General features: G+C 68.8%; 118 protein-coding genes, 1 pseudogene and 2 riboswitches (2 of these 121 cut by a window edge). Of the genes and pseudogenes, 61 read left to right on the top strand and 58 right to left on the bottom strand.

Annotation, left to right across the window (positions count from 1 at the left end):
• Nucleotides 1–669 carry the 3' portion of a molecular chaperone DnaJ gene (dnaJ, locus tag ABGB19_RS11200; protein WP_347686011.1) on the top strand. The gene continues 501 nt to the left of window position 1, outside the view, so the window shows 669 of its 1,170 coding nt (coding positions 502–1,170); its start codon lies off the left edge, out of view; the stop codon is at nt 667–669.
• On the top strand, nt 669–1,037 hold the full coding sequence (locus ABGB19_RS11195) for a helix-turn-helix transcriptional regulator (protein WP_347686010.1): 369 nt from the start codon (nt 669–671) through the stop codon (nt 1,035–1,037). Before dnaJ ends, ABGB19_RS11195 begins: the two co-directional genes overlap by 1 nt.
• On the opposite strand, the gene ABGB19_RS11190 is transcribed toward ABGB19_RS11195, so the two are convergent.
• The 4 genes from ABGB19_RS11190 to ABGB19_RS11175 form a co-directional block, all read right to left on the bottom strand.
• A complete protein-coding gene (locus ABGB19_RS11190) occupies nt 1,034–1,936 on the bottom strand; it encodes an aldose 1-epimerase (protein ID WP_347686009.1) in 903 nt (300 codons plus the stop codon). The genes ABGB19_RS11195 and ABGB19_RS11190 overlap by 4 nt on opposite strands.
• A 77-nt stretch (nt 1,937–2,013) precedes the next feature.
• Nucleotides 2,014–3,075 carry an NAD(P)-dependent alcohol dehydrogenase gene (locus ABGB19_RS11185; RefSeq protein ID WP_347686008.1) on the bottom strand — a complete coding sequence of 354 codons (1,062 nt, stop codon included), beginning with the start codon at nt 3,073–3,075 and terminating at the stop codon, nt 2,014–2,016.
• Nucleotides 3,076–3,134: 59 nt separating this feature from the next.
• Complete coding sequence (locus ABGB19_RS11180; RefSeq protein ID WP_347686007.1) at nt 3,135–4,301, bottom strand: FAD-binding oxidoreductase; 1,167 nt, start codon at nt 4,299–4,301, stop codon at nt 3,135–3,137.
• Nucleotides 4,302–4,317: 16 nt separating this feature from the next.
• Nucleotides 4,318–5,358 (bottom strand): ABC transporter permease, encoded by a 1,041-nt coding sequence (locus tag ABGB19_RS11175; RefSeq protein WP_347686006.1) that lies wholly within the window; start codon nt 5,356–5,358, stop codon nt 4,318–4,320.
• A 100-nt stretch (nt 5,359–5,458) separates the two neighbouring features.
• On the opposite strand from ABGB19_RS11175, the gene ABGB19_RS11170 reads away from it, so the two are divergent.
• Entirely contained in the window at nt 5,459–6,100 is a 642-nt protein-coding gene (locus ABGB19_RS11170; protein WP_347686005.1) for a TetR family transcriptional regulator, read from the top strand.
• Between the two features lie 17 nt (nt 6,101–6,117).
• Here the strand turns inward: ABGB19_RS11170 and ABGB19_RS11165 are convergent, their stop codons facing one another.
• Both ABGB19_RS11165 and ABGB19_RS11160 read right to left on the bottom strand, forming a co-directional pair.
• Nucleotides 6,118–6,768 carry a GAP family protein gene (locus ABGB19_RS11165; protein WP_347686004.1) on the bottom strand — a complete coding sequence of 217 codons (651 nt, stop codon included), beginning with the start codon at nt 6,766–6,768 and terminating at the stop codon, nt 6,118–6,120.
• On the bottom strand, nt 6,769–7,164 hold the full coding sequence (locus ABGB19_RS11160; protein ID WP_347686003.1) for a transcriptional regulator: 396 nt from the start codon (nt 7,162–7,164) through the stop codon (nt 6,769–6,771).
• Nucleotides 7,165–7,370: 206 nt separating this feature from the next.
• On the opposite strand from ABGB19_RS11160, the gene clpB reads away from it, so the two are divergent.
• The 7 genes from clpB (at nt 7,371) to nhaA (ending at nt 16,186) form a co-directional block, all read left to right on the top strand.
• Nucleotides 7,371–9,917 (top strand): ATP-dependent chaperone ClpB, encoded by a 2,547-nt coding sequence (clpB, locus tag ABGB19_RS11155; RefSeq protein WP_347686002.1) that lies wholly within the window; start codon nt 7,371–7,373, stop codon nt 9,915–9,917.
• A gap of 138 nt (nt 9,918–10,055) precedes the next feature.
• Nucleotides 10,056–10,898, top strand: coding sequence for a trehalose monomycolate transport factor TtfA (gene ttfA, locus ABGB19_RS11150; protein ID WP_347686001.1), 843 nt, complete (start codon nt 10,056–10,058; stop codon nt 10,896–10,898).
• 14 nt (nt 10,899–10,912) lie between these two features.
• A complete protein-coding gene (locus ABGB19_RS11145; protein ID WP_347686000.1) occupies nt 10,913–11,689 on the top strand; it encodes an SDR family oxidoreductase in 777 nt (258 codons plus the stop codon).
• A gap of 12 nt (nt 11,690–11,701) precedes the next feature.
• Nucleotides 11,702–12,595 carry a hypothetical protein gene (locus ABGB19_RS11140; RefSeq protein ID WP_347685999.1) on the top strand — a complete coding sequence of 298 codons (894 nt, stop codon included), beginning with the start codon at nt 11,702–11,704 and terminating at the stop codon, nt 12,593–12,595.
• On the top strand, nt 12,588–13,235 hold the full coding sequence (locus tag ABGB19_RS11135) for an RNA methyltransferase (RefSeq protein WP_347685998.1): 648 nt from the start codon (nt 12,588–12,590) through the stop codon (nt 13,233–13,235). Before ABGB19_RS11140 ends, ABGB19_RS11135 begins: the two co-directional genes overlap by 8 nt.
• Before the next feature lie 15 nt (nt 13,236–13,250).
• The gene (locus ABGB19_RS11130; RefSeq protein ID WP_347685997.1) at nt 13,251–14,351 is read left to right on the top strand and encodes a glycoside hydrolase family 76 protein; all 1,101 of its coding nucleotides are present in this window, start codon (nt 13,251–13,253) and stop codon (nt 14,349–14,351) included.
• Nucleotides 14,352–14,365: 14 nt separating this feature from the next.
• Complete coding sequence (gene nhaA, locus ABGB19_RS11125) at nt 14,366–16,186, top strand: Na+/H+ antiporter NhaA (protein ID WP_347686237.1); 1,821 nt, start codon at nt 14,366–14,368, stop codon at nt 16,184–16,186.
• On the opposite strand, the gene ABGB19_RS11120 is transcribed toward nhaA, so the two are convergent.
• Nucleotides 16,183–16,863, bottom strand: a complete 681-nt coding sequence (locus tag ABGB19_RS11120; protein WP_347686236.1) for a VTT domain-containing protein — start codon at nt 16,861–16,863, stop codon at nt 16,183–16,185. The two genes, nhaA and ABGB19_RS11120, sit on opposite strands and share 4 nt — an antisense overlap.
• A gap of 127 nt (nt 16,864–16,990) precedes the next feature.
• On the opposite strand from ABGB19_RS11120, the gene ABGB19_RS11115 reads away from it, so the two are divergent.
• Together ABGB19_RS11115 and fbaA are read left to right on the top strand one after the other, a co-directional pair.
• The gene (locus tag ABGB19_RS11115; RefSeq protein WP_347685996.1) at nt 16,991–18,004 is read left to right on the top strand and encodes an alcohol dehydrogenase catalytic domain-containing protein; all 1,014 of its coding nucleotides are present in this window, start codon (nt 16,991–16,993) and stop codon (nt 18,002–18,004) included.
• A gap of 56 nt (nt 18,005–18,060) precedes the next feature.
• Nucleotides 18,061–19,098, top strand: a complete 1,038-nt coding sequence (fbaA, locus tag ABGB19_RS11110; protein WP_347685995.1) for a class II fructose-bisphosphate aldolase — start codon at nt 18,061–18,063, stop codon at nt 19,096–19,098.
• Between the two features lie 54 nt (nt 19,099–19,152).
• On the opposite strand, the gene ABGB19_RS11105 is transcribed toward fbaA, so the two are convergent.
• On the bottom strand, nt 19,153–20,004 hold the full coding sequence (locus ABGB19_RS11105) for a DUF4878 domain-containing protein (RefSeq protein ID WP_347685994.1): 852 nt from the start codon (nt 20,002–20,004) through the stop codon (nt 19,153–19,155).
• Nucleotides 20,005–20,077: 73 nt separating this feature from the next.
• Here ABGB19_RS11105 and ABGB19_RS11100 point away from each other — a divergent pair, with 73 nt between their 5' ends.
• Entirely contained in the window at nt 20,078–20,494 is a 417-nt protein-coding gene (locus tag ABGB19_RS11100) for a DUF3151 domain-containing protein (protein WP_347685993.1), read from the top strand.
• Between the two features lie 34 nt (nt 20,495–20,528).
• Here ABGB19_RS11100 and ABGB19_RS11095 read toward each other — a convergent pair whose 3' ends face one another.
• The 3 genes from ABGB19_RS11095 to ABGB19_RS11085 are packed head-to-tail and all read right to left on the bottom strand — an operon-like array spanning nt 20,529 to nt 22,867.
• On the bottom strand, nt 20,529–21,422 hold the full coding sequence (locus ABGB19_RS11095; protein WP_347685992.1) for a cation diffusion facilitator family transporter: 894 nt from the start codon (nt 21,420–21,422) through the stop codon (nt 20,529–20,531).
• A gap of 41 nt (nt 21,423–21,463) precedes the next feature.
• Nucleotides 21,464–22,243, bottom strand: coding sequence for a site-2 protease family protein (locus ABGB19_RS11090; protein ID WP_347685991.1), 780 nt, complete (start codon nt 22,241–22,243; stop codon nt 21,464–21,466).
• A gap of 21 nt (nt 22,244–22,264) precedes the next feature.
• Entirely contained in the window at nt 22,265–22,867 is a 603-nt protein-coding gene (locus ABGB19_RS11085; RefSeq protein WP_347685990.1) for a peptidase M50, read from the bottom strand.
• A 79-nt stretch (nt 22,868–22,946) separates the two neighbouring features.
• On the opposite strand from ABGB19_RS11085, the gene ABGB19_RS11080 reads away from it, so the two are divergent.
• The 3 genes from ABGB19_RS11080 (at nt 22,947) to ABGB19_RS11070 (ending at nt 25,590) form a co-directional block, all read left to right on the top strand.
• Nucleotides 22,947–24,242 carry an adenylosuccinate synthase gene (locus ABGB19_RS11080; protein ID WP_347685989.1) on the top strand — a complete coding sequence of 432 codons (1,296 nt, stop codon included), beginning with the start codon at nt 22,947–22,949 and terminating at the stop codon, nt 24,240–24,242.
• Nucleotides 24,239–24,874: a PaaI family thioesterase gene (locus tag ABGB19_RS11075; protein ID WP_347685988.1), complete on the top strand. Its 636-nt coding sequence runs from the start codon at nt 24,239–24,241 to the stop codon at nt 24,872–24,874. The genes ABGB19_RS11080 and ABGB19_RS11075 overlap by 4 nt, the downstream gene beginning before the upstream one ends.
• Before the next feature lie 68 nt (nt 24,875–24,942).
• Complete coding sequence (locus ABGB19_RS11070) at nt 24,943–25,590, top strand: hypothetical protein (RefSeq protein ID WP_347686235.1); 648 nt, start codon at nt 24,943–24,945, stop codon at nt 25,588–25,590.
• On the opposite strand, the gene ABGB19_RS11065 is transcribed toward ABGB19_RS11070, so the two are convergent.
• From ABGB19_RS11065 to ABGB19_RS11045, 5 genes are all read right to left on the bottom strand, one after another.
• Entirely contained in the window at nt 25,538–25,804 is a 267-nt protein-coding gene (locus ABGB19_RS11065; RefSeq protein ID WP_347685987.1) for a hypothetical protein, read from the bottom strand. The genes ABGB19_RS11070 and ABGB19_RS11065 overlap by 53 nt on opposite strands.
• A 103-nt stretch (nt 25,805–25,907) precedes the next feature.
• The gene (locus ABGB19_RS11060) at nt 25,908–26,129 is read right to left on the bottom strand and encodes a ferredoxin (protein WP_347685986.1); all 222 of its coding nucleotides are present in this window, start codon (nt 26,127–26,129) and stop codon (nt 25,908–25,910) included.
• Complete coding sequence (locus ABGB19_RS11055) at nt 26,126–27,358, bottom strand: cytochrome P450 (protein ID WP_347685985.1); 1,233 nt, start codon at nt 27,356–27,358, stop codon at nt 26,126–26,128. The genes ABGB19_RS11060 and ABGB19_RS11055 overlap by 4 nt, the downstream gene beginning before the upstream one ends.
• Before the next feature lie 9 nt (nt 27,359–27,367).
• The gene (locus tag ABGB19_RS11050) at nt 27,368–28,171 is read right to left on the bottom strand and encodes an alpha/beta hydrolase (RefSeq protein ID WP_347685984.1); all 804 of its coding nucleotides are present in this window, start codon (nt 28,169–28,171) and stop codon (nt 27,368–27,370) included.
• Nucleotides 28,113–30,197 (bottom strand): MMPL family transporter, encoded by a 2,085-nt coding sequence (locus ABGB19_RS11045; protein WP_347685983.1) that lies wholly within the window; start codon nt 30,195–30,197, stop codon nt 28,113–28,115. Before ABGB19_RS11045 ends, ABGB19_RS11050 begins: the two co-directional genes overlap by 59 nt.
• 63 nt (nt 30,198–30,260) lie before the next feature.
• On the opposite strand from ABGB19_RS11045, the gene ABGB19_RS11040 reads away from it, so the two are divergent.
• Genes ABGB19_RS11040 through ABGB19_RS11015 form a run of 6 tightly spaced genes read left to right on the top strand, consistent with a single transcriptional unit; the run spans nt 30,261 to nt 34,578 of the window.
• On the top strand, nt 30,261–30,746 hold the full coding sequence (locus ABGB19_RS11040; RefSeq protein WP_347685982.1) for a MarR family winged helix-turn-helix transcriptional regulator: 486 nt from the start codon (nt 30,261–30,263) through the stop codon (nt 30,744–30,746).
• 49 nt (nt 30,747–30,795) lie between these two features.
• Nucleotides 30,796–32,058, top strand: a complete 1,263-nt coding sequence (gene purT, locus ABGB19_RS11035; protein ID WP_347685981.1) for a formate-dependent phosphoribosylglycinamide formyltransferase — start codon at nt 30,796–30,798, stop codon at nt 32,056–32,058.
• Between the two features lie 3 nt (nt 32,059–32,061).
• Nucleotides 32,062–32,508, top strand: coding sequence for a lumazine-binding protein (locus ABGB19_RS11030; protein ID WP_347685980.1), 447 nt, complete (start codon nt 32,062–32,064; stop codon nt 32,506–32,508).
• Between the two features lie 19 nt (nt 32,509–32,527).
• On the top strand, nt 32,528–32,941 hold the full coding sequence (locus ABGB19_RS11025) for a rhodanese-like domain-containing protein (protein ID WP_347685979.1): 414 nt from the start codon (nt 32,528–32,530) through the stop codon (nt 32,939–32,941).
• Nucleotides 32,938–34,164: an O-succinylhomoserine sulfhydrylase gene (locus tag ABGB19_RS11020; protein ID WP_347685978.1), complete on the top strand. Its 1,227-nt coding sequence runs from the start codon at nt 32,938–32,940 to the stop codon at nt 34,162–34,164. The genes ABGB19_RS11025 and ABGB19_RS11020 overlap by 4 nt, the downstream gene beginning before the upstream one ends.
• A complete protein-coding gene (locus ABGB19_RS11015) occupies nt 34,165–34,578 on the top strand; it encodes a hypothetical protein (protein WP_347685977.1) in 414 nt (137 codons plus the stop codon).
• Between the two features lie 67 nt (nt 34,579–34,645).
• On the opposite strand, the gene ABGB19_RS11010 is transcribed toward ABGB19_RS11015, so the two are convergent.
• Nucleotides 34,646–35,497 carry an SDR family oxidoreductase gene (locus ABGB19_RS11010; RefSeq protein ID WP_347685976.1) on the bottom strand — a complete coding sequence of 284 codons (852 nt, stop codon included), beginning with the start codon at nt 35,495–35,497 and terminating at the stop codon, nt 34,646–34,648.
• Between the two features lie 56 nt (nt 35,498–35,553).
• Here ABGB19_RS11010 and ABGB19_RS11005 point away from each other — a divergent pair, with 56 nt between their 5' ends.
• Both ABGB19_RS11005 and ABGB19_RS11000 read left to right on the top strand, forming a co-directional pair.
• Nucleotides 35,554–36,033 (top strand): GNAT family N-acetyltransferase, encoded by a 480-nt coding sequence (locus ABGB19_RS11005; RefSeq protein WP_347685975.1) that lies wholly within the window; start codon nt 35,554–35,556, stop codon nt 36,031–36,033.
• 65 nt (nt 36,034–36,098) lie between these two features.
• Nucleotides 36,099–36,395: a hypothetical protein gene (locus tag ABGB19_RS11000; protein ID WP_347685974.1), complete on the top strand. Its 297-nt coding sequence runs from the start codon at nt 36,099–36,101 to the stop codon at nt 36,393–36,395.
• 10 nt (nt 36,396–36,405) lie between these two features.
• On the opposite strand, the gene ABGB19_RS10995 is transcribed toward ABGB19_RS11000, so the two are convergent.
• Nucleotides 36,406–37,140: an MBL fold metallo-hydrolase gene (locus tag ABGB19_RS10995; RefSeq protein WP_347685973.1), complete on the bottom strand. Its 735-nt coding sequence runs from the start codon at nt 37,138–37,140 to the stop codon at nt 36,406–36,408.
• Between the two features lie 34 nt (nt 37,141–37,174).
• Between ABGB19_RS10995 and fgd the strand changes: the two genes are divergently transcribed.
• From fgd to ABGB19_RS10975, 4 genes are all read left to right on the top strand, one after another.
• Entirely contained in the window at nt 37,175–38,182 is a 1,008-nt protein-coding gene (gene fgd / locus ABGB19_RS10990; RefSeq protein WP_347685972.1) for a glucose-6-phosphate dehydrogenase (coenzyme-F420), read from the top strand.
• Between the two features lie 27 nt (nt 38,183–38,209).
• Nucleotides 38,210–39,181: an endonuclease/exonuclease/phosphatase family protein gene (locus tag ABGB19_RS10985; RefSeq protein WP_347685971.1), complete on the top strand. Its 972-nt coding sequence runs from the start codon at nt 38,210–38,212 to the stop codon at nt 39,179–39,181.
• Nucleotides 39,182–39,306: 125 nt separating this feature from the next.
• Complete coding sequence (pta, locus tag ABGB19_RS10980; RefSeq protein ID WP_347685970.1) at nt 39,307–41,397, top strand: phosphate acetyltransferase; 2,091 nt, start codon at nt 39,307–39,309, stop codon at nt 41,395–41,397.
• Between the two features lie 56 nt (nt 41,398–41,453).
• Nucleotides 41,454–42,524: an acetate kinase gene (locus ABGB19_RS10975; RefSeq protein ID WP_347686234.1), complete on the top strand. Its 1,071-nt coding sequence runs from the start codon at nt 41,454–41,456 to the stop codon at nt 42,522–42,524.
• Here the strand turns inward: ABGB19_RS10975 and ABGB19_RS10970 are convergent.
• From ABGB19_RS10970 to glnX, 4 genes are all read right to left on the bottom strand, one after another.
• A complete protein-coding gene (locus tag ABGB19_RS10970) occupies nt 42,459–42,905 on the bottom strand; it encodes an STAS domain-containing protein (RefSeq protein WP_347685969.1) in 447 nt (148 codons plus the stop codon). The genes ABGB19_RS10975 and ABGB19_RS10970 overlap by 66 nt on opposite strands.
• Before the next feature lie 308 nt (nt 42,906–43,213).
• Nucleotides 43,214–45,598, bottom strand: a complete 2,385-nt coding sequence (locus tag ABGB19_RS10965) for a serine/threonine-protein kinase PknG (RefSeq protein WP_347685968.1) — start codon at nt 45,596–45,598, stop codon at nt 43,214–43,216.
• The gene (locus ABGB19_RS10960; protein WP_347686233.1) at nt 45,598–46,563 is read right to left on the bottom strand and encodes a glutamate ABC transporter substrate-binding protein; all 966 of its coding nucleotides are present in this window, start codon (nt 46,561–46,563) and stop codon (nt 45,598–45,600) included. Before ABGB19_RS10960 ends, ABGB19_RS10965 begins: the two co-directional genes overlap by 1 nt.
• 59 nt (nt 46,564–46,622) lie before the next feature.
• Nucleotides 46,623–47,942, bottom strand: coding sequence for a protein kinase G-activating protein GlnX (gene glnX / locus ABGB19_RS10955; protein WP_347685967.1), 1,320 nt, complete (start codon nt 47,940–47,942; stop codon nt 46,623–46,625).
• A gap of 112 nt (nt 47,943–48,054) precedes the next feature.
• On the opposite strand from glnX, the gene ABGB19_RS10950 reads away from it, so the two are divergent.
• A complete protein-coding gene (locus ABGB19_RS10950; protein WP_347685966.1) occupies nt 48,055–48,546 on the top strand; it encodes an NUDIX hydrolase in 492 nt (163 codons plus the stop codon).
• Here the strand turns inward: ABGB19_RS10950 and thiE are convergent.
• Nucleotides 48,533–49,201, bottom strand: a complete 669-nt coding sequence (gene thiE / locus ABGB19_RS10945; protein ID WP_347685965.1) for a thiamine phosphate synthase — start codon at nt 49,199–49,201, stop codon at nt 48,533–48,535. The genes ABGB19_RS10950 and thiE overlap by 14 nt on opposite strands.
• 35 nt (nt 49,202–49,236) lie before the next feature.
• A riboswitch (TPP riboswitch) is annotated at nt 49,237–49,346 on the top strand.
• Here thiE and thiO point away from each other — a divergent pair.
• The 10 genes from thiO to ABGB19_RS10895 all read left to right on the top strand — a co-directional run bounded on the left by thiO (nt 49,334) and on the right by ABGB19_RS10895 (nt 58,710).
• On the top strand, nt 49,334–50,353 hold the full coding sequence (gene thiO, locus ABGB19_RS10940) for a glycine oxidase ThiO (RefSeq protein ID WP_347685964.1): 1,020 nt from the start codon (nt 49,334–49,336) through the stop codon (nt 50,351–50,353). It overlaps the preceding riboswitch by 13 nt.
• Nucleotides 50,353–50,550 carry a sulfur carrier protein ThiS gene (thiS, locus tag ABGB19_RS10935; protein WP_347685963.1) on the top strand — a complete coding sequence of 66 codons (198 nt, stop codon included), beginning with the start codon at nt 50,353–50,355 and terminating at the stop codon, nt 50,548–50,550. Before thiO ends, thiS begins: the two co-directional genes overlap by 1 nt.
• 70 nt (nt 50,551–50,620) lie before the next feature.
• Nucleotides 50,621–51,364 carry a thiazole synthase gene (locus ABGB19_RS10930; protein WP_347686232.1) on the top strand — a complete coding sequence of 248 codons (744 nt, stop codon included), beginning with the start codon at nt 50,621–50,623 and terminating at the stop codon, nt 51,362–51,364.
• A complete protein-coding gene (locus ABGB19_RS10925) occupies nt 51,361–52,122 on the top strand; it encodes an SGNH/GDSL hydrolase family protein (RefSeq protein WP_347685962.1) in 762 nt (253 codons plus the stop codon). The genes ABGB19_RS10930 and ABGB19_RS10925 overlap by 4 nt, the downstream gene beginning before the upstream one ends.
• Nucleotides 52,123–52,134: 12 nt before the next feature.
• A complete protein-coding gene (locus ABGB19_RS10920; RefSeq protein ID WP_347685961.1) occupies nt 52,135–53,046 on the top strand; it encodes an ATP-binding cassette domain-containing protein in 912 nt (303 codons plus the stop codon).
• Nucleotides 53,043–53,801 carry an ABC transporter permease gene (locus ABGB19_RS10915; RefSeq protein ID WP_347685960.1) on the top strand — a complete coding sequence of 253 codons (759 nt, stop codon included), beginning with the start codon at nt 53,043–53,045 and terminating at the stop codon, nt 53,799–53,801. The genes ABGB19_RS10920 and ABGB19_RS10915 overlap by 4 nt, the downstream gene beginning before the upstream one ends.
• Nucleotides 53,802–54,021: 220 nt before the next feature.
• A complete protein-coding gene (locus tag ABGB19_RS10910; protein ID WP_347685959.1) occupies nt 54,022–54,345 on the top strand; it encodes a hypothetical protein in 324 nt (107 codons plus the stop codon).
• Nucleotides 54,342–55,652, top strand: a complete 1,311-nt coding sequence (locus tag ABGB19_RS10905; protein ID WP_347685958.1) for an HTTM domain-containing protein — start codon at nt 54,342–54,344, stop codon at nt 55,650–55,652. Before ABGB19_RS10910 ends, ABGB19_RS10905 begins: the two co-directional genes overlap by 4 nt.
• An 83-nt stretch (nt 55,653–55,735) precedes the next feature.
• On the top strand, nt 55,736–57,256 hold the full coding sequence (locus tag ABGB19_RS10900) for a M28 family metallopeptidase (protein WP_347685957.1): 1,521 nt from the start codon (nt 55,736–55,738) through the stop codon (nt 57,254–57,256).
• Nucleotides 57,253–58,710 (top strand): M28 family peptidase, encoded by a 1,458-nt coding sequence (locus ABGB19_RS10895; RefSeq protein WP_347685956.1) that lies wholly within the window; start codon nt 57,253–57,255, stop codon nt 58,708–58,710. Before ABGB19_RS10900 ends, ABGB19_RS10895 begins: the two co-directional genes overlap by 4 nt.
• Here ABGB19_RS10895 and ABGB19_RS10890 read toward each other — a convergent pair.
• The 10 genes from ABGB19_RS10890 to thiC all read right to left on the bottom strand — a co-directional run bounded on the left by ABGB19_RS10890 (nt 58,664) and on the right by thiC (nt 67,604).
• Nucleotides 58,664–59,953 carry a solute carrier family 23 protein gene (locus ABGB19_RS10890; RefSeq protein ID WP_347685955.1) on the bottom strand — a complete coding sequence of 430 codons (1,290 nt, stop codon included), beginning with the start codon at nt 59,951–59,953 and terminating at the stop codon, nt 58,664–58,666. The two genes, ABGB19_RS10895 and ABGB19_RS10890, sit on opposite strands and share 47 nt — an antisense overlap.
• Before the next feature lie 46 nt (nt 59,954–59,999).
• On the bottom strand, nt 60,000–61,232 hold the full coding sequence (locus ABGB19_RS10885; protein WP_347685954.1) for an APC family permease: 1,233 nt from the start codon (nt 61,230–61,232) through the stop codon (nt 60,000–60,002).
• Nucleotides 61,233–61,247: 15 nt separating this feature from the next.
• Nucleotides 61,248–61,589: a hypothetical protein gene (locus tag ABGB19_RS10880; protein WP_347685953.1), complete on the bottom strand. Its 342-nt coding sequence runs from the start codon at nt 61,587–61,589 to the stop codon at nt 61,248–61,250.
• A gap of 13 nt (nt 61,590–61,602) precedes the next feature.
• Complete coding sequence (locus ABGB19_RS10875; RefSeq protein WP_347685952.1) at nt 61,603–61,827, bottom strand: hypothetical protein; 225 nt, start codon at nt 61,825–61,827, stop codon at nt 61,603–61,605.
• 82 nt (nt 61,828–61,909) lie between these two features.
• Entirely contained in the window at nt 61,910–62,185 is a 276-nt protein-coding gene (locus ABGB19_RS10870) for a hypothetical protein (protein ID WP_347685951.1), read from the bottom strand.
• A gap of 19 nt (nt 62,186–62,204) precedes the next feature.
• The gene (locus ABGB19_RS10865) at nt 62,205–63,692 is read right to left on the bottom strand and encodes an NAD(P)/FAD-dependent oxidoreductase (protein ID WP_347685950.1); all 1,488 of its coding nucleotides are present in this window, start codon (nt 63,690–63,692) and stop codon (nt 62,205–62,207) included.
• 41 nt (nt 63,693–63,733) lie between these two features.
• Entirely contained in the window at nt 63,734–64,462 is a 729-nt protein-coding gene (locus tag ABGB19_RS10860; protein WP_347685949.1) for a septum formation family protein, read from the bottom strand.
• Nucleotides 64,463–64,516: 54 nt separating this feature from the next.
• Nucleotides 64,517–65,140: an alpha/beta family hydrolase gene (locus ABGB19_RS10855; RefSeq protein ID WP_347685948.1), complete on the bottom strand. Its 624-nt coding sequence runs from the start codon at nt 65,138–65,140 to the stop codon at nt 64,517–64,519.
• Nucleotides 65,137–65,973, bottom strand: coding sequence for a bifunctional hydroxymethylpyrimidine kinase/phosphomethylpyrimidine kinase (gene thiD / locus ABGB19_RS10850; RefSeq protein WP_347685947.1), 837 nt, complete (start codon nt 65,971–65,973; stop codon nt 65,137–65,139). Before thiD ends, ABGB19_RS10855 begins: the two co-directional genes overlap by 4 nt.
• On the bottom strand, nt 65,970–67,604 hold the full coding sequence (gene thiC / locus ABGB19_RS10845) for a phosphomethylpyrimidine synthase ThiC (RefSeq protein ID WP_347685946.1): 1,635 nt from the start codon (nt 67,602–67,604) through the stop codon (nt 65,970–65,972). The genes thiD and thiC overlap by 4 nt, the downstream gene beginning before the upstream one ends.
• A riboswitch (TPP riboswitch) is annotated at nt 67,599–67,708 on the bottom strand. (Overlaps the previous gene by 6 nt.)
• Before the next feature lie 124 nt (nt 67,709–67,832).
• Between thiC and ABGB19_RS10840 the strand changes: the two genes are divergently transcribed.
• Complete coding sequence (locus ABGB19_RS10840; protein ID WP_347685945.1) at nt 67,833–69,545, top strand: MFS transporter; 1,713 nt, start codon at nt 67,833–67,835, stop codon at nt 69,543–69,545.
• 3 nt (nt 69,546–69,548) lie between these two features.
• Here the strand turns inward: ABGB19_RS10840 and ABGB19_RS10835 are convergent, their stop codons facing one another.
• Genes ABGB19_RS10835 through ABGB19_RS10825 form a run of 3 tightly spaced genes read right to left on the bottom strand, consistent with a single transcriptional unit; the run spans nt 69,549 to nt 71,935 of the window.
• On the bottom strand, nt 69,549–70,364 hold the full coding sequence (locus ABGB19_RS10835; RefSeq protein ID WP_347685944.1) for an exodeoxyribonuclease III: 816 nt from the start codon (nt 70,362–70,364) through the stop codon (nt 69,549–69,551).
• A 57-nt stretch (nt 70,365–70,421) separates the two neighbouring features.
• A complete protein-coding gene (locus tag ABGB19_RS10830; RefSeq protein WP_347685943.1) occupies nt 70,422–71,333 on the bottom strand; it encodes a GNAT family N-acetyltransferase in 912 nt (303 codons plus the stop codon).
• A gap of 8 nt (nt 71,334–71,341) precedes the next feature.
• Complete coding sequence (locus tag ABGB19_RS10825; protein ID WP_347685942.1) at nt 71,342–71,935, bottom strand: peptide deformylase; 594 nt, start codon at nt 71,933–71,935, stop codon at nt 71,342–71,344.
• Between the two features lie 130 nt (nt 71,936–72,065).
• On the opposite strand from ABGB19_RS10825, the gene ABGB19_RS10820 reads away from it, so the two are divergent.
• The 5 genes from ABGB19_RS10820 to ABGB19_RS10800 are packed head-to-tail and all read left to right on the top strand — an operon-like array spanning nt 72,066 to nt 75,365.
• Nucleotides 72,066–72,374: a DUF3263 domain-containing protein gene (locus tag ABGB19_RS10820; RefSeq protein WP_112552466.1), complete on the top strand. Its 309-nt coding sequence runs from the start codon at nt 72,066–72,068 to the stop codon at nt 72,372–72,374.
• Between the two features lie 50 nt (nt 72,375–72,424).
• On the top strand, nt 72,425–72,886 hold the full coding sequence (locus ABGB19_RS10815) for a LytR C-terminal domain-containing protein (protein WP_347685941.1): 462 nt from the start codon (nt 72,425–72,427) through the stop codon (nt 72,884–72,886).
• A gap of 10 nt (nt 72,887–72,896) precedes the next feature.
• On the top strand, nt 72,897–73,610 hold the full coding sequence (locus tag ABGB19_RS10810) for a superoxide dismutase family protein (protein ID WP_347685940.1): 714 nt from the start codon (nt 72,897–72,899) through the stop codon (nt 73,608–73,610).
• The gene (locus ABGB19_RS10805) at nt 73,591–74,724 is read left to right on the top strand and encodes a glutamate--cysteine ligase (protein WP_347686231.1); all 1,134 of its coding nucleotides are present in this window, start codon (nt 73,591–73,593) and stop codon (nt 74,722–74,724) included. The genes ABGB19_RS10810 and ABGB19_RS10805 overlap by 20 nt, the downstream gene beginning before the upstream one ends.
• A 2-nt stretch (nt 74,725–74,726) precedes the next feature.
• Nucleotides 74,727–75,365, top strand: coding sequence for an LON peptidase substrate-binding domain-containing protein (locus ABGB19_RS10800; RefSeq protein ID WP_347685939.1), 639 nt, complete (start codon nt 74,727–74,729; stop codon nt 75,363–75,365).
• Nucleotides 75,366–75,385: 20 nt separating this feature from the next.
• On the opposite strand, the gene ABGB19_RS10795 is transcribed toward ABGB19_RS10800, so the two are convergent.
• From ABGB19_RS10795 to ABGB19_RS10765, 7 genes are read right to left on the bottom strand one after another with little or no spacing between them, the layout of a single operon-like run.
• Complete coding sequence (locus tag ABGB19_RS10795) at nt 75,386–76,183, bottom strand: SAM-dependent methyltransferase (protein ID WP_347685938.1); 798 nt, start codon at nt 76,181–76,183, stop codon at nt 75,386–75,388.
• Nucleotides 76,170–76,532, bottom strand: coding sequence for a monovalent cation/H(+) antiporter subunit G (gene mnhG / locus ABGB19_RS10790; RefSeq protein ID WP_347685937.1), 363 nt, complete (start codon nt 76,530–76,532; stop codon nt 76,170–76,172). The genes ABGB19_RS10795 and mnhG overlap by 14 nt, the downstream gene beginning before the upstream one ends.
• On the bottom strand, nt 76,529–76,816 hold the full coding sequence (locus ABGB19_RS10785; protein ID WP_347685936.1) for a monovalent cation/H+ antiporter complex subunit F: 288 nt from the start codon (nt 76,814–76,816) through the stop codon (nt 76,529–76,531). Before ABGB19_RS10785 ends, mnhG begins: the two co-directional genes overlap by 4 nt.
• Nucleotides 76,813–77,343 carry a Na+/H+ antiporter subunit E gene (locus tag ABGB19_RS10780; RefSeq protein ID WP_347685935.1) on the bottom strand — a complete coding sequence of 177 codons (531 nt, stop codon included), beginning with the start codon at nt 77,341–77,343 and terminating at the stop codon, nt 76,813–76,815. Before ABGB19_RS10780 ends, ABGB19_RS10785 begins: the two co-directional genes overlap by 4 nt.
• On the bottom strand, nt 77,340–78,935 hold the full coding sequence (locus ABGB19_RS10775) for a Na+/H+ antiporter subunit D (protein WP_347685934.1): 1,596 nt from the start codon (nt 78,933–78,935) through the stop codon (nt 77,340–77,342). Before ABGB19_RS10775 ends, ABGB19_RS10780 begins: the two co-directional genes overlap by 4 nt.
• Nucleotides 78,932–79,402 carry a Na(+)/H(+) antiporter subunit C gene (locus tag ABGB19_RS10770; RefSeq protein ID WP_347685933.1) on the bottom strand — a complete coding sequence of 157 codons (471 nt, stop codon included), beginning with the start codon at nt 79,400–79,402 and terminating at the stop codon, nt 78,932–78,934. Before ABGB19_RS10770 ends, ABGB19_RS10775 begins: the two co-directional genes overlap by 4 nt.
• Complete coding sequence (locus ABGB19_RS10765; RefSeq protein WP_347686230.1) at nt 79,399–82,281, bottom strand: Na+/H+ antiporter subunit A; 2,883 nt, start codon at nt 82,279–82,281, stop codon at nt 79,399–79,401. The genes ABGB19_RS10770 and ABGB19_RS10765 overlap by 4 nt, the downstream gene beginning before the upstream one ends.
• 97 nt (nt 82,282–82,378) lie before the next feature.
• Between ABGB19_RS10765 and ABGB19_RS10760 the strand changes: the two genes are divergently transcribed.
• Complete coding sequence (locus tag ABGB19_RS10760; protein ID WP_347685932.1) at nt 82,379–83,824, top strand: FAD-dependent oxidoreductase; 1,446 nt, start codon at nt 82,379–82,381, stop codon at nt 83,822–83,824.
• Nucleotides 83,825–84,267: 443 nt separating this feature from the next.
• Nucleotides 84,268–85,554: a hypothetical protein gene (locus tag ABGB19_RS10755; protein ID WP_347685931.1), complete on the top strand. Its 1,287-nt coding sequence runs from the start codon at nt 84,268–84,270 to the stop codon at nt 85,552–85,554.
• Between the two features lie 41 nt (nt 85,555–85,595).
• Here ABGB19_RS10755 and ABGB19_RS10750 read toward each other — a convergent pair whose 3' ends face one another.
• From ABGB19_RS10750 to ABGB19_RS10725, 6 genes are all read right to left on the bottom strand, one after another.
• A complete protein-coding gene (locus ABGB19_RS10750) occupies nt 85,596–86,021 on the bottom strand; it encodes a DUF1707 domain-containing protein (protein ID WP_347685930.1) in 426 nt (141 codons plus the stop codon).
• Nucleotides 86,022–86,112: 91 nt separating this feature from the next.
• Nucleotides 86,113–88,317, bottom strand: a complete 2,205-nt coding sequence (locus ABGB19_RS10745) for an AAA family ATPase (protein ID WP_347686229.1) — start codon at nt 88,315–88,317, stop codon at nt 86,113–86,115.
• 10 nt (nt 88,318–88,327) lie between these two features.
• Nucleotides 88,328–89,179: a CDP-diacylglycerol--serine O-phosphatidyltransferase gene (pssA, locus tag ABGB19_RS10740; RefSeq protein ID WP_347685929.1), complete on the bottom strand. Its 852-nt coding sequence runs from the start codon at nt 89,177–89,179 to the stop codon at nt 88,328–88,330.
• Nucleotides 89,176–89,904 carry a phosphatidylserine decarboxylase gene (locus ABGB19_RS10735; protein ID WP_347685928.1) on the bottom strand — a complete coding sequence of 243 codons (729 nt, stop codon included), beginning with the start codon at nt 89,902–89,904 and terminating at the stop codon, nt 89,176–89,178. Before ABGB19_RS10735 ends, pssA begins: the two co-directional genes overlap by 4 nt.
• 40 nt (nt 89,905–89,944) lie before the next feature.
• Nucleotides 89,945–91,144 carry a gephyrin-like molybdotransferase Glp gene (gene glp, locus ABGB19_RS10730; protein WP_347686228.1) on the bottom strand — a complete coding sequence of 400 codons (1,200 nt, stop codon included), beginning with the start codon at nt 91,142–91,144 and terminating at the stop codon, nt 89,945–89,947.
• Nucleotides 91,144–92,055 (bottom strand): SDR family NAD(P)-dependent oxidoreductase, encoded by a 912-nt coding sequence (locus ABGB19_RS10725; protein WP_347685927.1) that lies wholly within the window; start codon nt 92,053–92,055, stop codon nt 91,144–91,146. The genes glp and ABGB19_RS10725 overlap by 1 nt, the downstream gene beginning before the upstream one ends.
• A 56-nt stretch (nt 92,056–92,111) precedes the next feature.
• Here ABGB19_RS10725 and ABGB19_RS10720 point away from each other — a divergent pair, with 56 nt between their 5' ends.
• The 5 genes from ABGB19_RS10720 to ABGB19_RS10700 are packed head-to-tail and all read left to right on the top strand — an operon-like array spanning nt 92,112 to nt 95,683.
• Entirely contained in the window at nt 92,112–92,597 is a 486-nt protein-coding gene (locus ABGB19_RS10720; protein ID WP_347685926.1) for a PH domain-containing protein, read from the top strand.
• 38 nt (nt 92,598–92,635) lie between these two features.
• Nucleotides 92,636–94,048 (top strand): PH domain-containing protein, encoded by a 1,413-nt coding sequence (locus ABGB19_RS10715; RefSeq protein WP_347686227.1) that lies wholly within the window; start codon nt 92,636–92,638, stop codon nt 94,046–94,048.
• A gap of 25 nt (nt 94,049–94,073) precedes the next feature.
• Nucleotides 94,074–94,889, top strand: coding sequence for an HAD-IIA family hydrolase (locus ABGB19_RS10710; protein ID WP_347685925.1), 816 nt, complete (start codon nt 94,074–94,076; stop codon nt 94,887–94,889).
• A gap of 8 nt (nt 94,890–94,897) precedes the next feature.
• Nucleotides 94,898–95,164, top strand: a complete 267-nt coding sequence (locus ABGB19_RS10705; protein WP_347685924.1) for an addiction module protein — start codon at nt 94,898–94,900, stop codon at nt 95,162–95,164.
• Nucleotides 95,165–95,200: 36 nt separating this feature from the next.
• Entirely contained in the window at nt 95,201–95,683 is a 483-nt protein-coding gene (locus tag ABGB19_RS10700) for a polyketide cyclase (protein WP_347685923.1), read from the top strand.
• On the opposite strand, the gene ABGB19_RS10695 is transcribed toward ABGB19_RS10700, so the two are convergent.
• Together ABGB19_RS10695 and ABGB19_RS10690 are read right to left on the bottom strand one after the other, a co-directional pair.
• Complete coding sequence (locus ABGB19_RS10695) at nt 95,680–97,386, bottom strand: DEAD/DEAH box helicase (protein WP_347685922.1); 1,707 nt, start codon at nt 97,384–97,386, stop codon at nt 95,680–95,682. The two genes, ABGB19_RS10700 and ABGB19_RS10695, sit on opposite strands and share 4 nt — an antisense overlap.
• 83 nt (nt 97,387–97,469) lie before the next feature.
• Entirely contained in the window at nt 97,470–97,982 is a 513-nt protein-coding gene (locus ABGB19_RS10690; protein WP_347685921.1) for a cupin domain-containing protein, read from the bottom strand.
• A gap of 57 nt (nt 97,983–98,039) precedes the next feature.
• On the opposite strand from ABGB19_RS10690, the gene ABGB19_RS10685 reads away from it, so the two are divergent.
• Nucleotides 98,040–99,170 (top strand): PE-PPE domain-containing protein, encoded by a 1,131-nt coding sequence (locus ABGB19_RS10685; RefSeq protein ID WP_347685920.1) that lies wholly within the window; start codon nt 98,040–98,042, stop codon nt 99,168–99,170.
• A gap of 24 nt (nt 99,171–99,194) precedes the next feature.
• Here the strand turns inward: ABGB19_RS10685 and ABGB19_RS10680 are convergent, their stop codons facing one another.
• Nucleotides 99,195–100,121 carry an SDR family NAD(P)-dependent oxidoreductase gene (locus ABGB19_RS10680; RefSeq protein ID WP_347685919.1) on the bottom strand — a complete coding sequence of 309 codons (927 nt, stop codon included), beginning with the start codon at nt 100,119–100,121 and terminating at the stop codon, nt 99,195–99,197.
• Nucleotides 100,122–100,218: 97 nt separating this feature from the next.
• Here ABGB19_RS10680 and ABGB19_RS10675 point away from each other — a divergent pair, with 97 nt between their 5' ends.
• Nucleotides 100,219–100,782, top strand: a complete 564-nt coding sequence (locus tag ABGB19_RS10675; protein WP_347685918.1) for a TetR/AcrR family transcriptional regulator — start codon at nt 100,219–100,221, stop codon at nt 100,780–100,782.
• Nucleotides 100,783–100,963: 181 nt separating this feature from the next.
• The gene (gene groL, locus ABGB19_RS10670; protein ID WP_347685917.1) at nt 100,964–102,589 is read left to right on the top strand and encodes a chaperonin GroEL; all 1,626 of its coding nucleotides are present in this window, start codon (nt 100,964–100,966) and stop codon (nt 102,587–102,589) included.
• A gap of 136 nt (nt 102,590–102,725) precedes the next feature.
• Here groL and ABGB19_RS10665 read toward each other — a convergent pair whose 3' ends face one another.
• On the bottom strand, nt 102,726–103,100 hold the full coding sequence (locus ABGB19_RS10665; protein ID WP_347685916.1) for a pyridoxamine 5'-phosphate oxidase family protein: 375 nt from the start codon (nt 103,098–103,100) through the stop codon (nt 102,726–102,728).
• 95 nt (nt 103,101–103,195) lie between these two features.
• Here ABGB19_RS10665 and ABGB19_RS10660 point away from each other — a divergent pair.
• Nucleotides 103,196–104,018 (top strand): annotated as a pseudogene (locus ABGB19_RS10660) (SDR family oxidoreductase).
• Here the strand turns inward: ABGB19_RS10660 and ABGB19_RS10655 are convergent.
• Both ABGB19_RS10655 and ABGB19_RS10650 read right to left on the bottom strand, forming a co-directional pair.
• Nucleotides 104,010–104,564 carry a carboxymuconolactone decarboxylase family protein gene (locus tag ABGB19_RS10655; protein ID WP_347685915.1) on the bottom strand — a complete coding sequence of 185 codons (555 nt, stop codon included), beginning with the start codon at nt 104,562–104,564 and terminating at the stop codon, nt 104,010–104,012. The pseudogene ABGB19_RS10660 and the gene ABGB19_RS10655 overlap by 9 nt on opposite strands.
• The gene (locus ABGB19_RS10650) at nt 104,561–106,285 is read right to left on the bottom strand and encodes an amidohydrolase family protein (RefSeq protein WP_347685914.1); all 1,725 of its coding nucleotides are present in this window, start codon (nt 106,283–106,285) and stop codon (nt 104,561–104,563) included. The genes ABGB19_RS10655 and ABGB19_RS10650 overlap by 4 nt, the downstream gene beginning before the upstream one ends.
• Before the next feature lie 22 nt (nt 106,286–106,307).
• Here ABGB19_RS10650 and ABGB19_RS10645 point away from each other — a divergent pair, with 22 nt between their 5' ends.
• The 5 genes from ABGB19_RS10645 to ABGB19_RS10625 are packed head-to-tail and all read left to right on the top strand — an operon-like array spanning nt 106,308 to nt 109,577.
• A complete protein-coding gene (locus ABGB19_RS10645; RefSeq protein WP_347685913.1) occupies nt 106,308–106,697 on the top strand; it encodes a VOC family protein in 390 nt (129 codons plus the stop codon).
• Between the two features lie 18 nt (nt 106,698–106,715).
• Nucleotides 106,716–107,231: a mycothiol transferase gene (locus ABGB19_RS10640; RefSeq protein ID WP_347685912.1), complete on the top strand. Its 516-nt coding sequence runs from the start codon at nt 106,716–106,718 to the stop codon at nt 107,229–107,231.
• Entirely contained in the window at nt 107,228–107,794 is a 567-nt protein-coding gene (locus ABGB19_RS10635) for a phosphoesterase PA-phosphatase (protein WP_347685911.1), read from the top strand. The genes ABGB19_RS10640 and ABGB19_RS10635 overlap by 4 nt, the downstream gene beginning before the upstream one ends.
• 9 nt (nt 107,795–107,803) lie before the next feature.
• Entirely contained in the window at nt 107,804–109,321 is a 1,518-nt protein-coding gene (locus ABGB19_RS10630; RefSeq protein WP_347685910.1) for an aldehyde dehydrogenase family protein, read from the top strand.
• Between the two features lie 58 nt (nt 109,322–109,379).
• Nucleotides 109,380–109,577, top strand: a complete 198-nt coding sequence (locus ABGB19_RS10625; protein WP_347685909.1) for a hypothetical protein — start codon at nt 109,380–109,382, stop codon at nt 109,575–109,577.
• Nucleotides 109,578–109,606: 29 nt separating this feature from the next.
• Here the strand turns inward: ABGB19_RS10625 and ABGB19_RS10620 are convergent, their stop codons facing one another.
• The 3 genes in view from ABGB19_RS10620 to ABGB19_RS10610 are tightly spaced (at most 15 nt apart) and all read right to left on the bottom strand, a layout consistent with a single transcriptional unit that may run on beyond the window.
• Complete coding sequence (locus ABGB19_RS10620; protein WP_347685908.1) at nt 109,607–109,927, bottom strand: hypothetical protein; 321 nt, start codon at nt 109,925–109,927, stop codon at nt 109,607–109,609.
• A gap of 15 nt (nt 109,928–109,942) precedes the next feature.
• The gene (locus ABGB19_RS10615) at nt 109,943–111,457 is read right to left on the bottom strand and encodes a hypothetical protein (RefSeq protein WP_347685907.1); all 1,515 of its coding nucleotides are present in this window, start codon (nt 111,455–111,457) and stop codon (nt 109,943–109,945) included.
• Between the two features lie 6 nt (nt 111,458–111,463).
• On the bottom strand, nt 111,464–111,484 hold the 3' end of the coding sequence (locus ABGB19_RS10610) for a DUF2563 family protein (RefSeq protein ID WP_347685906.1). Its footprint extends 291 nt past the window's final position; the window shows 21 of its 312 coding nt (coding positions 292–312); the start codon falls outside the window, past its right edge; it ends in the stop codon at nt 111,464–111,466.

The raw sequence follows: 111,484 nt of genomic DNA, 5'->3' as shown, positions 1-111,484 counted from the left end.
AGCCCGGCGCCGTGCACGAATTGCCATGGCAGCGGGGCGCGTCCGGGCACCAGCCCGAAGGTGTGCGCGAATTGCAACGGCTCCGGGGTCATCAACCGCAATCAGGGTGCCTTCGGGTTCTCCGAGCCGTGCACCGAATGCCGGGGCAGCGGGTCGATCATCGAGCACCCGTGCCAGGAGTGCAAAGGCACGGGCGTGACGACCCGTACCCGCACCATCAACGTGCGGATCCCGCCCGGCGTCGAGGACGGTCAGCGAATCCGGTTGGCCGGACAGGGCGAGGCGGGCCTGCGCGGCGCGCCGTCGGGCGACCTGTACGTCACCGTGCACGTGCGCCCCGACAAGGTGTTCGGGCGCGACGGCGACGACCTCACCGTCACCGTTCCCGTCGCTTTTCACGAGTTGGCACTCGGCACAACGCTTTCCGTGCCGACCCTGGAGGGCAAGGTCGGGGTGCGGGTGCCCAAGGGGACATCCGACGGCCGGATCCTGCGGGTGCGCGGCCGCGGCGTACCGAAGCGCTCCGGCGGACACGGCGACCTGCTGGTGACGGTCAAGGTGGCGGTGCCGCCCAATCTGGAAGGCGAGGCGGCCGAGGCGCTGGAGACCTATGCGAAAGCGGAGCGGGCCAGTGGCTTCAATCCGCGGGCCGGATGGGCAGGTGCGTAATGGCTGCCAAACGGTCCAGCGAGGAGGCGCGCACCTTCTTGATCTCCGTGGCCGCCGAGTTGGCAGGCATGCACGCGCAGACGCTGCGCACGTATGACCGGCTCGGCCTGGTGCGCCCGCAACGCACGTCGGGCGGCGGCAGGCGGTACTCACAGCACGACGTCGACCTGCTGCGCGAGGTGCAGCGGCTGTCGCAGGACGAGGGCGTCAACCTCGCGGGCATCAAGCGCATCATCGAGCTGACCAATCAGGTCGATGCGCTGCAGGCCCGCGTGCGCGAGCTGAGCGAAGAGGTTGAGGCACTGCGTTCGCAGCCGCGCGCCAAGAGCACCGCCTTGGTGGTCTGGCAGCCGCGTAACAAGCGCTAGCCGACCCTGATCGAGAACCGCGCGGTCGCCGGCTCGCCGGGGACCGCGTACCGGAAGCCACCGCGCCGCAGCGCGTCGGTGGGCGCGGACATCGGTTCGATGCCGATGACGGCGTCGTCGGGTGGCGCGAACAGTTGCGCTGCGGGATAACCCTTTTCGAACACCACGTCGATGCGCCGGTCGCCGCCGGCGAGGGTGAACACCGCCCCGTCGGACACCTGGTCGAAGCCGTCGTCGTACTGGGTGGACCCGAGGGCGCTCGTCGCCGCCTCCCAACTCGAATGAGTGCCGGTGGGAATGCCCCTGTCGTCGACCGGCAGATGGCGCATGGCCGGGGTCGTCAGCACCCACTGCTCGCGAGGCACCCCGGGGATCGTCAGGTAGGGGTGGTAGCCGAAACACAGGGGCACCCGCGCGGACGTGGTCGGCATGACCGTGGTCTCGATGGTCAGGGTGCGGTCGGCGAGCGTCACGGTCTGGAACAGCAAGTGCGGGAACGGGAATGACGCCAGCAGCCGCGGCAGTCCGCCGAAGTCGAGTACCGCGGTCAGGCTGTTGTCGGAGCGTGCGGTGACCAGCCAGCCGGGGTGGGCGCCGAGCACGCCGTGCATCGGTGCACCGTGCGGGTCGGTGCGCACGCCGCCCTTGCCCGGGGTCAGGCTCACGACGGCTCCGTCGACCTCATAACCGTTGGCGCTCAACCGGTTCGCCCACGGGTAGAGGATCGGAATACCCAACGTCTTGCCGTCGGTCACATAGGCGGCCAGGCCGCGACGCTGGCCAAGCAGCTCGGTGGCCCCGTCGGACAGCGACGTGCCGATCATCCCCGCCACCGGCACGAACGTCGCCGTCAGATCCGACGACTGATCCCTCAGGCTCACCGTCTCGAGCTCCACCATGACCACGAAGCTACCGCCGGAATTGCACTCAGGGTCGTGATGCGCGCCGAATCGCGACCCTGAGTGCAATTCCGGCGTTAGTCGTAGACGATGACGGCGCGGCCGATGAAGTCGCCGCGGCCGAGCGCGTCGATGTGGTCGTTGACCTCGTCGAAGCGCACCGGCGTCACGGAGTCCTTGATCTTGCCCGCCTCGGCGAGCGCGACGACCTCGGTGAGGTCGTTGTAGTTGCCCCAGAACGACCCGAACAGGGTGTACTCGCGGCTGACCAGCGGGAACAGCGAGATGTCCACCCGGTTGCCGACGAGCCCGACCGAGGCGACGGCACCCTCGGTCGCCAGTAACGCGAACGCCAGCCGGATGCTCTCCTCGGCGCCCGCGCATTCGATCACCGCGTCGAACTCCCGCCTTCCGGTGGCCTGCTCGAGGGCAGCGCGCACCTCGTCGTCGGATCTGCCGCCGATGTTGATCGTGTGGTCGGCGCCGTTCTGCGTTGCCAGCGCCAGCTTCTCGTCGTTGCGGGCCAGTGCCACGACGGTCGCACCTGCGCCGAGCAGCTTCGCGTACTGGACCCCGTAGGCGCCAAGGCCGCCGATGCCCATGACGGCCAGCGTCGTTCCCGGACCGAGCACCCCGGCTGCCCGCAGCTTCTTCAACCCGCGGTACGGCGTCAACCCGGCGTCGGTGAGCGGCGCCAGCGACAGGGGCGACATGGCCGTGCCGACCTTGATCAACTGCTGGTGGGCGACCGGGACGTACTCCTGGTAGCCGCCGTGCGGTCCGAAGCCGATCCAGTGGCCCTGATTGCAGATGTGCTCGTTGCCGCGGTGGCACTGCCGGCACGAGCCGTCGCCCAATGGCCCGAAGACCACCACCTGATCGCCCTCCGCCAGCCCGGCCGCCGCGGGAACGTCGGCGCCGATCCGGTCGACGGTGCCCGCGATCTCGTGTCCCGGCGTGGCGGGCAGTGGCATGTCCGTGCCGAAGTAGCCGTCGATGAGCTGGAAGTCGGTGCGGCACATGCCCGCTCCGCCGACCTTGACGAGCACCTGGTTGGGCTCGATGTCGGGGATCGGGATCTCCTCGAGCCGCAGCGGCTGCCTGTATCCGTGCATGCGTGCGGCCCGCATCTTCGCCATGGGCGCTCCTCGACCGAGTTGATCTTGGTCGGAGTGTAGAGAAAGTCGCGCTGCGCCGCTCAGCTTGCCAGCGGGTCGTGCTGGATCCGCTCGGCGGGCGCGCCCTTGGCGGTCAGCGCGTCCTTGGTGGCGGTGACCATCTGCGGTCCACCGCAGATGAGGATCTGACGATCGCCCCAGTTGCCGTACCGCGTCACGACATCGGGGAGCGTGCCGGTCTGCCGGACGTGCAGGCCCCGCGGCGGTTGCACATCGGGATAGTCGGCCGCCCAGGGCGGGTCGACGGTGAACTCCGACACCGGGGTGACCGACAGCCACGGGTTCTGCGAGGCGATCTGCCACAGCGTGCGCAGGTCGTAGAGGTCGCACGGGTAGCGGCCGCCGAAGAACAGATGAACCCGCGGGTTCACCCCGAACCGGGTGAGGTCCATGATCAGGGTCCGCAACGGGGCCAGGCCGGTGCTGCCTGCGACCATCAGCACGTCGCCGCCGTCGCGGTCGATGTGCATGCCGCCGTGCGGGCTGGACAGCCGCCACCGGTCGCCGGGCCTGGTCTCGCCGACGATCGCGGTGCTGACCATCCCGCCGGAGACCGAGCGGATGTGGAACTCGATGGCACCGCCGCGATCGGCCGGAATCGACGGGCTCAAGTAGCGCCACCGGCGGGGCCACTGCGGTACCTGGACGGTGACGTACTGGCCGGGGTGATAGAACAGCGGGCGGTCCATCTGCAGGCGAACCACCGAGACGTCCCGGGTGGCGCGGATGTGCTCGACCACGGTGCCGTCGCAGAACGGCGGCCCCTTCTCGGCGTCCGCAGCGCCGCGCATCACCCCGGTCATCAGCGCGACGGCGTCGTTCGCCGCCTCGGCGAGCTTGTCGTCCCAGCTATCGTTCAGATGCGTTCGGAACGCGTGGTACAGAGCGTCCTGCATGGTGTCGTAATGCTGTTGTGTAACACCATATTTGCGGTGATCGCGGCCGAGCTGGGCGAGGAAGCCGACCGGTTCCTGGGCCCGCTGGGCGACGAGTTCGCCCAGTACATAGGTGACGGCGTGCGCGAACGCGGTGCGCTGCGCGGCCATGTCGGGCGGGAACAGATCGCGCACCGAGGTGTCGATCGCGAACCAGCGGGTGTAGAAGGCGCGGACCAGCTCATCGGAGCCGGGCGCGGGATCGACCGCGTCGCGCAGCATGCGCAGCGCGTCACGGTCGTCGAGTCCCACGCCGCCCGAGTGTAAGTCAGGCGGTGGCCGGAGCCGCTCGGCCGGCGACATCCGACTCGGCCCTGCGCCTGCCGAGTGCGGCGAGCACCACCAGCGCGGCTCCCAGCGCCACCCAGCAGGTCAGTACGAGCACCGGAACCGTCGCACCCGCACCGTCGAAGAACGCCGCGGACCGCAGCAGCGTGGCGCCTGCACCCTGAGGCAGCCACTGCCCGAACTCACCCCAGCCGCTCGGAAGCAGTTCCGGCGCGCTGGTCAGCCCCGACAGCGGGTTGCCGATCAGCAGGGCCGTGGCCGCCCCGAGCGCCAGGCCGACGCGGCCGAACAGCGAGCCCAGGCCCAGCAACGTCAACCCGGTCGCCAGCACGCCGAGCGCCAGGGCGCCGCTGACGCCCCAGAAGTTCGCGTCGATCGAACCGAGCACCCAGCGCAGCAACCCGGCGATCGTCAGGCCGGCCACGCCCGAGAAGGCCACGACCGCGGTCAGGCGGGTCCAGATCTCGCGCCGGAGCACGAAGATCAGCGCGACCGCCGGCAGCAGGCCGGCCAGGGTGATCGGCAGCGCAGAGGCGGCCAACCCCGCACCCCGGGGATCGTCGGCGGTCGGCGGCGCCAGATCCTCGACGCGCAGTTGAGCACCGGTCTGCTGGGCGATGCCATTGCCGATCTGGGTCAGGATCTGGGCGACCATCGGGCTGCCGCCGGTGGCGATCAGCAGCGTGCGTCCCTCCGGGCCGAACGCGATGCCGCCGTAGACGTCGCGGTTGCGGATCGCTTCGCGCAGCGCCTCTTCGCCGGGGTAGTAGGTGAGCGCGAACGCGCCGGGTGCCTGCTTGTCCATGATCGCCGCGACTTGTCCGCTGGCCGCCTGCGGTCCCGCCGCGCCGATCGGCACGTGGTGCGGGGCGGTGTTGGCCGCGGGCAGCGCGAAGGCGAGCGCGACGATCGCGATGGCGACGGCGAGCACGACGACGATGCCGGTGGCGCGGATCGCCGCGGGCGGTTCGTGTACCGGCGAGCCATGGTGAGCCGGCCGTGGGGCCGTGTCTGTTGTCATGAGCCGAACCCTTTTCATCGTTGTTGAATTAATGCCGCACCGGGAGCGTAACTCGGCGCCGCCTCGATTTCAACATCTATTGAAATGTTACTGTCGACACATGCCGCCATCAGCGACGACAGCCAAGCGCCGGGGGCGACGCCAAGGAGAGCCGGTGTCGCGTGAGGCGGTGCTGGCGGCGGCGAAGAAGCGGTTCGCCACCGAGGGCTACGAGAAGACGACCCTGCGGGCGATCGCCCGCGACGCCCACGTCGACCCGTCGATGGTGCTCTACCTCTTCGGCTCGAAGGCCGGCCTGTTCCGGGAATGCCTGCAGCTGATCTTCGAGCCGCAGCGGTTGGCTTCGGCCATCGCGGGCGGCCCCGGCCACGACCCCGACATCGGCACCCGCATGGTGCGTACCTACCTGTCGATCTGGGAGTCGCCTGATACGGGACCGACGATGGTGACGATGCTGCACTCGGCCACGTCGAACTCCGATGCGCACGAGGCCTTCCGCGGATTCATTCAGAACTACGTGCTGACCGCGGTGTCCGGCGTGCTTGGCGGCGACGAGGAGGCCAGGCTGCGCGCGCTGCTGGCCGCGAGCCAACTGGTCGGCACCGCGCTACTGCGCTACGTGATGAGGATCCCGCCGCTGGCGACCCTGCCCGGCGACGAACTGGTGGCGCTGATCGCGCCGACGGTGACGAGGTATCTGACCGCCGATGCGGAGGAGTTAGGGCTTCCGGGCCCGTCCTGACCCGGCCCTGACTTACGTCAGAGGCCGTGAATTCCCTTGTAGGCCACCAGAAGTCCGATCACGATGAGAATGGCCACCACCAGGGTGGCGTGCTGGCGCTCCATCCACTCCTTGAGGCGCGTGAGCGGTCCGTCGAGGCGGTCGCCGGAAACGGCGTAGGCCAGGATGGGCACCGCCACGGTCGACCCGGCCGCCGCGACGAACCAGGCGACGCCCAGCCACTCCTGCGGAGTGTCGGCGCCTGCCGTGCCGATCGCCAAACCCGCTGCGGCGCAAATCAACAACACCTTGGGGTTCACGACGGTCAGTGCGACCGCGGCGGCACCCGCGCGCAGCGGCGTGAGCTTGCCGAGTCCCTGCATCCACTTCGGCGTGTGTGCCGACTTTCGCCGCGTCAGCCAGCGGTAGACGCCAAAGACGATCAGCGCGGCGCCGACGATGATCCGCAACCAGGAGGCCCAGCCCGGCGGCTTGTCGCCGCGCCCGCCCGCCAGGCTCGACACCTGCAGGAACAGGATCGTCAGGGCGGCCAGCCCGATCAGCCAGCCGGCCAAGAACGACAGCCCGGTCGGGCGCGGCCGCGCGGTGTGGAGCACCAGCACCGCCGGGATGATCGACAACGGCGAGAGCGCGACGACCAACGCCAGCGGGATGAGTTCGGTCAGCACCTACACAGCTTGCCCCGTGTGATAGCGGCACGCCTTCCACTGCGCGCCCTCGCGCAGGAACTCGATGTCGAGCGTCTTGTCGTGATGGGCCGCGACGAACCGCACGTTGGCGATCGCCGAGGAAGCGGGGCTGCCGCCGACCGAGATCGAGTTGACGGTGATCCGGGTCGGCCCGTCGCTCCTGCGGCTCTCGCGCCAGCCGGCCTCGAACCCTTCGGCCTCACGCATGTCGGCACACAGATGCGCCGCGAACCCGCCGAAGTCGGAGCGGTTGTACGAGCCGTTCATCCCGTCCAGCACGGCACGCACCGCGTCCTCGTCGCTGCCCGCATGCGCGGGGACCGCGAAGAGCAAGGCCGGGACAGTCACGATCGCCGGCAGGCCCGCAGCACGCATGCTGAAAGCCTGACCCATGAGGAGCGTGCGGCCAGGTACGCCGCAGTGGCGTGTTGCCGACGAATCCGCACAGTCGGGCCGTAAGCCCCTAGTCGCGGTCGTCGGAAAAAAGTTAAACTTGAGCGGAACAGACTCAAGATTGATGACGTTGAACAACGCGAGAAGCATTTTTCGGTAACACCCGGACCCTACGAAAGGGAGGTGTCGTGGACTCGTTCAACCCGACGACCAAGACTCAGGCGGCGCTGACCTCGGCACTGCAGGCGGCCAGTTCCGCAGGCAACCCGCAGATCACGCCCGCTCACCTGTTGATGGCACTGCTCACCCAGAACGATGGCATTGCCGCACCCCTGTTGGAGGCCGTCGGCGTCGACCCCGCGACCGTTCGCAGCGAGACGCAGCGCCTCCTGGACCGGCTGCCCAGCGCCAGCGGCGCCAGCGCGCAGCCGCAGTTGTCGCGCGAATCGCTGGCCGCGATCACCGCGGCCCAGCACCTCGCCACCGAGATGGACGACGAGTACGTCTCGACCGAGCATCTGGTGGTCGGCCTGGCCACCGGGGACTACGACGTGGCCAAGGTGCTCAGCGGGCACGGCGCGTCGCCGCAGGCGCTGCGCGAGGCGTTCGTGAAGGTGCGCGGCAGCGCCCGCGTCACCAGCCCGGACCCGGAGGGTGCGTACCAGGCGCTGGAGAAGTACTCCACCGACCTGACCGCCCGGGCGCGCGAGGGCAAGCTCGATCCGGTCATCGGCCGCGACAACGAGATTCGTCGCGTCGTGCAGGTGCTGTCCCGCCGCACCAAGAACAACCCGGTGCTGATCGGTGAACCCGGCGTCGGCAAGACCGCGATCGTCGAGGGTCTGGCCCAGCGCATCGTCGCAGGCGACGTGCCGGAGAGCCTGCGCGACAAGACCGTCATCTCGCTGGATCTGGGCTCGATGGTCGCGGGCAGCAAGTACCGCGGCGAGTTCGAGGAGCGCCTCAAGGCCGTGCTCGACGACATCAAGAACTCTGCGGGCCAGATCATCACGTTCATCGACGAGCTGCACACCATCGTCGGCGCCGGCGCGACCGGTGAGTCGTCGATGGACGCAGGCAACATGATCAAGCCCATGCTCGCTCGCGGCGAGCTGCGCCTGGTCGGCGCCACCACGCTCGACGAGTACCGCAAGTACATCGAGAAGGACGCCGCGCTGGAGCGCCGCTTCCAGCAGGTGTTCGTCGGTGAGCCGTCGGTCGAGGACACCGTCGGCATCCTGCGCGGCCTCAAGGACCGCTACGAGGTGCACCACGGCGTGCGCATCACCGACTCCGCGCTGGTCGCGGCGGCCACCCTGTCCGACCGCTACATCACCGCGCGCTTCCTGCCCGACAAGGCGATCGACCTGGTCGACGAGGCCGCGTCGCGGCTGCGCATGGAGATCGACTCGCGGCCTGTCGAGATCGACGAGGTCGAGCGGCTGGTGCGCCGCCTCGAGATCGAGGAGATGGCGCTGGCCAAGGAGGAGGACGCCGCTTCGAAGGAACGCCTGGAGAAGCTGCGTTCCGAACTGGCCGACCAGAAGGAGAAACTCGCCGAGCTGACCACCCGTTGGCAGAACGAGAAGAACGCCATCGACGTGGTCCGCGAGCTCAAGGAGCAGCTTGAAGCCCTGCGTGGGGAGTCGGACCGTGCCGAGCGCGACGGCGACCTGGCCAAGGCCGCCGAGCTGCGCTACGGGCGCATCCCCGAGGTCGAGAAGAAGCTGGAGGCTGCGCTGCCCCATGCCGAGGCCCGCGAGGACGTGATGCTCAAGGAGGAGGTCGGTCCCGACGACGTCGCCGAGGTGGTGGAGGCGTGGACCGGGATCCCGGCGGGCCGGATGCTCGAGGGCGAGACCGCCAAGCTGCTGCGGATGGAGGACGAGCTGGGCAAGCGCGTCGTCGGTCAGCGCACGGCGGTCACCGCGGTGTCTGATGCGGTGCGCCGCAGCCGCGCCGGTGTCGCCGATCCGAACCGGCCGACGGGCTCGTTCATGTTCCTCGGCCCCACCGGCGTCGGTAAGACGGAGCTGGCGAAGGCGCTGGCGGAGTTCCTGTTCGACGACGAGCGCGCCATGGTCCGCATCGACATGAGCGAGTACGGCGAGAAGCACTCGGTGGCTCGACTGGTCGGTGCGCCCCCCGGATACGTCGGTTACGACCAGGGTGGCCAGCTGACCGAGGCGGTGCGGCGGCGTCCGTACACGGTGATCCTGTTCGACGAGATCGAGAAGGCCCACCCGGACGTGTTCGACGTGCTGTTGCAGGTGCTCGACGAGGGCAGGTTGACCGACGGTCAGGGCCGCACGGTCGACTTCCGCAACGCCATTCTGGTGCTGACGTCCAACCTCGGGTCGGGCGGCAGCGAGGAGCAGGTGATGGCCGCGGTGCGCTCGGCGTTCAAGCCCGAGTTCATCAACCGGCTCGACGACGTCATCGTCTTCCACGGGCTCGAGCCCGCGGAGCTGGTGTCCATCGTCGACATCCAGTTGCAGCAGCTGGCCAAGCGGCTGGAGCAGCGCAGGCTCACCCTCGAGGTGTCGCTGCCGGCCAAGCAGTGGCTCGCCCAGCGCGGGTTCGACCCGGTCTACGGCGCACGGCCGCTGCGCAGGCTGATCCAGCAGGCCATCGGCGACCAGCTCGCCAAGATGCTGCTGGCCGGCGAGGTGCACGACGGCGACGTCGTGCCGGTCAACGTCAGCCCCGACGGCGACAGCCTGGTTCTGGGCTGATCCACGGCCCGCCGAAACTGTATTCCAGCAGCGAAAGTTCGAGAGGACACCTGCTGGAATACAGTTTCGCGGGTGAGATGGTCTCGTGATCTGCTTGAGTTCGGGATAAACCGCTACCTGCAAGTAGGCTAGGGGGCAATGGTTCCGCTTTGGTTCACGCTGTCCGCCCTCTGCTTCGTGGGCGCGGGCGTGCTGTTGTACGTCGACATCGACCGTCGACGCGGGCTGGGCAGACGACGCAAGTCCTGGGCGAAGTCGCACGGATTCGACTACGAACACGAGTCGCACGACATCATCAAGCGCTGGAAGCGCGGCGTGATGTCGACCGTCGGCGATGTGAGCGCCAAGAACGTCGTCCTCGGCCAGATCCGCGGCGAGGCGGTCTTCATCTTCGACCTCGAGGACGTCGCGACGGTGATCGCGCTGCACCGCAAGGTCGGCACCAACGTCGTCGTCGATCTGCGGCTCAAGGGCATCAAGGAGCCGCGGGAGAGCGACATCTGGCTGCTGGGCGCGATCGGGCCGCGGATGGTCTACTCCACGAACCTCGACGCCGCCCGCCGCGCGTGTGACCGGCGCATGGTGACGTTCGCCCACACCGCGCCGGACTGCGCCGAGATCATGTGGAACGAGGAGCACTGGACGCTGGTCTCCATGCCGGTCACCAGCACCAGGGCGCAGTGGGACGAGGGGCTGCGCACCGTGCGCCAGTTCAACGACCTACTGCGCGTGCTGCCCCCGACGCCGCAGGCGATGGCCGGCCAGACCGGCCAGGCCGCGCTGGCCCGGCGCAGCGGATCGCCGAGCCGGCCGCTGACGCCGGGACCGGGCCGCGCCGAACCGCCTGCAGGCCGCGCCGACGTGCCCGCGCGTCCCGAGGCCGGTCGGTACGCCCAGCAGCCGCCCACCCGCTCCGAGGGTGTGCGCCGGCCGCCGCCGCCCGCCCGCAACGGAAGGCAGTCACCGCACTATCAGCGGTAAGTAACCTCATACGCATGCCTCGCCCTGTCGCACTGATCACGGGACCGACGTCGGGAATCGGCGCGGGCTTCGCGCGCAGATACGCGACGGACGGCTACGACCTGGTGCTGGTGGCCCGCGACGTCACCCGGCTCGAGCGCCTGGCCGCCGAGCTGCGTGACGAGGCGGGTGCGACGGTGGAGGTCATCGCCGCCGACCTGGCCCAGGCGTCCGACCGCGCGACGGTGGCCGACCGGCTGACCGAGGGCGTTCGGGTGCTGGTCAACAACGCCGGCTTCGGGACGTCCGGCGAGTTCTGGACCTCTGACTACTCGGTGCTGCAAGCCCAACTCGACGTCAACGTCACCGCGGTCATGCAGCTGACGCACGCCGCGCTGCCCGCCATGCTCGCCGCCGGCGAGGGCACCGTGATCAACGTCGCCAGCGTCGCGGGCCTGCTGCCCGGGCGCGGGTCGACGTACTCGGCGTCCAAGGCGTGGGTGATCGCGTTCTCCGAGGGCCTGGCCAACGGCCTCGGCGGCACCGGTGTCGGCGTCCACGCGCTGTGCCCCGGCTTCGTGCGCACCGAGTTCCACGACCGCGCGGGCATCGACATGGCCGGTACGCCGTCGTGGTTCTGGCTCGAGGTCGACGACGTGGTGCGCGACACCATGGCCGGCGTCGCGAAAAACAAGGTGGTCATCGTGCCGGGCCTGCAGTACAAGGCGCTCACCACGGGCGGCCGCGTCGTACCGCGAAGGCTGGTGCGCGCCATGACGAAAGTGGTTGGCCGTGGTCGCGGAAGAACCTAGAGTCGGACTTAAGTGCGTGCGCTGATCGCGGCGCTGGCGGCGCTGGTCCTGCTTGCCGGGTGCTCCAGTGACGAGTCGGCGGGCGCGCCGTATGCGACGCACGCCGCGACGGTCGGCGAATCGCTCGCGGTGCTCGGCTGGAACATGTCGGTGTCGAATCTGCGTTTCGACGGCGACTACGTGCTGTTCGACCTCGACGCTTCCCCGGCCGATCCCGGCGCGCCCCACGCCGACCCGAAGGACATCCGCTTCGGGCTCTACGGCGCGCTCGCGCACCCGATCGAGGCGAACGCGATCGGCGGCTGCCGCGATGTGACCGACCTTGCGGTACAACCTGTTTCGGCTCCGACGCCCGACCGGCTGACCGGAACCGTGTGCATCGGCCCGCAACGCGATCAGGCGCCGGTGCGCGGGGTGTACGTCTATTCGCCGCGGGACCGGTTGGCGGGGACGACGACCGCGCATCCCGCGGCGTTCCCGGTCGGATTGCCGCAGACCAGGGACAGCGACACCGGGCTGACGCTGCAGACGACGAGCATCGACGCGTTCCGCGGCGACGGCGCCATGCTGGACCCGACGGCGCTCGGCGATCCGGCCGCGTTCACCGGCGAGGGCTACATGATGCTGGGGCTGCAGATCGACGGGCTGGCAACGCAATACCGCGATGCCGCCGAGCGGCGCGGTGGACCGGTGATGGTGCTGGTGACGCCGACACTGCCGGCGCCGGGACTCAGCCACGCCTGCGACGTCTACGGTTCGTCGGTGCTGGTGCTGCCCGACGCGTCGCGCGATGCGGTGCAGATCCGCGTCTCGCTGTGCACGCAGGGGGAGATCAACGCCGCGCTGCTGTACCCGACCGTGTCGCTGGTCGGTACCCACGCCGGGCTGTGGACCGAGGATGCCTGAGGCGGGCCCGACCGAATGGGGCGAGAGCCCCGGCGTCGGACCGTGGCCGCCGCACTCGCCCCTTCCTGAGGACCCGCGCTACGACCCCGCGCTGCTGCGCGCCGGCGACACCCGCAATGTCGTTGACGCGTACCGCTATTGGACGCGGGAGGCGATCGTCGCCGACATCGACCGGCGCAGGCACGCGCTGCACATCGCGATCGAGAACTTCGGCAACGACGCCAACATCGGTGCCGTCGTGCGCACCGCCAACGCGTTCGCGGTCGACACCGTGCACATCGTCGGCAGGCGGCGCTGGAATCGCCGCGGCGCCATGGTGACCGACCGCTATCAGCGGCTGCGCCACCACGACACCACTGAAGAGCTCCTCGCGTTCGCCGCCGAGTCTTCGTTGACCGTCGTCGCCGTCGACAACATTGCCGGCGCCGCGCGCATCGAGCACACCGCGCTGCCCAGGGACTGCCTGATGATCTTCGGTCAGGAGGGCCCCGGCATCACCGCCGACGCCAGGGCCGGTGCGGCGCTCACCGTCTCGATCGCCCAGTTCGGCTCCACCCGCAGCATCAACGCCGGCGTCGCCGCGGGCATCGCGATGCACGTGTGGATCACCCAACACGGAGACCTTTCGCAGGCCTGGTAGGGCAGGATCGACACCATGGATCAGCTCTGGGCCAACCGGGCCGGCACCGCAGAAGCCGCGATCACCGCGCGCCATCTGAAACGCCTCTGGGGACTCCCCGGCACGCAGCTGGGCGTGGTGGCCTGGCCCCCGGCGCGGGAGCACCGGCTGTTCGGCACCTGGCACTACTGGTGGCAGGCGCATCTGCTCGACAACCTGGTCGACGCACAGGTGCGCGACCCGCAACCCGAGCGGCAACAGCGCATCGCCCGGCAGATCCGGGCACATCGGTTGCGCAACAACCTGTCCTGGGTCAACGACTACTACGACGACATGGCCTGGCTCGCCATCGCGCTGGAGCGGGCGGGACGCCTGGCCGGCACTGCGCGGCCCACGGCGCTGACGAAGCTGTCGGAGCAGTTCCTCCACGCGTGGGTGCCCGAGGACGGCGGCGGCATCCCGTGGCGCAAGCAGGACCAGTTCTTCAACGCGCCGGCCAACGGCCCGGCGGCGATCTTCCTGGCCCGCTTCGACCGGCTGCGCCGCGCCCAGCAGATGTCGGACTGGATCGACGAGACGCTCGTCGACCCCGAGACCCATCTGGTGTTCGACGGCATCAAGGGCGGCTCGCTGGTGCGCGCCCAGTACACCTATTGCCAGGGTGTCGTGCTGGGCCTGGAGGCCGAGCTCGCCGCCCGCACCGAAGACCCCGAGCACGCCGCGCGGGCACACCGCCTGGTCGCCGCGGTCGCCGAGCACATGGCGCCCGGCGGGATCATCAACGGCGCGGGCGGCGGTGACGGCGGGTTGTTCAACGGCATCCTGGCGCGGTACCTCGCGCTCGTGGTGACCACGCTGCCGCAGCGCGGACCGTCCGACGCCGAGGCCCGCGACACCGCCCGCTCGCTGGTGCTGTCGTCGGCACAGGCGGCGTGGGAAAACCGCCAGACCGTCGACGGGCTCCCGTTGTTCGGTGCGTTCTGGGACCGCACCGCCGAGATCCCCAGCGCCGCAGGCGCGCAAGCCGAGTTCGTCGAGGGCGCCGTCAACGCCTCCGAGGTGCCCGAGCGGGATCTGTCGGTGCAGCTCTCGGGGTGGATGCTGATGGAAGCGGCGCACGCCGCGGCTCAGGTGTGAGCACCTCGGCCGCGCTGCGCATCACCCGCCTGGTGCCCGCGCGATTCAGCCGGGACGCGAAGGCCGCCAAGACCGGTGAGAACACCGCGGCGGCGCTACTGCTGGCCTTCACTGTCGCCGCCATCGTCTGGGCGAATTCACCGTGGGCACAAAGCTATTGGGCGCTGCTGGACACCCACGTCGGCTTCACCTTCGCCGAGCACCGCTTCGAGCTGACCGTCAAGCATCTGGTCAACGACGGCCTGATGACGTTCTTCTTCTTCATCGTCGGACTGGAAGTCACCCGCGAGTTCGCCATCGGCGAGCTCACCGACCGGGCCAGGGCATCGGTGCCCGTGGTGGCCGCGATCGCCGGGCTGGCGGTGCCCGCGGTGATCTTCCTGGCCTTCAACCCGTCCGGCGAGGACGCCCAGGCGTGGGGTGTGGTGATCTCCACCGACACCGCGTTTCTGATCGGGGCGCTGGCGATCATCAAGCCGAAGTTCCCGGCCCGGCTGCGCATCTTCCTGCTGACGTTGGCTGTGGTGGACGACGTCGGCGCGCTGCTGGTCATCGCATTGTTCTATTCCGACCGCATCGACGTTGTGCCGCTGGTGGTCTCGGTGATTATCATCGGAGCGATCGCACTGGTGCGCTTCCTGCCGGCGGTCCGCGGGCCGGCCTACGCGGCGCTCGGTTTCGCGTTGTGGGTTGCGCTGTACATGGCCGGTATCCACCCGACGCTGGCCGGTGTCGCGGTGGCGCTGTTGATCCCGGTGTTCTCCCCTGAGCGCAGTCAGGTCGAGGAGGCCGTCAACCGCATCCGCGCGTTCCGGCAGTCGCCGAATTCCCGCTACGCCCGCGAGGTGACCCGCAGGCTGCGGGACTCGATCTCGATCAACGAGCGGCTGCAGATGGACGTCGGGCCGTATGTGTCGTTCGTGGTGCTGCCGCTGTTCGCGTTGGTCAACGCGGGTGTGCAGTTCGACACGCAGACCGTGACCGCCGCGCTGCGCTCGCCGCTGACCTGGGGCATCGTCGTCGGGCTGGTGGTCGGCAAGTTCGTCGGCATCACCGCGGCGACGTGGTTCATGCGGCGCACCGGGGTGGGGGAGCTGGCGCCGGGGCTGACGTTGCGGCGGGTGGCCGGCGGCGCCGCGCTGTCCGGAATCGGTTTCACCATCTCGCTTTTCATCGTCGACATCGCAATCGACGACATGATGCGCAAGGAACAGGCGATCATCGGCGTGCTGATCGCCTCGGTCCTGGCGTTCTTCGCGGGCTGGGCCATCTTCCGGATCACCGACTGGGTCAGCCCGCCGGACCCGGTCGGCCTCAAGCTGCTCCGGCCGGTCGATCCCGACCGCGACCACATCCGGGGGAAGCCGGACGCGCCGCTGACCCTGGTGGAGTACGGCGACTTCGAATGCCCGTTCTGCAGCCGGGCGACCGGCGCGATCGACGAGGTCCGCGAACACTTCGGCGACAGGTTGCGTTACGTGTGGCGTCACCTGCCGCTGGAGCGGGCGCACCCGCGCGCCTTCGACGCCGCACGCGCCAGCGAGGCCGCCGCCGCCCAGGGCATGTTCTGGGAAATGGCGCGCCAGTTGTTCAGCCACCAGGACGACCTGGAGTGGTCGGACATGTACCGCTACGCGGTCGCCGCGGGCGTCGACATCGAGCGGTTCGACCAGGACGTGCGGGTGCACGCGTCGAAGGTGCTGCACCGCGTGCAGGACGATGCTCAGGACGCGGAGTTGATGGACCTGAACTCGACGCCGAACTTCTTCGTCAACGGCAAGCGGCACAAGGGGCCGTGGGATGCCGCCAGCCTGATTCGCGCGCTCGAGAGCTAAGCGTGCTCGCCGGAGTCGATCGGCGGGGCCGCGATGCCGGCGCGCTTGGCCGCGCGGCGCCGCTTGTACCACTCGATGAGCATCGGCAGCACGGAGACCACGACGATCGCGATGACGATCGGCTCCAGCAGCTTCTGGATGATCTCGAACCGGCCGAGCCAGTAGCCGAGCAACGTCAAGCCCACGCCCCACACGACCGCGCCGATGACGTTGAACAGCGTGAACACCGGATAGCTCATCCGGGCCGCGCCCGCGGTCAGCGGGGCGAGCGTGCGCACGATCGGCACGAACCGGGCGATGACGATCGCGAAGGGGCCGCGCTGCTCGAAGAACAGGTGCGCCTCGTCGAGGTATTTCTGCTTGAGGACCCGCGCGTCGGGCCTGAACATCGCGGTGCCGAGGTTGCGGCCGATCCAGTAGCCGACCTGGCCACCCAGGACGGCGGCGATCGGGATGAACACCAGCAGCTGCCAGAGCTGGAAGTTGATGACGTCGCCGCCCTCTTCGGCCAGCGCGGCCGTGCCCGCGGCGAGCATGCCCGCGACGAACAGCAGCGAATCGCCGGGCAGGATCGGGAACAGCACCCCCGATTCGACGAAGATCACCACGAGCAAGCCCACCAGGGCCCAGGTGCCGAAGTAGCCGAGCAGCTTCATCGGGTCGAGGAAGTCGGGCATCAGCGCCAGCTGATCGGTCGCTGCCAGGGCCGTTGTCGTCACAAGGCTCCAAGATACCGGTCGGACCGGTCGGCCCAGGAAACGTCGATGTGAGGCGGGCCTGCCGGCGCGCCGATACGCTCGGAAAATGCCCACTCACAAGGCCGTTCTGGTCGAATCCGCAGGCGCCGCGCTCACCCTCGCCGACGTCGACACCGTCTCCCCGCCCGCAGATCACGTCCGCATCGCGGTCGCCGCGTGCGGCGTGTGTGGGACCGATCACGGCGTGGTGAACGGCGGCTTCCCACAGATGACGTGGCCCGTGACGCCCGGACACGAGATCGCCGGGACGATCGAGGAGGTCGGCGACGGTGTCGAGGGCTTCGCGGTCGGCGACCGCGTCGCGGTCGGGTGGTTCGGCGGCAACTGCAACCGGTGCGTGCCGTGCCGCAAGGGCAAGTTCATGCAGTGCCTGGCGTTCCAGGTGCCGAGTCTGGCGTATCCGGGCGGCTACGCCGAGTCCGTCACGGCGCCGACGACCGCGTTGGCGCGTATCCCGGCCGGGCTGTCGTTCGCCGAGGCCGCCCCGATGGGCTGCGCCGGAGTGACGACGTTCAACGCGCTGCGCAAGACCAAGGCGGTGGCGGGCGACCTCGTCGCGGTCCTCGGCATCGGCGGGCTCGGCCACCTCGGTGTGCAGTGGGCGCGGGCGATGGGGTTCGAGACGGTCGCGATCGCCCGTGGCGCCGAGAAGGCCGACGATGCCCGCGCGCTCGGCGCGCACCACTACATCGACTCGAGGGCCGAGGACGTCGCGGCCGCCCTGCAGGGCCTCGGCGGTGCGGCCGCGGTGCTCGCGACGGCGGCGAACTCCGCGGCCATCGGCGCATGCGTCGGCGGGCTCGGTCCGGAGGGCGAACTCGTCATCGTCGGCGTGACCCCCGACCCGCTGCCGATCAGTCCCGTGGACCTGATCCTGGCCGGCCGCAGCGTGAGCGGCCATCCGTCGGGCACCGCGCGCGACGTCGAGGAGACCATGCACTTCGCCCTGCAGACCGGGGTGCGCGCCCAGATCGAGGAGATGTCGCTGGCCGAGGCCGCCGAGGCGTACGCCGCCATGGAGGAGGGGCGGGCGCGCTACCGCATGGTCCTGACCATGTAATGACGCTCGAATGCTGCGATACTCACGACAACGAAGCGAATCGAGAGGACAGCATCATGCCGATCGCAACGCCCGAGGTGTACGCCGAGATGCTGGGCCGGGCCAAGGAGCACTCGTTCGCGTTCCCGGCGATCAACTGCACCTCCTCGGAGTCGGTCAACGCCGCGATCAAGGGATTCGCCGACGCCGGCAGCGACGGGATCATCCAATTCTCAACGGGTGGGGCCGAATTCGCATCCGGACTCGGGGTGAAGGACATGGTGACAGGTGCCGTGGCGCTGGCGGAATTCGCGCACATCATCGCCGAGCGGTATCCGGTCACCGTGGCGTTGCACACCGACCACTGCCCCAAGGACAAGCTCGACACCTACGTCCGGCCGCTACTGGCGATATCGGCGCAGCGCGTCGCCGACGGCGAGAACCCGCTGTTCCAGTCACACATGTGGGACGGGTCGGCCGTGCCCCTCGACGAGAACCTCAACATCGCACGCGAACTGCTCAAGGAAGCCGCGGCGGCCAAGATCATCCTGGAGATCGAGATCGGGGTGGTCGGCGGCGAGGAGGACGGCGTCGCGCACGAGATCAACGACAAGCTCTACACCACGCCGGAGGACTTCGAGAAGACCGTAGAGGCGCTTGGCGCGGGCGAGCACGGCAAGTACCTGCTGGCCGCGACGTTCGGCAACGTGCACGGCGTGTACAAGCCGGGGAATGTGAAACTGCGGCCCGACATCCTTGCCGAGGGTCAGAAGGTCGCTGCCGCGAAGCTCGGATTGCCCTCGACGGCAAAGCCTTTCGACTTCGTCTTCCACGGCGGATCCGGCTCGCTGAAGTCGGAGATCGAGGACTCGCTGCGGTACGGCGTGGTGAAGATGAACGTCGACACCGACACCCAGTACGCGTTCACCCGCCCGATCGCGGGGCACATGTTCACCAATTACGACGGGGTGCTCAAGATCGACGGCGAGGTCGGGGACAAGAAGACCTACGATCCGCGCAGCTACCTGAAGAAGGCCGAGGCGTCGATGAGCGAGCGCGTCGGCGAGGCGTGCCGGGACCTGCACAGCGCGGGCAGGTCGGTGACCGCCGGCTGAGCCGGCAATCAGGCAGGAGCCGGCTGAGCCGGCAATCAGGCAGGAGCCGGCTGATTACTGCGGGGCCTGGCAGATCTTCCACTGGTCGTCGCGGAACTGCAGGTCGAAGCTGCGTGTCGAGCGCGTCTGCGGGGCATACGCCATGAACGTGGTGACGTTGGCCTCGGCGTGGTCGCCGTTGATGATCACCTGGTCGATGCTGGCGACCACCGGGTACTGCTTGGCCGCTGCGACGCGGTTGTGGGTCTCGGCCCAGGCCCGGTCGTCGTAGCGGACATAGCTGTCCCGCGTGGCCCCGCAGGTGATGCTGCGCAGCTTGGCGAGGTCACCGCTCTGGATCGCGGCGTCGAAGTTCTGGATGGTGCCGCGGACCATCTCCTCCTGCGACACCTTCGGCGCCGAGTCGCGCGTCAGCAGCACGGTGCCTAGCACCGCGATCGCCACCAGGGCGGCGATGACGAGCACCAGCGCCACCACCCAGCCCCAGCTGCGTCGCTGCTGCGGCGGCTTGGGCGCCTCACCGCGCGGTGGGATAACCTGCGGCGCAACGGGTCTGGCCTGCTGGCCGGGATCCGGCGGCGGCGTGAACACCTCGGTGGCCGGCTCGGCGGGCGTGTCGATCTTCTGCGTCGTGCCCGCATCGAATCCCGACGGCGCGGTGAACCGCCGCTCGGCAGGGTCGCCGATCGACGCCTGCTCGGTCGGCGCCCCGGCTGGCGCCATGATCTCGGTGGCCGGTTCGTGGTCGGCGTCGGCCTCGATGACCTCGGTGACGGGATCGGGGTCCTGCGGTGCGTCGGCCTCTCCGGTAGCTCCCCCGGCGGGCGCTTCGGGGTCCTCGGCGCTCTCGGGAGCCTCCGCGTCCGAAACGTTTTCTGGCTGGTCAGGCCCTGATGGGTTCGACATGCCTGCTGCGGTCCTCCCTAACGACGCTACGGCCGGAAGCTTAGTCATGACCCCGCACGGCACAATGGGGGCCATGACACGGATGGGTGATCTTCTCGGGCCGGATCCCGTACTGCTGCCCGGCGACCCCGCCGCCGAGGCCGAACTCGCCGCCGACGAACGGCCGGCGATCGTGGCCGCCGCGCATCCCTCGGCGTCGGTGGCGTGGGCCGCGCTGGCCGAGCAGGCACTGGCCGAGGACAAGGCGGTCACGGCGTACGCCTACGCGCGCACCGGTTACCACCGCGGGCTCGATCAATTGCGGCGCAACGGCTGGAAGGGCTTCGGCCCGGTGCCGTTCGGCCACGAACCCAACCAGGGCTTCCTGCGCTGTGTCGCCGCGCTGGCCCGCGCCGCCGACGCGATCGGTGAGACCGACGAGACTCAGCGCTGCCTGGACCTGCTCGACGACTGCGACCCGTCGGCGCGGGCCGAACTCGGCCTGCAGTAGTCAGATCCCCTTCGCGCAAGCGCTCATCGCCGGCTCACCACTCGGCCTCGCACTTGCAGTCGGCCGCGCCCTCCGGGGGTTCCACCTGGACCGTCGCGTGGTCCAGGCCGCGGGCGGTGAGCACGGCGCGCGCGTCGTCGAGCACCCGTGCCGACTCGCGCTCGCTGGTCAGGTGCGCGGTGACCATGTCCTTGCCCGGTACCAGCGTCCAGACGTGCAGATCGTGCACCTCGGTCACGCCCTCGACCGCGCACAGCGCCCTGCGCAACTCCTCGACGTCGATGTGCGTGGGCGAGGACTCCGACAGGATCCGCAGGGCGGCCCGCGCGAGTGAGATCGCCCGCGGCAGCACCCACAGCGCGACGAAGACCGCGACCACCACGTCGGCGTACGGCCAGCCGGTGGTGACCGTGACGATGCCCGCGATCAGCACCCCGATGCTGCCGACGGTGTCGGCCACCACCTCCATGTAGGCGCCCTTGACGGCCAGGCTGGTCTGCGAGTGCGACCGCAGCAACAGCACGACGACGGCGTTGGCCACCAAGCCCGCCGACGCGACGATGATCATCGGCACCCCGGGGACGTCGGGTGCGTCACCCAGCCGCTCGAAGGCCTCGTACAGGATGAACACCGCCACGCCCAGCAGCAGCACCGCGTTCGCGACGGCGGTGAACACCTCCGCGCGGTGCCAGCCGTAGGTGCGGGCGGGTGACGCGCTGCCGTGCCGGGCCAGCAGTACCGCGGTCAGGCCCATGAACATCGCCACCAGGTCGGTGAGCATGTGGCCCGCGTCGGCCAGCAGCGCGATGGAGTTGATCAGCAGCGCGGTGACCAACTCGACGACGAAGAAGCCGGTGAGGATCGCCGCGGCGATCAGCATCCGGCTGACGCGGGTGTCGCCATGGCTGTGGTCGTGGCCGGCACCCATGCCTGCAATCTATGCGCAAGTACGCATATGTCGCAAGGGGCTCAGAACCAGGCGGACCAGAACCTCGTGAGGTCACTGCCGGTGCCGACGAGCCAGCGCGGCACACCGGAGAAGTCGAAGAACCACAGCACCACCGACCAGAACCACTGGTTGAGCTGCGGGGTGAACAGCAACAGCAGCAGCACCAGCAGACCCCACTGCTTGGCGGGCGCCAGGGAGCGCTGGGTCTGCGGGCTCAGGTGCGGCTCCAACGCCCCGTAACCGTCGAGGCCCGGCACGGGCAGCATGTTCAGCACGAACGCCGTCACCTGCAGGAAGCCCAGGAACGCCATCCCCGCCCAGAAGACGCTGTGCGACCGGTCGTAGAGCAGCGTCGTCACGATCAGCAGCAGGGCGGCAAACAGCAGGTTGACCGCCGGGCCCGCCAGGCTGACCAGGGTGCGCTGCCGTTCGGTCATCCCCGACGTGCGCACGTAGACCGCGCCGCCCGGCAGGCCGATGCCCCCGATCGCGATGACGAGGACCGGCAGCCCGATCGACAGCAGCGGGTTGGAGTACTTGAACGGGTTGAGCGACAGGTACCCGCGGACGGCGACGTCGCGATCGCCGAACCGCCATGCGCTGTAGGCGTGGGCGAATTCGTGCACGCACAGGGACACCAGCCAGCCCGCGATGACGAACGTGAACACCCCGACGTAGGCCCACGGCCCGCCGTCGCTGGTGTTCAGCCAGGCGACGGCGCCGCCTGCGGCAGTGAGCGCGACGATGACCAGGAAGATCGGACTCGGCCGCACCGACTGGTGCAGCGGGCGGACGCTCACGGTTCGACGCTACCTGCGCGCTCAGCGAACGCGGAGCCAACCTTCGGTGTGCCGGTAGAACGTCGAGCGCTTGACCGGGCGGCGATTGAGGGCGCCGTCGCGAATCACGAACGCGCCGGTGGTGCCGAGTTGGGCCGCCCGCCCGGTGACCCAACAGGTGGGCCGCATGTGACGCGACAGCACGGTGGCCCGCAGACCCGGCAGGGCCTGCATCGGCTCGACCCGGACGGCCGTCACCTCGCCGTCGAACAGCACGGTGTCGTCCACGACGGCCTCGCCGGTCAGCCGGGCCTGCGGCGTGCCCTTCTCCATCGCGGTTTCGCCCACCCACAGGGCGGCGCCGACGATGACGGTGCCGGTCTCGTCGCGGATCAGCGGGACTCTGGACGCCGCCGCGCGCAGCGCCCGTCGCGCGTGCCACCACCGCCCGACGTGGGCGACCTCGACGTCGAGCCGGTCGGTGCGCATCAGCCGCGTCAGCGCCGCCGCAAGGTCGGCGTCGGAGCCCACCACCACCAGCCGGCGACAGGGCGCGTCGGGGGTGTCGACGACGGGAAGACCGCGTAGCGCGCGGGGTGGCCGACGGCCGCCGAACGGCAACACCACGACGTCAGTGGTGCTCATGCCCGCTCCTCGGATGCGGCTGGGATAAGGTAGCTCACCGGCTGCACAGTGTTGATGCAGATTAGCGGGAGATCATGCCATGCCGGCAATCGTGCTCATCGGCGCGCAATGGGGCGACGAGGGCAAAGGAAAAGCCACCGACCTTCTCGGTGGACGCGTCCAGTGGGTGGTGCGGTATCAGGGCGGTAACAACGCCGGCCACACCGTCGTGCTGCCGACGGGGGAGAACTTCGCACTGCACCTGATCCCGTCGGGGATCCTCACGCCGGGCGTCACCAACGTCATCGGCAACGGGGTGGTGGTCGACCCGGGGGTGCTGCTCACCGAGCTGCGGGGGCTCGAGGAGCGCGAGGTCGACACCGAACGGTTGTTGATCTCGGCCGACGCGCACCTGCTGATGCCGTATCACGTCGCCATCGACAAGGTGGTCGAGCGTTATGCGGGCAGCAAGAAGATCGGCACCACCGGCCGCGGCATCGGTCCCTGCTACCAGGACAAGATCGCCCGCATCGGGATCCGCGTCGCCGACGTGCTCGACCCGGTGCTGCTCGCCGAAAAGATCGAAGCCGCACTGGAATTCAAGAACCAGGTGCTGGTCAAGATCTACAACCGCAAGGCGCTGGACCCGGCCGAGGTGGTCGACAGCCTGCTCGACCAGGCCGAGGGCTTCAAGCACCGCGTCGCCGATGCCCGCTTCCTGCTCAACGACGCGCTCGAGAAGGGCGAGACCGTCCTGCTCGAAGGCTCCCAGGGCACGCTGCTCGACGTCGACCACGGCACGTATCCCTATGTCACATCGTCGAATCCGACAGCCGGCGGCGCCGCGGTGGGCTCCGGCATCGGGCCGACGCGCATCACCACCGTGCTCGGCATCCTCAAGGCCTACACCACCCGGGTGGGGTCGGGGCCGTTCCCCACCGAACTGTTCGACGCCAACGGCGAATACCTGTCGAAGACGGGCGGCGAGTTCGGCGTGACGACCGGCAGGCGGCGCCGATGCGGATGGTTCGACGCCGTCATCGCGCGCTATGCGACGCGGGTCAACGGCATCACCGACTACTTCCTGACCAAACTCGACGTGCTCTCCAGCCTGGAGACCGTGCCGGTGTGCGTGGGGTACCGCGTCAACGGCAAGCGCGTCGACGACATGCCGATGACCCAGACCGAGATCGGGCACGCCGAACCCATCTACGAGGAACTGCCCGGGTGGTGGGAGGACATCTCCGGCGCCCGCGAGTTCGACGACCTGCCCGCCAAGGCCCGCGACTACGTGCTGCGCCTCGAAGAGCTTGCCGGAGCGCATGTTTCGTGCATCGGCGTGGGGCCGGGCCGGGACCAGACGATCGTGCGCCGCGACATCCTGGCGCGCCCGTGAGTGACGACCCCCATCTCGTCGACCCCGATTACGACAAGCACGGCGGGTTTCCCGCTTTCGAGGCCGCCGATCCCGGCCCCGGGTTCGGGCGGTTTCTGACGGCGATGCGTCGCGCGCAGGACCTGGCGGTGTCCGCCGACCCCGACAGCGACACCTGGGAGAAGGCGGCCGATCAGGTCGAGGCGCTGGTGAAGCTGCTCGACCCGTTCGAGGCCGCCGAGGGCGTGGGACCGGCCAACCGGGTGCCGTCGCTGCCCGGTGCGGGCAGCCTGCTGATGCCGCCGTACCGGGTGCACAAGTTCGACGCCGAGGCCGTCGAGTTGACCGTGACATTCAGCCGCTACCACGTCGGCGGCAACCACGCCGTGCACGGCGGCGTGCTGCCGCTGATGTTCGACTCGATGTTCGGCATGGTCATCCACGCCACCGGGAGGCCGATCAGCCGCACCGGGTTCCTGCACGTCGACTACCGCAAGGTCACCCCGATCGACACACCGCTCACCGTGCGCGGCTGGGTTCGGGAGGCCCAGGGACGAAAGTCCTTCGTCAACGCCGAGATGCGCGACCCCGAGGGCAATCTGCTCGCCGAGGCCAACGGCCTGATGATCCGGTTGCTGCCCGGCCAGCCGTAGCCGCGATCGCGAAGAGGTGACACGATCACCGCGTGACGACCGATCGCACCGACCATCAACTGCGGGTGCTGACCACGCCGCGCGCCGCCGCGGTGGCGGGTGTGTTGTTCGCGCTGCTGTTCGGCGCCGCGCTCGTGCTGATCCGGCTGGCGCTGCCCGAGGACGGCCCGCCCGGCTCGCAGTGGCTGCGCGAAGGCAGCTCCAACCTGCGGATCGCCGCACTGCTCATGCCGTTCGCCGGCATCGCGTTCCTGTGGTTCATGGGGGTGGTGCGCGACGGCATGGGCCACTACGAGGACAAGTTCTTCTCGACGGTGTTCCTCGGCAGCGGCCTGCTGTTCCTGGCGATGATGTTCGTCGCCATCGGCGCCGGGGCCGGCCTGGAGCGCAGCGGCGCCCCGTCCGAGTCGGAGGCCGCGCTCTTCGGGCAGATGGTGGTGGTGATCGTCTCCAAGACGTACGCACTGCGCATGGCGGCCGTGTTCATGGTCTCGCTGGCGACCATCTGGTGGCGCACCCGGTTGATGCCTCGCTGGCTGGCCCTCGTCACCTATGCGATGGCGGTGGGACTGCTGCTGGCCAGCGACCTGAGCATGTGGCTGGTGCTCACGTTCCCGGCCTGGGTGCTGGTGGTCAGCGTGCTGCTGTTGACGCGGGCCGGCCTCAGCGCGGCCGCGGCACCGGACTCTCCGAGGCCACCCGCAACCCGACCGTGAAGTGGGTGATCGTCGGCTTCTCGTTGGCGACGATCTCCTTCAGCTTGGCGAAGGTCTTGTCGAGGGCGTCCATCGGGTCGATGTCCCGCGGCACCATCGAGATGTCTACGTCGAACCAGTGGCCGCCGTAACGCGTCAGGCCGTGCGCGAAACCGGGCAGGTCGACGTGTTCCTCGGGATCCCATGTGATGACTTCCAGCGCTTTGTCGCTCACCGCACATCCTTTCGTCCTGACAGGACCGTAGCGGCTGTGACGCGGACATCGAGGGGTCCGACGGCCCGTCTTGCGATGACGAAGGTCCCGGCCCTCTACCGGTTCAGGACTCCGTGAGCCGCAAGGCCTGTGCGGGACACAGCTTCACCGCTTCGCGCACACGGTCGAGTTCCTCGTCGGGCACCTCGCCTGTCTGGACGGCTCCGCCGTCCGTGTCGACGAGCAATACCACCACGCCGTCGTCGTCCTGGTCGAACACCGCACCGGCCGACATCACGCAGTTGCCCGCCTGGATGCACACATCGCGGTCCGCTGTGATCTTCACCAGCCCACCTCCAATGACTTCAGGCCGTAGATGAAGTGGAACGACCGGAACTGCACGTCGGCGAAGTCCTCGGCCAGCATCAGCGTCGGGAAGCGTTGCAGCAGAGCGGGAAACGCGACCCGCATTTCCATCCGGGCCAGCGGTGCGCCCAGGCAGTGGTGCACGCCGTGGCCGAACGCCAGGTGCCCGGGCGCACCGCGGCCGATGTCGAGCGTCTCCGGTGCGTCGATGAAGCCGGGGTCGCGGTTGCCCGACGGCAGCGACGCGAACACCAACTGCCCGGCCGGGATCGGCACACCGGCGAGCTCGACGTCGGTGGTGGTGATCCGCGGGATCGCGGTGTGCACGATCGACAACCAGCGCAGCAGCTCCTCGACGGCGGGTCCGACGGCGGCGGGATCGTCGCGGACGGCGGCGAGCTGGTCGGGATGCCGCAGCAGCGCCAGCGTGCCCAGACCCAGCATGTTCGACGTGGTCTCGTGGCCGGCCAGCAGCAGCAGCGAGGCGACACCGACCAGCTCGTCGTCGGTGAGGTCGGCGCCGTGCTCGCGGACCAGCATGCCGAGGATGTCGTCGCCGGGGTGCCGGCGCGCTCGTCCAACCAGGGTCTGCATGTAGGCGCGACCCGCCCGCTGCAACTCGAGCCGCTCGGCGAAGGGCAGCGACAGGTCCAGTTGCCGGGCGCTGCGGCGCTGGAAGTCGTCGCGGTCGTCGTAGGGCACGCCGAGCAGTTCGCAGATCACCAGCGACGGGATAGGCAGCGCGAAGTAAGCCACGAGATCCGCAGGCGGCCCGGCCTTTTCCATCAGGTCGAGTTGGGCGTCGACGATCTCGGCGATTCGGGGCTCGAGCCGCTTCATCCGCCGGATCGTGAACTCCGGGGTGAGCATGCGCCGCAGCCGGGTGTGTTCGGGCGGGTCGAGGCCCAACAGGTTGCCCGCGCGTGCGCTGGCCAGCTCCTCCTCGGAAAGCGTTGGCGCGCCGGGCACAACGAAGCCGGGCGGGCGGCCGTTGGAGAACCGCTCGTGGTCCGACAGGACGTCCTTGACGTCGTCGTGGCGGGTGACCAGATACACCGTCATGCCGAATGCGTTGACCACGGTGCGGACCCCGATGGTTTCGCGGATCTCGCGAAGCTCCGGAGTGGGGGTGAACGCGTCGCGTCGCATGTGGACGGGAGGAAGCGACGTTGCGCCGCCGTCGCGAAGCGCGGCATCAGCTTCAGCCATCACACGACGCTACCCGCGGAAAACGAAACGTTCGATGAGATCGCCGACCAACTGCGGGTTCTCCAGTCCGGCCAGGTGTGCCACGCCGTCGAGCACCACGGTGGCGGCACCGGGAATGGCGTCGGCCATCGCGAGGGCCTCGGGCACCGGGAACGTCGCATCCTCGCTGCCCGCCACCACGAGCACCGGTGTGGTGATCCGTCCCAGCAGCGCACGCTGATCGGGCCGGTCCACGATGCTGCGCACCGCCCACCGGGCGGACCGCACATCGGCGGCCTGCACGCCGGCGCGGACGAACTCGACGACGTCGGGACGGGTGCGAAACGTCGTGGGGCCCAGGAACGCCTTGAGCACCGAGCGTGTGACCGGAGGCCGTACACCGCCCATCAGCGTCGCGACGCGCAGCAGCAGGCCGAACTCGACCCGCTGGCGGATGCCCGCGCGCGACGCCGTGCAATTCATCAGCACGGCCCGGCCGACGCGCTCGGGATGCATCGCCGCGAAGGTCCCGCCGATCATGCCGCCCCAGGAGTTGCCGACGAAGTGCGTCCGGTCGATGCCGAGTGCGTCGAGGATGCCGACGACGCACTGGGCGCACTGCTCGAAAGTGAACGGGGCGGTGAGCTTTTCGCTGCCACCGTGCCCCGGCGGGTCGACCAGGACGACCCGCCTGCCCGCACCGAAGCGGTCCGCCTGGGCCGACCACATGTCGCCGGTCATCAGCAGGCTCGGCCAGAACATCATGGCCTCGCCGTCACCGCGGGTGCGGACCCGCAACCGTCCCAGCACGGTGTCGACCGTGTGCTCCTCCACCGTCTGCACGGTAGTCCCCGTCGCGCAGTGCCGGCCACCAGATGCGCGGCCCGATCAGGGTGAACAACGCCGGGATGATCACCGTGCGCACCACGAAGGTGTCCAGCAGGATGCCCAGGCCGACGATGATGCCGACCTGGGTCAGCACGATCAGCGGCAGCACCCCGAGTACGCCGAACACCGCGGCCAGCACGATGCCCGCGCTGGTGATGACCGCGCCGGTGGCCGAGACGGCGCGCACGATGCCGTCGCGCGTGCCGTGCGCGGGCGTCTCCTCGCGGGCACGGGTGACCAGGAAGATCGTGTAGTCCACGCCGAGGGCCACCAGGAACAGGAATGCGAACAGCGGCGCGGTGTTGTCCAGTGCCGGGAAGCCGAACAGGTGCACGCTGGCCCACCCGCCCAGGCCGAGGGCGGCCAGGGCGCTCAACACCGTGACCGCCACCAGGATCAGTGGCGCCAACGCCGCGCGCAGCAACACGTACAGCACCGCGAGTACCACGACCAGGATGGCGGGGATGATGACCAACCGGTCCCGCGATGCGGCCGCGCTGGCGTCGCGGGCCGTCGCGTCCGATCCGCCGACCAGCGCGCCCGGGTCGACCGCATGCACCGAGTCCCGCAGCGCGTCAACGGTTTCGAACGCCTCGTCGGATGCGGGTTCGGCGTCGAGCACCACCGACCACTGGCTCAGTCCTGTCGACGTCTGCCCCGCCGGGTTCGCCGACACCACCCCCGAGGTCTCGCCGATGGCGCGCTGCACCTCGGCGGCGCGCTCCGTCGCGGCGATGACCCGGGTCGGGTCGGTCAGGCCGCCGGGGAAGTGGTCGGCCAGGGTTTCGTAGCCGCTGACCGACTCGGCCTGCACCCGGAACTGTTCGGTCTGCGACAGCCCGACCGGCGTTGTCGTCACGCCGATGCACAGCAGTGCCAGGCCGGCGATCGAGACCACCGCGACGCGGCCGGGGCGGCGGGCCACCCCTTCGGCGATGCGGTGCCAGACGCCGCTGTCGGTGAGCGGTGCCGCGCCGATCTGCGGGACGAACGGCCAGAACAGCCGCTTGCCGAACAAGCCGAGCAGGGGCGGCAGCACCAGCAGCACGAACAGCGCGGCGACCACCAGACCCGCGGCCGCCTGCACGCCGAGGCTGCGCACGCTGGGCGACGAGGCGAACACCAGCGTCAGCAACGCCAGCACCACGGTCGCGTTGCTGGCGACGATGGCGGGGCCGGCCTGCCGGACCGCGATGCCCAGCGCGTCGCGGTGATTGTCATGCCCATGCTCTTCGCGCGAGCGCTCATCGCCGCGGCCCAACTCCTCTCGATAGCGGGAGATCAGCAGCAGCGCATAGTTGGTGCCGGCGCCGAACACCAGCACGCTGGTGATGCCCGAGGTCGACCCGTCCGGGCTCATGCCGACCGCCTGCGCGACGGCGCTGCCCAGCACCGCGGCCACCCGGTCGGCGAACCCGATGACGGCCAGCGGTACCAGCCACAGCACGGGCGAGCGGTAGGTGACGATCAGCAGCAGCGCCACGACGGCCGCGGTGACCGCCAGCAGCGTGATGTTCGCGCCGGAGAACGAGTTGGCGATGTCGGCGCCGAACGCCGGGCCGCCGGTCACCTGGGTGCGCAGATCCGGTGGCAGGCCCTCGGCAGCGGTGGTGCGCACCTCCTTGACCGCGTCGTTGAGTGCGAACCCGGTCAGGTCGGCGTTCAACGGCACGACCGCCAGCGCGGCCGCGCCATCGGTGGCGACCTGCACCGCGGGCCACTTGCGTTTCGCCGCGTCGACGTCGGCCGCGCTCAACGGCGCACCGTCGTCGCGGGTGATGACGACGATGGCCGGAACGCGGTCGCCCCCGGGGAACTGTGCGCGCAGGGCCTCGGTGCGCGCGGACTCGGCGCTGTCGGGCACGGGCACCGGTGACCGCCCGCTCGAGTCGTCGCTGCCGACGAGCGCCATCAGTGCACCCGACACCACGACCACGAGCACGGCCAGGATCCAGGAGAGCCGCCGGGACATGACACCGAATATTTCAGATACTTAACAATTAAGCAAGTGAGGTGAAGGTCCTATGCTTGCTCGATGCCGGTTGACCGTGATGCGCTGGAGGCGACGATCGCCGCCGACGTGCGCGCGATGAACGCCGAATCCGACCAGATCGGCAGGCTGTTCGCGAGCCGACACGACGTCGCCGCCAACGACTTTCGTGCGCTGTTGTACGTGATGGTCGCCGAGACCGAGGGGCGCCCGCTGACGGCGGGTGACCTGCGCAAGCGGATGGGGTTGTCCGGTGCGGCGATCACCTACCTCGTCGAGCGGATGATCGCCTCCGGTCACTTCCTGCGCGAATCCGATCCAACCGACCGGCGCAAGGTGATCCTGCGGGTCGCCGATCACGGAATGACCGTGGCCCGTGGGTTTTTCACGCCGCTGGCCGAGCAGACCAGCACGGCGCTGACTCGGCTGTCCGACTCCGATCTCAAGGCCGCGCACCGCACGTTCACCGCGTTGATCGACGCCATGCGCGGTTTCCGTGGCCGGCTCGAGGACCCCACCGGCGCCGATTGAGCGCGGCCTGCTGTCCGGCGCGGCCGGCGTCTGGCAGGCTGGACGCGCGATGAGTGACTCTCCCGACAACGAAACACGACTCGGCGCCGATGAGCCGACGACGGACCCGGAACCCGTCGCCCCGTCGGCCGGCCGTGTCGTGATGCTGCTCGGCTCGGGCGAGCTGAGCCGCGAGCTGGCGCTGTCGTTCCAGCGGCTGGGCGCCGAGGTGATCGCGGTCGACCGCTACGCCGATGCCCCCGCGCACGGCGTCGCCGACCGCGCGGTCGTGGTCAAGATGAACGACGCCGAGGCGCTGACGGCGCTCATCGAGAAGGAGAACCCGCGCTACGTGGTGGCCGATGCCGGCCTGATCGCGGCCGACGCACTGATCGCCGTCGCCGAGCGCGGCACCGTCGAGGTGTTCCCGACGCCGCGCAGCACCCGGCTGTCGCTGGACCGCGAGGGCCTTCGCAGGCTGGCCGCCGACGAACTGGGCCTGCCCACCGCGCCGTTCTGGTTCGCCGGTTCGGTCGAGGAGCTGACCGCGGTGGCCAAGCATGCCGGCTTTCCGCTGGTGGTCAAGCCGATCGCGTCGGCGCCCGGCGAGGGCGAGTCGGTGCTGCTGCGTCCCGACGACGTCGAGCCCGCCTGGCACCGTGCCGTCGCAGGCGGCCGCATCGCTCACAACCGGGTGATGGCCGAGTCGGTGGTCGAGGTCGACTTCGAGGTCACGCTGCTGACCATCCGGACCATCGGACCGACGGGTCCGGCGGTGCACTTCTGCGAGCCGATCGGGTACCGCGCCCGCGGGGACGGTGCCGACGTGCTCGAGTCGTGGCAGCCGCAGCCCCTGTCGCCGGCGGCGTTGGACGCGGCCAAGTCGATCGGCGCGCGGATCGTCAACTCGCTCGGCGGGCGCGGCGTCTTCGGCGTCGAGTTGCTGGTGAAGGGCGACGAGGTCTACTTCGACAACGTTCGCCCGCGGCCCAACGACGCCGGCCTGGTCACGCTGCGTTCGCAGCGGTTGTCGGAGTTCGAGTTGCATGCCCGGGCGATTCTGGGATTGCCCGTCGACACCATCATGATCTCGCCTGCGGCCGCGGAGGTCACCTACGCCGGTGCCGAAGCGAGCCGCGCGGCCGGCACAGATCCGCAGGTGGTGCTCGCCGATGCCCTGGCCGTTGCCGAGAGCGACGTGCGGTTGTTCGACCGCCCCGACGAGTCCGACGGCAGGCGACGGCTGGCGGTGGCGCTGGCGACGGCGCCGGACCCGATCGTGGCCCGTGACCGCGCGCGGCGCGTGACCGCGGCCCTGCGCAAGCTCTGGTGACCGATGGCCGACCCGGAGTTCGACCGCGCCGACCGGCCGACCGCGACGCCGTTCCTAGTTGCGCTGGGGATCATTGTGCTCGTGGTGATCGTTATCGGGTTGCTCAATCTGTTCGGCGGCCAGGAGCGTCCCGTCGAGCAGCAGGTGGCCACCGCCGCGGTCGGGCAGAACGACGCACTGCAGCGCCAGAACTACGCTGACTTCCGCGGCTACACTTGCGCGGCGCAACAGGGCAACGAGTCCGAAGTGCTTGCCGTGCAACGGGAATCGGTGGACAAGCGTGGTGAACGGTTCGTCGACGACGTCACCGAGGTGAAGATCGACGGGGACCGCGCGACCGCCACGGTGACCTACCACTTCGACAAGGCGCCCGACGCCAAGGAGGACGCCGCGATGACGTTCGTGCGCGAGGGCGGGGCTTGGAAGGTCTGTTCACTCGGCCCCAGGTAGCTGTGGGACACTCGCGGTCGTGACATATGCCGGAGACATCACGCCCGAGGAGGCGTGGAGGCTGCTGACCGACTCCCGCGACGCCGTGCTGGTGGACGTCCGCACCGACGCCGAATGGCGGTTCGTCGGGGTGCCCGACCTGTCCTCGCTGCAGCGCGACGTCGTGTTCGTCGAGTGGAACCGCTCCGACGGCGGGCGCAACGAGTCCTTCGTCGACGACCTCAAGACGGCGGGTGTCACACCCGGCGCGGGCCCGGTGGTGTTCCTGTGTCGCTCCGGCAACCGGTCGATCGGCGCCGCCGAGGCCGCCACCGAGGCCGGTATCGCGCCGTCCTACAACATTCTCGACGGCTTCGAGGGCAATCTCGACGAGCACCGTCATCGCGGCGCCACCGGCTGGAAGGCCGTCGGCCTGCCCTGGAAGCAGTCATGACCCACCCCGCCGATTCCCAGGTGCCGTCGGTGCGTCGGTCGGTCGAGCTGCCCGAGGGGGTCAGTCAGGCCACTCTCGGGGTGCGCGGCGGGTTGCTGCGGTCCGGCTTCGAGGAGACCGCCGAGGCGATCTACCTCACCAGTGGATATGTGTACGCGTCGGCGGCCGAGGCGGAGAAGGCGTTCACCGGCGAGATCGACCGCTACGTGTACTCCCGCTACGGCAACCCGACGATCTCGATGTTCGAGGAGCGGCTGCGCCTGATCGAGGGTGCGCCTGCGTGTTTCGCGACGGCGACCGGGATGGCGGCGGTGTTCACGTCGCTGGGTGCACTGCTGGCGGCGGGCGATCGGCTGGTCGCCGCGCGCAGCCTGTTCGGGTCCTGCTTCGTGGTGTGCAACGAGATCCTGCCGCGCTGGGGCGTGGAGACGGTGTTCGTCGACGGCGAGGACCTGTCGCAGTGGGAGAAGGCGCTGTCGGTCCCCACCCAGGCGGTGTTCTTCGAGACCCCGTCCAACCCGATGCAGTCGCTGGTGGACATCGCGGCCGTGTGCTACCTCGCGCATGCCGCAGGTGCGAAAGTCGTGCTGGACAACGTGTTCGCCACGCCGATCCTGCAGCAGGGCATGCCGCTGGGCGCCGACATCGTGGTGTATTCGGGCACCAAGCACATCGACGGCCAGGGCCGCGTGCTGGGCGGGGCCATCCTGGGTGACAAGCAGTACATCGACGAGCCCGTGCAGAAGCTGATGCGTCACACCGGCCCGGCGTTGAGCCCGTTCAACGCGTGGACCCTGCTCAAGGGACTGGAGACGCTTGCGGTGCGGGTGGAGCACCAGAATGCGTCGGCGCAGCGGATCGCGGAGTTCCTCGAGAACCATCCCGCGGTGAGCTATGTGCGTTACCCGTTCCTCGAGTCGCATCCCCAATACGACCTGGCGAAGCGTCAAATGACCGGTGGCGGAACGGTTGTCACGTTCGAGCTGGCCGGCGGCACCAAGGAGCGCGCGTTCGAGGTGCTCGACAAACTGCGGATCGTCGACATCTCGAACAACCTCGGCGACGCCAAGTCGCTGATCACCCACCCGGCGACCACCACGCACCGCGCGATGGGCCCCGAAGGTCGCGCCGCGATCGGGCTCGGGGACGGCGTGGTGCGAATCTCGGTGGGCCTGGAGGGAACCGAGGATCTGCTGGCCGACCTCGACCAGGCGCTGAGCTAGGTGTCGCGCCGATCCGACGCGAAGGAGGCCCGCCGGCGCAAGCGGCAGGCCGCCCGCAACGACCGGTGGCTGCCGGACACGGTGCTGGACTCGCTGTCCGGCGACATCGAGCTGGCGGCGGTCCTCGAGGCGTTCGACGAACGAATTACCGAGCGCGGCTGGGTATTCGACGACGAGTTGTCCGATGACGAGTCGGCGCTGTGGTTCTATCCGCCGTCACACGCCGCCGTCGCCGACCCCGAGGATGTGGTGTCGGCGACGACGATCGTGTTGACCGCCGGCGACGGCGGCGACGTCGCGCACGTGGTGTTCGTCGGCACCGCCGACGACTACCAGTTCGACCTCGAGGAACTGTTCGACGCCGTCGACGTGATCGAGGCCTATCGCCTCGGCGACGCGGCCCCGACCTTTTGACGAGCGCTCAGCCTTGTACGGTTTTTCCCCGCGATTGTGTACCAGGGTGCGCGCTCGGCCGAGAAAGTCATCCCTCGACGACGCCCTGCGCGGTGCGCGCGCGGTCCTCGTAGCTCTTGCGCGCGGTGGTGTCGAACTCCAGGAACACGTTGTCGAGCCCGAGCTTGCGGTTCATCCACCGCCTGCCGCGGGGCCCGAGCATCTGAGCGGCCTGCGCGGTGAAGCGCAGGAACGGCGGCACGGCGACGTGCGTCTTCGGCTTGTCGAGCGTCTTGACGATCGCCGCGGCGATCTCCTCGGGCTCGACGGGCTTGGTGCCTGCGGTCTCCTTCGTGCCGGAGATCAGCTCGGTGCGGGTGAACGGCGGCATGACCACCGAGACGTCGACGTGGTAGCGCGCGACCTCGTCGGCCAGCGCGGCGGTCATCCCGACCACGCCGAACTTCGCGCCGACGTAGACGACCTGGCCCGGCACCGGGATCAGCCCGGACAGCGAGGCGATGTTGATGATGTGGCCGCTGCGCCGGGCGATCATGTCGGGCAGCACCAGCTGACAGCCGGTGATGACGCCGTAGAGGTTCACCTCCAGCGACGACCGGATCGACTGCTCGGACTCCTCGACGAACGGGCCGATCGGCATCACACCGGCGTTGTTGATCAGCACGTCGATGCGTCCGCCGCCGTCGACGCGGGCCTTGTCCAAGAACGTCGCGAACGAATCGCGATCGGTCACGTCGAGCGGATAGCCCGACACCGGGCCCAGCTTGGTCAGCTGCGCGACGGCCGACTCCTGCAGCGCCACGTCGCGGTCGCCGATCACGACCCGCGCACCCCGCGCCAGCAGCGCCTTAGCCGTCGCATAACCGATGCCGCGGGCGGCGCCGGTGATCGCGATCGTCGTGCCCCTGATGTTGTCCATGACCCCAAACTTTACATGTGTCAAGTTTGGGGTGGAAGTCCGCTATCTTCGTCAGCGTGAACCCGTTGCGCTTCGTGGCGGTCGGCCAGGACGATCCGCTGGCGGCGCCGTTGCTGGCCGAACTCGCCGTGGAGTACGCCCGGCGCTACGGCGGCACCGAACAACGCGTGATGACCTGGCTGCGCGGCCATCCCGCCGAGGACTTCGCCGCACCGGACGGCGGACTGCTGATCGGAGTGATCGACGACAAACCCGTCACCGGCGGGGCGTTTCAGCGCTTCGACGCCGAGACGGCCGAACTCAAGCGCATCTGGACCGACAGCGGTCACCGTCAGCGCGGTTACGGCAAGGCGCTGCTGGCCGAACTGGAGGCCGAGATCGCCGCGCGCGGGTACACGCGGGTGTACCTGACGACGGGCGACCGCCAACCCGAAGCCGAGGCGCTCTACGAGGCCGCGGGCTATACCCGACTGGCCGAGCCGCTGTCGGCAGACGGCGAGGTCTATCCGATCGCTTTCGCGAAGTCGTTGCGATGACGGGCCGACCGGCCGGCCGCTCCCTATAGGCTGGGCGTCGGTGTCGGGGACACCCGGGGGTGGTTGTGGCTCTAACGCAGACGACGGTCGGGTGGCTGCTGGTTGCGGCCGCCGCGCTGACCTTCATCGTCGGGTTGGCCTCGCGCGTGGTCATCGGCCGTAGGCGCGAAACCAAGGCCGTGCGGACGATGGTGCACACCTTCCGCAGGACCGGAGTGGCCCGCGTGCTGTTCGGCCGGTTCGAGGACGATGTGCTCGACGACGACGAACTCGACAGCATGATCCTGATGCCGACGATCGTGGTGGCGTGCGGGCTGTGCCTGACCGCGATCTTCCTGCTCGGCTATCAGAACCTGACGTAGACGTGCGCGGTCACCGGCGCGCGGCGGTCTCGGCGGCCTCGCGGATCGACCCCCGCCACATCCGACCATGGCCGGGCAGCAGCACCTCGGTGTCGAGCACGCCCAGCGCGCCGAGGCTGCGCACGCAACCGTCCTGGTCGTGGTTGAACAGGCCGGGTAGCAGTTGCGGACCGCCGCGCGGCAGCAACGGGTGGCCGGTGACCAGGGCGTCGCCGCTGACCAGAACGCCGTCGACGACGAACGAGCAGTGCCCGCCGGTGTGCCCCGGCGTCGGGATCGCCGACGGTTTACCGGGCAGCGCCGCCGCGATGTCCTCGGTGAGGGCCTGCGCGGTCGGGATACCGCCGTGCACCATGGCGCCCTTGCGGGTGATCGACACCGACCATGTCAGGTAGCGCGGCCGCCAGATGTGCTTGGCGATATCGACCGGCGACGCCTGCTCCAGATACTCCCGCTTGGCATGGCTGACCTCCGCGGCATGGCAGTACACCGGCGTGCCATGGGTTTCGGCGAACCAGATCGCCGACCCGAAGTGGTCGATGTGCGCATGGGTCAACAGGATCGCGCGCACGTCGTCGACGCCGAAGCCCAGTTCGCGCAGCGACCCCAGCACGTCGTCGCGGCTGCCCGGGAAGCCGGCGTCGATCAGCACCACACCGTCACCGTCGGTGACCAGCGTCCAGTTGACGAGGTCGGTGTAGGCGAAGTGGACGGTGTCGGTGACGGCCGTCAGCGCTGCTGCCATGCCGTGAGTGTAGGCAGCGGGGTAGAAAAGACCCGTGGACTTGAAACTCGGATACAAGGCGTCGGCGGAGCAGTTCGCGCCGCGGGAACTCGTCGAGCTCGGCGTCGCCGCCGAAGAGCACGGCATGGACAGCGCGGTCGTCAGCGACCACTTCCAGCCGTGGCGTCACGAGGGCGGCCACGCTCCGTTCTCGCTGGCGTGGATGACCGCGGTGGGCGAGCGCACCGAGCGGATCATGCTCGGCACCTCGGTGATGACGCCGACGTTCCGCTACAACCCCGCCGTCATCGCTCAGGCCTTCGCGACCATGGGCTGTCTCTACCCCGGCCGGGTCATGCTCGGCGTCGGAACGGGTGAGGCCCTCAACGAGATCGCCACCGGATACGAGGGGGACTGGCCGGATTTCAAGGAGCGCTTCGCCCGGCTGCGTGAGGCGGTCAAGCTGATGCGCGAGCTGTGGCTCGGCGACCGGGTCGACTTCGACGGCGAGTACTACCACACCAAGGGCGCCTCGATCTATGACGTGCCCCGGGACGGGGTTCCCGTCTACATCGCCGCAGGCGGTCCGGTGGTGGCCAAGTACGCCGGACGCGCCGGCGACGGGTTCATCTGCACCTCCGGCAAGGGCGAGGAACTCTACAAGGACAAGCTCATCCCGGCGGTGAAGGAGGGCGCCGAGGCCGCCGGGCGCAATCCCGACGACATCGACCGGATGATCGAGATCAAGATCTCCTACGAGACCAAGCCGCACCTGGCGCTGGAGAACACCCGGTTCTGGGCCCCGCTGTCGCTGACCGCCGAGCAGAAGCACTCCATCGACGACCCGATCGAGATGGAGAAGGCCGCCGACGCGCTGCCGATCGAGCAGGTCGCCAAGCGCTGGATCGTCGCGTCGGACCCCGACGAGGCCGTCGAGAAGGTCAAGGACTACGTCGACTGGGGGATGAACCACCTGGTGTTCCACGCCCCGGGCCACGATCAGCGCCGGTTCCTCGAGCTGTTCGCCAAGGACCTTCAGCCCCGGCTGCGCAAGCTCGGCTGACCCGACTGAAAGCCGCACCAACACATCATGATCCGAGTGTTGGCGACGGTCGTCGCTGCGCTCGCCTTCGTCGTCGCCGCCGCGGCACTGCTGTCGCGATACCTGCCGGTCAGCCACGAGGTCGTGCTGGTGCTCGCCGCAGCGGCGCCGTATCTGACCGCCGCGGGGATTGCGGCGATGGTGCTGTTCGGCGTCGTGCGCCGGTGGGTGCCGACGATCGTGGCCGCCTGCCTGTCCCTGGTGATGCTCGCGGTGCTGGCGCCCAGGTACTTCGGGCCGGAGCAGGCCGACGTCCCGTCCGTGCCGCTGCGGGTGGTGAGCGCCAATCTCGGTATGGGGCAGGCCGACGCGCGCGCCGTCGTCGAGCTCGCCACCGCATCGGCCGACGTGCTGGTGGTCCAGGAGATGACACCACAGGTCGCGGCCGCGATGTCGGCGGCGGGGCTGGAGGCCGCGTTCCCACACCGGGCGATCGATCCGCAGCCGATGGCGGCGGGCATCGGGCTGTGGAGCAGGCACCCGATCCTGGCATCCGCGCGAGTCGCCGGCTACCAGATGCCGATGCTCAGCGCCCGAATCCGGTTGCCGGGCGTGCGGTTCGACACGACGGTGCTCGCCGTGCACCTGGCCGCACCCTGGGTGCAGCCGCTGCGCTGGTTCCGTGGCGACATCGAACAGTTGCCGTCGACGTTGCGGGCGCTCGCTCGGGACGCCGGCTCCGGCGCGGTGATCGTCGCCGGCGACCTCAACGCCACCTACGACATGAAACCGTTCCGGGCCCTGCTCGCCGAGGGCTACCGCGACGCCGCCGAGCAGGCGGGTGCGGGACTGACGCGCAGCTACCCCAGCCGGCCCTGGCGTCCGCCGGTCGTCGGCATCGACCACGTGCTGGTCCGCAACTGCACCGCGGGCTCGGCGCACACGGTCGCGGTGCCCGGCTCCGATCACCGCGGCCTGGCCGCAGGCGTCGACATCCCCGTGGACCCGACCGCCAGTTGACGTATACCTCGCGAAACGTACACCGGGGTCGTCATCGCCCGCCTGACCACGACCTTGGTGTACGTTTCGCGAACGGGCTCTCGTCGGTGCGGCACGTCAGTTGGCCCGGCGGCTAGGCTGACGAGGTGCCAGCTGGCTCATGGTCTTCGCGCGAGCGCTCATCCGCGATCTACGTGGCCTCACCCGAAGGCGACACCGGCAAGTCGACCATCGCGCTGGGCATCCTGCACCGGCTCGCGGCCACCGTCGCCAAAGTCGGTGTGTTCCGGCCGATCACCCGGCTCGGCGAGGATCGCGACTACATCCTCGAACTGCTGCTCGACCACAGTACGGCCGGGCTGACCTACGACGAGTGCGTCGGCGTCGGTTACGAGCAACTGCACGAGGACCCGGATGCCGCGCTGGGCGAGATCGTCGACCGCTACCACCACGTCGCCGATCAGTGCGACGCGGTGCTGATCGTCGGCAGCGACTACACCGACGTGGCCGCGCCCAGCGAGTTGTCGACCAACGCGCGAATCGCCGCCAACCTCGGCGTCCCGGTCGTGCTGGCGGTGAAGGCCAAGAATCGCAGCCCCGAGCAGGTGGCGCACCTCGTGGACGTCTGTCTTTCCGAGATCGCCGGCCAGCACGCCCACACCGCCGCGGTGGTCGCCAACCGTTGCGATCCGGCCCAGCTGAGCGCGGTCGCGACGGCGCTCGAGCCGTTCGAGCCCAAGAGCTACGTGCTGCCCGAGGAGCCGCTGCTGGTCGCGGCGTCGGTCGCGGAGTTGCAGCAGGCGGTCGAGGGCACGGTCGTCAGCGGAGACCCGGCGCTGCTGTCGCGCGAGGTGATGGATGTGCTGGTGGCCGGCATGACGGCCGAGCACGTGCTGGAACGCCTGACGGAGGGCGTCGCCGTCGTCACCCCCGGGGACCGCTCCGACGTTGTGCTCGCCGTCGTCAGCGCGCATGTGGCCGAAGGCTTTCCGTCACTGTCTGGAATCATTCTCAACGGCGGGCTCGAGCTGCATCCGTCGATCGCCGCGCTGGTGTCCGGGCTGGGCCTGCGGCTGCCGATCATCACCACACGCTTCGGCACCTTCGAGACCGCCAGCCGGGTGGCGGCGGCGCGGGGCCGGGTCACCTCGACATCGCTGCGCAAGATCGACACCGCGCTGACGCTGATGGAAACCCACGTCGACACGGCGGACCTGCTGGCGCAGCTGACGATTCCCATACCGAACGTGGTCACCCCGCAGATGTTCACCCACCAGCTGCTGGAATGGGCGCGCACGGACCGCAAGCACATCGTGCTGCCCGAGGGCGACGACGACCGCATCCTCACCGCGGCGGGGCGGCTGCTCAAACGGGGGGTGGCGGAGCTGACGATACTCGGCGACGAGCCCCAGATCCGCGCTCGTGCAGCGGAATTGGGCGTGGACATCTCCGCGGCGACCGTGCTCAACCCGCGGACCAGCGACCTGTGTGACAAGTTCGCCGAGCAGTACGCCGAACTGCGCAGACACAAGGGCGTCACCGTCGAGCAAGCCCACGAAATCATGCACGACGTGTCGTATTTCGGCACCATGCTGGTACACAACGACATGGTCGACGGCATGGTGTCCGGCGCGCGGCACACCACCGCGCACACCGTGCGGCCGGCGTTCGAGATCATCAAGACCCTGCCCGACGTCTCCACGGTGTCGAGCATCTTCCTGATGTGCCTCGCCGACCGCGTGCTGGCATACGGCGACTGCGCCATCGTGCCGGATCCCACCTCGGAGCAGTTGGCCGACATCGCGATCTCCTCGGCGCGCACCGCGCACCGGTTCGGCATCGAACCGAGGGTTGCGATGCTGTCCTACTCGACCGGTACCAGCGGCACGGGCGCGGACGTCGACAAGGTCAGGGCGGCAACGGACCTGGTTCGACAGCGGCAGCCCGATCTGCTCGTCGACGGGCCCATCCAGTACGACGCCGCGGTGGAGCCGTCGGTGGCCAAGACGAAGATGCCCGATTCGAAGGTGGCGGGCCAGGCGACGGTGCTGATCTTCCCCGACCTCAACACCGGCAACAACACCTACAAGGCGGTGCAGCGCAGCGCCGGCGCGATCGCCATCGGCCCGGTGCTGCAGGGGTTGAAGAAGCCCGTCAACGACCTGTCCCGCGGAGCGCTGGTCCCCGACATCGTCAACACCGTGGCGATCACCGCGATCCAGGCCCAGACCCTGTGACGGATTCGAGGGTGCTCGTCCTGAACTCGGGGTCGTCGTCGCTGAAGTATGCGGTGATGGAGCCGGATTCGACCAGCATGATCGCCGACGGCATCGTCGAGAGGATCGGCGACAGCGACATTCGCGACCATGGTGCGGCCCTGCAGGTGGTGTTCGACGAACTCGCCGATGACATGGCGGGGCTGATCGCGGTCGGCCACCGGGTGGTGCACGGCGGCCCGGACATCTACCGGCCGACCCTCGTCGACGACGCGCTGGTGGCGAAGATCGACGGCTTGTCTGCGCTTGCCCCACTGCACAATCCACCCGCGCTGCTGGGCATCAGGGAGGCCCGCAGGGCGCTGCCGCACCTGCCCCACGTCGCCGTCTTCGACACCGCGTTCTTCCACGACCTGCCGCCCGCCGCGGCGACATATGCGATCGACCGCGAAGTGGCCGCGCAGTGGCACATCCGCCGCTACGGTTTCCACGGCACCTCGCACCAGTACGTCAGCGAGCAGGCCGCGGCCTACCTGGACGCGCCACTGGTGTCGCTGCGCCAGATCGTGCTGCACCTCGGCAACGGCGCGTCGGCGTCGGCCATCGTCGGCGGCAGGCCCGTGGACACGTCGATGGGAATGACGCCGATGGAGGGTCTCGTGATGGGCACCCGCTCCGGTGACGTCGACCCCGGCGTGCTGACGTACCTGTGGCGCACCGCGGGCATGAGCGTCGGGGACATCGAGGAGATGCTCAACCGGCACTCCGGGGTCCGCGGGCTCGGCGGTGAGATCGACTTCCGCGTGCTGCATCAGCGCATCGAGTCCGGGGACGCCGCAGCGCAACTGGCCTACGACGTCTACATCCACCGGCTGCGCAAGTACATCGGTGCCTATCTGGCGCTGCTGGGTTCCGCCGACGTCATCACGTTCACCGCCGGGGTGGGGGAGAACGACGCCGCCGTGCGCCGCGACGCGTTGAGCGGGATGGCGCCGCTGGGCATCGAACTCGACGAGCATCTCAACGACAGCCCGGCCAGGTCGGCGCGCCGGATCTCCGCCGAGCACTCCCCGACGACGGTGCTAGTGATTCCCACCGATGAGGAGCTTGCGATCGCCAGAGCCTGCGCTCAGATCGTCGAGCACTGACTGCGGCTCCTCGAGCGGCAGCGTCCTGTCCGGATCGCAGATCGCCAGCAACCGGCGCACCTGCCGGCCGCAGCGCAATTGCCATTTCAGCCCGTACCGGGAACAGATGACGTTGACGTTGTGCAGGGCCGCGAAGCCGGGGGTGCCGAAGAAGTCGACCAGCCGAAGGTCCAGCAGCAGGCGCTTGGCACCCGCCACGCGCCCCTCGATGTAGGTGGTCAGCGCGCGGCTGTTGGTCGCGTCGATCTCACCTTCGACGGTGACGACAACCGTCGAGGTGTGCAGGTGCGACGCGGAGAAGGTGCCCCTGTGGTGCCGTTCGCAACGATCGAACGACCGGGGGTCGGGGCGGAACACCCGGCAGGTCCCTATAGCAGACACCGTGCACTCCATCAGTCGAGGGAATCCGTACCGCTGATGCCGTCAGGGATGGCCTTAATCTGTTAAAGCTGCACGTCGGGAACTCGCCCGGCGTCGATGACGTCACCTGGTGGCTGTGAACTCAACCTGTGACGCAGATTACTACGAAATCCGCAGGTTGACCATGAAGTTCTGACCATCACCGATGCGGCAACGACGCGGTCGGTGTCGTCGAATTTGCTGCTACCGCGAGTGAATCCGTAGGCCGCGCGATAACGCCGCGAGGACGAATTTGCCGGGCCATCGCCGGGGGAGATCGGCGGCTATCGCTAGAACGTGCTCGTTGGGCGCACGCTGTTGGCCAGATCGACCAGCGCGTAACGATGCGCCTGGGTCGGAGCCACCCGCGCGAGGGCGCGCAGCGAGGATTCGACCCCCAGTTGCAGCCCGTGCTCGGTGAACGGGAAACCGAGGATGTGGTTGGTGCTGGCGGTGTGGTCGGCCAACCAGTCCATCGCCGTGCCGAGCACCAGCGCGCGGATCTGCAGCACCCGGGGCTCGGTGTCGGGCAGCGCCTCGACTCGGCGGGCGGCGTCGCGGATGTGCTGCTCGGTGATCTCGTGCGTCGAGCGGCCGGACAACAACGTCACCGCGCTCGTCAGCCGGGCGGTCGTGAAGTGGCGCGACATCACCGGCACCTGGTCGAGCGTGCGCACGGCCGCGTCCCGGTCACCTGCCGCCGACTGCGCTCGTGCCAGACCGAAACCCGCCGAGATGATGCCATTGTCGGCGCACCACACCGTCTTGTAGAACTTGCGCTCGGGAGCTTGCGCAAGGTCGGGGCCCGCGAGCTCCGCGGTGGCCGCCAGCGCGAGCTTGGGCGCCAGCTCGCCGGGCAGTGTGTCCAGCACCTCGGTGAAATGCTTTGTCGCCGAGTCGTAGTCGGCCGAGAGCATCTCGGCCACCGCCTTGAACCACACCAACCGCCAGCGCCACCCGACGCGATCGGCGAGGTCGTCGAGCTTGCGGGTGGCCTTGGCGACGTCGCCGAGGTCGAGCAGGGCGCGCACCTCCATCAGCGGCAACTCGACCGAGTCGGACAGGTCGATGCCCTCGGAGTCCAGCGCGCCGTGCCGGGCCGCACGCAACTGGTCCAGCGTCTGCACGGGCTGGCTCAGCACGCTGGCCGACAACACTGTCGCGCCCACATCGGTCGGGTCGACCAGCGGCACCGGCAGTGCCTTGACGATCTCCTGCGCGGTCAACCGCTCAGAATGCACCTGGCCGTCGAGGTACACGTCGGTGTGCGCGACGAGCAGATCGACGCCGAAAGTGGAACGGGTGGGCGAGAACACGGTCGACAGACCGGGTTTCGGCGATCCGGTGTCCTGGGCGACCACCTCGCGCAGCACGCCGAGCAGCTGGCCCGACATCTCCTCGGAGCTGGCGAACCGACGGCGCGGGTCGGGGTCGATGGCCCGGCGCAGCGCCCGGCCGAACGAGTCGTAGGTGGCCAGGACCGGGTCGTCCTCGGGCAGTCCGTCGACGTAGCGGCCCTTGCGGGTGCGCAGGTTCAGCGTCAATGCCGCCAGCGTGCGGCCCACCGTGTAGATGTCGGTGGCCACGGTCGGGCCCGTGCGCACGATCTCCGGTGCCTGGTAACCCGGCGTGCCGTAGAGGTAGCCGAACGAGTTGATCGTCGACACCGCGCCGAGGTCGATCAGCTTGAGCTGTTCCTCGGTGATCATGATGTTCTCGGGCTTGAGGTCGTTGTAGGTCAACCCGATCGAGTGCAGGTAGCCCATCGCGGGCAGGATCTCGAGCATGTAGCCGATCGCCTGGGCGACCGGCAGTTTCTGTCCCCTGCCCGGCCTCAGCGAGGTGCCGCCGACGTACTCCATCACGATGTAGCCGACGGGGTTGCCGTGCTTGTCCTCGTGCTCGACGAAGTTGTAGATCTTCACGATGCCGGGATGGGTCACCTCGGCGAGGAACTGCCGCTCGGCCATCGCGATCTTCTGCGCCTCGGCGTCGCCGGAGTGCACCAGGCCCTTGAGGACGACGGGCCGCTCGTTGACGTTGTGGTCGAAGGCCAGATACACCCAGCCCAGCCCGCCGTGCGCGATGCAGCCCTTGATCTCGTACTGGTCGGCCACCATGTCGCCCGGACTCAGTTGCGGCAGAAACGAATACGCGCTGCCGCAGCTCGGGCACCAGCCCTCGGACTGTCCGGGTGCCTCGCCGGACGACCTGCCGACGGGCCGTCCGCAGTTCCAGCAGAACCGCTTCGACTCGGCGACAACCGGATTGGTCATCAGCGCTTCGAGCGGATCCTTCGCGCGCACCCGCGGAATCTCGACGAGCCCACCGCCGAGGCGGCGCGTCGGCGAGAGCGCCCGCGTCGCCGTGGTGTGGTCCTGCGGTTCGGTGTCGCCGGTGTGGGCCGAGACGCCGTCGGCATCGTCGTCGTCGTCGAACTGCGGACGGAACACCGCCTGGGTGGCCATCGGCCGCATCGTCGACACCGAATCCATGCCCATGTCGTCGAAGTCGGCCGACGGTGTCCCGCTGGTCGGCTCCGCCGACGGTGTCCCGATGGTCGGCTCCGCCGACGGTGTCCCGGTGGTCGGCTCCGCCGACGGTGTCCCGCTGGTCGGCTCCGCCGACGGCGCCCCCTCCTGGCCGCCGTCGAAGTCCTCCTGAATCTCGGCCATCAGTCCGAGTACCTCGCGACGGGGGGCGACGGCGCGGGGCCGAGCACCGTGAGCCACTTGCGGTACAGAGTGCTCCAGGTGCCGTCGCGGCGAATCCGCTCGAGTGTCCCGTTCACGAAACGCACCAGCCCGGTGTTCTCGAGGTGGATCCCGATGCCGTAGGGCTCCTCGTTGAGGCTGGGCCCGACGATGCGCAGGTACGGGTCCTGAGACACCAGCCCGGCCAGGATCGAGTCGTCGGTGCTGACCGCGTCCACCTGACGCTGTTGCAGCGCGACCAGGCAGTCGGCCCACGTCACGACGCCGACGATGATCGGCGGGGGAGTGATCTCCTGGATGCGCTCCAACGACGTGGTGCCCTTGGCGACGCACACCCGTCGGCCCGAGAGGTCCGACGGTTGCCTGATGTTCGAGTCGCGCGGCGCCAGGATCCGCTGGTTGGCGTTGAAGTAGACCGTCGAGAAGTTGACCAGCTTCTTGCGCTCGCAGGTGATGGTCATGGTCTTGACCACGACGTCGACTTGGTTGTTCTGCAACGCGGCGATGCGGTCGGCCGACGACAGGATGCGGTACTCCACCTGAGCAGGCGTGCCGAAGATGTCGCGGGCGATCTCGCCGGCGATGTCGACGTCGAACCCGGTGACCTCGCCCGTGATCGGGTCGCGGAACGAGAACAGGTTGCTGCCGATGTCCAGGCCCACGATCAACCTCCCCCGCGCCCGGATGTTCTCCACCGCCTCGTCGGCCTCGGCCTTGGTGGCGAACGGCCGCAGACTTTCTCTGCGGTCGCAGGCGTCGCGGTCCTGCGTCGGCGCGCGCACCGGCTCTGGCGGCAACTCCTCCATGCCCGCGGGGGTCGGCGGCGCCAGGGTTATCCCCGGTGGCGTCGTCACCGACGCGGCCTGCGCGCAGCCGGTGAGCACCGCGGCCGCGGCGAGCAGGATGCCGAAGACCTTGCGCCTCATCGGTTGTCTGTTCTCCCCCTGCCCCTCGGGCGGGCGGTATCCCCACACGCGAGCGCTCATCACCGGTACTCACTCAATCTCGGCCACAACCCGAGCGCCACAGCGACGGCCGCGACGACGCTGAGCACGGCGGCCCCGACGGTCGCCCCGGACAGCACCCGGTGGGCGTTGACGATGTCGTCGCGCAACTGGCTGCGGCTCTCCTCGATGCCCTTGCTCAGCGCCTCGTCGAGCTTGTTGAACGCCGGTGTGGAGTCGTCGTCGCCGGTGCCCAGCGCCACCTGCGTGGCGGCCTGGTAGTTCCCGACGCCGATGTAGGCGTTGATTCGGTCGTCGGCCGCGCGCCAGCGCTTGAGCATCTGCTCGGCGCCCGCCAGATCGGTCTTGTCGATCGCGTCGTCGCGGGCGAGGTATTCCGACAACTGCTGCTGCATCATGTCGATGCGGTCGTAGTACGACTGCTTGCGCACGGTCTCGTCGCCGCGCCGGATCAGGGCCAGGGTCTCGTCGGCACGCGCCTGCTGTGCGGTGATCGCAAGGTTGGTGACGGTCTTCAGCGACTCGGCCGCGGTGTCTTTGGCGCTGCGGCTGTCGGCGGTCGAGATGATCAACGCCGTGCCGACCCAGATCAGCATGATGAACACGGCCAGGCCACCCGCGACGAAGCCGATGTTGATCCGCCTGCGGGTGCGCCGGGCCAGCCAGCGGTTGGCGAACACCCCGAACAACAGCGTCGCGAGGACCACCAGGATGACCGGACCCGGAATCCGCGTCGACGCGGTGGTTTCGGTGTCTACCCGCGCGGAGGTCTCCTCGTAGAGCCGCTGTGCCTGCGGCAGGATCTGCGTCTGCATCAGCGCCGATGCCTCCGACAGATACGAGGAGCCGACCGGGTTTCCGGCCCGGTTGTTGGTGCGCGCCGTCTCGACGAGCCCGGTGTAGACCGACAGCTGCGCGTTCAGCCGGCCGAGCAGCTGCACCATCTCCTCGTCGGTGAGCCCGCTCGACGCCCTGGTCACCGCGACGGAGGCGTCGGTGATCGCCTGCTCGTAACGCTGCCGCACGTCACGCGGCTCCGTCCCGGCGATGAACGCGGTGGCCGCGGCGGCGTCGGCGACCGACAGCGTCGTGTAGAGCTGACCCGCGGCGAACGCCAACGGCTCGGTGTGATTGAGAACGGTGGTCAGCGCCTGCTGGCGGTCGTTGATCGTCGTGGAGGTGGCGAAGGCGCTGGCGATGACGAGCGCGGAGAGCACCACGCCGATGGTCAGGATCCGGCCGGGGGTGGTCCACAGGAACCACCAGCGTGGGTGCGCGGGTGTCGTCGGCGACCGCGAAGCGAGCGGCTCCGTCGACGGGTGCGCCAACTCCACAGTCACGTGCGCGCGGACCTCATCTGCTTTGCTTCCCGGCTCGTCGTTTCGGCTGCTCCCACTCTATAAAAGAAGTCTAAGAGTTTCAGGGACCTACGCGTTCCCTATTCTTGGGCGTGTGCGAGGCGACGGTGACGGCTGGGTGGTGTCCGACACCGGAGCCGCCTTCTGGGGACGGTTCGGCGCGGCGGGGTTGCTGCTGCGGGCGCCGGGTGTGGGCGGCGCGGCCGCGGTGCTGTTGCAGCACCGGGCGCCGTGGAGTCACCAGGGCGGCACCTGGGGTCTGCCCGGCGGCGCGCGCGACAGCCACGAGACGGCCGAAGAAGCCGCCGTCCGCGAAGCGCACGAGGAAGCGGGCCTGCCCGCCGACCGGTTGACCGTGCGGACCACCGTCGTCACCCTCGAGATCGCCGGTGTGTGGACCTACACAACGGTCATCGCCGACGCACCGGAACTGCTCGCGACGACGCCGAACCGGGAGAGCGCCGAGTTGCGGTGGGTGCCCGTCGCGGAGGTGGCCGACCTGCCGCTGCACCCCGGGTTCGCGGCGAGTTGGGAAGGGCTTCGCACGGCGATCGCGGAGATCCCGTTGCTGGTCAACGAGCCGTAAGCGCCCCTCTGAGGCTGCGGGCGGCGGCCGTCGGGTCCTCGGCGCCGGTGATCGCCCGGACCACGACGATGCGCCGCGCGCCGGCCGCGAGCACCTCGGGCAGCCGGGCGTGGTCGATGCCGCCGATCGCGAACCACGGCTTGTCGGTGCGCAGTGCGGTGGTGTGGCGGACGAGGTCGAGACCCGGCGCCGGCCGGCCCGGTTTGGTGGGGGTGGGCCAGCACGGCCCCACGCAGAAGTAGTCGACGGCTTCGGCGACGGCGGCGGCGACCTGAGCGGCGTCGTGCGTGGAGCGCCCGATCACCGGGCCGGGCCCGACGATTCGGCGTGCCACCGGCAGCGGCAGGTCGTCCTGCCCCAGGTGCAGCACGTCGGCGCCGGCCGCCAGTGCGATGTCGGCGCGGTCGTTGACCGCGAGCAGGGCGCCGTGGCGGCGTGCGGCGTCGGCGAGCACCTCGAGCGCGTCGAGTTCCTGGCGGGCCTCCAGCGGGCCGAACCGCTGCTCGCCCGGCGAGTTCTTGTCGCGCAACTGGATGAGATCGACACCGCCGGCCAGCGCCGCATCGGCGAACGCCGCGAGGTCACCGCGCTCACGACGGGCGTCGGTGCACAGGTACAGCGATGCCGTCGCCAGGCGGTCCAGGGGTTTGTGCACACCGCGAACGGTAGCGCCTTCCCTTGAGTAGGCTGGACCGTCTACACGGGAGTCCCGGGACCGGGGTCTGAGAGTGGGCGCGCCGCCCTTACCGTCGCACCTGATCCGGGTCATGCCGGCGAAGGGAGGGAAATGTCCGCCGAAGCACCTGCCGGTTCACTGGCCGTCATCGGCGGCGGCGTCATCGGCCTGTCCATCGCGCGCCGGGCCGCGCACGACGGCTGGAGCGTGCGCGTGCACCGCACCGCCGACCGGGGTGCCTCGTGGGTCGCCGGCGGCATGCTGGCGCCGCACAGCGAGGGGTGGCCCGGTGAGGACGAGCTGCTGCGGATCGGGTTGGAGTCGCTGCAGATGTGGCACGCCGACTTTCTGGACGGGCTGCCCGACGACGTCGTCACCGCCCGCGAATCGCTGGTGGTCGCCGTCGACCGCGCCGATGCGGCGGACCTGAAGACCGTCGGGGAGTGGCTTGCCGCCCAGGGGCACCCGGTCACCGCGACGTCGGCCGCCCGCGACATCGAACCGCTGCTGGCGCAGGGCATCCGGCACGGGTTCGTCGCGGAAACCGAACTGGCCGTTGACAACCGCGCAGTGGTGCAGGCGCTGGTAGCACACTGTGAGCGTCTCGGGGTGCAGTGGGCGCCTGCCGTCGACGACATCGCGTCGGTGGACGGCGACGCCGTGGTGATCGCCAACGGCATCGACGCGCCGACCCTCTGGCCGGGTCTACCGATCCGGCCGGTCAAGGGCGAGGTGCTGCGGTTGCGCTGGCGCCGTGGGTGTATGCCGGTGCCGCAGAGGGTGATTCGTGCGCGGGTGCACGGCAGGCAGGTTTATCTGGTGCCGCGCGGCGACGGCGTCGTCATCGGCGCCACCCAGTATGAGCACGGTCGCGACACCGCGCCCGCAGTGACCGGTGTCCGGGAACTGCTCGACGACGCGTGCGCGGTGATGCCGGCGCTGGGCGAGTACGAACTGGCCGAGTGCGCGGCGGGATTGCGCCCGATGACGCCCGACGGGTTGCCGATCGTCAAGCGTCTCGACGAGCGCACGCTGGTGGCTGCGGGGCACGGGCGCAACGGTTTCCTGCTCGCGCCGTGGACCGCGCAGCGGATCGCGGCCGAACTCGACGTCACGGTGGGAGCGCAATAATGAAAGTCATGGTGAACGACGAGGCGGTTGAGGTGGATGCGCAGACCACGGTCGCCGCGCTGCTGGAACGCCTCGGGTTCCCGGGGAAAGGGATCGCCGTCTCGGTGGACTGGTCGGTGTTGCCGAAGTCCGAGTGGCACACCACGCTGACCGACGGCGCCCGCGTCGAGGTGTTGACGGCGGTGCAGGGTGGCTGACCTCGGGGGCAGGAGCGATGGGCCCCCGCGCGAAGCGCTGGGGACGACTAGGGGGACGGACACCGCGAAGCTGACCATCGCCGGGCGGGAGTTCGGATCCCGGCTGATCCTCGGCACCGGTGGAGCGGCGAACCTGGCGGTGCTCGAGCAGGCGCTCGTCGCGTCGGGGACGGAACTGACGACGGTTGCGATGCGGCGCGTGGACGCCGAGAGCGGCACCGGTGTGCTGGACCTGTTGAACCGGTTGGGTATCACGCCGTTGCCGAACACCGCGGGGTGTCGCGGCGCGGCCGAAGCGGTGCTGACGGCCCAGCTGGCGCGCGAGGCGCTGCAGACCGACTGGGTGAAGCTGGAAGTGATCGCCGACGAACGCACGCTGCTGCCCGATGCTGTCGAATTGGTGCGGGCAGCAGAGCAATTGGTCGACGACGGCTTCACCGTGTTGCCCTACACCAATGACGATCCGGTGTTGGCGCGTCGCCTCGAGGACATCGGGTGTGCTGCCGTCATGCCGCTCGGTTCGCCGATCGGGACGGGCCTGGGTATCGCGAACCCGCACAACATCGAGATGATCGTCGACGCTGCTTCGGTGCCGGTGGTGCTCGATGCGGGTATCGGCACCGCCAGCGACGCCACGATGGCGATGGAACTGGGTTGTGACGCCGTGCTGTTGGCCACCGCGGTCACCCGGTCCGCCGACCCGCCGACCATGGCCGCGGCCATGGCGGCCGCCGTCACCGCGGGTTACCTGGCACGGCAGGCGGGCCGGATTCCGAAACGGTTCTGGGCGCAGGCATCCAGCCCGACATTATGAGTCGATATGTGGCGCTGGGTAGTTCGATGGCGGCGGGTCCGGGGATCCGTCCGCGGGCGTCGGGTGCGCCGCTACCTGCCGGTCGGTCGGCGCGCAACTATCCCCATCTGGTCGCCTCGAGATTGGGGCTGGACCTCGTCGATGTGACGTACTCGGGCGCTACCACCGCGAACGTGCTTACAGAACCGCAGTGCGGTGCGCCGCCTCAGGTCGAGGCGCTGGACGGCACCGAAGACTTGGTGACGGTGACCATCGGCGGCAACGACGTGGGTTATGTGCCGCTGTTGTTCGCCGCCGGACTTCCGCGACCGGTCCGGGCTATGCCGTTGCTCGGCGGGGTGCTGCGCGCGAAACTGGACCCGGTGCAGCGGGACGCGGCGCTGGCGCGGGTGGAGGAATCGTTGAAGGAGGTCGGCCGCACGATCCGCGAACGCTCGCCACGGGCGAAGGTGTTGTTCGTCGACTACCTGACCCTGCTGCCGCCGGAGGGGACCCCGGCGCCGCCGCTCGACGAAGCCGACGTCGTCACCGGGCGACACGTCGCCGAGACGCTGGAGCGGCTGACGGCCGAGGCGGCGACCGCGACCGGCTGCGGGCTGGTGCGGGTGGCCGAGCCGAGCCGACCTCACCATGCCTGGTCTGCCGAGCCATGGACCACGAAGTTCGGACTGCCGCTGCCGGGCCGGCCCGCGCCGCTGCATCCGAACGCGGCGGGGATGCGAGCGGCGGCGGATCTTGTCGTCGCGCAGGCGAACTAGAATCGTGAGCCGATGATCGAGTTGGCGGGCCTGACCAAGAGATTCGGCAGGACGCGCGCCGTCGACGGCCTGACGTGCTCTATCGAACCCGGGGTCGTCACCGGCTTCCTCGGACCCAACGGCGCGGGCAAGACCACCACCATGCGACTGATCCTCGGGTTGGATCACCCGACGTCGGGCACCGCGACGATCGACGGGGTGCCTTACCGACGGTTGGCTGATCCGCTGCGCAGCGTGGGGGCGCTGCTGGATGCGCGGCAGGCTCACCCGAACCGCTCGGCGCGTAACCACCTGCGATGGATCGCGGCCAGCAATCGCATCCCGGGCGAGCGGGTCGATGAGGTTCTGGAGATGGTCGGTCTTGGCTCGGTGGCGGGCAAGAAGGCCGGGACACTGTCGCTCGGCATGAGTCAGCGGCTGGGCATCGCCGGCGCGCTGCTGGGTGACCCGCCGGTGTTGCTCTTCGACGAGCCCGTGAACGGCCTTGACCCCGAGGGAATCCGGTGGGTGCGCACACTGATGCGGTCGCTCGCCGCCGAAGGGCGAACGGTTTTCGTGTCCAGTCATCTGCTGGCCGAGATGGCCAACACCGCGGACCGATTGGTGGTGATCGGCCGGGGCCGGCTGATCGCGTCGACATCGGTGTCCGACTTCGTCAGCCGCTCCGGCGGCGAGACCGTCCGGGTGCGAAGTCCGCACATGAACGCGCTGCGTCGTGCGGCCGCGGCCGCGGGGTTGGCGGTTGAGTTGGCGCCGGAGGACTCCGCGGTGTTGGTCCGCGGCGCTTCGATGGAGGTCGTCGGCGACCTGGCTGCGCGTAACGGCATCACGTTGCACGAGCTGAGTCCGCTGCAGGTCTCCCTGGAAGAGGCGTACATGAAGCTCACCGATGAGTCCGTCGAGTACCGGACGGTCGGATCGTGAGCGCGCTCGCGGTACTCGACGCAGAGCGCATCAAGCTGGCCACGACCCGGTCGTCGGTATGGATCTCGCTGGTTGTCGCGGTGCTCAGCCTTGCGCTGGCCGCGCTGCAGGGTGTGCTCTCGCATGCGTCTGCGCCGCTGGATCCGCAACGAGCGGCCCTGGGGATCGCGGTCTTCGGGGTGCCGGTGTTGATGGTGCTGGCGTCGATGACGGTGACGTCCGAATATCGCAGCGGAATGATCCGCACGACGTTCATCGCGGTTCCGAACCGGACAGTCGTTCTGTTGACCAAACTTGTTGTGGTGTCGGTATTTTCGGCGGCCTTTGCGGCGGCGCTGACGGTGACGGCCATCGCGTTGGCCGGTGTTCTCGCGGCTGCCGGCGGTGCGGTCGAACTGTCACCGGCCTCGGCCGGAGTGTGGCGCCTGGCGGCCGCGATCGCGCTTTACGCGGCCTTGGCGACGGCGCTCGGAGTCGGGGTTGGCGCGTTGGTGCGGGCGGGCCCCGGCGCCGTGGCGGTGCTGTTGCTGTGGCCTCTGGTCGTCGAACCGATGCTCGGCAACCTGCCGGAGGTGGGTCCGCAGGTCGGGCCCTACCTGCCGTTCGCGAACGTCTTCATCTTCATCGACGTCCCGTGGCTCTATCCCGTCTATGCGATGCCGTGGGGTCCGCTGGGGTCGCTGGCGTATTTCGTCGCCGTGCTCGCGGCGGTGCTGGGTGCGGCGATCGCCGCGGTCAACGTGCGAGACGCGTAGCCGTCGCTGACGGGGGTGTCGGCGGGCTGGGGCTTAACGGTGAGACGGTGCCGAGAACGCTCGCCATGGGACTTTCGGCCCTAGTGCGGCAAATAATCAGCTTGATGCTTTCGTGACTATTGGGGCGGATGACACGTACTCGCGCGACTCGACTGCGCGATGGTCAGCAACGGCTGTTCAAGATCTGATCTGCGCGTTCGTCAATTAATTCGGCGATCCGGTGTGCCAGAACTTGCGAACGACAGTACCCGAGCCTCGCCGCGTTCTGAGCAACGGTGACGATCGCGTATGGCGGCTCGATGCCGACCGGTCGTTGCCCGAGTATCGCTGGCGGAAGCTGAAAGAGGCTGTGATCAAGCACAAGACGCTCCGTCCCGGCTTCGCGCAATGGGTCGTACGCCAGGTGACGGACAAGTCCGAGAAGGTGCGGCCCGCCCACGTGATCATCATCATGCAGACCGAGACACTGCCGCTTCCGGGCCAGGGCGAGCCCAAGAAGGTTCGAAAAGTGTTGTACAGCGCGAAGGTCGTAAGGCCTAAATGATGCTGCAGGCGGGAGACATTCGGCAACGACGACACGCGCTGTCACAGGCGTGGAGGGGATTCTGGTTCCGCGTTGAGCCCGCATATACCATCGGGCTGGTCCGAATTGTGTTCGGTGCGCTGGTCGTCCTGTGGGCGATTGAGCTCAAGACCAATCTCTACATTCGCTTTGGTACCGAGGGAGTGCTTCCGCGCACCCCGTCCCAGGCATACACCTGGACTGTCTTCGAGCTCTTTCCCAGCGACAATGCGCTGCTCGTCGGATGGATCGTCCTCATGGTCGCGGCGATCGCTCTGACTGTGGGTTGGCACAGCAGGTTGGCGGCAATCCTTGTTTTCATCCTGATTGTCTCTTTCGAGCGGCGAAATCCCTGGGTGTTCAACGCCGGCGACATGCTGCTGCGCATCGAAGCGCTCTTCATCGCTCTGGCACCGTGCGGAGCGGCGCTATCCCTTGACCAGCGGCGGCGCACCGGGGCATTCTGGTCGGCACAGGATCGTCAGATCTGGGCACTGCGGCTACTGCAGATACAAGTCTCGATCATCTACATCTCCATCGTCGTCGCGAAATTGCGCGGCGAGACTTGGCAGAACGGCACGGCAGTGTCGTACTCCTTACGTCAGTACGACATGCTGGTGTTGCCACTTCCTGACTGGGTGGCAGGCAATTTGACTTTTATGAACGTGATGACGTGGGGCACGCTGGTCATCGAGCTGGCCATCGGCATCTTTGTCTGGAATCGACGATGGCGCCCATGGGTACTCGCTGCAGGCGTCGTGCTGCATCTGTCGATCACCGTGACGATCGCGGTCGGACTCTTCAGTTTCGCCATGTTCGTCTTGTACCTGGCGTTCATTCCCGCCGACCGGGTGAAGACGATGGTCGATAAGTTGAAGCAGTTGACTGATGAGGTCAGTGCGCGGCTGACCCGCCGGCGCAAGGTTGCGCCTTTGGTCGATGAGGAGGACGCCCGGGATGAGGGCGATGACCAGCTGGCCCTCGAACACCAAGACCTGCACAGACGTGCGCATGAGCCGACGGTCGCTCCGATTGGTGCCTCGCGTAGAACACTTGAACCGATCAACGGCGTCAGGCGTTCGGCTGAACCGGAGCGCACGCAGCCGGGGCACTCAACCGAAGTCCGGGACGCAGAACGAGTCTATGACCATCGTCATCGGGTCCCAGATACCGTCCGGGTGCCTGTTCCCGCACGCTTCATTCAACCGGACGATGCGCCGACGGGCCGCCATGCCCGCCGGCCCGACACGCCTCGTCGAAACGGGGAACTAACCGGTCACACGACGTGACGTCGTCCAGCCGAAGCTGGGCACACTTCGTCTGGACGCGTGCTGGACCGCGACGTGGCCGACCGGCGCTAACGTGGTGGGCGATGAGGCATACATCGTTGTCGAGAACCGTCGCGCTGCTGGCGACCGCCGCCGTCGTACTGGCCGGATGTGGCGGTGACAAGCGACCGGAGCCGACGAGGCAACCGCCGACCGCCCCGACCGGTACCAGCCCGGCTGCCACCGAGTTCGCAACCTCCCTGGCGCGGCGGACCACCGGCGACGCCCTGTACGCCCATCTGGCCAAACTGCAGGAGACCGCCGACAACAACGACGGCAACCGCGCCCTCGGTACGCGCGGCTATGACGCCAGCGTCGACTATGTGGCTAACGCCCTCCGCGACAAGGGTTTCGACGTGCAGACCCCGCAATTCGAGGTGCGGCTACCCTTCGCCGACGAACCCGCGCTAACCGTCAACGGGGCGAAGATCACGGCGAAACCCCTGAACTTCACCATCGGCACCCCACCCGAGGGGGTTTCCGGCCCGCTGGTGCTCGCCCGCGTCGAGGACTCGCCGGGGTGCACGGCCACCGACTACGACGGCCTGCCCGTACGCGGCGCCATCGTGCTGGTTGACCGCGGCGTCTGCCAGTTCTCCGAGAAGGAGGCGGCCGCCTCCGAGCGCGGCGCTGTGGCACTCATCGTCGCCAACAACGAGATCGAGGACGAGATGGGCGGCACACTCGGCGAGGAAACCGACGTGAAGATTCCCGTCATCAGCGTCACCAAGGAATCCGGGGAACGACTGCGGGCCGACCCCGGCCAGACCACCATCAAGCTCAACGCCGGGGTGCGTGTGGAGCAGACCCGCAACGTCATCGCCCAGACGAAGACCGGCGACACCGGCAACGTCGTCATGGTCGGCGCCCACCTCGACAGCGTGGCCGACGGGCCCGGCATCAACGACAACGGTTCCGGCGTGGCCGCCGTGCTGGAGACCGCGCTGCAACTCGGCGCTTCCCCCGAGGTGAATTACGCCGTGCGCTTCGGGTTCTGGGGCGCCGAGGAAGTCGGCTTGCTCGGGTCGAACAACTACCTGCAATCGCTGGATCTCGAACAGCTGAAAGACATTTCCTTGTACCTGAACTACGACATGCTCGCATCGCCGAACCCCGGGTACTTCACCTACGACAGCGACCTGTCCGCGCCGCCCGATCCCAACGGCGGAGGTGCCAGCCGCATCCCCGAAGGTTCCGCAGGCATCGAACGCACCCTGGTCGCCTACCTGAATGCCGCCGGCAAGCCGGCCGAGGACACCGAATTCGACGGCCGCTCCGATTACGACGGCTTCGCCATGACGGGCGTCCCCGTCGGGGGAGTGTTCACCGGCGCCGAGGCCAAGATGACCCCCGAGCAGGCCCAGCGCTGGGGCGGCGACGCCGATGAGCCCTTCGATCCCAACTACCACAAAGAGTCGGACACCTTGGAGAACATCGACCGCACCGCGCTCGAGATCAACGGCGCGGGCGTGGCATACACCGTGGGCGTCTACGCACAAGACCAAGGCGGACGCAACGGTGTCCCGATCCGCGACGACCGCACGCGCCACCCGCTCGCATCATGAGACGGTGGGTGGCGGTAATCGGGGTCGTCGCGGTACTGACGGCATGCTCGTCGGGCGATTCCGACCCGGCGGCCGACGCCCTGGCTCGAGAGCTGGCGGCGGCGGTCACCGCGGACGGTATGTACACGCACCTGCGAAAGCTTCAGGAGATCGCCGACGCCGACAACGGCACCAGGGCCGAGGGCACACCCGGCTACGACTCCAGCATCGACTACGTCGCGCAGTTCCTGCGCGACAAGGGCTTTGATGTCTTTACCCCGGAGTTCGAGGTGCTCGACCGCACGGAGGGTGGCAGCCCTTCACTACGGGTGTCCGGACGCACCTTCCGTGCCGACCAGGCCTCCCTGTTGATCACCACGCCGCCCGGGGGGCTGAACGCCCAGGCGCTGCGGCCCCAGAAGGCGGCCGGCTGTCGGACCGCCGACTACGGCGGTAGGTCGGTCAAGGGCGCAATCGCCGTCGTCGACGACACCGGCTGCTCGGTCGTCGACAAACAGAACGCCGCGGTGTCCGAAGGGGCCGTCGGGCTGCTCATCGTCAACACCCAGGGAACCAGCGGCAGCCCGCCCGGGCTGTTCACCCCCGGCTACTACCAGGAGCTCACCCTGCCCGTCGGTGTAATCAACCCCGACGCCGACGCCGCCCTGCGCCGCACCAACGCACCCGTGCGCCTGATCCTCGACAGCAAGCCCGTCATGAAGAAGACTCGAAACGTCGTCGCACAGACCAAGACCGGGTACACCGGAAACATCGTCGTGGCCGGCGCACACCTCGACAGCGCGGCCACGAGCCCCGGCGTCAACGACGACGGGACCGGGGTTGCCGCGCTGCTGGAGACGGCAGCCGCGTTGGGTGCGGAACCGCAGATCTCCAACGCCGTGCGCTTCGCGTTCTGGGCGTCGGAGGAGAACGGACATGCGGGTCCGACGAGATACGTCCACAGTCTGTCGCGGGACGAACTGACCGACATCGCGCTCTACCTCAACTTCGACATGCTCGGCTCGCCGAACGCCGGCTATTTCACCTACGACGGCGACCAGTCCGCGCAGCCCAACCCCGAGATTCCGCTGCGGTCGGTGCCGGAGGGATCGGCGGGCATCGAACGGACGCTCGCCGGCCACCTCAACGCCGCTGGGGTTCGCCCCGCCGACATGCCGCTGGCCAAGGCCACCGACTACTACCCCTTCCTCACGGCCGGAATTCCGATCGGTGGTCTGACCGCGGGCGCGTCCCAGCAGAAAACCGAAGTGCAGGCCCGCCTTTGGGGCGGCAAGGCGGGGATCCCGTTCGACCCGAACTACCGCACGCCGCGCGACAAGATCGACACTGTCGACCGCAAGGCGCTGTCGGTGCTCGGCCCGGCCGTGGCCTTCGCCGTCGGTGCCTACGCGCAGGCGGTCGACGGGGTCAACGGTGTTCCGCCTCGGGATCAACGGCAGCGGCTCGCTCGCTAGCCGGCCGCAGACCCAGCAGTCGCATGCCGTGGTACACCACGAGCGCGGCGATCGATCCCAGCGCGATTCCGGTGAACGTCAAACTGCCTGCATGCCAGGTGAAGTCGGCGATCCCGACGATCAACGGGATCGCCGCCGTCATCTGGTTCAGCGGCTTGGCGAAGTCGACCCGGTTGGTCAACCAGATCCGCACCCCGAGGACTCCGACCAGCCCGTAGAGCACCACCGTGGCACCGCCGAGCACGCCCGCGGGGATCGCGGAGATTGCCGCGCCGACCTTCGGGCACAGCGACAACACGATCGCGACGGCCGCCGCAACCCAGTACGCCGCAGTCGAATACACCCGTGTCGCCGCCATCACGCCGATGTTCTCGGCGTACGTCGTGGTCGCCGACCCGCCGCCGAACCCGGCGAGGGTGGTCGCCACGCCGTCGGCCGCCAACGCCCGCCCCATCACCGGGTCGACGTCGGTCGCGGTCATCTGGCCGACCGACTTGACGTGGCCGATGTTCTCGGCCACGAGCGCGATCACCGCGGGCAGGAACATGGGCAACACCGCCAGCGTGAAGGTCGGCGTCTGGAACTCGGGCAGGCCCACCCAGGGGGCCGCCGCGATGGCCGCCGTGTCGACATCGCCGAGGATCAGCGCCAGCACGTAACCGGTGACCACCGCCAGGAAGATCGCCAGACGCCCGATGATGCCGCGGAAGAAGGCGAGCGCCGCCACCAGCAGCACCAGGGTCACGAGGCCGACGAGCGGGCCCTTCTCGAAGTTCGCCTTCGCCGCGGGCGCGAGGTTGAACCCGATCAGCGCGACGATCGCGCCGGTCACCACAGGCGGCAGTGTCACGTCGATCCAGTGCGTGCCGACCAGGTGCACCACCGCGCCGATCGCGATCAGCGCAAGCCCCACCGCCACCAGTCCGCCCAGCGCGCTGCCGGTCCCGTGCGACGCTACGGCCGCGGTGACCGGCGCGATCACCGAGAAGCTCGACCCGAGGTAGCTGGGCAACCGGTTGCCCGTGATGAGCAGGAACAGCACGGTGCCGACACCGGAGAACAGCAGGGTGGTGGCGGGCGGAAAGCCGGTCAGTACCGGCACCAGGAAGGTGGCGCCGAACATGGCGACCACATGCTGGGCGCCGAGACCTACGGTGCGGCCCCAACCGAGGCGTTCGTCGGGCGCGACGACGAAGTCGTCATCCGGTCGGGCGTCGACCTGTTTCCATGTCAGCGGAATCACGGTGCATATCTTTGTCCGTGAACGCTCATTACACCGACGGAGCCGCCTAGGTCGCGATGCGACGGACACCGTAGACCGCGGCGCCCACGAGGACGACGGCCGTGCCCGCGAGCACCGCCGTCGCCGGCAGGGTGAAGGCCAGGAGCAGGCAGCCCGCCAGCCCGAGGGCCGGAATCACCCTGCGGCCCAGCGTGAACGCGGCGGCATTGGCGATCGCGTAGTAGAGCAACACCGCGAACGACGAGAATCCGATCGCCCCTCGCACGTCGACCAGCGCCGCAACCGTCGCCACCACCGCCCCGACCGCGATCTCGGCGCGGTGCGGGCTGTTGAATCGCGGGTGCACGGCCGCCAGTGCGGGCGGCAGGTGGTGGTCGCGAGCCATCGCCAGCGTCGTGCGCGACACCCCGAGGATCAACGCCAGCAGCGAGCCCAGCGCGGCCACCGCCGCGCCCGCCCGGACGACGGGTTCGAATGCGGGATGTCCGGCCGCGGCCACCGCGTCGGCCAGCGGCGCGGTCGCCGCCGCCAGCGCTTCGCTGCCCAGTGCGGCGATGACGGCGACCGCGACGACGGCGTACACGACGAGGGTGATGCCCAGCGCGATGGGGATCGCCCTCGGGATGGTGCGGGCCGGATCGCGGACCTCTTCACCGAGCGTGGCGATGCGCGCGTATCCCGCGAACGCGAAGAACAACAACCCGCCGGCCTGCAGCACTCCGCTCACCGTGACATCGGATCCGAAGGCCAGTCGCGCGCCGTCGGGCGCGCCGAAGCCGGCGATGACCACGACGACCGCGGCCAGCACCGCGAGCACGACCGCGACGATGACCCGGGTCAACATCGCCGACTTCTGGATCCCCGCGTAGTTCACGGCGGTCAGCGCGACGACGGCAGCCACCGCCACCGCGTGCGCCCATTGGGGCCAGACGTAGTAGCCGACGGTCAGCGCCATCGCCGCACACGACGCGGTCTTGCCGACCACGAAGCTCCATCCCGCCGCGTAGCCCCAGAACGGGCCGAGGCGTTCGCGGCCGTAGACATAGGTCCCGCCGGACTGTGGGTACAGCGCGGCAAGCCGCGCCGACGAGGTGGCGTTGCAGTAGGCGACGACCGCGGCGGCGGCCAGGCCGATCAGCAACCCCGAGCCGGCCGCGGCCGCGGCGGGCGCCAGTGCGACGAAGACGCCCGCGCCGATCATCGAGCCCAGCCCGATGACCACCGCGTCGAAGGTGCCGAGCCGCCGCTGCAGCGCAGGGCCGTTCGGCGGCGTGCTCACGGCGAGAATGCTAGATCAACTGTTGTCGCGGTGCGGCACCAGAGATTCGCGGGCCGAGGTGGCGGCAGAGGCCACGAGCACGGCGAGCAGTACCGCTCCGCTGAGGACCGCCATGGGTACGGTCCACATCCGCCGCAGAAGCAGGGCGGTCTCGCACTGCTCGACGTAGCTCTGGCCGCCGACCGCCGCCGCCGACTGGGTCAGATCGGTGACATAGCCCGTTCCGCACTCGATCTGAAAGCCGTACTGGTCGTAGGAGTCCAGGTAGACCGGGAAGTTCAGCGCCAGCAGGCTGACGGCCAGCACCACCGCGGACACGATGCCGGTGTAGGCGAGTCGATGATGTCGGTCCTGCATGGTGGTCCCCCGTTCATGTCATGCAGACGTCGGCGAACAGCAGAACCGGCCACGACACGATCGAGCCGAGATAGGAGACGATCAGGTCGAGGCCGGCCATCTGTGCCAGGTGTTCGGTGTGCGTGGTCGCCCAGAACGCACCGACGATCAGGTAGGGCGTGCCGACGACCAGGGCGACGACGATCAACTCGCCGACCGTCACCTGAAAGCCGAGCAGCCTGCGCAGCGCGCTGAGCATCCCATTATGTTAATGGGCATTCTGCGCTAGATCACACCATTGTCGATATTTTGCAGACCAAGTGGGCCGATATGTGGGTCGGCTACCGGTTGCGTGCGGCGTTGCCGGCCAGGTAGGCGAGGTAGCCGAAGGTGCCGAGGACCGCCAGCTTGCGGGTCTTGTGCGCCGCCAGACCGAGCCCGATGGCGGTCTCGATGCCGCCGTTGAGGTAGATGTACTGACGGGTGTTGCGCGGAAACGCCTGTGCCGTGACGGACTCGAAGAGCTGTGGTTTCACGAAGTGCGACAGGCCGACGCCTGCGAGGCCCAGTCCCGCCAATGTGGCCGCGCGCGAACCGCTTCCCGAATCCTGTGTCACGGCTGTCGTTTCCTTCCTGTCACGCGATCTGGTAATCGCTCAACGGATACTGCGAGGCTTCCTTGATGGCCTGTCGGGTGGCCATCGGCCGCAGCAGCGTCGCCTCCCCGCTCGGGTTGAAGTAGTACGACCGCGACGTCGCGCAGTTGCCGACGGTGAACACCGAATCGCCGATCAACTCCGTCATCCGGTCCAGGTAACGGGTGTTGGCCTGCTCGGTCACCTCGAACGTCGTCGCCCCGCGGCGCTTGACCTCGCCGAACAGCCGTTCCATGTGGCGCATCTGGTATTCCATGGTGTTGAAGAAGTTCAACCCGAGAAACGCGTAGGGGCTGGCCAAACTCAGCAGGTTCGGGAAGAGGGGCATCGAGACGCCCTGATAGGCCTGGAACCTGGTGTCGCGCCACCACTTTCCGAGGTTACGGCCTTCGCGGCCGACGATCTCGATGGCCGGGAAGTTCGCCTCCCACAGGTCGAACCCGGTGGCGAGCACCAGCGTGTCGATCTCGGTCTTGGTTCCATCGTTGGCGACGATGCCGTCGGGCTCGATGCGCTCGATCCCCGAACTCTGCAGGTGCACATGGGACTTGGTGAACACCCGGTAGTAGCTGTTGGAGAACGTCGGGCGCTTGCAGCCGAAGTCGTAGTCCGGCGTCAGCTGCCTGCGCAGTTCCGGATCCCTGATCGAGAAGAAGCGGTGCATCTTGGCCAGGTCGGAGGCGGTGATGTTGAGGCGCCGGAACAGGGTCTGGCGGTGGTGCAGTCCGACGAAGATGAAGAACTCGTACAGCGCGTCGGTGACCATCCGGATCGCCCGCTGCGTCAGCGGCACGCGGGCGAACAGCCGCTTGGCCCGCTCAGAGATCGGGAAGTCGAGTTTGGGCACCACCCAGATCGGGGTCCGCTGGTAGACCGTCAGGTCGGCGGCCTTCTTGGCCAGTTCCGGAATCAGCTGCACGGCCGTCGCACCGGTTCCGATGATCGCGACGCGGCGACCGTCGAGGTCATAGGTGTCGTCCCATGCCGTGGTGTGGATGACCTTGCCCTCGAAACCGGTGATGCCCGGGATGTCCGGGGTGTGCGGCTGCGACAGGAAACCGGTCGCCGTGATTAGGTAGCGCGTGCTCAGCGTCTGCCCGCCGGCCAGCGCGACCCGCCACACCTTGGCATCCTCGTCCCACCGGGCGCTCTCGACGGTGGTGTTGAACCGCATGTGCCTGCGCACGTCGTACTTGTCGGCGACGTCGTCGGCGTACTGCTTGATCTCGCTGCCGGCGGAGAACAGGCGCGACCAGTTGGGGTTCGGTTCGAAGTAGTAGGAGTAGGTGGTGGTGGGCACGTCGACGGCCAGGCCGGGGTAGTGATTGACGTGCCAGGTGCCACCGAGGTCGTCCTCCCGGTCGAGGATGACGAAGTTGTCGTAGCCCATCCGCTTGAGCTGGATGGCCGCGCCGATACCCCCGAAACCGGCGCCCACGATGACAGCGTCGAATCGCTCCGAAGTCATGCCCGCACGGTACCCCAGGTACCGCGAACATCAGCGACGGCTCAGCCCTTGATCGAGCCCGTCCTCGGCGGGTCAAGCGTCGCGATGCAGGTGACGGCGCGGTCGCCCTGCGCCCACGTTTCGGCAGTGGGATAGAGCACGTACATCTGGACGGTGTCGTCCTCCATCGCTGCGGGTGAGTAGCTGGCCAGTTCGGGGCTGCACCTGTCGGTGTACTCGTCGATCGCGGCCTGGCCGGGGAAGTCCCCCTCGGGCATCAGCAACACGGCGAAGACCTCTCCGGCGTGCGGTTCCTCGCAGCCGATCGTCTGCACGGTCATCACCCGCGTGTCGCCGGGGATCTCGGACAGGCAGTCGCCCACCTTGACGTCGGTCGCGGTGACGGTGCCGTTGCCAAGGACGAGGAAGAAGATGACGGCGATGATGGCCACTCCGACCCACAGCGCGGACAGCACCAGACCGGCGATCGCCAGCCCTCGCCCGCCCTGGCCCTCCTTCGCCTTTTTCAGGCCCACGATGCCGCAGACCACGCTGATGACGACGCCGCCGATCAATCCGAAGACCAGCGCGAGGATCGCCCAGACGTTCGTCTTCTTCTCTGCGGGCGGCTGCCCGTAGTACCCGGGCGCGTCCTGCGAGTAGTAGGGCGGCGGAGGAGGTGGTGGATACGACGCGGCGGGCGGCGGCGGGTAGGGGTTCGGCTGCTGCTCGCCGTAGGGGGTCGACGGAGGTCCGTGCGGCGGCGGCGGAGGGCCCGGGGGCGTTGTCACGCGAGCACAGTAACGCGGCCGCTGCGGTTTGGCTGCGGATCGACGTGCGGGTCCCTAGCGCGCAGCCAACAGGCGCAGGGCAGCGTCGACCGCGACTGCGGGCACATCGAGGTTCTTTGAGCCGAGGTCGTGTCGGGCACCGGTGATCTCGACGACCTCGGTGCGGGCATCGACCAGGCCCGCCGCTTGCCGCAGTTCGTCGATGGAACCGAACGGGTCCGCGGTGCCGTGCGTGAACACCGTCGGCACCGCGATCAGCGGCAGGTGTTCGGTGCGCGCGCGCTCCGGCTTGCCCGGCGGGTGCAGTGGATAGGAGAACAGTGTCAAGACGTCGACGTCCGCGGCGCGCTCGGCCACCGCCATCGAGGTCATCCGGCCGCCGTAGGAGTGTCCGCCCGCGACGACGGGACCGTCGGCCAACGTGCGCGCGAGCGCGACGGCCTCGACCACGCCCGCCTGGTCGGACGTCGCGGAGCCCGAGGGCGGCCCCTTGGGGCGTCGCCGCCGGTAGGGCAGGTTGTAGCGCACCGCGAGCCAGCCGCGGCGGGCCCACTCGTCGCAGATCTTCTTGAGCAGCGGCGCTTCCCGGCTGCCGCCGGCGCCGTGGGTGAGCACGACGACACCGGCGGGCGTGCCATCGGGTTCGTGGGCGATACCCGCGATCTGCTCGAGTGTCACTCGCCCAGCCTGAACAGCGCCGACACCGGACCGTGGCCGTGCCCCAACGGGTATGCGGCGCGCAGACATTCGGTCACCCAGCGCTTGCCGAACGCGACGGCGTCCGGCACGGAGTATCCGTGTGCCAGCGCGCTGGCCACGGCGGCCGCCAAGGTGTCTCCCGCGCCGTGATCGTGGCCGGTGTCGATGCGGGTGGCGTGGAACTCGTGGAACTCGGTGCCGTCGAAGAGTAGGTCGGGGCTCTGCGTCGACGACCGCAGATGACCACCCTTCACCAGGGTCCACTGCGGTCCCAGCGCATGCAGTGCGCGGGCCGCCTCCCGCTGCGTGGCGTCGTCGACGACCTCGATGCCGACGAGCAGGCGAACCTCGTCGAGGTTCGGTGTCACCAGCGTCGCCAGCGGGAACAGTTGCCGTTTCAGCGAATCGAGCGCGCTGGGATGCAGCAGCGGATCGCCGTGCATCGAGGCGCACACCGGGTCGACGACCAAGGGCACCGTGCCCGTCAGTCCCAGCCGGCGCCAGGCGTCGGCCACCGTGTCGATGATCTCCGAGGACGCCAGCATGCCGGTCTTGGCTGCCTGCACGCCGATGTCGGTCGCCACCGCGTCGATCTGGCCCGCGATGACCTCCACCGGGATTTCGTGAAAACCCTTGACGCCCATCGAGTTCTGCACCGTCACCGCGGTGACCGCCACCAGACCGTGCACCCCGAGCAGCGCGAAGGTGCGCATATCGGCCTGGATGCCGGCGCCGCCGCCGGAATCCGACCCGGCGATCGTCATCACCCGCACCGGTGTGGTGCCCGGTTCGGCCAGCGGCAGGTAGGTCATGCCAGCGGCAGGTACACGCGGTTGCCGTGTTCGGCGAACTCCCTGGACTTCTCGGCCATCCCCTCTTGGAGGGCCGCCTCGATCGCCTCCTCGCTGTCGAGGCCGTGTTTGGCGGCGTAGTCACGGACGTCCTGCGTGATGCGCATGGAGCAGAACTTCGGGCCGCACATCGAGCAGAAGTGCGCGGTCTTGGCGGGCTCGGCGGGCAGAGTCTCGTCGTGGAACTCGCGCGCGGTGTCGGGGTCGAGCGACAACGCGAACTGGTCGTTCCACCGGAACTCGAAGCGGGCCCGCGACAGCGCGTCGTCGCGTTGCTGTGCGTGCGGGTGTCCCTTGGCGAGATCGCCTGCGTGCGCGGCGATCTTGTACGCGATCACCCCGTCCTTGACATCCTTGCGGTCCGGCAGGCCGAGGTGTTCCTTCGGGGTGACGTAGCACAGCATCGCGGTGCCGGCCTGGGCGATGATCGCCGCGCCGATCGCACTGGTGATGTGGTCGTAGGCCGGCGCGATGTCGGTGGTCAGCGGGCCCAAGGTGTAGAACGGCGCCTCCTCGCACAGCTCTTCCTCGAGTCGCACGTTCTCGACGATCTTGTGCATCGGGACGTGGCCCGGCCCTTCGATCATCACCTGCACGCCATGCGATTTCGCGATCTTCGTCAACTCGCCCAGGGTGCGCAGCTCGGCGAACTGGGCGGCGTCGTTGGCGTCGGCGATCGAGCCCGGCCGCAGACCGTCACCGAGCGAGAACGTCACGTCGTAGCGCTGCAGGATCTCGCAGAGCTCGTCGAAGTGGGTGTAGAGGAACGACTCCCGGTGATGTGCCAGGCACCACGCGGCCATGATCGACCCGCCGCGGCTGACGATGCCGGTGACGCGCTTGGCGGTCAGCGGCACGTAGCGCAGCAACACGCCGGCATGCACGGTCATGTAGTCGACGCCCTGCTCGCACTGCTCGATCACGGTGTCGCGGTACATCTCCCACGTCAGCTCCGCCGGATCGCCGTTGACCTTCTCCAGCGCCTGGTAGATCGGCACGGTGCCGACGGGCACGGGCGAATTGCGCAGGATCCACTCGCGGGTCATGTGGATGTCCTTGCCCGTGGACAGGTCCATGATCGTGTCGGCGCCCCACCGCGTGGCCCACACCATCTTGTCGACCTCTTCGGCGATCGAGCTGGTGACCGCCGAATTGCCGATGTTGGCATTGACTTTCACCGCGAAGGCCTTACCGATGATCATCGGCTCGGACTCCGGATGGTTGTGGTTGGCGGGGATCACCGCGCGGCCGGCGGCGACCTCGTGGCGGACCGACTCGGCGGGCACTCCCTCGCGCTCGGCGATGAACGCCATCTCCGCGGTGATCTCTCCGTTGCGCGCGCGCTGCAGCTGCGTGCCGCGGTCTCGCACGACGCCAGGACGCGGTGGTAGACCCGCGGTCAGGTCCAGCACCGCATCCGGATCGGTGTACGGGCCGGACGTGTCGTACAGATCCAGATGCTCACCGTTGGACAGGTGCACCCGGCGGAACGGCACCTTCGCCCCCGGAACTCCGTCGAGATCGCGGTAGACCTTGGTGCTGCCCGCGATGGGGCCGGTGGTCACGGACGGGTTGACGGCAGTACTCGTCATTTCTGTCATTCTCCCTACGCCGGCATTACCCGGTCAGGTTCGTACGGTCGACGGGCCCACCCGTCCTCTCAGCGCACTTGGTGTGCGCTCCCGTGTGCGGACGCTAGCCACGCTAGCGCAGCCCCGGCCCGTGGGGGAGGAGGGAATGCGAATTGCTCGCAGATGCTTTATATAGCTAATATATGTGTTTTGTGCGCCTGTGGCGCCATGGATCCGTAAGCGAAGTGGATGACGACTGAAGCGACGAAGCCCCCGGTGGCGACCGGCGCCGCGTCCGTGGCTCACGCTCACCCGTCCTACAAGTGGATAGCGCTGTCGAACACCACGCTGGGCACGCTGCTGGCGACGATCAACGCGTCGATCGTGCTGATCTCCCTGCCCGCGATCTTCCGCGGCATCGGACTCAACCCGCTGGCACCGGCCAACGTGAGCTACCTGCTGTGGATGCTGATGGGCTACCTGGTGGTGACGGCCGTGCTGGTCGTGTTGTTCGGTCGGCTCGGCGACATGTTCGGCCGGGTTCGGATCTACAACATCGGGTTCGCGGTCTTCACCGTCGCGGCGATCGCGCTGTCGTTCGATCCGTTCCACCTCGACGGCGGCGCGATCTGGCTGATCGCATGGCGGGTGGTGCAGGGCGTCGGCGGCGCCATGCTGATGGCGTCGTCGTCGGCGATTCTCACCGACGCGTTCCCCGCCAACCAGCGCGGCATGGCGCTCGGCGTCAACATGGTCGCCGCGGTGGCCGGGTCTTTCCTCGGGCTCCTGATCGGCGGTGTGCTGGCCGAGTGGGACTGGCGTGCGATCTTCTGGGTGGGCGTGCCGATCGGCATCCTCGGCACCGTCTGGAGCATGCGCTCGCTCAAGGAGGTCGGCGTGCGCACGCCCGGGCAGCTGGACTGGGCGGGCTGCCTGGCATTCGGTGTCGGGTTGACCGTGCTGCTGGTCGGCATCACCTACGGCATTCAGCCGTACGGGAATTCGAGTACCGGCTGGACCAACCCGTGGGTGCTCGGCGCGATCGCCGCGGGCGTGCTGCTGTTGGCCGGCTTCTGCTTCATCGAGTTGCGGGTGGCGCAGCCGATGGTCGACGTCCGGCTGTTCAAGTCCACGGCGTTCGGCATGGGCAACCTCGCCGGGCTGATGTCGTCGGTCGGTCGGGGCGGTCTGCAGTTCATGCTCATCGTCTGGCTGCAGGGCATCTGGCTTCCGTTGCGCGGCTACGAGTTCGAGTCGACGCCGCTGTGGGCGGCGATCTACATGCTGCCGATCACCGTCGGCTTCCTGATCGCCGGACCGATCGCGGGATCGCTGTCCGACCGTTACGGCGCCAGGCCGTTCACGGTCGGTGGGATGGTGCTGATGGGCGTCTCGTTCATCGCGCTGGTGATGATCCCCGTCGACTTCGACTACTGGGTGTTCGCTCTGCTGATCTTCCTCAACGGTTTCGGCGGCGGGATCTTCACCGCCCCGAACACCGCGGCGATCATGTCGAGCGTGCCGCCGGCCCAACGCGGGGCGGCATCGGGGGTGCGGGCGACGTTCTTCAACGCCGGCTCGTCGCTGTCGATCGGGATCTTCTTCTCGCTCATGATCGTCGGCCTGGCCAACACGCTGCCCGGTGCGCTGAGCACGGGACTGCAGGAGCAGGGCGTCTCGGCGTCGGTGGCACACGAGGTGGCCAACCTGCCGCCGGTCGGCAGCCTGTTCGCCGCGTTCCTGGGCTACAACCCGATGGCCGAACTGCTCGAGCCCTATCACGCGCTGCAGCAACCGGGCGTCAACGTCGAGGTGCTGACGGGGCAGACCTTCTTCCCGCAGCTGATCACCGAACCGTTCCACGCCGGCCTGGTCGTGGTGTTCGTCGCCGCCGCGGTGATGATGGTGATCGGACTGATCGCGTCGCTGTTCAACCCGGGCCGTTACGCCGAGCAGGATTGACGGCTATCCCAATTCGACTAGGACGGGTGCGTGATCGCTGGGCGCTCCGATCCGGTCCTTGCCGCTCTTGCGCTCGTCGCGGACGATCTCGGCGTGCGTGACGCGCTGGGCAAATGCCGGTGAGCCGAGGATGAAGTCGATGCGCATGCCCCGGTTCTTCGGGAACCTCAGCTGCGTGTAGTCCCAGTAGGTGAATACGGCCGGTCCCGGTGCGAATGGCCGCACCACATCGGTGAAACGCGCCTCGACGATTGCGTCGAACGCCGCGCGTTCCGGTTCGGTGACGTGGGTGCTGTTGCGGTAGAACTCCACGCTCCACACGTCCTCGTCGGTCGGCGCGATATTCCAGTCACCCATCATCGCGATCTGTGCCGCCGGATCGTCCGAGAGCCACTTCTGGGCTGTATCACGCAGAGCGGCAAGCCATTCCAGCTTGTACGCGTAGTGCGGCGACCCGACGAAGCGACCGTTGGGCACATACAGGCTCCACACCCGCACCCCGTTGCACGTCGCGCCGAGGGCCCGAGCCTCGGCGGCCGCTTCGATGTCCGGTTTGTCGCTCCAGGTCGGCTGGCCTTCGAACCCGACCTGCACGTCCTCGATGCCGACCCGGGAGGCGATCGCCACACCGTTCCATTGGTTGAACCCGCAGTGCGCCACCTCGTAGCCGGCGGCGAGGAACGGCATGTAGGGGAACTGTTCGTCGGAGCACTTGGTCTCCTGCATGGCCAGCACGTCGACGTCCGCCCGCTCCAGCCAGTCCGCGACGCGATCGACCCGGGCCCGAATCGAGTTCACGTTCCAGGTGGCGATTCGCACCCCACCGACACTACTGAGGCGGCGATTGTCGCCGCACCCAGCCTGGTTCGCCGCCAACTACCATTTACCACCCTTCTGAAGCGTCTCGGCCGAGAGGTATCGAGAGTGGTGCTGGATGTGGAAGCCCATCGACTCGAAAAGGGTTGCTGCGGCGTGGTTGTCGGTCAGCACCTGCAGATAGGCGCGTGTCGCGCCGTGCTCGGCGCCCCATGCCAGCAGAGCGGCGCACAGCCTGCGGGCATGGCCATGACGGCGTTGCGATTCATCGACCCGCACCGCCGACAGCCCGACCCACCGTGTGCCATCGGGGGAGGCAGTGACCGCCGCGCGTCCGACGGCCGCACCGCCAATCGATCCGAACACCGCCTCGCCGTCGACCACCGCCGTCAGCACCTCGACCGGGACATCCCGTTGGTAGACCCGCAGCCACTCGTCGTCCGGGACGGCGGCCAGCGTCACCCCGTCGGCAGCTTCCGCCTCGGCGGCCACGTCACACGTCATCACCACGGTGTCGAGGTGCGGCTCGCCGCGCCACAGCCGGAACAACCTGTCCGGGATCGACAGCCACGGCGCCAGTCCCCGCTCGGCGTACCACTCGACGATGGCCGGCAGCGCCGACGCGTCGGCGTCGAAACCCAACGGCACGGCCGAGTTGCCGCGGTGTGTGTGACCGTCGGCGGCGCGCAGCAGCCAGCCGTCGAGCCATCGGTGCTCGAGACCCGGCCACGCCAGCGCCGCGGCATGTTCGAGGTTGCGGATGTCGGCGGTGCGCACCGGCGCGGCGGGGAGCACCTTCATGATCACCACGTCGTCGGCCCCGACGTCGACGATGTCACCGTGCTTCGTCTGCACCCGAAGTGTCGGGCCTGCCTCGACCAGATGGCCGACCACATCGGTCAGCGGCGGCGAGGTGCCGGCGGGCAGTCGGTAGCGGATGATCACCCGCGACCCCAGAGAGGGGAAACGCATCAGTGACTTCAGTGGCCGAACGGGTCGGGGTCCTTGCCGGGCATCCACGTCAATCCCGGCACGCCCCAGCCGTGTGACTTCACCGTTCGCTTGGCGCTGCGGGCATGTCGGCCGACCAACCGATCCAGATACAGGAAGCCGTCGAGATGGCCGGTCTCGTGCTGCAGCATCCGGGCGAACAGTCCCGTGCCCTCCAGCGTGACCGGTGCGCCGTCGGCGTCCAGTCCGGTGACCCGGGCCCAGTCCGCCCGGCCCGTCGGAAACGACTCCCCGGGCACCGACAGGCAACCCTCGTCGTCGTCGTCGTCATCGGGCATCGTCTCGGGCACCTCGGAGGTCTCCAGCACCGAGTTGACGACAACTCCGCGCCGCCGCGTCGTCCTGCCGCGCTCCTCGGCGCAGTCGTAGACGAACACCCGCTTCGAGACGCCGATCTGGTTGGCGGCCAAACCCACACCGTTCGCGGCGTCCATCGTGTCGTAGAGATCGGTGATCAGGTCCGCCAGATCGGCGGGCAGCGAACCGTCGTCGCCGACGGGAATCGGCTCGGTCGCGGTGTGCAGGACCGGATCTCCTACGATGCGAATGGGTACGACGGCCATTCGGCAAGCTTAAGTGGGCAAGCATTGCGTGCAGACTCGCGGGCATGTCTGACGCGTCAGGGTGCAAACCCGTGATTGAATGAGCGCCGAACTACAGCGATGTCATTTGTCGGAAGGGTCCACAAGCGATATGGACGGCGCGATCGCGCGGACTGAGCAATCTGGGGACGACTCTGATCTCTCCGACGGGCTGACCCGTCGCGAGCACGACATCTTGGCCTTCGAGCGACAGTGGTGGAAGTACGCCGGCTCAAAGGAAGACGCCATCAAGGAACTCTTCTCGATGTCGGCCACCCGCTACTACCAGGTGCTGAACGCGCTGGTCGACCGCCCGGAGGCGCTGGCGGCGGACCCCATGCTGGTCAAGCGGCTACGTCGGTTGCGGGCAAGCAGGCAGAAGGCGCGGGCGGCGCGGCGACTCGGCTTCGACGTCACCTGAGTCCTCCTGCGTCTTCGGTGCCGGCGGCGCATCTCGATAAGGTGGGCGCAATGAACCAGCGAGACTCGTCCGGCCTGCCTCTTCGTGCCATGGTCATGGTGCTGTTGTTTCTGGGCGTGGTGTTCCTGTTGGTCGGCTTCCAGGCGATGGGCTCCGGCGATGACGAGGGCGACGCGCAGTCGCCGATCGCCACGACGACCATGACGAGCACCCCGACCAGTTCGCAAGCTCCCGAAGCGGCCCGGGCCGACGTGCGGGTCTTCAACATCTCGGAGGTGCCGGGCGCTGCCGAGGGGGTGGCGAACCGCCTGCGCGACGCCGAGTGGAACGTCACCGAGACCGGGAACCTGCAACTGCCGGACGTCACAGCCACCACGGTCTACTTCAGCGACGCGCCGGGCGAGCGCGAAGCCGCCGAGGAGGTGGGCCGACTGCTCGAGGCTCCGGTCGAACCACGCGTGCCCGAGCTTGCCGACCAGCCACCGGGCGTGGTGGTAGTGGTCACCGGCTAGGCTCTGCTTCATGCTCAAGACCGTTGCTGCCGCTGCTGCGTTCGTTGTGCCCGCACTCGCGTTGAGTGCCTGTTCCGCACCCGAGACACCCAGTAGTACGCCCGGCACCACGCCGTCGATCTGGACCGGTTCCCCAGCACCGTCCGCACCGCCCGGCGAAGACGGCGGTCCGGCGGCGGAGGGCCAGGCCGAGAGCCAGCCCAGCGGTGAGAAGCTGACCGCCGAGTTGAAGCTGGCCAACGGCACCCCGGTTGCCACGGCGGAGATCCAGTTCACCGGTGACTACGCGACGGTCACCGTGCGGACCACGGCGCCAGAAGAGTTGACGCCCGGCTTCCACGGCATGCACATCCACCAGGTCGGCAAGTGCGAGGCCAACTCGGTCGCCCCGGCCGGCGGCGCGCCGGGCAACTTCAACTCTGCGGGTGGGCACTTCCAGGTGCCGGGCCGCAGCGGTCACCCCGCCAGCGGCGACCTGTCGTCGCTTCAGGTGCGCGAGGACGGCTCCGCGATGCTGGTGACGACGACGGACGCGTTCACCGCCGAGGAACTGACCGACGGCGAAGGCACCGCGATCATCATCCACGAGAAGGCGGACAACTTCGCCAACATCCCACCGGAGCGCTACCAGCAGGTCAACGGCGATCCGCCGCCGGACCAGGCCACTCTGGCGACCGGTGACGCCGGCGCTCGGGTGGCATGCGGTGTTATCCGTACCGGCTAGCAGCCGCATCGATTTCATCGGCTCGCCCCGGCCGACGGTCGGGGTCGAGTGGGAGTTCGCTCTCGTCGACGCGGAAACCCGCGGCCTGAGCAACGAGGCCACCGGGGTCATCGAAGAACTCGGCGAGAACAATCCGCGCGTGCACAAGGAGCTGCTGCGCAACACCGTCGAGATCGTCACCGGCATCTGCGAATCCGTACCGGAGGCGATGGAGGACCTGCGCACCACTCTGGGCACGGCGCGCCAGATCGTCCGCGATCGCGGTATGGAGTTGTTCTGCGCGGGCACGCATCCGTTCGCGAAGTGGTCCCCGGGAAGCCTGACCGACGCACCGCGTTACGCCGAGCTGATCAAGCGCACCCAGTGGTGGGGCAGGCAGATGCTGATCTGGGGTGTGCACGTGCACGTCGGAATCTCCTCGGCGCACAAGGTGATGGCGATCATCACCTCGTTGCTCAACCACTACCCGCACCTGCTGGCGCTGTCGGCGTCGTCCCCGTTCTGGGACGGCGAAGACACCGGCTACGCCTCGAACCGGGCGATGATGTTCCAGCAGCTGCCGACGGCCGGGTTGCCGTTCCATTTCCAGACGTGGGCGGAGTGGGAGCGCTTCGTGCACGACCAGAAGAAGACCGGGATCATCGATCACATGAACGAGATCCGTTGGGACATACGGCCTTCCCCGCACATCGGCACGGTCGAGGTCCGGATCTTCGACGGCGTCTCCAACCTGCGGGAGCTGGGCGCGCTGGTGGCGTTGACGCACTGCCTGATCGTCGACCTCGACCGTCGACTCGAGGCCGGCGAGAGGCTGCCGGCCATGCCGCCCTGGCACGTGCAGGAAAACAAGTGGCGCGCAGCGCGTTACGGTCTCGACGCGGTCATCATCCTGGACGCGGACAGCAATGAGCGGTTGGTGACCGAGGATCTCGACGATCTGCTGAACCGCCTCGAGCCGGTCGCGCGGTCACTGCACTGCGCCGACGAACTCGCTCGTGTTGCCGACATCTATCGGACCGGCGCGTCGTATCAGCGGCAACGCCGTGTCGCCGAGGAGCACGACGGCGACCTGCGGGCGGTGGTCGACGCGCTCGTCGCGGAGTTGGACATCTAGCCATGGCCGCCGTCCCGATGTTCCCGCTGCAGGTGGCCATGCTGCCCGGCGAGGAGCTGCCGCTGCGCATCTTCGAACCACGTTACGCCGCAATGGTTTCCGACTGTCTCACGCTGGACGATCCGGCATTCGGCGTGGTGCTGATCGAGGCGGGCCGTGAGGTCGGCGGCGGCGACATGCGCAGCGACGTCGGTGCGCTGGCCCGCATCGCCGAATGCGCGGACTTCGGCGACGGCCGTTACCGGCTGCGGTGCGTGATGGGCGAGCGGATCCGGGTGCTCGAGTGGCAACCGGACAACCCGTACCCGCGGGCCGCGATCGAATCATGGCCGGACCAGCCCGGCGCCGCCGTCGACATCGACGCCATCCGCGACGTCGAGGACCGCGTGGTCGCGCTGTTCGAGCGGATCGCCGCCGCGCGCGGCGCCGAGGTCAACGCCCGTGACATCGTTGCCGGCGCCGACGCTTCCGGTGATGTCGGAAAGTGGTTGTACGCGTTGACCTCCCGACTGCCGATGGGCCAGGCCGACCGCTACGCCGTGCTGGCCGCGCCGAGCGCCGCCGAGCGACTGGCGGCGCTGCGCGACGCCGTCGAGACCGTCACCGCGATGGTCGAGTTCCAGCTGTCCGCGGGGGAGTGACGGGCTTTCCGGCGCGGCGGCTAGACCGGCAGCCGGCCCTCCACGAAAGCCGTTCGCGGCGTGCTGTCGTCGGCTTCGCCCGCGGCGCAGCGGCCGTAGCGGTCCATCAGGTCGGCGGCCGCGATCGACGTCACCTCCCAGCCGCGCCCGGCGAGCCAGTCGACCACCCCGGTGCGTTCCTCGGTGAGCCCGCCGCCGAAGTCCTCCACGGCCACCCGGCTTCCGCGCGCGCTGAGATCGTGGATTCGCTCGAACAACAGGTCCTGGCCCTCCGCGGGCATCTGCGCCAGCAGGTTCTCGGCAGCCCACGCGGTCGGTTCGGTCGTGTCGAAACCCCCGCCGCGCAGCGCATCCGGCCAGTCGTCACGCAGGTCGACGGGCACGGCGACCCAGCGAGCGCCGGGCGTCGCTTCGTGCCGGTGCAGCACTTCGGCCTTGAACGCCAACACCTTCGGCTGGTCGATCTCGAAGACTACGCTGCCGCCGACCCAGGGCAGTCGCCACGCGCGTGCATCGAGTCCCGGCGCCAGGATCACCGCCTGGTCGATACCGTTCGCTCCGGCGGCGATGAGGAACTCGTCGAACCACTTGGTGCGCGACGCCGCATATCCGCCGATGACCCGGAGCCGCTCGAGCAGGTGTGCGGGCGGCAGCTGCCAGCCCCGCTCCGCGGCGGCGTCGACGAACAGCTGCGCGTAGGGGTCGGTGAAGAGCGGACACTCGGTGTCCTGCTCCTGCGCCCGCGACCAAGCGACAGCCAGCGCCGCCGCGCCGGCGCTCGCGGCGATGTCCGAGCTGTCGTCGTCAGTCCTGACCATTGCCTTCTGATTCCCCGTGCTGGACGAAGTCAAGCATTTCGTCGGTGGTCAGCAGGTCGTCGCGGATGTTCTGCTCGCGGTACGCGAGTTGGCCGACACGGTTGGCCACCACCGGCGCGGTGATGACGGTGAACAGTCCGGTCAGGAGGAGCATGCCGACGTCGCTGTGCCCGCGTAGCCGGATCGCGGCACCGGCGAGCACCAGCAGCAGACCGAGCACCTGCGGCTTGGACGCCGCGTGCATTCGGGTCAGCGTGTCGGGGAACCGCACCACACCGAGGGCGGCGGTGAGTGCCAGCGTCGAGCCGCCGAGCACCAGCACGCTGGTGATGATGTCGAGGGTGTTCATCGCGAACCCCGATCCGCTCGGGGCTCTTCGACGTCGGGCACCCGGAATCGAGCGACGCTGACCGAGCCGACGAAGGTGATGAGAGCCAGTGCGGTCAGGCCGTAGGTGACCGTGGTGTCGAGACTGTAGGCCGCCCACGTGCCGACACCGCACATCGTCACCGCGATCAGGGTGTCGACGGCCACCAGGCGGTCGAGGGTGCTCGGCCCGGCCAGCAGCCGGAACGTCGTGAGCGCCGCCGCGGTGATCAGCATGACAGCGGCGATGATCCAGACGACGGTCATGCGCTCTCCTGGGACGATGCCGGGCGCCAGTCGGCGCCGCGTTCGAAGCTCGCGATCAGAAGCTGTTCGATCACGCGGATCTGACGGTAGAACTGAGCCACCGCACGATCGGAACCGATGTCGATGACGTGCATGTACAACGCGCGCCGTGCCGTGTCGATCTCCAGCACGATGGTGCCCGGAATGAGGTTGAAGATGTTGACCGCCAACGCAAGTACCAGATCCGACTTGACCCCGACATGCGCCCGCATCACCGCCGAGAGTGGCGGTTTGCGGCGCAGCGCAAGGGAAGCGACCTGTACCGACGACAGGATGAGGTAGTAGAAGACGGTGGCGATCAAGCGGAGCAGGGACAGCGGATGGACCCGGCCCTCTACCGGCACGGCGGGCAACGGCAGTAGCACTGTGATCAGCAGAGCCACCGCGAGTCCCGACAGCACGTTGGCCGCCGACAACGTACCCCACAGCAGCACCCACACCAGGATCAGCCAGCAGATCACCCACGCCCGCAACGCGATTCGTCTCATCGGTTACCCACCACCGCGGTGATGTACTGGCTGCGGTCGAGCACCTCGGCCGATGCGCGACTGCTGTAGGCGAAGATCGGTCCGGCGAACACCGTCAAGGCCAGCCCGACCGCGATCAGCGCGCCCGTCGGTGCCACCATTCCGGCCGGCATCCGCCCCACATGATCGCGGTCGACGAACTGGATGTCCTCCGGTTCGTCGAGCAACGCCGACGGGGCGGCTCCGGACAGATGTCCTTCCGGCGCGTCCGCGCGCGTCCGCCAGAATGCCTTGGTCCACACCCGCGTCACCACATAGAGCGTCAGCAGGCTCGTCATCACGCCGCCGCCGACCAACACCCACGCCAGCACCGATCCGTCCTGGGCGCCGGCCTCCAGCAGCGCCACCTTGCCGACGAAGCCGGAGAACGGCGGGATACCACCGAGATTGAGTGCGGGCACGACGAAGACGAACGCCAGCAGCGGGCTGGCCGCGGCCAGGCCGCCGAGTCGCTGCATCGTCGACGCCCCGGCCTGGCGCTCGATCAGCCCGACCACCAGGAATAAGGTGGTCTGCACGACGATGTGGTGCGCCACGTAGTAGATGGCGCCGGACATGCCGAGTTCACTGGACAATGCGATGCCGAACACCATGTACCCGATGTGGCTGACAAGGGTGAAGGACAGCAGCCGTTTGATGTCGCTCTGGGCGATGGCCCCGAGGATGCCGACCAGCATGGTCAGCAGCGCCGCGACCAGTAGCACCCGGTCGAGTCCGCCGCTGGGGAACAGCAGCGAGTGCGCTCGGATGATCGCGTACACACCGACTTTGGTGAGCAGGCCGGCGAACACGGCGGTGACGGGGGCGGGCGCGGTCGGATAGCTGTCGGGCAGCCACGCCGACAGCGGGAACACCGCGGCCTTGATACCGAACGCCACCAGCAGCACCGCGAACAGTGCGGAGCGGGTGCCCTCGCTGACTCCGTCGAGCCTGACGGCGACCTCGGCCATGTTGAGCGTGCCCGTCGCGGCGTAGACCAACCCGATGCCCAACAGGAACACCAGCGACGACACCATCGACACCATCACGTACGAGATCCCAGCGCGCACACGGTCTTTGCTGGCGCCGATGGTGAGCAATACGTAGCTCGCGGACAGCAGCACCTCGAACCCGACGAACAGGTTGAACAGGTCACCGGCGAGAAAGGCCGTGCACACGCCCGCGGACAGCACCAGATATGTCGGTAGGAAGATCGACACGGGCTGGCGCTCGTCGCCGTCGCGGATGCCCTGCCCGATGGCGTAGAACACGACGGCCAGCAGGACGATCGACGACACCACCAGCATCAGCGCCGACAACCGGTCGACGACGAGCGTGACGCCCAGCGGTCCCATGCCCGGCACGCTCTGTCCCCAGCCGCCGACGTTGAGGACGAGGGTGCCGTCGCGGTCGGCGAGGTAGAGCAGTGCGAAGCAGACAACGACGACGACAGACAGCGCGGCCAGCGCGATGGTCCGCTGCAATCGCGGCCGGCGCCCGGCGATCAACGTCGCCGCGGCGGCGATGCTCGGAACGAGCACCGGCAGCGGTGTCAGCACCGTCGCGAGACTCATTTGGATCCCTCGTATCCCGGCAGCGCGTCGAGTTCGTCGGGCAGCTCCGTGTCGCGGGCCCGGTCCGACCGGGGGCGGTCCTCCTCGATGGCCGTCGTGTCCAGGGCGGCCATCTCGGATACCTTGGCGTCTTCGGGGTCGTCGCCGACATCTTCCTCGGTGGTCAACTGGTACGACCGGTACGCCAACGCCAACACGAAAGCCGCCACGCCCATCGTGATCACGATGGCAGTGAGGATCATGGCCTGAGCCAACGGATCCGCGGTGATGGTCTGGCCGTTGCTGGTGCGTCCCCGGATCGGCGGGTTGCCCGACGGTGAGCCGACCACGAGGATCAGGAGGTTGACGGCGTTGCTGATGAGCAACAGGCCCAGCAACATTCGCGTCAGCGTGCGTTCGAGCAGCAGGTAGACCCCGGCGCTGGTGAGTCCACCGATCAGGACGAGTGGGACGAACGAGGTGGTCATCGCGCACCCGCCATGGTCTCGAGGCGCTGGGTCATCTCGATGTCGATACGCGCCCCCAGGCTGCGCAGCACGTCGAGAACCAGGCCGACGACGATCAGGTACACGCCGAGGTCGAAGAACAGCGACGTGACGAACTTGACCGTGCCGAGCACCGGCACCTCGAACTGAATCAGCGCCGACGACAGCGCCGGGGCGCCCATGAGCAGCGAGGCCAGCGCCGTCCCGACCGACAGCGTCAGGCCGGCGCCCAGGATCTTGCCGGCGTCCACCGGCAGGGTTTCGCCGATCTCGTACCGTCCGCCGGCCAGGTAGCGCAGCACCAGCGCCAGGCCCGCCATCAACCCGCCGGCGAATCCGCCGCCCGGGGTGTTGTGGCCGGCGAAGAAGAAGTACGCCGAGAGCACCATCATCAGCGGGAAGATGATTCTGGTGGCGACCTCGAGCACCAGCGACCGGTGCCGCGGGTCGCGCAGGCCGCTGCCGCGCAGCCAGACGATCTCACCGGCAGCAGGCCTCGTCAGCGCGTCGGCGGGCAATCCGATGTCGGGTTGTCCCGCGTCGGCGACCCGCGGTGCCGCGCCGAACCGCCTGTTGCGGAACACCATCGACGCCACGCCGGTGGCAGCGACCAGCAGCACCATGATCTCGCCCATGGTGTCCCAGGCGCGGATGTCGACCAGCAACACATTGACGGCGTTGGCGCCGTGGCCGCGGTAGTAAGCGGCGTCGGGGATCAGGGCGGCGATCGGCGCGGTGGTGCGCGCAGCCATCGCGTACACGGCAAGAGTGGTCACCGTCGCACCGACGGCGAGGGCGAGCGCGGCGCGCCACCACCGGTAGCGCCGGATGTGGGCGCGGTCTGCCTCGGCGGGCAGTGTGCGCAGCACCAACACGAAGATGACCAAAGTCAGTGTCTCGACGAGAAATTGGGTGAGTGCGAGATCGGGTGCCCCGTGAAAGGCGAAGATCGCGCCGCAGCCGTAACCCGCCACCCCGACCAGCAGCACGGCGGCCAACCGGTTGCGCATCACCATGGCGCCGAGCGCTGCGGCGAGGATGATCAGCCCGACCACCACCTGCAGCGGCGAACCCCACAGTCGGAAGTCGGGACGGTCCCGGGCGCCGAGTACCAGCACGATCACCGGGACGGCGACCAGGGTGGACAGAATCGCCGACTGAATCGCCGGGATCGAGCCGCGCTGTGTGATCGCGGTCAGCTCCACCGACCACAGGTCGAGACGCTGGACGACGCCGTCGTAGATGCGGTCGGCGTTGCCGAGCGGTTCGCGCACCGTGCGCAGCCGCTTCAACCGGCCACGGTAGACGAAGGCCGCGGTGCCGGCGACCAGCACGAGCACCGACAGCAGCAGCGGCAGCCCCAACCCGTGCCACAGGGCGAGGTAGTAGTCATTGCCGCCGGGCACCGTGTCCGAGTAGTCCTCGAGCACGTCGCCGAGACCCGTGGGCCACAACCCGAACACCAGCCCGGCCGCGGCGAGAACCGCGGGGGCGACAAGGAAAGTCAATGCCGGGCGGTGCATTTCGGCAACGCGCGTGCTGGGTTCGGGACGTCCCTTGCGGCCGAAGGCGCCGAACAGGAAGCGCAGGCTGTAGATGGTGGTGAACACCGAACCGACCACGATGCCGGTCAGCACCACGGGCGCCCAGTCGCCGAGCGTCGGGCTGTGCAGCACGGTTTCGAGGTCGGCCTCCTTGGCGACGAAGCCGAAGAACGGTGGAAGCGCCGCCATGCTCGCGGCGGCCCCGACGGCGATGAGCAGCAGCGGCTTCGCCCGGTCCCCCAGCCAGGCCAGCCTGCGGATGTCGCGGGTGCCGGTGGCGTGGTCGACGACGCCGACGACCATGAACAGCGAGGCCTTGAACATGGCGTGAGCGCACAGCATCGCCAGCCCCGCAAGCATCATGTCGCTGCCGCCCGCGCCGACCATCACCGTGATCAAGCCCAGTTGGCTGACCGTGCCGAACGCCAGAATCAGCTTGAGGTCGTACTCGCGCACCGCCCGCCAGCCGGCCATCAGCATGGTCACCAGGCCGAGGGTGACGACGACGGGGCGCCACACAGGGTTGTCGGCGAACCCGGGTGTCATGCGCGCGATCAGATAGACACCGGCCTTGACCATCGCCGCGGCGTGCAGATAGGCGCTGACCGGGGTCGGCGCGGCCATCGCGCCCGGCAGCCAGAAGTGCATCGGCACGATCGCCGACTTGGACAGCGCGCCGACGAGGATCAGCGCCACCGCGACCGATGCGGCCACGCCGGTCGGCGGCGACGCGATGACCTCTGACAGCAGGTAGCTGCCCGTGCTGTTGCCGAGCACGATGATGCCGACCAGCATCGCCAGCCCGCCGAATGTCGTCACCAGCAGCGCCTGGGTGGCGGCGCGGCGGCTGGTCGCGCGCTCGGCGTAATGGCCGACGAGCAGGAACGACAGGACGGTGGTGAGCTCCCAGAACACGTAGAGCACCAGCATGTTGTCGCTGATGACCAGTCCGAACATCGCACCGGAGAACGCGACGAGTTCCGCGGCGAAGCTGGGCAGTCGGTTTTCCTTGTGGCCGTCGCGGTGGTGGAAGTAGTCGGCGCAGTAAAACAGCACCAGCGCGCCGATGCCCAGCACCAGCACGCTCATGATCGCGGCGAGCGGGTCGAAGCGCAGCGTGATGTCCATCGACAGCTCGGGCACCCACTGCACGGTGGTGGTCGTCGAGCGTCCCGGACCCGGCCAGTTCAGCGCGACCCAGATCAGCGAGCCCAGGGGCACCAGCGCCAACGGATAGAAGGCCATCCGGCCCCACCGGTAAACGAGCACGGGCGCCAATGCGGTGGCGACCGCATGCGCGAGCAGGATGGCGAGCAGGGCACTCCGATCTTCGGGACGGTCGGGGTGTCAGCCGTGTGATGGCTTTTGGTTTTTCCCAGTCTACGTGGGCGGATCGGGGCTACTATCCGGCGTAGTGATCACTACAGATGTTGTGGTCGTGGGCGCGGGGCCGACCGGGCTCATGCTGGCGTGCGAGCTCGCCCTGGCCGGATGTGACGTCACGGTGGTGGAGCAGCGTGCCTCGACGCCCAACATCACGAGGGCGTTCGCGGTGCATGCGCGCACGCTGGAATTGCTCGACGCCCGTGGGCTGACCGACGATCTGTTGCCGCGCGGCGTGCCGGTGTACGAGATCGCGCCGCCCGGCGGCGTCCCGATCAGCCTTGCGGACCTGCCGAGCCGCTACGGCATGCTGCTGATCGTTCCGCAGAGCGGCACCGAGCAGGTGCTGGCTGCCCGCGCCGAAGCGCTCGGCGTGCCGGTGCTCCGGGGCGCGGAGGTGGTAGGACTGACTCGGGACGACGGCGGGGTCACCGTCGACTGCGCCGACGGCCGCACCGTGCGCACCTCGTATGTGGTGGGTTGCGACGGCGCGCACAGCGGCATCCGACGGTTGGCCGGCATCGACTTCGTCGGCAAGCAGTACGAGACGCACATCCTGCTGGCCGACGTGCGCCTGGCGACCGCGCCGTCGGAGACGTTGACCGGCGTGACCAACGAGCGCGGTGTGGTGCTGTTGATCCCGTTCGGAGACGGCTGGTTTCGCGCGATCGCCTGGGACCGTATTCGCGAGCAGGCGCCGTTGTCCGAGCCGGTGTCCCTCGACGAGATCCGCGGCTCGTTCGAGCGCATCGCGGGCGGGGACTACGGCATGACCGAGATGCGATGGAGTTCGCGCTTCCTGTCCGAGCGCAGACAGGCCCGGCGCTACCGGGACGGCCGCGTCTTCCTCGCGGGGGATGCCGCGCACGTGCACTCACCGCTCGGCGGCCAGGGCATGAACACCGGCATCGGCGACGCGATGAACCTGGGCTGGAAGCTGGCGGCCGCGGTCGGCGGTTGGGCACCGTCCTGGCTCCTCGACACGTACCAGGCCGAGCGGCACCCGGTCGGTGCCTCGGTGCTGCGGCTGACCGATGCGTTCAACCAGCTGGTGCTCGGCCGGTCGCGGCTGCAGCGCAGGTTGCAGCGCATCGCCGTCGGCGCGGTGACCCGGATCCCGCGCACGAGGCGGTTCATGGCCGGGCGGTTGAGTGGCATCGGCATCGCGTACGCGCATCCGAACGGCGAGCACCGCATGGTCGGCCGCCGAATGCCCGATGTCGAGTGCGGGGGTACGCGCCTCTATGAGTTGTTGCGCACGGGCAGGTTCGTGGTGGTGACGGCGGAGGCGGTCGACATCGATCGACCCGACGTCGGGCGCGCCGTCGGTGGATATCCGGAACTGCCGGAAGCGCTGCTGGTTCGGCCCGACGGTTATGTGGCGTGGGCCGCGGAGCGGATGCCCGACGCGGCCGAGCTTCGAGCGGCCGTCGACCGGTGGCTGCCGCCGCATCGAACCGACCGTCTCACTATGTGATACGCATCGCATCGGCGCGTGGGTTGAGCCGGCCCGCTCCGGGCGAATCGACACCGGACTCTGGTTCTGACGCAACGCGCTTGCCGGAGCCGTTGCGGGGGACGATCTTGACCGTCGGCACCGCGCCGTAGCGGGCAGGGCCCGTCGCGCTCGCGTGTACCCATCCTGACCATATCGTTTGCCGTAGGCCAACTGACCGACCAGTAAGTTGACGTACCTGAAGTCGGCATAAGTGGACTTATGTTTGGATGATCACCCCGGGCTTTGCCGAAGGCCGACGGCTCCGGTGGTCGTACGCCTCGCGAGCAAATAGCTGGCTGCGGGTGTCATTTCTGGGCATCGTGCGATGCGGCGCTGAGCTGGAGAATTGCTACTTGACCGAAGGTTACTCTCCGGTAGGTTTCCGGCCGACGGGGGAAATTGACGATCCAGAAAGGGTTGACATGCAATTAGCTGCACGCTCATCGTTCGCCGCGGGAGTGGCGGTCATCGGAGCCGGGATCCTTGTCGCGGCCCCCGTGGCCCCGCCCATGCCGGATGTACCCGACGCGCGGGCCACGGTTCGCTCCGCGACGGCTGAGCTGTCTGCGTTCGCCAAGCCGCTCGCCGCGCTGTCGCCGAGCCTCGCGGACGCCTCCGGCTCCACGGGTGGTGTGCTCGGCAGGTCGGTGTTGCAGCCCTCGGTCGCGGCGATTCCCGTGCTGGGACAACTTCCGACCCTCCAGGAACTCCTCGAGGTGGCGTCCGCATTCGCCGCACAGTTCGGCACGGCGCTGTCCGACGCACCGGCCAAGATCCAACTGGCCGTTGAGCAGATCTCCGCCGGTCAGATCACGGCCGGGCTGAACACGCTCGTGGAGATGGTCATCGTCCCGGTGACCGGTCCCGTTCTCGAGGCCATCTTCACCGGCAGCGGGCCGCTGGTCGACCTGGTAGCGCTGCTTCAGCGCCCGTTCGAGGGGGTGCCACCGATCTCGAACGTCATCGGCCTGCTGGCCGACCCGGACTTCCTGCTGACGATCGGGCTCGGTCCCCTGCAGTCCGTCTACGCACTCACCACGGCGATCGGCGGTGCGGCGGAGACGATGCTCGCCGCGGTTGAGGCGGGCGATCCGGGCGCGTTCGTCACCGGCCTGCTCAAGGGCGTCGGCGACGTCACCGAAGCGGTGATCGACCGCCTGCTGAATCCCGGCACGCCTCCCTACGGTTACGACCGCGGGCTGTTCGCGAGCCTGATCGAAGCAGGCAAGATGGTCTTCGCGGCGCTGACCGCACCCGCGGCGGCGCCGAATGTGGCTGCGGTGAGCGCGATTTCGACCGACGCCGTCACCACGGTCACGCTCTCGACCGAACCGGTGTCCGCGGACGTCGAGGCCGAGATCGCCGAGGTGAGCACGCCTGTCGAGGACGAAGCTCCGTCCGCGGCGGCGACCGAGACCGCCGAAGAGGAGGTCACGGTCAGCCCGGCCGTCGAACCCGAAGCGGCCGAGAAGCCCCAGGTCCGGGAGGGCTTCGTGGCCGTGCCCGGTGAGGTCACCGAAGGAGTGCCCGACGACGAGTCGGAAGACGCTGTGGCGGAGACGGATCCGGGGACGGCCGGCGAGGCCGGCTCACCTGCCGAATCGCCGACGTCCGGCCAGGCCGACGGATACGACGGTTCCGGTGACGGCGGCGGTGCGGGCGACGAGGGCAGTTCAGACGACGGCGGTGGCTCCGGCGATAGCGAGTAGACGCGTCACGGTCGGCCCCACCCCTCGCGGGTGGGGCCGACTCACGGCGTCGTCAGCGCGAACCGGATCGGCAGGGCGTGGCCCAGCACGCCGATGCCGGCGCCGAGGATCGGCCAGATCGGCCAGAAGTACCAGGACCCCGCGGACAGCCCGACGGCCAGCCACACCGTCAGGACGATGACGACCATCGCCAGGTAGGCGGCCAGGTGGAACTGCACGCTTCGGCGCGCCGCGCGCCGCCGGGCCTCGCGCCGGCGCGGGTCGGTGCGCTTGAGGTGTTCGACGGGCAGGTCGGCGGTCAGCGCGCGCAGGTCGGCGCGGGTCGGCGCGGTGAAGGCGGTCTGCAGGCGCGACTCGTACTCGGTCATGTCGAGGAAGCCCCCGGCGAGCGCTTGGCCCAGCAGCGTGGCGGTTTTCGCCCGGTCGGCGTCACCGGCACGGACGACGGGTGTGATGGCGGCGGGCATCGAAGCCTCCTTCGATCTTGACAGTGGCAAGTTCTGAGACAGACTATGCCGCGTTAACTAGCCACTGTCAAGATCCAGCCCGGGGCGGGCTTCAGCGTGCGGCGTTGAACGTCCGCAGCGACTCGACCTGGGCCGCGTCCAGTGACGGGCGCACGTTCTGCCGCGCCGTCGCGACGTCGGCCGCGGTGACGTCCGCGGCGTCGATCGAACGGCGCATCGCCGTCAGTGCGGCCTCGCGCAGCAGCGCCACGCAGTCCGCGGCGCTGTAGCCCTCCAGTTCGTCGGCGAGCGCGTCGAGGTCGACGGCCTGATCCCCCTCGGAGGCCAACGGTATCGACTTACCCGCGGTGCGCAGGATCTCGCGGCGGGCCTCGGCGTCGGGCGGTTCGACGAACACCAACTTCTCCAACCGGCCGGGACGCAGCAGCGCAGGGTCGATCAGGTCCGGTCGGTTCGTCGCGCCGAGCACCACCACATCGCGCAGCGGTTCGATGCCGTCGAGCTCGGTCAGCAGCGCGGCGACCACCCGATCGGTGACGCCGGAATCGAAGCTCTGGCCACGCCGCGGCGCCAGCGCATCGATCTCGTCGAGGAACACCAGCGACGGCGCCGAGTCGCGGGCCCGCCGGAACAACTCCCGCACCGCCTTCTCCGACGCGCCGACCCATTTGTCCATCAGCTCAGCACCTTTGACCGCGTGCACCGACAACCGGCCCGAGCTGGCCAGGGCCCGCACCACGAACGTCTTGCCGCAGCCCGGCGGTCCGTACAGCAGCACTCCGCGCGGCGGCGCGACGCCGAGCCGGGCGAAGGTGTCGGGATGCTGCAGCGGCCACAGCACCGCTTCGGTCAGCGCTTGCTTGGTGGCCGCCATGTCGCCGACGTCCTCGAGCGTCACCGAACCGACCGACACCTCTTCGGTGGCCGACCGCGACAGCGGGCGGATGACGGTCGTCGCCCCGAGCAGATCGTCCTGGGTCAGCGCGGGTGGCTCGCCGTCGACGCTGGCGCGCGCGGCCGCCCGCAGTGCCCCTTCCCGGACCAGTGCGGAGAGATCGGCGACGACGAATCCCGGTGTCCGATCGGCGATCGCGTCGAGGTCGAGGTCTTTGGCCGGCACGTCGCGCAGCAGGACCTCGAGCAGCTGCTTGCGAATGGCGCCGTCGGGCAGGCTCAGGCCGAGTTCGCGGTCGCACAGGTCGGGCGCGCGCAGTCGCGGGTCGAGGTTGTCCGGCTGCTGCGACGTCGCGACGAACGCCACGCCGGGGGTGCCTACGGCGGTGCGCAGTTCGGCGAGGATCAGCGTGGCCACCGGCTCGGCGGCGGACGGCAGCAACGCGTCGACGTCGGTGATCAGCAGGACGCCTCCACCGTCGCGGACGGTGGCCACCGCCGACGCCACGCTCGTGAGCCGGTCCTCGGCCCGCAGGGAGCCGACCTCCGGGCCGTCGAGTTCGACGAGACGCCGGTCGGCACACACCGCGCGGACCAGCGCGGCCTTGCCGACGCCGGCGGGCCCGGACACCAGCACACCGAGATTCGCTGTCGCACCGAGTGTTTCGAGAAGCTCGGGCTGGTCGAGCGCCAGCTTGAGCCATTCGGTGAGCCGCTGGGCCTGCGCCTGGGCGCCTTTGAGATCGTCGATGCTGTGCGCCGTGTGCGACTTCTCGGGCGCGGTGACCACGGCCTGGCCGGTACCGGCGGCCGGGCCAGGGGCAACGGGGCTGCCCCAGGTGACCGACGAATTCGGCTGCACGCTCACCGGTCCCGCGGGATCGGTACCCGTCACGGTCAGCAGCTCCGACGTCCACGTGATGCCCACGGAAGAGGCCAGCGCCGCCGCGGCGCGCGACGCCGGGATGTCGGGGCCCAGCTCCCGCGGCAGCAGCGACACGGTGTCACCGACCGTCATCACCTTGCCCAACAGAGCCTGCCGCAGCGTCGCCGACGAGATCGACTGCGTCGCAAGCCTGGATCCGGACAGCGACACCGAGCGCGCGCCGTACACCGTGACGGGTACGACCAGCACGGTGGTGTCCTCCCGCAGCCCGGCGTTGGACAGCGTGACGTCGTCGAGCAACGCCGTTCCGGCCGGCGTGCCCGCGGGCGCCTCGCCGACGACCGCGGCGGTGGTCCGCGAACCCATCAACGACACCGCATCCCACTCCCGGATTCCCAGCGCCGCAATGGCTTCGGGATGCAGGCGGACCACGCCGCGCCGGGAGTCCAGCGCGGAGGTGTTCAGGCGGGCGGTCAGCGTCAGCTGAGGGCGGGGGGTGGGACGGTCGGCCTGCAGTTCGGTCACGTCAGGAGCCCGGCCTGCGCAGTCCGAGGCGGGCCATCGAGCGGCGGTGTGGCTGCGCCCGCCGGATCGCCCGACGCGCCGCGCGCTGTTGGCGCGGCTTGTCGTCCCAGACCTCCGGGTGCGCGGCCAGGAACCGCCGGGTCCGGATCGCGAACGGGATGTGTATGACGTAGGCGGCGATGATGAGCAGGATCACGATGTAGCCGTAGAGAATCGCCGCAGCGACACCGATCGCGAGCAGTGCAAGCAGCGGGGCGACCATGTTGGGCGACACCGAGAACGTGTGGATCTTGCGCATCGGGATGGTGCTGACCACCAGCAGCGAAACGCCGACCATCCAGATGACGACCGCCATCTCGGAGGTCCACCAGCCTTCGCCGAACTGCATCTTCGCCGCGAGCGGGCCGATGGCGCCGATTGCGCCCGCCGGAGCGGGCATTCCGACGAAGTACTTCTTCTCGTAGTCGGGCTTGTCGACGTCGAGCATCGCGTTGAACCGGGCGAGCCGAAGCACGATGCACACGGCGTACAGCAGTACCACGATCCAGCCGACCCGCGACTGCGACAGCAGCGTGCCGTAGACGATGAAAGCCGGTGCGACACCGAAGTTCACCGCATCGGCGAGCGAGTCGATCTCCTCACCCATGCGCGACGTCGCCTTGAGCATGCGCGCGATGCGGCCGTCGAGCGCGTCGAGGATGGCGGCGACGGCCAGAAACGCCATCGCCTCGGTCGGGCGGTCGTCCAGTGCCATCTTGACCGCGGACAGGCCGAGGCAGATCGCGGCGACGGTCATCGCACTGGGCAGGATCTTGAGGCTGACGACGTTTTTCTTGATGCGCGGCTTGATCACGGAGCCGCCCCGGCGGCGACATCAGAGCCCGGCAGCTCGGCCAATACGGTCTCACCCGCAAGGGCGCGCTGGCCCGTCGTCACCATGATGTTCGAGCCGGCCGGCAGGTAGGTGTCGAGCCGGGAGCCGTAGCGGATCAGCCCGTACGTCTGGCCCATCGCCAGCTTGTCGCCGACCTTGGCCTCGCAGACGATGCGGCGGGCCACCAGTCCGGCGATCTGCACGGCGATCACCTCGACGCCGTCGGCCGCGCGGATCAGCACGCTGTTGCGTTCGTTGTCCTCGCTGGCCGCCTCCAGTTCGGCCGAGCCGAACAACCCCGGCCTGTGCACCACCGAGATCACCTCGCCGCCGATCGGTGCGCGCTGCACGTGTGCGTCGAACACCGACAGGAAGATGCTGATGCGCGGTAACGGCGTTGCGGGCAGGCCCAGCTCGGCGGGCGGCTCGACCTCTTCGATCAGGCAGATCAGCCCGTCGGCGGGCGCGACCACCAGGCCGGGCCGGGTGGGTGGCACCCGCGGCGGATGCCGGAAGAACGCCGCGTTGGCGGCGGCCGACGTCAGGCCTGCGCGGCGCAGCCAGCGACTCTTGTACCCGAGCGCGGCGACCGCGAGGCTGGCGCCGACGAACGGCAGGCCGGCCGGGTGCATCGGGGGGATGGTGGTACGGGCCAGCGCCACGAGCCGCGCGGGGCCGGATCTGAGGTCGGGGCGTCTGGCCATCGTGTCGCGATTCTACGGATCCGGGTCGGCGTCGAAACCGCTATGCCAGGTCCCACACATCGACCCGCGACCCCGCCGGCAGCGTGTCGACGTCCTCGCCGATCTCCAGCAGACAGTTCGCCGACGCCAACCAGCGCAGATGATGCGACGCCGGGGGACCGTAGCTGGTGACGGTGTCGCCGTCGAGCACGCCGCGGCGGAACTGCCGCTTGCCGCGCGGCGAGGTGAGGTCTTCGGTCAGCACCGCGGTGCGGCGCGGACGCCCCGGGTTCGGCAGGCCCATCGCGGCGCGCAGCGGGGAGCGGATGAACACCTCGAACGACACCAGCGCGCTGACCGGGTTGCCCGGCAGCGTGACGATCGGCGTGCCGTTCACGACGCCTGAGCCCTGCGGCATTCCCGGCTGCATCGCCACCTTGACGAAGTCCACCGACCCGCCGAGGGCATCCTTGACCACCTCGTACGCGCCCGCGCTGACGCCGCCGGTGGTGACGATCAGATCCGCTTTGGCTGGTTCCGAGCCGACGTGGCGGGTGAGCGTCTGACGGAACGAGTCGACGTCGTCACCGGTCATCGGCGACGCCACCACCTCGGCACCGGCGTCGCGCATGGCCGCCGCGAGCATCACGGCGTTGGACTCGTAGATCTGACCGGGCTGCAGCGGGGTGCCGGGCGCCACCAGCTCGGTGCCGGTGGACATCACCAGCACGCGTTGGCGCGGAATGACGCTCAGCTCCCCGAGACCCAGCGCGGCCGCGAGGCCCAGCGCGGCCGGGGAGACGACCTGGCCGGCGCGCAGCACGGTGCTGCCCGCGGCGACGTCCTCGCCCGCGCGGCGGATGTGCTGGCCCGGCTTGGCGCCCGCGCGGATCTCGACGGTGTCGGTGGCCGCGTTCGTCGCCTCCACCGGGACCACCGCCGTCGCGCCGGACGGCAGCATGGCGCCGGTCATGATGCGGTGCGCCGTACCGGGTTTCAGCGTCAGCATGTCGGTGCGTCCCGCGGGGATGTCCTCGGCGACGGGCAGCAGCACCGGATGCTCGGGCGTGGCGGGCGCGACGTCGTCGGCGAGCACGGCGTATCCGTCCATCGCGGAGTTGTCGAAGCCGGGCAGCGACAGCGGCGCGACGACGTCGTCGGCCAGCACCAAACCGAGGGCGTCGCCGACCGGCATGCTGACCGGGGCGCGCCGGCGCAGCAGTCCCGCGACGACGCGCTGGTGTTCCTCGACGGACCGCATCACAGCGGGTAGGTGACGCCGGTGAGTTCCTCGGACATGGTCCACAGCCGGCGTGCGATGTCCTCGTCGTGCGACTGCGCGCTCGACGCAACGACTTTCGGATGACCTTTGACCTCGCCGAGGCCGTCGGGCCCGTAGTACTGACCGCCCTGCACACCCGGGTCGGTGGCGGCGCGCAGGGTCGGCAGCGCGCCCATCGACGCGGGTTGGGTGGCCATCTTCCAGAGGAAGTCCGGGATGAAACCGGGCAGGTAGCGCATGAGTTCGGTGTCGGAGAAGCCGGGATGGGCGGCGACGGCGATCGTGGGCGCGCCCTTGAGTTTCAGCCGCCGCTGCAGTTCGTAGGTGAACAGCAGGTTGGCCAGCTTGGACTGCCCGTAGGCCTGCACCCGGTGGTAGCCGGTCTCGAAGTGCGGATCCTCGAAGCGGATGCGCGCCAGGATCCGGTGGCCGACGCTGCTGACCGTGACGATGCGCGAGCCGTCCACGCTCAGCAGGTGGTCGAGCAGCAGTCCGGTCAGCGCGAAGTGGCCGAGGTGATTGGTGCCGAACTGCATCTCGAAGCCGTCCGCGGTGGTTTCGCGCGTCGGCACGTACATCACGCCGGCGTTGTTGATCAGCAGGTCGATACGGGGGTGGGTGGCGCGCAGTTCGTCGGCGGCCTTGCGGATGCCGGCCAGCGACGACAGGTCGAGTTGTTGCAGTGCGACGACGGCGTTCGGGGTCGTCTTCTTGATGCTCTCGACGGCCTCGGCGCCCTTGTCGAGGTTGCGCACCGCCAGCACCACGTGCGCGCCCTTCTCGGCGAGGATGGCCGCGGTGTCGTAGCCCAGGCCGCTGTTCGCACCGGTGACGATAGCGGTCCGACCGGATTGGTCACCGATGTCGGCCGCGGTCCATTTGCTGCCCATGGTGATCAACATACTCAGCGGCCGCAAAGGCCGCGGTTACATACGCTGGACGGCAAATGACCGCACTCGTCGACCCCGCCAACAAGCCGAGCCGCAAGGCGCCGGTGGTATGGGCGCTCGGCGCGGCCGTTCCCTGGGGGGCGCTGGCGCTCGGCCAACTGGTGTGGTTCGCCGTCGACGGCCGCATGCCGTGGGTGCACGCCGCGGCCGCCGTGGGCACGGTGCTGGGCATCGTGCTGTTCGTGATGGTGGTGCCGTGGTGGCGCTACCGCGTGCATCGGTGGGACATCGACGCGCGGGCCGTCTACACCCGCTCGGGATGGCTCACCCAGGAGCGCCGCATCGCGCCGGTCTCGCGGGTGCAGACCGTGGACACCGAACGGGGGCCGCTGGACCGCATGTTCGGCCTCGCCACCGTCACCGTGACCACCGCGTCGTCGGCGGGCGCGGTGCGCATCGCGGCACTCGACGCCGATGTGGCCGACCGGATCGTCGCCCAGCTGACAGACAACGCGGCCATCGGCGACCAGGACGCGACGTGACCGGTCCCGCCGACGCCTGGCACCGGCTCAGCCCGCGGATGCTGCTGGCGCAACCGGTGCACGAGGTGCTGCGGCAGATCCCGGTCATCGTCGGCACGCTGGTGCTGGGCGCGGCGACCGGCAACCCGGTCGTGGCGTTCGCGGCGCTCGCGCTGACGGTCGGTGTCGGGCTCGCCCGTTGGTTCACCACCAGCTATCGCATCGGTCCCGGTGACCTCCAGCTGCGCACGGGATTGCTGCAACGCAAGGTTCTCTCGCTGCCGCGCAACAGAATACGATCGGTGTCGACCGACGCGCGGCTGCTGCACCGGCTGCTCGGCCTGACCGTGCTGCGGGTCAGCACCGGCCAGGAGGCCACGGGTGATGCCGCGTTCGCGCTCGACGGCGTGCCCGCGGGGCAGGTGCCGCAGTTGCGCGCGCTCCTGCTGGCCGACTCCCTGGCATCCGACGACGGCGAGCCCGTCGCCGCCGGCAGGGTGCTGGCACGATGGAAACCGTCGTGGCTGCGCTACAGCGCGCTCAGCTTCACCGGCCTGGCGATGATCGTGGCTGCGGCCGGGCTGGTGTACCAGGCGGGAGCCGAAGCGGCCCTGCGTGATTCGCGGCTGGCCGAGGCCGGATTGGATGCCGCCGAGCGCCTCGGCGTGGTGGCCAGCGTCGCACTCGCCGCGGTGGTCCTGGTACTGGCCTCGGTCGTGCTGTCGGTGCTGCAATCCCTACTGGCCTACGGAAACCTCGAACTGCGACGCGATTTCGACGTGCTGCACCTGCGGCACGGCCTGATCCGGGTGCGCGAGCACACCTTCGACATGCGCCGGTTGCGCGGCGGCACACTGCGGGAACCGTTGCTGGTGCGGTTGTTCGGCGGTGCACGTCTGGACGCGGTGATGACCGGGGTGGCCGGCGCCGGCGAAGCGTCGATGCTGCTGCCACCGTGTCCGAAGGCGACGGCCGAGACGGTGCTGACGGATCTGATCGAGCGGCCCGACGCGGTGAGCGGACCGCTGCGCGGGCACGGTCCCGCCGCGACGCGCCGACGCTGGACCAGGGCGCTGGGCGTGCCCGCGGTGGCGGCGGTGGTGTTGGCGCTCGGGCCGGCACCGGCCTGGGTGTGGGCGGTCTGGGCGGTGGCCACGGCGTGCTGTGCGGCACTGGCCGCCGACCGCGCGCGGTCGCTGGGCCACCGCGTCGCGGCCGGCTGGTTGGTCGCGCGGACCGGCAGCCTGCAGCGTCGACGCGACTGCATCGCCGGCACGGGCATCATCGGCTGGACCGTGCGGCAGACGCTGATGCAGAGGCGCTCCGGGGTGGCGACCCTGGTGGCCGCGACTGCCGCGGGCGTCAAGCGGTATCAGGTCATCGACGTACCCGCCGAGTTGGCGTGGTCCGTCGCAGCCGAGGCGTCGCCGTGGGTGGCCGACACTCGCTGGGCGCGGTCCGACTTGCGCTGATCCGATTGCGGTTTACTGTCGGGCCATGGCTATCGGTGGTGTGCTGTTCGACATCGATGGTGTGCTGGTGACGTCGTGGCGGCCGATCCCCGGCGCCGCCGAAACCGTGCGCGCGTTGGCCGACAACCAGATCGCGTGCTCCTTCCTGACCAACACGACCACCCGCACCCGGGTGCAGATCGCCGAACTGCTCACCGAGGCGGGCATGCAGGTCCGCCCCGACGAGGTCATCACCGCGGCGGTGCTGACGGCGGAGTACGTGCGCGACCGCTTTCCCGACGCGCGGTGCTTCCTGGTCAACAGCGGGCAGATCGGCGAGGACATGCCCGGCATCGACATCGTCTACTCGGGCGAGTTCGCCGGCCCGCAGGCCCCCGAGACGCCCGACGTGGTGCTGCTCGGCGGCGCCGGCCCGGAGTACAGTCACCTGACCTTGTCGTGGGTGTACGACTGGATGGCTCAGGGGGTGCCGGTGGTCGCGATGCACCGCAGCACCGCGTGGACCACGACCGACGGGCTGCGCATCGACACCGGCATGTACCTGATCGGCATGGAGGAAACGTCGGGGCGCAAGGCCACGGCCGTCGGCAAGCCCGCACCCGAGGGGTTCCTCGCGGCGGCGAGCCGGCTCGGCGTGGAGGCCGACGAGATGTACATGGTCGGCGACGATCTCAACAACGATGTGCTCGCCGCTCAGGTGGTCGGCATGACGGGAGTGCTGGTGCGCACGGGCAAATTTCGGCAGGACACCTTGGACCGTTGGGCCGCAGACGATTTCGCGATGCAGCCCACTCACGTGATCGACTCTGTGGCCGATCTGCCGGAGCTGCTCGGGCTGTAGCGGTGGCGATGTGGCAGCGGGTGCAGCAGAAGTTGCTGCAACGAGGGATCAACACCTGGCTCGAACTCGTGCTGTGGCTGACGTTGGTCTACACCGTCATCGGCGTCGGTTACGCGATGCTGCACATCGAGCTCATCGGCCAGCTCGAGCACGCGCTCAGCGACGAGTTCTCGGTCTTCGCCAACATCGCATCACTGGCCGTGGCGGTCGCGCTGTGGCCGCTGCTGCTCGGCACGTCGCTGGTGTGCGGCGTGGCCGGCTGCGGAATGGTCTAGCGATGACTTCCCGCCGCAGCCGCGGTCTGCACCGGCATGACTGAAGAACGCCTGCGGGCCACCGCCAACGTCAACGCCCCGATCGAGACCGTGTTCGACGTGCTCGCCGACCCGTCGACACATCAAGCCATCGACGGCACCGGCTGGGTGCGCGAATCCCTCGACGGCAAGCCGCTCACAGAACAGGGCCAGATCTTCCGGATGGCGATGTACCACTCGAATCCGAACTATCCCGTCAAGGACTACGAGATGGCCAACAGGGTCGAGGTTCTCGACCGACCACACGCAATCGGGTGGCAGCCCGGGCAGGGTCCCGACGACGACCACCTCGAGTTCGGCGGATGGTGGTGGCGCTACGACCTGACCTCGCTCGGTCCGAACTCGACCGCAGTGACGCTGTCCTACGACTGGTCTGCCGTGCCGGCTCAACTGCGCGAGGCCATCCAGTTCCCGCCGTTCGACCCGTCGCATCTCGACAACTCGCTGAAGAACCTGGCCGAGCTGGCCGAGAATCGCTAGGCCTGCAGGGTGCGCACCGCCTCGATGCGCGCCTGCAGCTGATCGGTGGTGGCCGCCGCAACCGGTGGGCCACCGCAGATCCTGCGCAGCTCGTTGTGTATCCAGCCGTGCGGCTTGCCGGTGCGATGGTGGGCGATCGACACCAGCGCGTTGAGCTCGCGGCGCAGCTCGCGCAGCTGGCCGTGCCTCGAGACCCGCGGCGTCTCACCCGACGCGGTCTGGCGAGTCAACTGTTCTTCCTGCCTGCGCCGCAACAGGTCTCGCATCTGCGCGGCGTCCAGCAGGCCCGGGATGCCGAGGTAGTCGGCCTCGTCCTCGCTGCCCACCGGGGCGGCGGTGCCGAACGAGGAGCCGTCGAAGATCACCTGGTCGAGTTCGGCGTCGGCGCCCAGCATCTCGAAGCCCTTGTCGAGGTCGTCGGCTTCGTTGCGCTCCTTGTTGGCGTCGTCGAGGAGGTCGTCGTCCCATTCGCCCTGCGACTCGCGGTGCGGCTTGCCCAGCACGTGGTCGCGTTGTGCCTCCATCTCGCTGGCCAGGTCGAGCAGCGCCGGAACCGAGGGCAGGAAGATGCTCGCGGTCTCGCCGGGACGGCGGGACCGGACGTAACGACCGATCGCCTGGGCGAAGAACAGCGGGGTCGACGCGCTGGTGGCGTACACGCCGACGGCCAGCCTCGGCACGTCGACACCTTCGGACACCATGCGCACCGCCACCAGCCAGCGGCTGGTGCCCGCCGCGAATGTGGCGATCCGGTCCGAGGACCCGGGATCGTCGGAGAGCACGACCGTGGGCGGCTCGCCGGTCAGCCGGCCGAGCACGTCGGCGTAGGCGCGGGCCGCCTTCTGGTCCGAAGCGATCACCATCGCGCCGGCGTCGGGGACACCGCCGTTGCGCAGCTGCGTGAGCCGGGTGTCGGCGGCCTGCAGCACGGCCGGGATCCACTCGCCGTGGGGGTTGAGCACCGTGCGCCACGCACGCGCGGTCTGCTCGGCGTTGAGCGGTTCGCCCAGGCGTGCGGCGTACACGACGTCTTCGCTGCCGGCGCGCTCACGCCAGCGTGCCTCCCCGGCGTAGGCCATGAACACCACGGGCCGCACGACGCCGTCGGCCAGCGCGTCGGCGTAGCCGTAGACGTGATCGGCCCGTGAGCGCTGCACGCCGTCACCGTCGGGTTCGTAGGTGACGAACGAGATCGGGCTGTCGTCGCTGCGGAACGGCGTGCCGGTCAGCGACAGCCTGCGGGTGGCGTCGCTGAACGCCTCGCGCATCGAGTCGCCCCAACTCTTCGCGTCGCCGCCGTGGTGGATCTCGTCGAAGATGACGAGCGTGCGGTAGTTCTCGGTGCGGACCCGGTGCCGGGTCGGGTGGCTGGCCACCTGCGCGTAGGTGACGACGACACCGTGATACTCCGAGGACGTGTGCGCCGCGCTGTTGGAGAACTTCGGGTCGAGCGCGATGCCGAACCGGGCGGCGGCCAGGGCCCACTGGATCTTGAGGTGTTCGGTGGGTACGACGACGGTCAGGCGCTCGACGGTGCCGTCGGCCAGCAGCTCGCCGGCGACCCGCAGGGCAAACGTCGTCTTGCCCGCGCCAGGCGTGGCCACAGCCAGAAAATCACGCGGTCTGGCGCCAAGGTACCGCACCAATGCCCGACGCTGCCAGCTTCGCAAAGCCTGGGTGTCGGGCGCTGCATCTGCCCGCACCCAAGGACTCCTCACTGATCGGACAGCAGCCTAGCGCAACGGATTACGGCCACGCATCTTGTGCAGAGCGTGTCGTCGGCGTGTCACTCCACGAAGTGATTGTCGTTGCGAACGAACCACTCGCGGCGTTCGTCGTCGGTCAACTCGCCGAGCTGGGCCAGACCCTCGAAGTAGTGCTCACGGGGTGCCCCTGGAGCAAACAACATCAGAATCGATGTCGGCTCGTCGGCCTCGTTGCGGAAGCCGTGGATGCCGCCGGGCGGGACGTAGAGGAAGTCGTTCGGGTGCCCGTCGACCCAGTCGTTGCCATCGTAGAGCTTGACGGTGCCCGAGAGCACGAAGAACGCCTCGCTCATCGCGCGGTGGAAGTGCGGGCCCGGCCCGCCGCCCTTGGAGGCGATCTCGACGCGGTAGAGGCCGTAGTCGCCGTCGGTCGCCCGCTGGTTCGCCAGGTAGTGGTACTTCACCAGACCGAAGGACTCGTAGTCCGCAGGATCGTCACCGCGTCTGATCCACGCGCTGACTTCCGGCTGATCCTTGGTGTAGCGCGCCGGCGGGTATGGCGGCACATTGCGCGGATCCACGACGAGTGACATCGCCCGTCAGCATATCCACGACGAGTTCCCCAGCGCCTGTCACCGATGTGAAAGGCTGTGCCGCACTATTCGCCGTCGCCGGCCGAGCGGGAGATCAACGGGATGGCTGTATCGCGCAGGTGGCTCGTACGCGTGATCGCATTGATGTCTCTGCTACTGGCGATCGCAACAGCGGCTAACCCGGTCGGCGCCGCCGAGGAAGCCGTCTTGATTCCCGGAGCCACCGTCTTCAAGAAGATCAACCCGTTCTATCCGATTATTGCCAAGAGCTATCGGAACATCGGCATCAACCTCCACGACGATGACGACCCCCTGGTGGTCGACTACTCGCAGGATCCGCTCGCCACCGAACACGCGCTTCGGGACGGGGTCGAGCGAGCGGACGTCGCCGTCCGTGAGATCGACGGGAAAGTGGTCGTCATCGGCGAATCGATGGGGAGCATGGTTGCGTCGAGACTCGCAACCCGGCTGGCCGACAGTTCTGATCCCCTGTCCCCGAACGACATCCGGTTCGTCCTGATCGCCTCGCCGGAGGAAGGCGTCGCGCAGTACTTCAAGGAGGGCACGTACATCCCCCTGCTGAATTACCGGGTCAGCCGCGTTCCGAGGTCCCCCTACCCGACCACGGTCGTGATTGGCGAATACGACGGCTGGGCCGATCCGCCCGATCGCCCGTGGAACCTGATTTCACTCGCCAACGCGGCGCTGGGCGTGGTCTACGTCCATGGGCCGGCCAGCTGGGATGTCGATCTCCGCGACGTGCCGCCCGAGAACACGACCGTCGACGGGACGGTCACCACCTATCTCGTCCCGACCAAGAACCTCCCGCTGACGCGGCCGTTCCGCGATGTCGGCATCCCCGACGGCTGGGTCGACAAGGCCGATCAGATTCTTCGTCCCATCGTCGATGCCGGCTATCGCCGCCACGACCGGCCTGGTGACACGCGTCCGTACCTGTCCGACGGCAGGATCCGCCGCAACGTTCAAAGTGCGCAGCAGGCCCGCGAACAGAGCCGTGCGGAGGCCGGTGGCGATGACGAGCAGAGTGAGGACCCCGGACGGCCGCGGCAGATCGCAGACGATGATCGGCCCGACCAGAACGACGCGGAGGTGCAGGAAGCGGCGACCGGCCTCGATGGGCAGGAGTCGGAAAGCGATACAGCGGACCGGCGGGCGGATGTCGGATGACCCGCCCACCGCCCGCCTGCCATGTCAGGACATCACGGGGACGGGGAAGGTGACTGACGTCAGCTCTTCGGACAGCGTCCACAGCCGGCGCTGGGCGTCGACGTCGTAGGACGCCTCGCTGGACGTCACCACCTTCGGGTGGCCGCGCTGCTCGCCCAGCCCGTCCGGACCGAAGTACTGCCCGCCGAGTACGCCGGGGTCGGTCGCGGCCCGCAGTGTCGGCAGTGCGCCCACGTCGGGGCCCTGCATCAGCGGCGCGAGAGCGCCGAAGAACAACCGCAGAGGCAGCGGTGTGTTCCGGGCCAGTTCGGTGTTCGACCCGCCGGGATGGGCCGCGGCGGCGATGGTGTGCGTGCCCGCGAGCCGGCGCTGCAGTTCGTAGGTGAACATCAGGTTGGCCAGCTTGCTCTGGCCGTAGGCGCCGACGCGGCTGTAGTCGCGTTCGGACTGCAGATCGTCGAAGCGGACGCCGCTGACGAAGCGGTGACCCTGGCTGCTGACCGTCACCACCCGCGACCCGGGCGCCGCCAGCACCCGGTCGAGCAGCAGCCCGGTCAGGGCGAAATGGCCCAGATGGTTGGTGCCGAACTGCAGCTCGAAGCCGTCCTTGGTGGTGGACTTCGGCGTGAACATCACCCCGGCGTTGTTGATGAGCAGATCGACGGCCTGGTGATTGGCGTTGAGCTGCTCGGCCGCGGTGCGCACCGAGTCCAGCGACGTGAGGTCCAGCTCCTGCAGCTCGACCTGGGCGCCCGGGGTGGCCTGCTCGATGCGGCGGGCCGCATCCTTGCCCTTGTCGAGATTGCGCACCGCCAGCACGACGCGCGCACCCTTGGCGGCGAGCGCGGCCGCGGTCTGGTAACCGAGGCCGGTGTTGGCACCGGTGATGACGGCCGTCCGGCCGGTCTGGTCGGGAATGTCGGTGGCGTTCCAACTAGATGATGAAGCCATGAAATCTCCTCGCTAAGGTAAGCGGAGCGTGCGCCCCGGTTGTTTCCAACTATACGGAACGCACGCCCCGCTTATTTCCATTCCCGAGGTGACACCGATGTCTGATGCGAGCCGGCCGCTGCGTGCCGATGCGGCCCGGAACCGCGCCCGCGTGCTCGAGGTCGCCTACGACACGTTCGCCGCGGAGGGGCTGTCGGTTCCGATCGACGAGATCGCCCGTCGCGCCGGCGTCGGAGCGGGCACGGTGTACCGGCACTTTCCGACCAAGGACGATCTGTTCCGCGCCGTGGTCGAGGACCGCATCAACCGCATCGTCGAGGAGGGCCGCGCGGTGGCGCAGGGCGAGGACCCGGCCGACGGACTGTTCCTCTTCCTTCGCTCGGTGGTGCTGCAGTGGGGCGCGACCGATCAGGGGCTCAAGGAAGCGCTGGCCGGTTCCGGTGTCCACATCGAGGCGGTCAAGGAGGAGACCGAAGAGTCGTTCCTCGGCGTCCTGGCCGACCTGCTGGAAAAGGCGCAACGAGGGGGAACCGCGCGGGACGACCTGGACGTGCGCGACGTGAAGGCCATCCTGGCTGGCTGCTTCGCGATCCAGGCTGCATCGCCCGACTCGGCGGGCCGACTCGTCGACGTCGTATTGCAGGGTCTTCGCCCGACGTGAACGACCTTGCACTCTCCCTGGTCGAGTGCTAAGAATGCAGTTGGCACTCGCGACCGGCGAGTGCTAGGTCGGGCCGGTGAGGCAGCGGGCCGCATTCTGCGGAGCACACCCGAGCCGTCCGTCGCGGGCACTGCACCCGACCGAAAAGACGTGCATCCCCAATCCGGAGGAACACTTCGCAATGGCCAAGACAATTGCGTATGACGAAGAGGCCCGCCGGGGCCTCGAGCGGGGCTTGAACGCCCTCGCCGACGCGGTAAAGGTCACGTTGGGCCCCAAGGGTCGCAACGTCGTCCTCGAGAAGAAGTGGGGCGCCCCCACGATCACCAACGATGGCGTGTCCATCGCCAAGGAGATCGAGCTGGAGGACCCGTACGAGAAGATCGGCGCCGAGCTGGTCAAGGAAGTCGCCAAGAAGACCGACGACGTCGCGGGCGACGGCACCACCACCGCCACCGTGCTGGCCCAGGCGCTCGTGCGCGAGGGGCTGCGCAACGTCGCGGCCGGCGCCAACCCGATGGCGCTCAAGCGCGGCATCGAGAAGGCTGTCGAGAAGATCACCGAGACGCTTCTGAAGTCGGCCAAGGAGGTCGAGACCAAGGAGCAGATCGCTGCCACCGCCGCGATCTCGGCCGCCGACACCCAGATCGGTGAGCTCATCGCCGAGGCCATGGACAAGGTCGGCAACGAGGGCGTCATCACCGTCGAGGAGAGCAACACCTTCGGGCTGCAGCTCGAGCTGACCGAGGGCATGCGCTTCGACAAGGGCTACATCTCGGGTTACTTCGTCACCGACGCCGAGCGCCAGGAAGCGGTCCTCGAGGATCCGTACATCCTGCTGGTCTCCTCGAAGATCTCGACCGTCAAGGACCTGCTGCCGCTGCTGGAGAAGGTCATCCAGTCCGGCAAGCCGCTGCTGATCATCGCCGAGGACGTCGAGGGCGAGGCGCTGTCCACCCTGGTCGTCAACAAGATCCGCGGCACCTTCAAATCCGTCGCCGTCAAGGCCCCGGGCTTCGGTGACCGCCGCAAGGCGATGCTGCAGGACATGGCCATCCTCACCGGTGGCCAGGTCATCAGCGAAGAGGTCGGTTTGTCACTCGAGACCGCCGACGTCTCGCTGCTGGGCAGCGCCCGCAAGGTGGTCATCACCAAGGACGAGACCACCATCGTCGAGGGTGCCGGTGACTCCGACGCCATCGCCGGCCGGGTGGCCCAGATCCGCGCCGAGATCGAGAACAGCGATTCGGACTACGACCGCGAGAAGCTGCAGGAGCGCCTGGCCAAGCTGGCCGGCGGTGTTGCGGTGATCAAGGCCGGCGCCGCCACCGAGGTCGAGCTCAAGGAGCGCAAGCACCGCATCGAGGACGCCGTCCGCAACGCCAAGGCCGCTGTGGAAGAGGGCATCGTCAGCGGTGGCGGTGTCGCGCTGCTGCAGGCCGCCCCGGCGCTCGACGAGCTCAAGCTCACCGGTGACGAGGCGACCGGCGCGAACATCGTGCGCGTCGCACTGTCGGCCCCGCTGAAGCAGATCGCCTTCAACGGTGGCCTGGAGCCGGGCGTCGTCGCCGAGAAGGTCGCCAACTCGCCCGCCGGCACCGGCCTGAACGCCGCCACCGGTGAGTACGAGGACCTGCTCAAGGCCGGCGTGGCCGACCCGGTGAAGGTGACGCGTTCGGCGCTGCAGAACGCGGCGTCCATCGCGGCGCTGTTCCTGACCACCGAGGCCGTCGTCGCCGACAAGCCGGAGAAGGCGGCCGCTGGTCCGGCCGACCCGACCGGTGGCATGGGCGGCATGGACTTCTAGTCTCTGGTCGACGGAAAAGCCCGGGCTCGCTTGCGAGTCCGGGCTTTTTCGCGTCTGGTCGAGGCTATCGGCGACTGTGGACTTGATGCACGCTGTCGGTCCGGAAAGCGTGTCGTAAGTCCACACTCGCGAGGCATTACTTCTTGATCGGCACGCAGTCGTGCAGGCCGGCCGGGTCGCAGGTCAGCGACTCGGCCGTGGCCTTGCGGTGCAGCACCGCGCGGGTCGGCTCGATGGTCAGCGTGTCATCGGACGGCTGTGCCCGGCCGTCGACGATCAGCGAGTAGCCGCCCTCCTCGCGCGGCGGCCACACCACCGTGACGTCGGGATGCCGCGAGGTGTTCTCGCGGGTGTGTCTGCCGACGGTGCCGACATCGAGACGGCCCTGGCTGAAGACCGGTTCGACGAACACCGTGTGCGCGCGATAGTCGTCACCGACCGAGATCAGGTAGGCGAACGTGAAGTCGCGCAGCGTGTCGGCCAACTGGTCGAGATCCACCTTGACGCTCATGTCCTCCATCCTGCCCGCGAGATCAGGCTTGGTGCACGCTGCTTGCGCGAAAACGTGTCAAAAGTCTGATCTCGGCGATCGGTTACGGTCACCGCATGCCTCTGCCACCCCCTTCGCCGACCACCACCGCCGTCGTCACCGGCGCGTCCTCCGGTATCGGCGCCGACATCGCCCGCGAATTGGCCGCCCGCGGCCACGGCGTCACGCTCGTCGCGCGCCGCGAGGACCGGCTACGCGACCTGGCCGCCGAACTGGGTAAGACGGTGCGCGCCGAGATCGTCGCGTGCGACGTCGCAGACGCCGACGCCCGCGCCCGCCTGTTCGACGGGATCTCCTCGCGTGGCCTCACCGTCGACATCCTGGTCAACAACGCCGGCATCGGCACGCTCGGCTGGATCGCGAAATCGGCTGTGGCAGAGGAGATCGCACAGGTCCGCGTCAACGTCGAAGCGGTCATCGACCTGACCACCCGCGCCGTGCAGCAGATGGTGCCGCGCGGCCGCGGCGCGATCCTCAACGTAGGATCGACCGCCGGCTTCCACCCGTTCCCGGGGCAGTCCGGCTACGCGGGCACCAAGGCGTTCGTCAAGGCCTACACCGAAGGCGTGCGGGCCGAACTCGCCGGAACCGGCGTCACCGTCGCGATGCTCGCGCCCGGCCCGGTGCGCACGGAGTTCCTTCAGCAGGCCGGCATGGACGAGCGCGCGTTCGCAGCGGCCTTCCCGAAGTTCATGTGGATGCCCTCGCGCGACGTGGCGCGCGTCGGCGTCGAGGCTCGAAAGCGACAGGGGCACGGTCATCGCCGGACTGCCCAGCAAGCTCAGTACCCGCCTGCTGCAACTGCTTCCGCGTCCGGTGCTGCTCAGGGTGCTGGCCGGTCAGCACCCGGCGCTGCGGCGCGATCGCGTCTCACGCTGAGGCGGGCCAGCGCCGCATCCAGCCCTCCACCGGCAGCGCCATCCCGTTGCACAGCGTGCAGACGGTGCGGTACCAGCCGACGGCGACGAGCAACTCCATCCGCTGCTCGTCGTCGAGGCTCTCGCCCAGGCCATTCCAGGTGTCGTCCGACCACGAACCGGTGCGCTCCAGTTCGTCGACGGCGGCGATCACCATCCGGTCGAATTCACCCCAGTGCGGGTCGGCGCCGGTGACCAGCGCATCGCACTCGTCGTCGCTCACCCCGGCGATCGGGCCCCAGAACGCGGCCTGACCGCCCCACTCGTACTCGCACCGCAGCAGCGCACAGATCCGCAGGATCGCGATGGTGCGGACCCGCGCAGGCAGCAGCGCGTCGAGATAGAGCGACTCGCCCATCTTGCGCAGTCGCGCAGCCAGATTGGGGTGCCGCTGCAGGCAGCGCACCAGCATCAGCGGCTCGTAGGTGCGGTCGGGATGGCCCCAGCTGTTGATGCCCGCGGCGTCCTCCTCGCTCCAGGGCGGGGGCAGTGGTGCGACGCGCGTCATGCGGCGGGCGCGGGCTGACGGCCGCGGATCAGCTTGCCGGGCCGCGCCGCGGTGGGCACCCCGTTCTCGGCGATGATCTCGCCCGACACGATCGTCGCGACGTAGCCGTCGGCGGTCTGGTCCAGCCTGCGTCCGCCCGCGGGCAGGTCGTGGGTGATGACGGGTTTGTGCACCTTCAACGCGGCGTGGTCGATGACGTTGAGATCGGCCTTGTAGCCCACCGCGATGCGGCCGCGGTCGGACAGCCCGGCGACACGGGCGGGCACCGAGGTCAGTTCGCGGACGGCTTCGGCGACGGAGAGCCGGCCATCGGCCCGGTCACGCGTCCAGTGCGCCAGCAGGAAGGTGGGAAAGCTTGCGTCGCAGATCATTCCGTAATGCGCACCGCCGTCGCCGAGGCCGAGGACGACGTCGTCGCGGCGCATCAACTGCCCGACGGTGTCCAGCGAGTTGTTCTCGTAGTTGCCCATCGCGATGAGCATCATCGCGTGGCCGTCGTCGTCGAGAAGCCGGTCGTAGGCCTCCTCCGGCGGAGTGACACCCCGGGCTGCCGCTCGCGCCGCGATCGACGTCGACGCGTCGGGCTCGTAATTCGGCTCGTCGTCCATCGGGAAGATCCAGTTCCACGCCTGCGTCATGAACATCAGCGGATGCCCCTCGACGGTCGGCTTGTCGGCCAGGATCCGCTGGCGCACTTCTGGTTTGCGCATCTCGGCGACCCGTTCGGCCAGTGGCAGGTGTGCGATCTCGCGGTAGCTCGGATACAGCACGAACGGGTGCCCGGACAACTCGAGGCCGATGACCATGCCGATCGGCCGCGGGAACACCTGCGTGCTGATGTCGGCACCCGCCGCATTGAACTTCTCCACCAGCGCCATCGCCTCGGGCCAGATCGGATCGCCGGCGTTGCCGGTCAGCAGCGAAAACGTCACGGGCAGCCCGACGTCCTGGCCCACCTCGAAGACCTGGCGCAGCACGCTCTCGTAGCCGCCCGCCGCGATGTCGGGTACGAACTGGATGAGCCCGCCGCCGCCGTCGGCGATGCCGTTGGCGATCGCGGCGATCTCCTCCTGGGCGGCGTCGTACGTCGGTATCGGTGCGCCGCTCTCGGTCTTGTGCAGGACGAACCGCGACGACGCGAAGCCGATGGCGCCGACCTCGACCGCCTCCTTCGCCAGCGCCCGCATCCGCGCGAGGTCCTCGGTCGTTGCGGGTTCCCGGGCGGCCCCGCGGCGGCCCATCACGTACACCCGCAGCGGTGAATGCGGAAGGTACGCGGCCACGTCGATATCCCGGTGTCGCGCATCCAGAGCGTCGAGGTACTGCGGGAACGTCTCCCAGGTCCACGGCAGACCGTCGACCATCACCACGCCGGGAATGTCCTCGACACCGGCCATCACGTCGACCAGCACGTCGTGGTCCTCGGCGCGGCACGGCGCGAAGCCGACTCCGCAGTTGCCCATCACCGCTGTCGTGACCCCGTGGGCCGACGAGGGGTTCAGCCGGTCCGACCAGATCGCCTGCCCGTCGTAGTGGGTGTGCAGGTCGACGAACCCGGGCGTGACGAGCAGTCCGGTGGCGTCGATCTCCCGCGCGCCGGTGCCCTCGACGGTGCCGACCGCGGCTATCACGCCTTCGGAGACCGCGACGTCGCCGACATACGGATCGCCGCCCAGGCCGTCGACGATGGTGCCGTTGCGGATGACGAGTTCATATGTCATATGTCGAATCTACGATGAGCGCGTGATCGATCACTTCGGAATCAACTGCGCCGATTGGGAGAAGTCGAAGGCCTTCTACGACAAGGTCCTCGGCGTGCTCGGCTACAGCAGGCAGATGGACTATCAGGTCGCCATCGGCTACGGCAGGGACGGCAAACCGGACTTCTGGATCGCCGACATGAGCGCGGGGGAGGCTGCCGGCCCCAACCGGGAGACGCACTTCGCCTTCCGGGCCGCCGACGCCGACGCGGTGCAGGCGTTCTACGACGCGGCGCTGCAGACCGGTGCCGAGTCGCTGCACGCGCCGCGGCTGTGGCCGGAGTACCACCCCGGCTACTTCGGCGCGTTCGTGCGCGATCCCGACGGCAACAATGTCGAGGCCGTCTTCCACGGTGCGCAGGCGCACGGCTGACGTCGTACCGTCGAGTGCATGGCTGATTCAGATGTCGCGGTGGTGCGCGACCTGCTGCGCGACGCATTCACGCGGCAGATCGAGCACGTCGAGGCGCTCACCGACGGGTTGACCGACGACGTCGCGCTCTACCGTCCCGCGCCGGCCGCCAACAGCATCGCGTGGCTGATCTGGCACAGCGCGCGCCAGCACGACGTCCAGCTCGCCGACATCGCGGGCACCGAGCAGGTGTGGCTGCGCGACGGCTGGGTCGACCGCTTCGCGCTCGACCTGCCGCGCGACGACACGGGTTACGGGCACGGCGCCGAGGAGGTCGGCCGGGTGCGGGCGTCCGCGGACCTGCTCGCCGGCTATGCGCACGCCGTGCACAAGGCGACGCTCGCCTACCTCGCGTCGGTGACCGCCGACGAGATGAGCCGCATCGTCGACGAATACTGGGATCCGCCGGTGACCGCCGGTGTGCGACTGGTCAGCATCATTGACGACAGCGCGCAGCATCTCGGCCAGGCGGCCTACGTCCGCGGTATTGCGTGATCAGGTGGTGGCCGTCGATCGGCCTTGCGCTGATGCTGCTGCTGGGGTGGGCGGTCGGTAGGTCGTCGACGCCGGTCGACCGGTGGTTTCATCGGTTCGACGACACTCCGCTGCGCTGGCTGACCCTGATCGCCAGTCGTTGGGTGCTGATCGGCGTGCTGGTCGCGGTGGTCGTCGTCGCGCTGCGGCAGCGGCGGTGGCGGTTGGCGGCCATGGCGGTGGTGGCGCCGCCCGTGGGTATCGCGTTCGTGCGCGTGCTCAAGCCGATCTTCGATCGGCAGAAGGAGGGCGGCCTGGCGTATCCGAGCGGCCACATCACCACGACGACGATCGTGATGGGCCTGGTCATCCTGGTGGCCGGCGCCGCGTGGTGGGCGGTGGTCGCGGGGATCAGCGCGGTCGCGCTGGCGATGATCGGGGTCGGGTCGACGTTTCACTACTTCACCGACGTCGTGGGCGGACTGCTGCTCGGCTCGGCGATCGTGTGTGTCGTGGCGATCGTCGCCCGACGCGACTTGACACGTGTCAACCCCCGTGCGATCTACGTCACACACGATGGTTAACATGAGGTTATGACCGCGACGTCCGACGTTGAGCTGCCCGATACCAGCACCATCCGCAATCCCGCCACCGGAGCTGTCGCAGGCACCGTGCGCTGGACCGATCCCGCCGACGTGCCGCGCATCGCCGCCGGCCTGCGCGAGGCGCAGCGGCAGTGGGAGGCCCGGGGGGCCAAGGGCCGCGCCAAGGTGCTCGCCCGGTACGCCGTATGGCTGGGTGAGCACCGCGACGAGATCGAACAGCTGCTGATCAAGGAGACCGGCAAGTCGGCCGTCGACGCCGCGCAAGAGGTGCCGCTGCTGATCATGATCGCGTCGTACTACATCAAGACGATGGAGAAGGCGCTGGCGCCGGAGAGCCGGCCGGCGTCGCTGCCGTTCCTGGCGATCAAGAAGATCGAGGTGCACTACCGGCCGCGCCCGGTGGTCGGCATCATCGCACCGTGGAACTACCCGGTCGCCAATGCGCTGATGGACGCCATCGGGGCGCTGGCCGCGGGGTGTGCGGTGCTGCTCAAGCCGTCGGAGCGCACGCCGCTGACCGCGGAGCTGCTGCTGCGCGGCTGGCTGGACTCCGGGGCTCCTGAGGTGCTGGCGCTGGCGCAAGGTGCTCGTGAGGTCTCCGAGGCCGTCATCGACAACTCGGACTACATCCAGTTCACCGGCTCCAGCGCGACGGGCGCCAAGGTGATGGAGCGGGCCGCACGCCGGCTCACCCCGGTCAGCCTCGAACTCGGCGGCAAGGACCCGATGATCGTGCTCGAGGACGCCGACATCGAGCTCGCCGCCCACGCGGCGGTGTGGGGGGCGTTCTTCAACGCCGGCCAGACGTGCGTGTCGGTCGAGCGGGTCTACGTGGTCGATTCGGTGTACGACCAGTTCGTCGATGCGGTGGTGCGTGACGTCGAGAAGCTCAAGATGGGCGCCGGCGACGGCTACGACTTCGGCTCGCTGATCGACGAGAGCCAGGTGGCCGTCACCGCCCGCCACGTCGACGATGCGCTCGCCAAGGGCGCCCGGGCGCTGACCGGGGGCAAGCGACCGGACGGCGCGGGCAGCTTCTACCCGCCGACGGTGCTGGTCGACGTCGACCACTCGATGATGTGCATGACCGAGGAGACGTTCGGCCCGACGCTGCCCATCATGAGGGTCGCCAGCGCCGACGAGGCCATCCGGTTGGCCAACGACAGCCCGTACGGTCTGTCCGCCGCGGTGTTCTCCAAGGACGTCGATCGCGCGAAAAAGGTTGCAGTGCAAATCGATTGCGGTGCCGTCAACATCAACGACGTGATCTCCAACCTGATGTGCACCACGGCGCCGATGGGTGGCTGGAAGACGTCGGGCATGGGCGCGCGGTTCGGCGGCGCCGAAGGGCTGCGCAAGTTCTGCCGCCAGGAGGCCGTGGTGGCGCCGCGCACCCCCGTCGGAGCGGGTGGCAACTACTACAACAACTCGCTCAAGGCGCTCAAGCGGATGAACAAGTTGATGACGAAGCTGGCGCTCGTCACACCGCGTCGTTCCGCGAAGTAGCGCGCCCGGCGTTCACTGAATCGTCACCCCGGTGTCCCGGCGCCGGTAGCTTGCCGCCGTGACCTCGGACTTGCAGGCGTATCGCGTCCTGACGATCGGTGGCAGCCGCGCTCGGCTACGGCGCCCGGCGCTCGGCGCGGCGCGGCGCGGCCCGTCGACCGTGGTGGCGCAACCGCACAGCACCCAGAGGGTGCTCGCAAGGAGGACAGCCAGCCTTTGCATGGTCCTTCTGATTGTCCTTCTGATCGTCCTCTGATCGTCATTGTGAACGCGTCAGCTCTGCGGTCAATTGCCCTCCAACGCAGGCGGTGGGTCCGGTTTTCGCAGTGTGCGATAAGCCGCGTAGACCTTGCCGCGGATCTTGATGTGCGACGTGTTACCGAAGGCGATGACTATGACGCCTGCGCTCATCGCGCCCGCGATCAGGACTGCGCTGCGCCATTGGGGAATCTGCGAGATGAACATGAGCGCGATTCCGGCGATGCAACTTGACCAGTAGACACGGCGTTGAATCGACGCGGGTGAGAGCGTCGCCGACTTCCAGAGCGGGAACATCCCTCCCACCACGCCAAGGATCATGGTCACAAGGCCGACGAAGAACACCACTGTGGAAGACACCTATCACCAGCTCTTTCCGCCACTACCGCTAGCGAATGGCTTATCGAAGAGACCTCCTAGGCCACCGCCGATATCACCGCCACCGAGTCCGCCGAGGAAGCCGCCGACGATCGCTGCGCCCGCCGCGGTGAGCGGCCCGGCAACCGTTCCAACCGCCGCTCCGGCGGCGGCTCCCCCCACAATGCTTCCTCCGACCGACCCGGCTGCTTCGCCAAGTCGCTCGTGTCGGTCGTCCGCCTCGCTGTACCACCACTCCCAGCCCGCAGTACCGAGTTGAACCACGTTGCCCAACGTCGATAACTTGAAGCCTGCCTTGCTCAGCAGTTCAGCGTCCGCCTTCGACAGGCCGTCTAGGGCATGTTTTCCTGTTGGCACGGACTCCCCGTAGCGTTCGAGGCCGGTTCCGGTCGTGTTGGCGCCTGCGGCGATGTCTCTGAGGACGTCCGCGATGCCGGTTTCCGAGATCCCCGCGGCGCGCATTCGCGTTTCGGCCCCGCGGAAGACGATGTCGCGGGCAAGCGCCTCTTGTTGATTCAAGAACTGAGTGGCTTGATCCGGGCTCATCAACGGTCTTCCCACGAGGCCCTGTTCCAGCTTGGTCTGCCACTCTTGACGGAACGCTGCGCGTTGAGCCGCGGTCTTGCCGGTCACTGGATCCACTGGCAGTGGCCCCTGAAACTGTGACAAGTAGTAGTCATTCAGCCGACTTCCGGCATGCCGAACCTCGTCGATGCCGGCGGTGGGATTGGTGATGGTGGCGAAATCGCGCAGTCGGCCCGCGGCTGCTTGGTTCTCTGGAGTCCACGGTCCGGGCGAGTGCACCAGCGCCTCGTCGGTCGCGCGCTGCGCCATCCCGTACCTTTCGGCCTCGGCCCGGGCCTGACCGTTCGTCGCGTCGTCGCCTTGGCCGTCGACCGGCGTGTTCGCCTCGGGGGAATAGCCTTCGGCCGCCATTTCGAGGCGCGAGGTGTCGAGCTTTTCGGAGTAGGCGTCCCTGATGGCTTGGACTTCCTGCAGCGCTTGGCGAACGGTCTCGACAGCGGCCTGTTCCAACGCCGACACGTCGACCGCTTCCCCGTTGGCAGCCGCGATGGCGATCTCACGGTCGATCTGGTTGTCAATCATGCGCAGCGCACTGTCGAGATTGCCGATCGAGATCTCACCGCTTCGCTGCGCTTCGGCCAACGATGCCGAGATGTTCTGCAGATCGACGGCGATGCGCCCCATCTGTTCTCGAGTGAGGTGCAGCGACTCGGTCGCCCGGCGGACCTCTTCTGAATCATTGATGGGGTGATCGCCGCCGTCCTGGCGGTCCCAAGCCGACTCGAAGCGTTGCTTGGCGGCGATGAACTCGTCGCTGGTCTCCTGCGTACACACGCCGGCTTCGTGGAATGCGGTTGCGAGTTCACCGATCTGTCCCGGCGATCCGCTCTGGATCTCCTTGTCGAGGTGCCACGGGTCACCCCCTGCGGCGCCGACTAATGAGCCGACGTTCAGATGGTTCAAAAGGACACTCATGCGGCCTCAGGTCAATTCGTGCGCCGC

Source organism: Mycobacterium sp. B14F4 (assembly GCF_039871645.1).
In the GTDB taxonomy this organism is placed as follows: domain Bacteria; phylum Actinomycetota; class Actinomycetes; order Mycobacteriales; family Mycobacteriaceae; genus Mycobacterium.
This window is presented reverse-complemented; position numbering and strand designations above follow the sequence as displayed.

Coding starts and splice junctions, on each gene's coding strand:
- ABGB19_RS11195 (WP_347686010.1), top strand. CDS start 669: ATGGCTGCCAAACGGTCCAGCGAGGAGGCGCGCACCTTCTTGATCTCC.
- ABGB19_RS11190 (WP_347686009.1), bottom strand. CDS start 1,936: ATGGTGGAGCTCGAGACGGTGAGCCTGAGGGATCAGTCGTCGGATCTG.
- ABGB19_RS11185 (WP_347686008.1), bottom strand. CDS start 3,075: ATGGCGAAGATGCGGGCCGCACGCATGCACGGATACAGGCAGCCGCTG.
- ABGB19_RS11175 (WP_347686006.1), bottom strand. CDS start 5,358: ATGACAACAGACACGGCCCCACGGCCGGCTCACCATGGCTCGCCGGTA.
- ABGB19_RS11170 (WP_347686005.1), top strand. CDS start 5,459: ATGCCGCCATCAGCGACGACAGCCAAGCGCCGGGGGCGACGCCAAGGA.
- ABGB19_RS11160 (WP_347686003.1), bottom strand. CDS start 7,164: ATGCGTGCTGCGGGCCTGCCGGCGATCGTGACTGTCCCGGCCTTGCTC.
- ttfA (WP_347686001.1), top strand. CDS start 10,056: ATGGTTCCGCTTTGGTTCACGCTGTCCGCCCTCTGCTTCGTGGGCGCG.
- ABGB19_RS11145 (WP_347686000.1), top strand. CDS start 10,913: ATGCCTCGCCCTGTCGCACTGATCACGGGACCGACGTCGGGAATCGGC.
- ABGB19_RS11135 (WP_347685998.1), top strand. CDS start 12,588: ATGCCTGAGGCGGGCCCGACCGAATGGGGCGAGAGCCCCGGCGTCGGA.
- ABGB19_RS11130 (WP_347685997.1), top strand. CDS start 13,251: ATGGATCAGCTCTGGGCCAACCGGGCCGGCACCGCAGAAGCCGCGATC.
- ABGB19_RS11120 (WP_347686236.1), bottom strand. CDS start 16,863: ATGCCCGACTTCCTCGACCCGATGAAGCTGCTCGGCTACTTCGGCACC.
- ABGB19_RS11115 (WP_347685996.1), top strand. CDS start 16,991: ATGCCCACTCACAAGGCCGTTCTGGTCGAATCCGCAGGCGCCGCGCTC.
- fbaA (WP_347685995.1), top strand. CDS start 18,061: ATGCCGATCGCAACGCCCGAGGTGTACGCCGAGATGCTGGGCCGGGCC.
- ABGB19_RS11105 (WP_347685994.1), bottom strand. CDS start 20,004: ATGTCGAACCCATCAGGGCCTGACCAGCCAGAAAACGTTTCGGACGCG.
- ABGB19_RS11100 (WP_347685993.1), top strand. CDS start 20,078: ATGACACGGATGGGTGATCTTCTCGGGCCGGATCCCGTACTGCTGCCC.
- ABGB19_RS11095 (WP_347685992.1), bottom strand. CDS start 21,422: ATGGGTGCCGGCCACGACCACAGCCATGGCGACACCCGCGTCAGCCGG.
- ABGB19_RS11085 (WP_347685990.1), bottom strand. CDS start 22,867: ATGAGCACCACTGACGTCGTGGTGTTGCCGTTCGGCGGCCGTCGGCCA.
- ABGB19_RS11080 (WP_347685989.1), top strand. CDS start 22,947: ATGCCGGCAATCGTGCTCATCGGCGCGCAATGGGGCGACGAGGGCAAA.
- ABGB19_RS11055 (WP_347685985.1), bottom strand. CDS start 27,358: ATGGCTGAAGCTGATGCCGCGCTTCGCGACGGCGGCGCAACGTCGCTT.
- ABGB19_RS11045 (WP_347685983.1), bottom strand. CDS start 30,197: ATGTCCCGGCGGCTCTCCTGGATCCTGGCCGTGCTCGTGGTCGTGGTG.
- ABGB19_RS11040 (WP_347685982.1), top strand. CDS start 30,261: ATGCCGGTTGACCGTGATGCGCTGGAGGCGACGATCGCCGCCGACGTG.
- purT (WP_347685981.1), top strand. CDS start 30,796: ATGAGTGACTCTCCCGACAACGAAACACGACTCGGCGCCGATGAGCCG.
- ABGB19_RS11030 (WP_347685980.1), top strand. CDS start 32,062: ATGGCCGACCCGGAGTTCGACCGCGCCGACCGGCCGACCGCGACGCCG.
- ABGB19_RS11020 (WP_347685978.1), top strand. CDS start 32,938: ATGACCCACCCCGCCGATTCCCAGGTGCCGTCGGTGCGTCGGTCGGTC.
- ABGB19_RS11010 (WP_347685976.1), bottom strand. CDS start 35,497: ATGGACAACATCAGGGGCACGACGATCGCGATCACCGGCGCCGCCCGC.
- ABGB19_RS10995 (WP_347685973.1), bottom strand. CDS start 37,140: ATGGCAGCAGCGCTGACGGCCGTCACCGACACCGTCCACTTCGCCTAC.
- ABGB19_RS10985 (WP_347685971.1), top strand. CDS start 38,210: ATGATCCGAGTGTTGGCGACGGTCGTCGCTGCGCTCGCCTTCGTCGTC.
- ABGB19_RS10975 (WP_347686234.1), top strand. CDS start 41,454: ATGGAGCCGGATTCGACCAGCATGATCGCCGACGGCATCGTCGAGAGG.
- ABGB19_RS10965 (WP_347685968.1), bottom strand. CDS start 45,598: ATGGCCGAGATTCAGGAGGACTTCGACGGCGGCCAGGAGGGGGCGCCG.
- ABGB19_RS10960 (WP_347686233.1), bottom strand. CDS start 46,563: ATGAGGCGCAAGGTCTTCGGCATCCTGCTCGCCGCGGCCGCGGTGCTC.
- thiO (WP_347685964.1), top strand. CDS start 49,334: ATGTCCGCCGAAGCACCTGCCGGTTCACTGGCCGTCATCGGCGGCGGC.
- thiS (WP_347685963.1), top strand. CDS start 50,353: ATGAAAGTCATGGTGAACGACGAGGCGGTTGAGGTGGATGCGCAGACC.
- ABGB19_RS10925 (WP_347685962.1), top strand. CDS start 51,361: ATGAGTCGATATGTGGCGCTGGGTAGTTCGATGGCGGCGGGTCCGGGG.
- ABGB19_RS10920 (WP_347685961.1), top strand. CDS start 52,135: ATGATCGAGTTGGCGGGCCTGACCAAGAGATTCGGCAGGACGCGCGCC.
- ABGB19_RS10905 (WP_347685958.1), top strand. CDS start 54,342: ATGATGCTGCAGGCGGGAGACATTCGGCAACGACGACACGCGCTGTCA.
- ABGB19_RS10900 (WP_347685957.1), top strand. CDS start 55,736: ATGAGGCATACATCGTTGTCGAGAACCGTCGCGCTGCTGGCGACCGCC.
- ABGB19_RS10895 (WP_347685956.1), top strand. CDS start 57,253: ATGAGACGGTGGGTGGCGGTAATCGGGGTCGTCGCGGTACTGACGGCA.
- ABGB19_RS10880 (WP_347685953.1), bottom strand. CDS start 61,589: ATGCAGGACCGACATCATCGACTCGCCTACACCGGCATCGTGTCCGCG.
- ABGB19_RS10875 (WP_347685952.1), bottom strand. CDS start 61,827: ATGCTCAGCGCGCTGCGCAGGCTGCTCGGCTTTCAGGTGACGGTCGGC.
- ABGB19_RS10865 (WP_347685950.1), bottom strand. CDS start 63,692: ATGACTTCGGAGCGATTCGACGCTGTCATCGTGGGCGCCGGTTTCGGG.
- thiD (WP_347685947.1), bottom strand. CDS start 65,973: ATGACCTACCTGCCGCTGGCCGAACCGGGCACCACACCGGTGCGGGTG.
- thiC (WP_347685946.1), bottom strand. CDS start 67,604: ATGACGAGTACTGCCGTCAACCCGTCCGTGACCACCGGCCCCATCGCG.
- ABGB19_RS10840 (WP_347685945.1), top strand. CDS start 67,833: ATGACGACTGAAGCGACGAAGCCCCCGGTGGCGACCGGCGCCGCGTCC.
- ABGB19_RS10830 (WP_347685943.1), bottom strand. CDS start 71,333: ATGCGTTTCCCCTCTCTGGGGTCGCGGGTGATCATCCGCTACCGACTG.
- ABGB19_RS10825 (WP_347685942.1), bottom strand. CDS start 71,935: ATGGCCGTCGTACCCATTCGCATCGTAGGAGATCCGGTCCTGCACACC.
- ABGB19_RS10820 (WP_112552466.1), top strand. CDS start 72,066: ATGGACGGCGCGATCGCGCGGACTGAGCAATCTGGGGACGACTCTGAT.
- ABGB19_RS10815 (WP_347685941.1), top strand. CDS start 72,425: ATGAACCAGCGAGACTCGTCCGGCCTGCCTCTTCGTGCCATGGTCATG.
- ABGB19_RS10810 (WP_347685940.1), top strand. CDS start 72,897: ATGCTCAAGACCGTTGCTGCCGCTGCTGCGTTCGTTGTGCCCGCACTC.
- ABGB19_RS10800 (WP_347685939.1), top strand. CDS start 74,727: ATGGCCGCCGTCCCGATGTTCCCGCTGCAGGTGGCCATGCTGCCCGGC.
- ABGB19_RS10795 (WP_347685938.1), bottom strand. CDS start 76,183: ATGGTCAGGACTGACGACGACAGCTCGGACATCGCCGCGAGCGCCGGC.
- mnhG (WP_347685937.1), bottom strand. CDS start 76,532: ATGAACACCCTCGACATCATCACCAGCGTGCTGGTGCTCGGCGGCTCG.
- ABGB19_RS10785 (WP_347685936.1), bottom strand. CDS start 76,816: ATGACCGTCGTCTGGATCATCGCCGCTGTCATGCTGATCACCGCGGCG.
- ABGB19_RS10780 (WP_347685935.1), bottom strand. CDS start 77,343: ATGAGACGAATCGCGTTGCGGGCGTGGGTGATCTGCTGGCTGATCCTG.
- ABGB19_RS10775 (WP_347685934.1), bottom strand. CDS start 78,935: ATGAGTCTCGCGACGGTGCTGACACCGCTGCCGGTGCTCGTTCCGAGC.
- ABGB19_RS10770 (WP_347685933.1), bottom strand. CDS start 79,402: ATGACCACCTCGTTCGTCCCACTCGTCCTGATCGGTGGACTCACCAGC.
- ABGB19_RS10755 (WP_347685931.1), top strand. CDS start 84,268: ATGCAATTAGCTGCACGCTCATCGTTCGCCGCGGGAGTGGCGGTCATC.
- ABGB19_RS10750 (WP_347685930.1), bottom strand. CDS start 86,021: ATGCCCGCCGCCATCACACCCGTCGTCCGTGCCGGTGACGCCGACCGG.
- ABGB19_RS10735 (WP_347685928.1), bottom strand. CDS start 89,904: ATGGCCAGACGCCCCGACCTCAGATCCGGCCCCGCGCGGCTCGTGGCG.
- glp (WP_347686228.1), bottom strand. CDS start 91,144: ATGCGGTCCGTCGAGGAACACCAGCGCGTCGTCGCGGGACTGCTGCGC.
- ABGB19_RS10725 (WP_347685927.1), bottom strand. CDS start 92,055: ATGGGCAGCAAATGGACCGCGGCCGACATCGGTGACCAATCCGGTCGG.
- ABGB19_RS10720 (WP_347685926.1), top strand. CDS start 92,112: ATGACCGCACTCGTCGACCCCGCCAACAAGCCGAGCCGCAAGGCGCCG.
- ABGB19_RS10715 (WP_347686227.1), top strand. CDS start 92,636: ATGCTGCTGGCGCAACCGGTGCACGAGGTGCTGCGGCAGATCCCGGTC.
- ABGB19_RS10710 (WP_347685925.1), top strand. CDS start 94,074: ATGGCTATCGGTGGTGTGCTGTTCGACATCGATGGTGTGCTGGTGACG.
- ABGB19_RS10705 (WP_347685924.1), top strand. CDS start 94,898: ATGTGGCAGCGGGTGCAGCAGAAGTTGCTGCAACGAGGGATCAACACC.
- ABGB19_RS10700 (WP_347685923.1), top strand. CDS start 95,201: ATGACTGAAGAACGCCTGCGGGCCACCGCCAACGTCAACGCCCCGATC.
- ABGB19_RS10690 (WP_347685921.1), bottom strand. CDS start 97,982: ATGTCACTCGTCGTGGATCCGCGCAATGTGCCGCCATACCCGCCGGCG.
- ABGB19_RS10680 (WP_347685919.1), bottom strand. CDS start 100,121: ATGGCTTCATCATCTAGTTGGAACGCCACCGACATTCCCGACCAGACC.
- ABGB19_RS10675 (WP_347685918.1), top strand. CDS start 100,219: ATGTCTGATGCGAGCCGGCCGCTGCGTGCCGATGCGGCCCGGAACCGC.
- groL (WP_347685917.1), top strand. CDS start 100,964: ATGGCCAAGACAATTGCGTATGACGAAGAGGCCCGCCGGGGCCTCGAG.
- ABGB19_RS10665 (WP_347685916.1), bottom strand. CDS start 103,100: ATGAGCGTCAAGGTGGATCTCGACCAGTTGGCCGACACGCTGCGCGAC.
- ABGB19_RS10655 (WP_347685915.1), bottom strand. CDS start 104,564: ATGACGCGCGTCGCACCACTGCCCCCGCCCTGGAGCGAGGAGGACGCC.
- ABGB19_RS10650 (WP_347685914.1), bottom strand. CDS start 106,285: ATGACATATGAACTCGTCATCCGCAACGGCACCATCGTCGACGGCCTG.
- ABGB19_RS10640 (WP_347685912.1), top strand. CDS start 106,716: ATGGCTGATTCAGATGTCGCGGTGGTGCGCGACCTGCTGCGCGACGCA.
- ABGB19_RS10630 (WP_347685910.1), top strand. CDS start 107,804: ATGACCGCGACGTCCGACGTTGAGCTGCCCGATACCAGCACCATCCGC.
- ABGB19_RS10615 (WP_347685907.1), bottom strand. CDS start 111,457: ATGAGTGTCCTTTTGAACCATCTGAACGTCGGCTCATTAGTCGGCGCC.